Raw genomic sequence first — 115,343 nt, 5'->3', positions numbered from 1 at the left:
ATTTCACTTGGTGACACGATTGGTGTTGCCGTACCAACACAGGTGGAAAGTCTTTTAGCAGAATTACTAAAAAGATATCCTGTAGAAAATTTTGCGATGCATTTTCATGATACACGTGGCACGGCATTAGCAAATATCGTGAAATCTTTAGAAATGGGGATTACCAAGTTTGATAGTGCACTTGGTGGGCTTGGGGGCTGTCCGTACGCCAAGGGAGCATCAGGCAATGTAGCCACAGAAGATTTATTGTATTTATTAGATGAAATGGGTATTAAAACAGGTGTAGAACTCAATAAAGTGCTAGAGGCGACGCATTTTATTGAACAGAAACTAGGTAAGGCAGTTACATCTAAACAAATGGCGATTGCCCGTAATGAAAGGAGTGCGAGTCAATTATGACGCAACTCGTTCGTTTTGAATTATTAGATAGTAGTATTGGGCTTATTACACTTTCAAGACCTGACGCTGCAAATGCAATGTCTGTACAATTACTCCAAGAACTTAGTGCGACAATCGACAAAATTAATGGCGATCCGGCAGTGCGAATTGTCTTGCTAACAGGAGCAGGGGAAAAAGCTTTTTGTGCAGGTGCAGATTTAAAAGAACGGAAAGGAATGTCAGACCGACAAGTTAAGCAAATTGTGCAATTAATCGGTGCAACAGTGGCAAAAGTAGAGGCACTCGCTCAGCCAGTTATTGCCGTATTAAATGGCGTTGCTTTTGGGGGTGGACTCGAACTAGCGTTAGCCTGTGATTTACGTATTGCAGCTACACATGTAAAGATAGGCCTTACGGAAACATCTCTCGGGATTATTCCTGGAGCAGGGGGAACACAGCGACTTCCTCGGCTCATTGGTATTGGAAAAGCAAAGGAACTAATTTATACGGCTCGTCGATTAAATGCACAGGAAGCAAAAGGCTACGGTATTGTAGAGTACGTTTTTGAAGGACATGAAGTATTTGAAAAGGCTCAACAGCTAGCACTTGAAATGGCAAAAAATGCACCACTATCTTTAGTACAGGCGAAAATTGCTATTAATCAAGGGATCGAGGTAGATTTAGCTACTGGTTTAAAAATCGAATCTCTCGCATATAGTTCTCTGATCCCTACGGAAGATCGTTTAGAGGGTTTACTTGCCTTCCAGGAAAAGAGAGCACCGCAATATTTAGGGAAATAAATATGGGAGTAGAAAATTAGCAACTAAATCAAGGTAAAGAATATCCAAGCGTATTGATAATTCTTGTACGAAAGCAAAGTACAACGAAGTGCCAATGTAATTATGCAAAAGCGTAACCGATTGGGCAAAAAGGAGGAATTAACTATGAGCAATGTATCGACAGAAAATACGACTAAAACAATGAAGGACCAAATTTTAGCAGGTGGTTTGCCAAAATATCACGATAAAAACGCACAACAAGGGAAGCTATTTGTGCGTGAACGACTCGAATTATTATTAGATGATGGACTTCAATCAGAGGATGGTCTGTATGCAAACTGCTTAGCTGGCGATTTACCGGCAGATGGCGTAGTAACAGGAATCGGTAAAATCCATGGTCGTACTGTTTGTGTTTTAGCAAACGATTCGACGATTAAAGCTGGCTCTTGGGGTAAACGTACAGTAGAAAAAATGATTCGTATTCAAGAAACAGCAGAAAAGCTAAATTGCCCGTTATTGTATCTAGTCGATTCAGCAGGTGCACGTATTACAGATCAATTAGAAATGTTCCCTGGTCGAAGAGGAGCAGGGCGTATTTTCTATAATCAGGTAAAGCTTTCAGGTAAAATCCCTCAAATATGCTTATTGTTTGGACCATCAGCTGCAGGTGGTGCATATATCCCTGCATTCTGCGATATCGTAGTAATGGTAGAGGGTAACGCATCCATGTATTTAGGATCTCCACGTATGGCGGAAATGGTGATTGGAGAGAAGGTAGATTTGGAAACAATGGGCGGAGCGAAAATGCATTGTTCCGTTTCTGGTTGCGGAGATGTGCTCGCGAAGACGGAGCAGGAAGCTATTACTTATGCTCGTAAATATTTAGGTTATTTCCCGAGTAACTATTCAGAGCGAAGTAAGGTTGAGGCACCAAAGCCACCAGCTTCATTTGATAAGTCCATTGAAGAACTAATACCTAAAAATCAAAACGTTCCATTTGATATGTATAAGTTAATTGACCGTATTATTGATGAAGATTCGTTTTGTGAAGTGAAAAAATTATTTGCTCCAGAATTAATTACAGGGCTTGGACGTATTAACGGGCAATCTGTTGGAATTATCGCCAACCAACCTCGTGTAAAGGGAGGCGTCTTGTTCCACGATTCAGCCGATAAAGCGGCAAAGTTTATTTCACTTTGTGATGCGTTTAATATACCGCTTCTTTTCCTTGCAGATGTACCAGGGTTTATGATCGGTACGCAAGTTGAAAAAGCTGGGATTATACGCCATGGTGCGAAAATGATTTTTGCGATGAGCGAGGCGACTGTTCCTAAATTAACGGTTATTGTTCGTAAAGCATATGGTGCAGGGCTGTATGCAATGGCAGGTCCTGCTTTTGAGCCAGACTGCTGTATTGCGCTATCCAACGCACAAATTGCCGTAATGGGCCCTGAAGCTGCAGTCAATGCAGTTTACGCAAATAAAATTGCTGAACTTCCAAAAGAAGAGCAGGCAAGCTTTATTGCAGAGAAACGCAAGGAATATCAAGAGGAAATCGATGTCTATCGTCTAGCTTCAGAGCTTATCATTGATGATGTTATTGAGCCAAATGATTTAAGAAAAGCACTTGAATCACGTTTAGAGCTTTATATGTCGAAGTACTTATTATTCTCAGAACGCAAGCATGGAGTAAATCCAGTATAAAGCCATTTATAAAAAAGCTGTCTCGGTGAGGCAGCTTTTTACTGTATAGAGAATGCAAATGGACGTGTTGGAATATAAATATATTGTTAGCTATTGCATGAGGAGGTAGTGCATATTAAAATATGAGGAGGATAAAGGGAAGTAGGTGGTATAGGCATGCAAAAAAATAACATATCAAATGTGCAAGGTGATGCCAAGCTACCATTACCTTATCGTGCATTGATAGATACATATTATCTACCATTAAAGATAGCAGGTTGGATATTTTTTAGTATCTATTCAACTATAGCTTTTTATAAATTGGTCATTGATCGTCTAGTGAATGTTTTCATTATATTAGTCAAGGGCGAATATACTTTTGTAGAATTAGGGCTTTTTGATTATAGTGATTGGCGATTAACAACAAATTTTGTTCCCTTTGAAACAATTCTTCGTTATATAAATTACTCCCAGTATTTTAATCTGGACATCATTATTATCAATTTACTCGGCAATTTATTAATATTTACTCCGATGGGCTTTTTACTACCATTATTATCGAAAAGGTTCCGTAAAGCTTGGTCAATTATATGTGTAGGGTTTTTCTCCAGCCTAGCGGTAGAAACTGTACAATTTATTTTTAGAGTTGGGTCAGCAGATATTGATGATTTGATTTTAAATACGCTTGGAGCATGGCTTGGCTATTTAGCCTATAAAAGTATCCTTATTAAACCTAAAAATAATAGATAGAAACAGTCCTTGCTCTGTAAGATTAAGTACAAGTAATTGTACATGAAGTCTTATTTAATAGTGTTTCACTTATAATGTTACACATTTAATGAAAATGCACATTACTAAATGTAAATTTTAGTGGTGTGCTTTTTATTTTGGCTATCTTTCTCATTTAGATTTGTTAAAAGGTTAAACACTTTACAATGACTAAGAAGGATATTAACATAGGAACATTCGTTCTTTTCAAGGAGGCTAATAATGTATTGGTTTGAGTATTGTCCAAAGCATATCGAAAGTAAGTATGAGCTACTTGTATTTAAAGAAAATCAACCCTTTCTACCTTTAACAGATTACTACCATGACTGTTTAGGAAGAATAGACAAAAGTTCTGCTATATCCTATTTGAATTGTCTACTTCCATTTTTTAAATGGTTAGAGAAAGAAAGTAACTATCAAGGAAACAACGTGCAATGGAATGATTCAGAAGAAAAAATACGTGTGGTGGTTGAAGATTACTTGATGCATGAAATGAAGTGTAAGATTCGTGATAAAGACACGTTTCGCTTTATAAATTTAACGAGTAAAAGCCCTAATACGATAAGTCGTTTTTTGTCAGCATTAAAATCTTTTTATAAGGCGATGATTCGTTTAAAACAGTATCCGTATAGGAATCCATTCATAGATAGTCAGACTATCCTACATAGCTACAAAGAAGAGATAAAGGGTGTTCGAGAAGATAAGCCAAGAATGCCTTCAATTGCAGGTACAGAAGAAACTATTCCTCATCGAAGATTAACAGATTCCTATTTTAAAATTATTAATGAAGAATGGAAACCTCAGATTATTGATGATATAGATTTACCCTATCAAATATATCAAGCTGGTAAAAAAGCAAGTTGGTCTCTTCGTGAAATGGTGATAGCTCGTATGTTATTTGAAACAGGGGCAAGGGCGTCAGAAATTATTGAGTTAACAATTGGGGATTACCGCAAACGTAAAAATCATCAAGAATTTATCACCTTCAATAAAGGAAGTCATGGTAGAAAAATCAAGTTTATACGTGTTAGCAAAGATACGGTGAAAAGATTGTTTCACTACATAGATACTGAAAGAAAATCCTTTGACGAAAATCATTTAAATTTCGAACAATTACCTGATGATGCCCCTATCTTTTTATCAGCAAACAGAACACCTCTTACTTATCACGCTTGGTACTACCACTGGAATCGGGCAATGAAGAGTAATGAACTAAGTTTAAATCCTCATAAAGCTAGACACTGGTTTGTTACTTCTCGATTACGAGAGATTTATAACGTTGCACAAAATGAAACAGAAATTCAGCAACGAAAAAACGAGCTGATTAAATATATGAAGTGGAAAAATCCAGAGACGATGAATGTGTATGAGCATCATTTTGATGAAACGAAACATCGAGAAGCTCATGAGAATATGTTGGAGCAAATGCAGCAAAACGAAAAGGGCTATATGAAGCAACTGCAATCTTCGAAGAAATCAAAACTAAAATTAGAAGTTATTGAACCATCTATTACCGAAAACTTTGATGAAGATTTAAAAGAATTGTTAGAAGGGTTGGAATAAATTTGAATGAAACAACGCAGGTAAGACCTAAAACAGAATGGTACGATAAAATGCTTGGACAAATGGATACGCGATTAATGTGTTTACAAAATAATAGTGGTGAATTTTTAATTGATCAATTGGATGAACGGGTGCTTAAATATTTGTATAACAACTGCTTAACTTTCGATTGGAAAAATCAACTCTTGCTTATTGCATTAATTGGAATAGCTAAGAATTATGACATACGAACTATACTTATTAGAGTGAAAACCCTCCACCCAAGATTCAAAGACATTTTTAGGGAATGTAACATTACTTCATTTTCAGATTTCGAACCAAATGTCCATTTAGATAAATATTTGAAAGGTGATATTTGTATCAATTCTTCGCACAATATGAAAATGGATTTACTAAGAAAATATAATTCCTCGGAATACTCTACTAAAAAGTGGATTAATAATAACCTTCCTTCAGGTGAACAGCAATATTATAACAAGTTTTTATTACCACCCTGTTCATATGATAGTAAAGAGTTTTCCTTTACTAAATTAGCCATAGAACAAGCTCAAAACACTCGTAAGGATGAAACAGATGCTATTGTGCCACATCTTTCAACAATACGTGCAGAAGCCAATCTACGATGGAATCAAATGAAGAGATTGAGAGATGCATTTCATCAACAATTAAAAGTTATAGAGGCTGATTCACTATCATTACCGATTGAATTTTCTTATGAAGAACCAAAACGTATTGGAGAAGTATTTTATTTTCGCTTATGGGATAAACCTTCCTTTGTACTGAACCATCAAAAGGATTTTTCAGATTTTATTATAAAGCAGGCGACACAAAAAAAATCGACTTATTCTGATGAAAATAATGCCTATTTCCTTGAGTTTATTCGTGCTGAATCAATAGAGAGTGATTCAGTACCAGAAGGTCTTTGGTTTAATGAATTAATTGAGCAGAATGTTTTAGGGAATTGGTCAAGAAACAGACCCATTGAAGAACATGAGAAGATTTTAAATTTTTTATCTTTATGGGGATACGAGAATGAAACTGGGCAAAAACCACTACCGTTTTTCTCAAAGCATAAAGGCATACTAACACCTTCAACATTTATCACTTTACACATGAACAAAGCAGAAGGCTTATTAATAGATGTAGAACCATTTTATGTGGCTTGTACATTTGGTCTATTAGCCATCGACATTTTAACAACAACAGGTGCAAGAATGAACGAATTACTACAAATTAATAATACAAAAGAATGTATTGAGGTAAAGAAAATGAACAACAAGCTACATTATTCCTATAAAGCTATTCCAAAAGGAAGAGATTCATTAGAAGAGTTTTATTTAAGTAAACAAACGATGGAACATATTCAAACGGTATTGAGGATGTTAAAAGCACATTATAGCGATGACAAAATTCCAAGTGTCCCATACAGAGATGAAAGAAAGCACTTATTCACTATACCTCTGCCTTTTTATTTTCAATATGCAGGTAAAGCATTAAACCAATTTGCTTTACATAGTTCCATTCGATTTTTACTTCAAGGCTTATTATTTGAGAGGCAGAACGGAAAAGCTGTAACTGTAAAAACACACCTATTACGTCATGCCTTTGCGACAGAAGCTGTTCAACGTCAAAAAATGCCGATTGATATTGTCGCAAAAATGCTACATCAGAAGGATCTAAATGTAACAGGGTATTATTCAGCTCCCACACCTACACAAATTGCAGAATCAGTAAGTGAGCTACATGATGTCATTTCAAGTTATGTAGACATTGATGATGTATATTTAAGAAGTCCACAAGAGTTACAAAAAGAATTCGATGTCCACGCAGAAAAAGTTGGTGTATTCAATAAAGTATTGGGTGGTACTTGTGTCACAGATTATGTTTGTCCCACTAAAATGCAGTGTTTAGGCTGCAAAGCAAAAATACCCGAACCAGACCAAGAGGATGAATTATTAGAAGTCATTCAATTATCAAAAGATATGGAAAGACGATTTAAACAATTGGGATTAGAGGTCGAAGTTCGAAAAGCGAAAGAGATGGCAAAGCAAGCGAAGATTGAATTGAAAGAGATTGATTTAATTAAGCAATATAGAGAGGAACGTAGCTATGAACCAATCACCAAAAGGAATCCATTTAGATAAACATCACTGGCTTGATAAAGTACATCAGCAACGTAAGAAGCGTTCTGTCTCTATCGGTAAACAAACTATTGATTTTCTTGTAGCTCAAGGAATTCCAGTAACCTATCACAACATTAGCGAGCATTCCAAATCTTTTGACGACAACGGAAAAGGCATCCATGTGAATACGATTAAGCGTAATGAGGAACTACATGCATATTATAAACAGCATAGCAGAACGTACAAAGTGAAGAATACTCGTAAAAAGCCTGTGCTGCCCTCTAAATTTGATGAGGTAACATTAAGAGGGATTTCCCCCGAACGTGATATAAACAATGCTAAAAATAAGTATATGCAGCTTACAAAAGAAGAGTTGGTGAATAGGCTGATATCGGTTGAACAATACGTTGCGGAAAATCAGAAGCGATGGGTTGCTAATTATTTTGAGCAGTTTAAATAGATAATTATGGAAGTATCAATGTATTCTTGTTAGATTGTTTATAACAAGTCTTAAATTGAATAAGGTTTAGGACATGATATCTTTCAATTACGCTGAAAAATTCAGTTTGAAAGCACACTTCAAATACTACAAACTGAAACCATACACACTCATTTTATATTATTAAAAAAGCCTTACTGAATTAGTCAGAAGGCTTAATTTTATTCCATACATACCATGGTATTTCATAATCCATTTTCTTACCTTGTTTACTATTTTTATCTGTTACTATCCATTTACCATCTTTCTTTTGTACTTTATAAATTACATTTGTCCCATCAGACTTTTTAAAGAGCATATAACCTGTGTTGTCTTTTATAAAGGTTACAGGGTCAATAACATTTTTGTTGGGTATCTTTCTTTCAGGAAACAATATGTTGGTTACTACTTCTTCTGCAATATTAAAAAGAGATTTAAAATCATTATTTATTTCTGCTTGGTATTGCAATTGATTGTATGTGTAAGAAGAGTAAGACCCTAAATCCAAATTAAAAGACTGTTTTATATCTGAAAGTGTTGCTTTATAAAATTCATTTATTTCCTTTTCTAATTTATCGCCCTCATGTTGAAAGTTAATGGTTTTAACCCCAAAAGGACTTATATTAAAAGTCATTGTTTCCTTACCATAAGGAGGGTCATGTGCGTGTTCAAATGTTGTGACTTGGACTTTTGCATTAAAATCAAAACTGCCCTCATGCACCCTTGTAATACTCAGAATTTTAGCATCCTCAAATTGTTTGGGATAGCCATAATAATTATCAATTTCTTTAGATATGGAGGGGAATAGTGTTGTAATCAAAGTATCATAAATAAGCTTATAATCAGGCTGTTCACTTTGGGCATCAAGATTTCCTGAACTTAATGTTAACAAAGCATTTTTGTATAAGTTCTCATTCGGGGGTTTTTCCGCAACCACTTGATGGTTATTAATATAGATACTAATAAGAACAAAAGAGAATAATAACAGTATTTTCTTCATCGAACACTCCTTTGATAGAGATTTAATTAATGAGTATTTTCCCCTGAAATCTTTAAATTATTCTTTGGAATGTAAACACTAAACTGCCCTGTTAGTTGAACAAGGTACAAAAAATAATGGCTATTCATAACAAGTAGTGGAAACTAATTTTTAAAAATTATATTTCACTACGCATTTGAACATATTGTGGAGAAAGGAATTAATATTATGATTAATGTATATGTGGATGATTTAAGAGATTGTCCTATTGGTTTTGTCGTGGCAAGAACGTTTCAAGAAGCAATTCACTTACTTGAAAATCACGAAGTAGATATACTTTCTCTTGACCATGATTTAGGAGAAGATCTAAAAGGTAATCTATTGCCAACAGGTTATGACTTAGTAAAATATATTTGTGAAAAAGGGTTACGGGCAAACAAAATATATATCCATACGGACAATCCTGTTGGTAGAGAGAATATGTATCAAACACTGCATGGAGCGAAAAGAAGAGGTTTCATTGATTCAGATATTGAAATTTACCACTATTCTATTACTGAAAATAAATATACCGAATGAAGTAATACTAAACAATTCGAATTGTTTAGTAAGAAAAAGAAAATTAATGGGCAATCTACCACTTATTACGAATGCCCAAAATAATTAAAATCACAAATAAAAGCTGAACTAATTGAAAAAATAGTTCAGCTTAAAAATAACTCATTATAATGTTGCACATTTCATAAAGAATACTGATGTAATAAGTGTATTACTTTAACTCTTGACTTTTAATAAAATGTCCAAGGGCTGTTTTTTTGTGTGCTACAGTAACACTATTTAGGTTGTTGAAATTAAACATTGATCAAATGCCAGACTCAATTTATGGTGATGAGCCACATTTAAGTAATTAATGGATAAAAACAGGTTATTATTAAGGTCTTTATACTTGCTTGTTTGAAAGTTAATTATTTCTTTAGGAGGTTAGTAGCAATTTGCTCTTGAATTTAATTGGGAAAATTCCGATAATGAGTATACATAAACTGTTTAGATTATCTATGTATAGTAAATAGAGGATATAATCATATTTTTTATTTATCTTGCATATTAAATTAGAAAGCCGAGGTGAATTATATGAAACTATCAAGTTTAATAGAACAAGAAAGAATTTCATTACCCTATAATCGTAAAAAGATGTTACAGAGAAAAGAAGCAAGTGATGCATATCGAAAAAACGCACTGTATTTTCAGCCAAAGAAAAATCCGTTATTGCTTGAGCTAGAAAATTTACTACTAGGGCACGCAGATCAAGATCTCTACGAACAACAAAAAGAGGAAGCAAAAGAAGTTACCCCTCAACAGCAAGCAATCATTCAAGATTTGCAGCAAACGAAAAAGGATGTGCTTGCTCATGAACAAGCACATAAGGCTGTAAATAGTGATGCCCTTGAATCATCTTCTAATTCACAGCTAGAACATGTAGATGAAGAAGGAGCTACAGTAGTTGAAACGAATGCTAGTGACACGTTACTAATTCTAGAGCAAGTGCGTAATGCAGCGTTAGCACCAGCACAGCCATCACCACAGGCTATACAAGTAGCGGTAAATGCAAATGCTCACATACAGCGTATGCAGGCACAGTTACATGGTCATGAGGTAGATGAAAGTGAACTAGATCATCATGAGCCTGCTTTTGCGGGGGAAGTAATGGACGTCAAGGTACCAGAACGTTTTTCGAAGGAATTGAAATTAGATCCATTTACAGATACAATTTTCGATAAGAGTGATGGGGAGGCATTTAAGGCGCGAATTTTTAAAAATGCTACTGAAAAATATGCCGCTCATATTCAAATGGCGAAAAATGGGTATCATCCAGGAACTGATTCGATGTTCTCTATGATAGCCTAGTGTTAGAGATGGGAGATTGTTAACATGGCGAAGGCAAAGCATGCAAAGACAAATGCTATCAGATTGTTGGAGCAGCAAAAAATACAATTTGAAGTAATTGAATACGAGACTAGCGACGGTCAGGTTGATGGAATTTCAGTTGCGGAAAAAATTGGACATCCGGTTTCTCGCGTTTTTAAAACACTAGTAGCAAAGGCAAGTGCACAAAAGCTTTTTGTCTTTGTTATTCCTGTGGCTGAAGAGCTTGATTTAAAAGCATCGGCCAAAGTCGTTGGTGAGAAGAAAATCGAAATGCTTGCTGTTAAAGAATTACTTGGCTATACAGGCTATGTACGAGGCGGATGCTCTCCAGTCGGGATGAAGAAGCTTTACCCGACAGTTATTGATGCATCGGCTCAAGAACAAGGAAGTATTATTGTTAGTGCAGGAAAAGTCGGCATGCAAGTCCATCTACAATTAGATGATTTAGTCGCTGTGACGAAAGCAAAGCTTGCACCAATTTCAACTACCCAGGAATGATTTGTGGTAGTTTTTTTATTTGGATTTAATAGGGACAATCCGCTCGGCTAAGGTGGGAACTACTCAGCTAAGGGCGGAACTGCTCAGGTATGCTGACAATCCGATCGGCTAAAGGGGAACTGCTCTGCTATCTATAATTCGCCCAGAGAAGGTATAACCCATTCACTGGTAAACACATTTTCGTGGATGTTTTTAGTGGGGGCGCTGAGACACATATCTCGATTTTTATAGAAAATATGGTAAAGTTAGAGCAATAGTATACATAAGTGAGGGATATGCCGTGCGGAAGATTATGGGGTGGCGTTGGACGTTTTTTATTGGAGGCTTAATGGTTATGTCACTCGGCATTACTATGTCCATTAAAGGGAAAATCGTAGGAACAAGTCCTTGGGATGTGTTGCATGTAGGTTTATTTCAGAACTTTGGTTTATCAATCGGTACTTGGTCTATTTTAACTGGGCTTTTCATTGTAGTATCTACCTCAATTGTTTTGCGAGAATGGCCAAAGGTAGGGACATGGCTTAATATGCTACTGATCGGGTCATTTATAGATGTCTTTAATTGGTTAATACCGTCCACAAATAGTTATGGCTTACAGGTAGCGTATTTTGTAGTAGGTTTATTTGTTTTAAGCTTTGGCTGTGGTATGTATATTGCACCGAATATGGGAGCAGGACCACGGGATACATTAATGATGATTCTTGTTGAAAAGTTTGGCGGGACGATTAAAACAGCGCGAATGGGTATTGAGGTGCTTGTCACTATTTTTGGCTGGTTACTTGGTGGTCCTGTTGGCCTCGGTACGGTAATCATTGCTTTAACATCAGGCTATATTGTGCAATATTCTTTACCTTATTGTCGGAAGGTATTAATGAAGTGTATTGGCAATGTCGAGGAAATGAAGCCGTTCTATTAAATAGGAAGCTACTTTTATCTGTGAAAGATAGAAGTAGCTTTTCATTTTTTTAAAAGCTACTTCATATAATGCAAGGCATAAGGTAAAGGGGGAGCGATATTGAACGGAAATGTGACCTATTATTTTGGACACGCACTGACTGGGCAAGGAATTAAACATTTATATAAAGAAATGATGGATGAGGCGGAATTAGTTTATATTTTGCAGGGGGCGCCGACGTTTAAAGGATCAGAGCTTCTGAAAGAGCTTGGTTATTTTTATGTCAAGCAGGGCTTCGCAGTAGAATGGTTTAAACATGCTTTACTAGAGAATATTGTTGAGGCGGTGTATGTTCAAGGGTGTAACCGACTATTTGTATGGTCATCGGAATGGGGTATTGAACCAATTTTTCTTGGAACGAAGCATCGCGTGATGTCATTTTATGATTGTTTAGAAGAAATCCAGCTTGAAAAGATTGGCGAACAACTTGCTGATGCAATGAACGAACGAGAATTATGGCATGAGAAGTGTATTTCGATGCTTAATAAAGCTATAAAGATTCATGATGATTGGGAGATCGTTACACAGAGCTGTATGAACTGGCAGGCATTAAATGACCAAGTTGAAATGTTAAAGACTGATGTTTTTCAATCAATCGAATTAAATAAAACAGGAATGCGCACACATCGCTTACTTGGAACATTAACACCAAGGGGTGCAGAAAATACAGTGGAAAGCATAACAAAAAATTTAGCTCGAAGATTAATGATTAAAGGTAAGCCAGGGACAGGTAAATCTTCTTTAATGAAGGGAATAGCAGATGAAGCAAATGAGAGAGGGCTAGATGCACAAATTGTTTGGTGTGGCTTAGATGCTGGATCTGTTGACATGGTCATTATCCCGGAATTAAATTTGTGTATCTTTGATAGTACAGAGCCACATGTCTTTGACCCACAGGACGGAAGATTAGGGGATGAAATCTTTGATATCGGGAAACATTGCGCACTTTCACAGGAAGCGGAAGCTAAAATCGAAGATATTCAGGCAAAGTATAAAGAAGCCATTCAGGATGCAATGGGTTATTCGAAGCGTTATGCGGAAGCAGAGTATACCGTTCGTCGATTATTAGATAATTGTGTATCGTCATCTCTTTGGAAAGAAAGAACTGCCCCACTATTCGAAAGATTAACAAAGTAATTTTTCTAATAGCGTGCTTGTGCTACACTAGGAGCTAGAACAGTTTTCCTAGGAAAGGATGATACGCTTGTCAAAAGTATTGAATGCATTTTTAGATGAAAACCTACAAGCCTTACACAATCAAGGCTTATACAATGAAATTGACCCAGTAGAAGGAGCGAACGGACCGATCATTCAGGTACGTGGCAAAAATCTAATCAATCTATCTTCAAATAATTACCTGGGCTTAGCAACGAATGAAGAATTAAAGCGTATTGCCAAAGAAACAATTGAGACATACGGTGTGGGAGCGGGAGCAGTTCGCACGATTAACGGTACACTCGATTTACACGTGAAATTGGAGGAAAAGCTTGCTGAATTTAAAGGAACAGAAGCGGCGATCTCTTACCAATCAGGTTTTAACTGTAATATGGCAGCTATTTCAGCTGTTATGGATAAAAATGATGCGATTCTTTCAGACCAATTAAACCATGCATCTATTATTGATGGCTGTCGTTTATCACGTGCGAAAATTATCCCCTATAATCACTCGGATATGGACGATTTACGTGCAAAGGCAAAGGAAGCAAAAGAATCGGGCTTATACAATAAAGTCATGGTCATTACGGATGGCGTATTCTCAATGGATGGTGATATTGCAAAATTACCAGAAATCGTTGAGATTGCGAAAGAGTTTGATTTAATTACGTATGTCGATGATGCACATGGCTCAGGTGTAACTGGTAAAGGGAAGGGTACAGTGAAGCATTTCGGTTTAGAAAAAGAAATCGACTTCCAAATTGGTACACTGTCTAAAGCAATTGGCGTTGTGGGTGGATATGTAGCTGGTAAGAAGAATTTAATTGACTGGTTGCGAGTGCGTTCACGTCCATTTTTATTCTCAACAGCATTACCACCAGGCGATGTTGCAGCGATTACAGCGGCAGTGCAAATGCTGCTTGACTCGACAGAGCTACATGATAAGCTTTGGGAAAATGGCAACTATTTAAAAGCGGGTCTTGCTAAGTTAGGCTTTAATATTGGTGAATCTGAAACGCCGATTACACCATGTATTATTGGCGATGAAAAGCTTACGCAGGAATTTTCACATCGCTTATTTGAAGAGGGTGTCTATGCGAAATCAATCGTTTTCCCAACGGTCCCAAAAGGCACAGGTCGTGTTCGTAATATGCCTACAGCGGCGCATACAAAAGAAATGCTGGATGATGCGCTAGCCATCTATGAAAAGGTTGGCCGTGAGCTTGGCGTAATTCAATAATAAAAGGGCTGCCTCAATCGAGGTAGCCCTTTTTTGAGGTTGAGATGGATTGAGTGGCTAAAGCGACGGATAGAAAATTTGAAGCGACGGAAAGAAGAGCTAAAGCGACGGATAGAAAGGTCGAAGAGATGGAAAGAAAGCAGAGCGACGGATAGGAAAGTTGAAGCGACGGAAAGAATCGCCAGAGCGACGGATAGAAAGGTCGAAGTGACGGAAAGAAAGCAGAGCGACGGATAGGAAAGTTGAAGCGACGGAAAGAAGAGTCAGAGCGACGGATAGAAAGGTCGAAGTGACGGAAAGAAAGCAGAGCGACGGATAGGAAAGTTGAAGCGACGGAAAGAATCGCCAGAGCGACGGATAGAAAGGTCAAAGCGACGGAAGGAAGAGGCGAAGTGACGGATAGAAAGGTCGAAGAGACGGAAAGAAAGCAGAGCGACGGATAGAAAGGTCGAAGTGACGGAAAGAAGAGCCAAAGCGACGGAAAGAAGAGCCAAAGCGACGGAAGGAAGAGTCGAAGTGACGGATAGAACCGTCAAAGTCGTGGATAGAACCATCAAAGTCGTGGATAGAGCAGCCAAAATCGTGGATAGCCCCGACAAAGCGACGGAAAGAAGAGCCGAAGTGACGGAAAGAATCGCCAGAGCGACGGATAGAAAGGTCGAAGTGACGGAAAGAAAGCAGAGCGACGGATAGGAAAGTTGAAGCGACGGAAAGAATCGCCAGAGCGACGGAAGGAAGAGGCGAAGTGACGGATAGAAAGGTCGAAGTGACGGAAAGAAAGCAGAGCGACGGATGGAAAGTTAAAGCGACGGATAGAAAGGTCGAAGTGACGGAAAGAAGAGTCGAAGTGACGGAAAGAAAGCAGAGCGACGGAAAGAATCGCCAGAGCGACGGATAGAAAGGTCAAAGCGACGGAAGGAAGAGTCGAAGTGACGGATAGAAAGGTCGAAGAGACGGAAAGAAAGCAGAGCGACGGAAGGAAGAGTCGAAGTGACGGATAGAAAGGTCGAAGTGACGGATAGGAAAGTTGAAGCGACGGATAGAATCGTCAGAGCGACGGATAGAAAGGTCGAAGTGACGGAAAGAAAGCAGAGCGACGGATAGGAAAGTTGAAGCGACGGAAAGAAGAGCCAAAGCGACGGAAGGAAGAGTCGAAGTGACGGATAGAATAGTCAAAGTCGTGGATAGAACCCTCAAAGTCGTGGATAGAACCCTCAAAATCGTGGATAGCCCCGACAGAACGAAGGAAAAAAAGCCAAAACGACGGAAGCCACCGCCAAAACGACGGAAGCTACCGCCGAAGCGACGAGTAGCCACCGTCAAAGCAACAAAAAATTTCATCCCAAAATAATTGGTAGCTTTACTTCGAGTGAATGGCTTTCGCTTCTTTTAGCTGTTTGATGCGTTCATCAGTCACATGTAATGATTTTAAAATTTCTTCATTATGTTGTCCTAATGTAGGAGCAACATTGGTTAGCTGACCTGGTGTCTGTGAAAACTTTGCAGGGAAGCCAAGTGTGCGCATTGGACCGGCAACTGGATGTTCATAGGCAAGTACCATACCACGCTCTAAAATGTGCGGATCATTCAATGTTTGATCGTACGAATAAATTGGACTAGAAGGTATACCATGTTCATCTAATAGTTGTAGCCAATGAGTCGCTTTATGCTGTATCAATTCGCTTTCGATTGCTGCTTCGAGTGCTTTCACATTTTGAGCACGTAAGTAGTTTGTTGCAAAGCGTGGATCATCTAACCAGTCTGGTCGAGTCACGACTTTCGTGGCAAAAATCTCCCACAGCTTTTGATTGCCAGCTCCAATTAAAATATAGTCGTCTTGTGTTTTAAAACCTTGATACGGAGCGGATACACGATGAGCAGTACCTGTACGATCAGGAAGCTCGCCCTTTCCAAAATAAGCGGCTGCCTCCCAAACAGTCCAAGCAAGCCCGGACTCGACAAGTGACACGTCGATGTATTGTCCCTTGCCACTACGAAGTTTATAAATATAAGCCATCAAAATAGACTGTAAAGCAGTTTGTGCGGCTGCAATATCGTTCACTGCAAAGCCAACCTTTACTGGTCTCCCATCAGCTTCGCCAGTCATATGCATTAAGCCACTAAGCCCTTGCGCCATAATATCGTAGCCGCCTTTTTGACTATATGGACCTGTTTGGCCATAACCGGAAATGGAGCAATAAATAAGCTCAGGATTAATTTCTTTTAATGTGTCATAATCAATGCCAAGTTTTTTTGTAACACCAGGTCGATAGTTTTCTACCAGAACATCCACAGATTGTATAAGCTCTTTGAATAATGCCAACCCTTCGGTAGTTTTTAAATTTAGACAAACCCCTTTTTTATTGCGATTAACCATCATATACATATGGCTTTCTTCATTGATGAAAGGGCCCATTGTGCGCGTATCGTCCCCGTTTGGGTATTTTTCGATTTTGATCACTTCAGCGCCCATATCCGCTAACACCATCGTGCAATAAGGGCCAGCAAGCACTTGCGATAAATCAACTACTTTTAAGCCTGCTAATGCTTGTTTCATTGATCATCGACTCCATCTTTTTTCACAATTGTGATATTACGTAGTCCCTTTACTGATGTTGCACCCGCTAAAGCGATAGAAACTTTAAATTCATCATATAAATTTGTCATTACTTTTTCGACTCCTTGCTGACCGTCTAGTGCAAGTCCGTAGACGAAAAGACGACCAATAGCAACAGCATCCGCGCCTAAAGCGAGTGCCTTGAGGGCATCCATGCCACGATAAACACCACTATCTAAAATAACAGGAATTCGGCCGTTTACTGTTTTCACTATTGCGGGGAGTGCATCAAGTGAGGCAATCACACCATCTAATTGACGACCACCGTGGTTTGACACAATAATGCCGTCAATGTTGTTTTCTATAGCTAGCTCTGCATCTCCAGGATGTAAAATGCCCTTCAATAAAATAGGGAGGTTGGAACGGCGCTTTAATTCGCGTACATTTTCCCAATTTAATGTTGGATGGAAAACATTTTGCAAAACGCCTTGTACATACGACTCGAATGAATTGTCTGGCAAGGAAGCTGTAAAAACAGGGTCATTCATATAGTTTCCTCGGGCATATCCAAGCTTTAACGGAGAAAATTGATTGCGAACATCTTCCTCACGCCAACCGAGCATAACAGTATCGACAGTTAAAACAATAGCCTCGAAACCAGCAGCCTCGGCTCGATCGGCCATACTATAGGCAATGTCCTCATTTGTGGACCAATATAATTGAAACCATTTTGTAGCTGCGGGTGCCGCTTGTGCGACACCTTCAAGTGCATAGCTTGAAACTGTACTTTGAATATACGGGATTTTTAATTGTTCAGCTGCACGTACAACTGCAAGCTCTCCCTCGTCATGCGCCATTCTATTCATGCCAACCGGAGCAAATAAGAACGGAGTAGGATGTGTTTTACCAAACAGCTTAATGGATGTATCAATATTTGAAACATCATGTAAAAAGCGTGGAATAATCGAGTGTTTTTCAAAAGCTGCACGATTATTATGTAATGTTTGTTCACCGCCAGCACCTGATCGTATGTAACCAAATGGGCCAGTTTCAATTTTTTCTGCCACAGCCTTTTCTAAATCTGTAAAGCAAATAGGGAAGGGGGCTTGAGCATTTATATTTTTTAAAAGTAAATCGCCATCTGTATTGTTTGTCATCGTTCCTACCTCGCTTACTTATTGAAAATAGGCGTTCTTTTATGTAAAAATGCTTGAATGCCTTCGTTATAATCATCAGAGCTAAATGAATCAAGAATGATTTGGGCTAGCTCGTCGCTTTCTTCGTTGTCGCCGTCAACAATTGCTTGAATAATTTTTTTGATGCCAGCATTGGCAACAGATGATTTACTTAATAAATGATTTGCGAACTGAAGTGTTTCTTTTTCAATATCTTCGGGCTCATGTAAAGCGGTAATCAAACCAATATTTTTTCCTTCTTCCGCTGTGAAAATATTTGCTGTATATAAAATTTCCTTTGCCTTCGCAACACCCACGATATTTATAAGACGTTTTGTACTTTCAAGATTGTAGACGATACCGATATTGGCAGCAGTAATGCCAAGCTTACTTTTCGGTGTTGCTAGTCGGAAATCACAAGCATTGGCTAGCTCTAAGCCACCGCCAATAGCTAATCCTTGAATCATAGCAATTGTAGGGTGTGGAAATTTATAAACGGCATCAATGGCTTTTAATGCTAAATCATTATAGGCTTTTGCATTGTCAGCAGCATAACGAATATCTAAAAACTCGGTAATATCAGCACCGGAAGAAAAGGCAACTTCATTTACGCCACGAACAATTAATACTTTAATAGAAGAATCCGTACGTAAATCTTCAAGATGATCTAAGATGGATTGAAACATATCTCTCGATAAAGAATTGCGTTTATCAGGGCGATTTAACACCAATGTAGCAATATAGCCATTTTTCTCTACATAAATTTCATTTGTCATCGTCATCCCCCTCCTAATCTTTTTTTAGTTTTGCGGCAAAGCGGTTGCCTATTGATTGAATACTCTGAACAAGGATGATTAAGATAAACACTGTCGCATACATCACATCGACCTCATAGCGTAGATGACCATAACGGTATGCCAGATCACCTAAACCACCGGCACCAACCATTCCTGCCATAGCTGTTGCACCAATAAGACCAATAGTGGCAATCGTTAAGCCTAAAATAATGGATGGGCGAGCTTCACGTAATAAGACGTTCCAAATAATATGACGACGTTTAATACCCATTGCTGTATAAGCTTCCACAACACCTGGGTCTACTTCTAAAAGTGCTGTTTCCATAAGTCGAGCAATATAAGGCGCTGTATAAACAACAAGTGGCACAATAACACCCTTTACACCAATAGTTGTGCCAACGATTAGCTTCGTGAACGGTAAAATGAAAAATAGTAGAATAATGAACGGTACAGATCGAATAATGTTAATAATTAAATTGAAAAATTGGTATAGAAATTTATTTTCAAACGATTGCCCCGGGCGAGTTAAAACGATTAAAAGCCCTAACGGAATCCCAATTATAATAGAGAAGAATAAAGATATTCCGACCATTTGGAATGTTTCGATAATAGATTTGCCAATAACGTCTGACCAATCTGTAAAGAAGCTTTGAATGCTATTCATTTAATTCGCCTCCTAATTCCTCAACGCTTACTCCGTTTTCTGTAAAATACTTAAGTGCTTTTTCAACGATATGAACCTCACCGTGTAAATGCACAACAATATTTCCGACAATGCCGTTTTTTAATTCGATAATATTAGCTGTTAAAATATTTGGTTGTACATCATAAACTTTGCTCACTTCTGCAAGTAATGGTTTCCCTGTACTTTCACCAAGGAATGTTAGACGAATAACACTTCCGGAAACATTTAATTGCTCGATAAGGGAAGGAGATAAATTACGTTGGGAAATGGTATTTAAAAATTTTCGTGTCGTTGGATGCTGAGGTTTCGAAAATAGCTCTATAGCAGAGCCATATTCTACAACCTTCCCTGATTCAAGAACGGATACATCATCGCAAATTTTTTGAATAACATTCATTTCATGCGTAATGAGTAAAATAGTGATGCCAAGCTCACGATTAATTTTCAAGAGAAGTTCAAGAATGGCGTCAGTTGTTTCGGGATCGAGTGCGCTTGTTGCTTCATCACTGAGTAAAATCTCAGGCTCTTGGGCAAGGGCACGTGCAATAGCGACACGCTGCTTTTGACCACCTGAAAGCTGACTAGGATAGCTATCCAATTTCTCTGTTAAGCCAACAATTTCTGCATATTTGACAACGCGGTTTTTTACTTCTGTTGCGTTATAGCCAAGAAGCTTTAACGGTACCGCAATATTGTTGTAAACAGTTGCTGTTTTTAAGAGATTAAGTGATCAGTGGGGAACTGTGTCAGGTGGGCATTTTATTAAAAGCGGGAATATTGTTATTACTGCTGATGTCGTACTAGCAGAAGTACAAGGGATTCAGCATAACCGGAAGTTTGATGAAGAAACAGGGCATGTTCAATTTTATCCGCTAGAAGTAGGGTTTGAACAGCCGAGAAAGATAGAGATATAAAGCGAAAACTGTCCCGAAGCGAGTGTTAGCTGTTAGGACAGTTTTTTCGTTAGTACATAAAGGAAACGCTCATACATTAAATAAGTTTAATTTTTCAATTCTATCGATCGCTTCACGTAGGCGGTCTTCGCTAACAAGTAAACCAACCCGCACATAGCCTTCACCATATTGGCCGAAGCCGTTGCCTGCAGCTACTGCAATATCGGCTTTGTCGAGCAGTAAATCGGCAAATTCTTCACTCGTAAAACCTAATGGGACAGGTAGCCATGCAAAGAAAGAGCCTTTAGGTGCTGTTACTTGCCAACCAATTCGCTGAGCTTCTTCGATCAGGACGTTTCGTCGACGCTCATAAGTCGCTCTTAGCTTATCAGCGCAACTTTGGGAAGCAGTAAGTGCAACTGCCGCTGCTTGTTGCACTGCAGGGAATTGACTACAAAATAGATGATCTTGAATAAGGTTAATGGCTGCAACAAGATCAGGGTTACCAACGGCAAAACCAATGCGCCAGCCTGCCATATTATACGTTTTGGATAATGTATACATTTCAATGCCGACATCTTTTGCACCGTCAGCTTGCAGGAAGCTGATAGGTTTATTGCCATCAAATCCAATTGCTCCGTAGGCAAAATCATGTGATACGATAATGTTGTGCTCTTTTGCGAAGCGTACTGTTTCCTCGAAAAATTCAATTGTTGCAGTACCACCAGTTGGGTTATTCGGATAATTTAAGTAAAGAAGCTTCGCCTTTTCTTTTACTTCATTGGATAAAGTATGATAATCAGGCAGAAAACTATTTTCTGCAAAAAGTGGCATCACTTCAAAATTAACATCACCTAATACAACACCCGATAAGTAATCTGGATAACCAGGATCAGGTAATAGCATTGTGTCGCCAGGGTTTAAAACGGCTAACGGTAATTCAACAAGACCAATTTTCGTACCACCGAGAATAGCTACTTCTGTCTCAGGATCAATGTCCACATTGTATTCACGTTTGTAGAAGTCAGCTGCTGCTTGACGTAATTCTGCGATACCACGAAATGGAGAGTATTTATGATTTTGAGGATTGTCAGCTGCCTCCTGTAGTGCTTGAATAATATGGGGAGGAGTAGGCTGATCTGGATTGCCTTGACCAAGATTGATAACATCGCGCCCTTCTGCTAGAGCAGCGTTTACTTTTTGCACAAGTGCTGCAAAAAATTGAGTTGGGAGTTGCTGTAGTTTTTTTGAGAATTCCATGCATGTTCACCTTTTTCAGAATATAATAATTATTAAAGATATGATGCACATATTATTACTTTTTTTAGTAATTGTCTAGAGCATTTTCAAAAACTATAAGCGACCCAATACGTATATGGGGGTAGGAAAAATGAACAAAGTCTCATATTTTATCGTCAATGCTTTTACTACAGAACTTTACAAGGGAAACCCCGCTGCAGTATGTTTACTTGATACGGCAATACCTGAGTCGACCATGCAGAAAATTGCTCAGGAAATCTCCGTACCAACAACAGCTTTTGTCCAAAAGAAGGATAATGATTTTTTTCTTAGATGGTTTACGCCAGCAAAGGAAATACCGATTTGTGGACATGGAACAATTGCTAGTGCTTTTTTACTTTGGAAACAAGGGATTGTACCCGTCAATTCTTCAATTACATTCCAAACTTTTAGTGGTCCTTTGCAAGCGATTTGGTTTAATGAGCTAGTTGAAATAACAATTCAAAAGTATCAGTTAGAAGAGATTGAATGTCCTTTGGAGCTTGAAGAATGGCTTGGTATGAAGCCAACATATGTAGGAAAAACAGAATTGGATTATATAGTGGAGCTAAGTCACGAAGAGTATATTGCAGATTTCAAAGCTAATTTTCATGCGATGAAACAGTTCCCTGTACGTGGTGTTTGTATTACGAGTATTTCTAAGGATGAAGGGATTGATATTGTTTCAAGATTTTTTTCTCCAGCACAAGGCATTGATGAAGATCATGTAAATGGTTCCACTCATGGTGCGCTAGGACCTTACTGGTGTGAAAAATTATCAAAAGAAAGCATCGTTAGCAAACAGCTTTCAAAACGCGGTGGATTATTATACGTTACGCCAAAAATAAAAGATGTGGCAATTGCGGGCTCGGCAGTTCGAGTATTAAGTGGTGAAATATTAATCTGAACATTGAGCTAAAACTATGGAAGTAAGGTTGTTTTATTGTAGTATAAAATACAGAAAAGTACAGTCTAGAGGAGGAATAACAATGAAAATAGGGTGTATCCAATTAAATGTAGGCTTCGGTAAAGTAGAAGAAAATTTTGCTCGCGCTGAGGACAAGATTCGTGAAGCGGCAAAACAAGGTGCAGAAATTATTGTACTACCAGAAATGTGGAATACAGGTTATGCACTTGAACGTTTACCGGAGCTTGCGGATGTTGATGGAGAGCGTTCGAAAGCATTTTTATCAGATCTAGCCAAAGAACTTGGTGTACATATTGTTGGTGGCTCTGTTTCGACGAAGAAGGGCGATAAATTTTACAATACAATGTATACGTTTGATAAGCACGGTGAACTAGTAGGTGAATATAGCAAGGCGCATCTTTTCCGTTTAATGGACGAGCATTTATATTTAGAAGCCGGGGATGAAATGAATCGCTTTGCACTGGGAGACATCGAGGCTGCGGGAGTGATTTGCTATGATATCCGCTTCCCTGAATGGCTACGCGCTCACGCTTTAGAGGGTGCAAAGGTATTGTTCGTCCCAGCGCAATGGCCGACACCACGTATTGATCATTGGAAAACATTGCTACAAGCACGTGCTATTGAAAATCAATGCTTCGTGATCGCGGTTAATCGTATTTCGAAAAAGGTAGAAAATTTCAATGGTCAATCCATGATTATTCAGCCGTGGGGCGAAGTACTTTGGGTTGGCGCGGAGGATGAAGAGGTCGCTGTCATTGATGTGGACTTTTCGATTGTTGATGAAGTACGAGGTAGAATTCCTGTTTACGACGACCGCAGACCTGGATTATATAGTGGGGTAGTTGCTGAAAATTAGCATGGTGGGCACGCTCAAGGAACAAAGTGATCTTGAGCGTGCCATCGCCGCTAAACCCGAGACCATCGCCGCTAAACCCGAGACCATCGCCGCTAAACCCGAGACCATCGCCGCTAAACCCGAGACCATCGCCGCTAAACCCGAGAACTAAGATTTTTCCTCGATTAAAGAGTTAGCGAGCAACATAAATTCAAGTGTAATCCGATTATGCCCCTTCATGAAATTTTCACCTAAGAGACTCTCAAGTTTGTGTAAACGATGATAGAGCGTTTGGCGTACGATGAACAATTGATTGGCTGTTTGCTGTTTGGAGCCATTCGTTTGTAAGTATACCTGCAGTGTTTCTAACAGCTTACTGTTATATTTTTTATCGTATTCAATAACAGGCTGCAAATAATCTTGTATGACTTCCTGTAAATTTACTTGCATCTGTAATTTATAGATTAAGTGATACAAATGTAAATCATCGTAAAAATAAGAAGTTGTTTGTACTTTACTGCAAATATACAATGTTTCGAGCGCAGTTTGATAGCTCTTCGGAATTTCTTTTACGTCTGCAATGACTTTGCCGATAGCTACTTGATAACCCTGCACCATTTGTTTTTTATAAAAGTCGGTTTTTTGGAGAGAAGAAACTAACGTATTTAATAATTCGCGACTCGCTTTACTATCCTTCGTATGGAGCAAAATAAAAATGACATAGCTTTTTCTCTCAAATAAAAATGGTATAAATCCATTTTGCTCAAAAAGGTTTCGATAGTAGAGCTTACTATAGACAATATCCTCTTGTACCTTAGAGACGGCATTAGGAGATGCTAAAATAAAGACAGCTCCGCTAGAAAAATGATAGTTAGAATGATGTGCTACGATAAATTTATAAATTTCCTCTTTCGATAGTTTTTGATCGATCCAATCCGCTAAAATAGTGGCATCTTCAATGTCCTTTTTCTCCTCAATATAAAATTCCCGCATTAATAGCTGTGCTAACGCAGTAGCTGTTCGGTCTAAAATAAGTAATTCGAATTCTGAGAATCGACCATCTTCCCTATAGAGAGATAAATCTGCATAATGCTGATCAAAAATAAAGATTGGTTCATGTTTTAATACTGATGCTGTTTTTTTTATCGTTAATAGTTGTTGGCGCTTATTGTGCGACATATTTGGAAAGAAGATAGGCTCTCGACCTTTAATAGAAAAGATGATTTGTGTCTTTAATTCATTATACATATTTTGTAAAATATCTTCCGCGGTTTGCCCTAATAGAGCATTTTTATTTAACGTTTGAGAGTAGGATTCTAAAGTGGAAATCATTAAATATTGTTGATTCATTATTTGACTATGTAAATCCTGTGTAATGCGGACAAAAGGAACCGTGTCATGAAAAACGATGATAGGGAAGCTGTGACGGTTGGCGAGAGCTACGATCACTTCCGGGATGGCTTGTATGGAAGTGCCATATTCAATACATAATGCAGCGCAATTTTTTTGGATTAAGGATTCTACAAAAAAGATAAAATCCTCTAGGCGATGTTGAAGACTGATCCCTGTTGTTAAGACCAATTCATCACCAGCTAGAAAATTATCTACTTGGATAATTTCGATGACATGGGCCCATTTTACAATCCGTAACAATCCATCCTCACCAGCTACGACCTCCGCACTTTGAAAATATGTATTTTCTAATACATCTTTCACTTGAAGCTTAAACATTTTTATCCTCCTTCCTTTTAACACAAATCCTTGCTTAGTTTTCTAATTAATGCGCGATTTCAGCTTGAATAAACAAAAATACTATGTTTTGTGAATATTGAATCTATTTTACACTATGTTTAAAACAAAAGTATAGAATTTTACAGTTTGTCTATTACTTCGAATCTATGGAACTTGTAAAATTTTTGTAAGCGATAATTTTAATAAAAGACGTAACAGAGCCGTGGAATCGATGACCAAAAAAAGAAAGTCGCCTGACCCGATAGATGAAGCAAGCTCTATTTTCCAAAAGGAAGAATTAGATTTTAAACAACAATAAATGAGGAGTGGGGAAATTATGACAGTTCAACAAAAAATAAAATCGCTATCACATTTTATCAATGGTATTGAAACAACTGGTACAAGTGGTCGTTATTCGGAAGTTTATAATCCAACAACAGGAGAGGTCATCGCACAAGTTCCGTTAGCAACAAGAGATGAGGTGAAGCAGGCGATCCAGCTAGCAAAGTCAGCCTTCCCTGCGTGGAAAAGGACATCGATTGGCAAACGAGTTGAGGTTTTACATCGTTTCCGTCAGCTATTAATAGAAAGACAGGATGAGCTAATTGAAGTGATTTGTGAGGAAAGTGGGAAAACGAAGGAAGATGCTAAAGGTGAAATTGTTCGTGGCATTGAATCCGTAGATATGGCAATAAGTGCCCCGCAAATGCTGAAGGGGGAATATTCCGTTAATGTAGGCGGCAATATTAATGCCTTCTCTGCAAAATCACCACTTGGGGTTGTTGCGACAATTGCGCCGTTTAATTTCCCTGTCATGGTCCCACTTGCAATTACAAGTATGGCTGTAGCGGTTGGCAATGCCGTCATTTTAAAGCCGTCTGAGCGCGTGCCAATTTCGGCATTATACTTAAGTAGATTATGGAAAGAGGCAGGGCTGCCAGATGGAATTTGGACAGTCATAAATGGCGATAAAGATGCGGTAAATGAACTGCTAGAAAATAAAGAGATACAAGCAATTTCATTTGTTGGATCAACACCTGTTGCAGAGTATATTTATCAAACAGGAACGAAGCATAATAAACGTGTCGCTGCATTTGGTGGAGGGAAAAACTTTATGATTGTTATGCCGGATGCAAATCTGGAGCAAACAGCTAATGCCTTTTTAGGTGCAGCATTTGGAGCCGCGTCCCAGCGTTGTATGGCCATTTCTGGAGCGATTGTTGTTGGAGAAGATATTGAAAAACGCTTTACAGAGATATTAAAGGAGAAAGTTTTGAAATTAAAGGTTGGTCCATATACAGATGACGAAGTTGATTTTGGTCCAGTTATTACGCAACAATCAAAAGATACCATTGTTCGATATATAGACGAAGCTATTACAGAAGGTGCAAATCTTGTCACGGACGGGCGGAATCCAAAAATAGGTGAAACATCTAAAGGCTTTTATCTTGGACCAACATTGTTAAACAATGTAACACCAAATATGACTATTTTTAAAGAAGAGGTTTTTGGCCCTGCGCGTATTATTGTGGGCGTTGAAACTTTACAAGAAGCGATTGATTTAATTAATGATCACGAACTCGGGAATGGTGTCACGATGTTTACGAGTAGTGGTTCGGCGGCGCGTAAATTCCAAGAAGAAATTGAAGTAGGTATGGTAGGCGTGAATGTTCCGATTCCAATTCCAGTTGGCTATCACAACTTTGGTGGATGGAAGCGATCGAAGTTTGGTGAAGGGCATATGTTTGGACCTGACCAAGCTCGATTCTTTACGCAAGCGAAAACGATTTCTGAAAGATGGCCAGATGAAACAGAGGATACGACAAGTTCATTCGCGTTCCCGAGTAATAACGATGTGAATAAGTGAACATAACAAGAAGGGGTGTATCAATATGGTTCAAGTAAATCTTAAAAGTGATGTTTTAAAGAAAGATGAACAATATGTATGGCATTCAATGAAACCTTACAATCCACAAGCAACATATGTGGTAGAAAAATCAAATGGCGCGAGAATTGTTGATACAGAGGGAGTAGAATACATCGATGCAATGGCAGGATTGTGGTGTGTAAACGTAGGCTACGGACGCAAGGAATTAGCAGATGTTGCACATGTGCAGATGCTGAAAAATGCATATGCTCCATTATCGCAAGGACATTTACCAGCTGTTGAACTGGCTGAAAAGATTAATGAAATGCTTGGGGGAGATTATGTTATTTTCTTCTCTAATAGTGGGTCAGAGGCTAATGAAACAGCGTTTAAAATTGCGCGCCAATATCATCAACAAAAAGGAGAGAGCTCGCGTTATAAAATTGTTTCCCGCTACCGTGCATATCATGGCAATTCCTTTGGTGCTTTAGCTGCTACAGGGCAAGCGGAACGAAAGTATAAGTATGAGCCATTATCTCCTGGCTTTATCCATGTAGCACCACCTGATCAATATCGAGAACATGAAAGTGACGCACTTGCTCCAATGGATTTGGCAAGCGTAAAAGCTGTAGATAAGACGATGACATGGGAGCTAAGTGAAACAATAGCCGCTATGATTTTAGAGCCAATTATTACAGGTGGGGGCGTCATCATGCCTCCGGAAAATTATTTAAAGGGCATTGAGGAAGTGTGTAAAAAGCATGGGGCTTTAATGATTGTAGATGAAGTAATTTGTGGCTTTGGTCGAACAGGTAAGCCATTTGGATTTATGAACTACGGTGTAAAGCCGGATATTATTACAATGGCAAAAGGAATTACAAGTGCTTATTTACCATTATCGGCTACAGCAGTGAAACGTGAAATTTATGAAGCATTCACTGGCTCTGATGCATACGGTTATTTCCGACATGTCAATACATTTGGTGGGTCACCTGTGGCATGTGCGGTCGCATTAAAAAATATTGAAATTCTTAATCAAGAAGCATTATTTGAAAGATCTAGTAAGGTTGGAGCTGCTACGCTTGAAACACTTCAACAAGCATTGAGCACGCACCCGAATGTAGGGGATGTTCGGGGAAAAGGTTTATTAATTGGCATAGAATTAGTTGTTGATAAAGCGTCGAAGGAGCCTTTACCGGTAGATAAAGTAAATGCTGTTATTGCGAGATGTAAGGAGCAAGGTGTCATCATAGGTAAAAATGGTGCAACTGTTGCAGGCTTTAATAACGTATTAACATTATCTCCACCACTTACGATTGCACAAGAGGATCTTGATACAATCATAGAGGTTGTAATTGATAGTATTCATAAATTGAAAATGTAATCAGTGAGGGGGTACTTCTTCTGATTACATGTCGTTGAAAAACTATCGGTATGACTGTTTGGCAAAATGAGGGGTTTTCCCGTTCTGACTTAGCACTTTCTGGGGAGTCCGATAATCCTTAGTGATGATTATCGTGTCCCCCGTGGAAAGTGTGTGTGCCTTAATGGAATGTACCATTTGCGGATGATAAGTTTACATTGAAATAATAGCTATTTACAACTCTTCGTACAATTTTTACAAAAACATAACACTGGCTTTATATCTTCATACTATGATTATTGGTAAGAGTTGGAGAAGGAGCCAAGGATAATGCGTTTTTTTCGATACATAATGGTGAAAGACAAGCTACTAGTACTAATGATTGTTTGTGTACTATCGAATGTATTGCTAGGTGTTTTTAGTGTTGATTATTTACGGAAAATGTCATGGCATGCAAGTGAAAGCTATTCAGAGGGGCTTGTACCGATTGGATGGTTAAATGAACTAGAGGAATCACAACGACAATTAGATTATTTAGTAGATTCAGCTGGGACTTATCAAGAAATGACAGCCATTTTTAAAAATGTTGAGCAGCCTTTAGGTTATTTAGAAAATCTAGAAGTTGATAAAAAGATGGATCACCAGGTGAAGAAATACAAGTCCCTACTAGCACAGCAGATAGAACTGGTTGATAGCTATAAACAATTAGATCAAAATGAACAACAACAGTTTTATGTTCAGTCATATTTACCCGTAAGCCAGCAAAGTCATACATTATTAGAAGAAACTCAAAGCTATTTGGTCCAAAGGTCTAAGGAACAGCAACAGGCATATCAGGACGATGTGCAATTCGGTTATTGGCTATTGGGTGGAGTGTGTTTATTTGTTGTTCTGTTAGTGATTTTTATAGGGTTAATAGCAACGAAAGCTGTAAATATACCAACACGTCAATTGAAGTCACTATTAAAGCGTGCAGAGCAGGGGGATTTCACAGCGAATGCCAGCTATGTGGCACAGGATGAGCTCGGCGAGGTAATATTGTCATACAATCAAATGGCAACAGAGGTGAAAAGACTACTTCATACAGTAACAAATAGTGCATATGAGGTAGAAGAAATGTCTGGAAAGCTGCAGGAATCCTCAGAGCAGTCGTCTAATACGACAGTCAAAATTGCAAAGGATGTGCAGTCCATTTCAGATTCAACAGCTGCTTCTACAACAAAATTAGCTTCCAATACAGCTTCTCTAGAGGAGGTGCTGAATGGTGTCCAAGTAATTTTAGAAAAAGTACAGGTTGTTGAAAATTTTGCTCATAAAACTGCACGTGATGCAGAAAGTGGTACGGAAATTGTCCAAGCAAATTTAACACAAATACAGGCGATTAAGCGTGCAGTTGAAAAATCGAATACAGCCATTTTTAATCTTGTAGAAAGGGCCTCTACGATCGATCAAATGGTCGAGGTAATTGAAAAAATTACTGCACAAACAAACCTCCTAGCCTTAAATGCATCCATTGAGGCTGCTAGAGCAGGGGAGCATGGTAAGGGATTTGCGGTTGTGGCCGATGAAGTACGTAAGCTTGCGGAGCAGACAGTTCAGTCAACACAAACGATTACGTCCATAGTACAAAACATTCATTTAGATTCAAACTATGCTGTGCAAATGATGGAGGGTGTGTTAGCCGCAACTGAAAAGGGTGTACATGTAACCGGGGATACGGCAACAAGCTTTGATCAAATTTTAGAAAAAGTACATACAATTAAGCCGTATATAATGGAAGTATCTGCAACCGTGCAAGAGATTGCCAATCATACGAAAAAGGTTAATGAGGATGCGGTCATGTTAACGTCATTTTCAGATACAAATGCATCATCAACTAAACATGTAGCTACTTTAACAGCTGCTCAATTAACCGCACAACAGCAATTCCATGATTATATACAAGAGTTACGTAAGGTATCAAAAGTTTTACAAATAGCGGTAAAGCGTTTCTCAATTTAATAAGAATAATTGGACCTTTCTTTGTAAATGTATACAATAAAGGTTCTTTTTTTGGCTCCTCACCATAACGTATGGTTGATTTCCGTTCCGGTCATCAAGAAATTAATATTGTTGCTATGCGGAAAAATGGACAAATGTACATTCGGGGTGTACATATGTATTTTATTTGTTTTATCAGCACAATATTATATAGGGCTCATATACTGGTAGTAAAGGATTGTGCGTTAGGATTGTCGAAATGAAAAAGATAATGGTTGTATTTTTAATGTGAACACTTTATAATAAAAATCATCGAAAATGTTATTAAATCAATGTTTGTTTATATATTATTGTACTTTCCGAAAGTACAATTGTTCACAGGTGGAGGTTTGGAGAAATGGAAAAGATAATGGTTACAGGAGCACTTGGTCAAATAGGTTCTGAGCTTGTAGAAAAGCTTCGAGGTATTTATGGAGAGGACAATGTGTTAGCGACAGATGTTCGAAAGCTTGAAAATATTAAGGGTCCATTTGAATTATTGGACGTGACGGATGGACAAAGAATGCATGAGTTAGCGAAGGATTTTGGTGCTGATACAATGATGCATTTAGCGGCGTTACTATCAGCAACAGCAGAAAGAAATCCATTGCTAGCATGGAATTTAAATATGGGCGGTTTAATGAATGCGCTAGAGGTTTCGCGTGAGTTAAACTTGCAATTTTTTACACCGAGCTCAATAGGCGCGTTCGGTCCTTCGACACCGAAGGATAATACGCCTCAGGATACATTACAACGCCCAACAACAATGTATGGGGTAAATAAAGTAGCTGGCGAGCTATTATGTGATTATTATTTCAATCGTTTTGGTGTAGATACTCGTGGTGTACGTTTCCCAGGGTTAATATCATATGTAACGCCTCCTGGAGGTGGTACGACTGACTATGCAGTTGAGATTTTCTATGAGGCGATTGAGCAAGGTAAGTATACATCTTATATTCAAGAAGGCACGTACATGGACATGATGTACATGCCAGATGCATTGCAGGCTATTGTAGATTTAATGGAAGCGGATAGTAGCAAACTAATACATCGCAATGCCTTTAATATAACTGCAATGAGCTTTGAGCCATCTGAAATTGCGGCGGAGATTAAAAAGCATTTACCACATTTCCGTATGGATTATAATGTAGATCCAGTACGTCAGTCGATAGCAGATAGTTGGCCAAATTCTATAAATATAGAAGCGGCACAGAAAGAATGGGGCTTTAAAGCTCAGTATGATTTAGCAAAAATGACAGTTGATATGCTAGAAAAATTAAAAATCAAACTACACAAAAAGGCCATTTCATAAATATTCCTGATAAAAGGACGAAGAAAACAATTCAGTTTTCTTCGTCTTTTTTATTTTTACGGGCAATCACTAAAAATTGGGATGACATTTTTAAATGTATACCGTGTATATAAATTGATTGGAGTGGAGACTCGCTCCCCAGGAAAGTGCCCAGTCGGAACGGAAATCAATCACACGCATGCTAATAAGTTATTTTTAGAAAAAGTTAACAATAAAAAGAAAATTATTGGAATATATAGCGTAATTTATAATTTTCAAATATAATCATATTCAGAATATTAATAGTATTCAATTATATTTTTATTAGTATTTCACAAAGGTAATGGAGAGGCAGTTCACAAGACGAAGGGATGGATGGTTTTTATGATGCAGACGCCGTTAGTATTAACAAGCTTTTTTAACCGAGCAGAAAGTTATTTTGCTAGAAAGACTATTGTTTCACGAACGAGCCCACAGAAGATTCACCGTTTAACATATGGAGAGTGGGCGAAAAGGACACGTCGTTTAGCAGATGCGCTAACAAAGCTGGGGATGAAAAGGGGAACAAAGATTGGCTCCTTTGCCTGGAATCAGCATCGCCACTTAGAGGCCTATTTTGCGGTACCGTGTTCTGGTGCTATTTTGCATATGGTGAATATTCGTTTATCAGAAGAGCATTTAACTTATATTATTAATCATGCAGAAGATGAGATTTTAATAATTGATGTTGATTTGTTACCAATCATAGAAAACATTGCGCCTGAGCTTAAGACAGTGAAACATTTTATTATTATGACGGATGAGGATACTGTACCAGAAACGACATTACCGAATGCGTTATCATATGAGGATTTATTGGCAGCAGCAGATGAAAACTATCAATTCCCAGAGGATTTAGGGGAAGAGGAGCCCGCTGGAATGTGCTATACAAGTGCTACAACAGGAAATCCAAAGGGTGTTGTTTATTCACATCGAGGCTTAGTGTTACATAGTATGATGCTGAGTATGTCTGATTCAATGGGCATTTCCGAGCGTGATGTTGTGATGCCAATTGTACCGATGTTTCATGCAAATGCATGGGGTCTACCGTTTGCAAGTGTCAATGTAGGTGCGACACAGGTGCTTCCGGGTCCACAATTTACATCGGCAATAATTTTGGATTTAGTGGAGCAGGAGAAGATTACATTAACAGCTGGAGTGCCGACAATTTGGATTGGGGCGTTGCAGGAACAAGAGAAGCGTGAACGAGATATAAGTTCGCTACGTGCCATTTGTTGTGGTGGTTCTGCTTCACCAACCCGTCTTATTCGTACATTTGAAGAGCAATATGGCATTCCGTATATTGTTGTATATGGGATGACGGAAACAACGCCGATTGTAGCATTATCAAATTATATGTCTTGGATGGAAGACTGGCCAATTGAAAAGAAAATTGAATCGCGAGCTATGCAAGGAATGACGATGGCCGGTATTGAATCGAGTATTATTAATGACAATGGAGAAGTACCGTGGGATGGAGAGACGATGGGTGAATTACGTTTACGAGGTCCATGGATTTCACACGAGTACTATCGTGATGAACGAACGGCTGATGCCTATCGAGATGGCTGGTTATATACAGGGGACATTGCGGTGCGATCAGAGGATGGCTTTATTAAAATATCAGATCGTACAAAGGATTTAATTAAATCAGGAGGAGAGTGGATATCCTCAGTTGATTTAGAAAATGCGTTAATGACCCATGATGCTGTTTTGGAAGCAGCGGTTATTGCAATTCCGCATGTTAAATGGCAAGAACGTCCGCTAGCTTGCGTTGTATTGAAGGAAGGAAAGTCAGCAACCGACGAGGAGCTTCTTGCATTTTTAGAAAGTCAATTTGCAAAATGGTGGGTGCCGGATGATGTTGTATTTTTAGAGGAAATTCCAAAAACATCAGTTGGGAAATTCCTAAAAGCTAAGCTTCGAGATAATGTGGCAGAAATTTATCCGAAATTAAGTTCATTGGTATAGTCAAAAGAGCGATTTCCACAAAGGGAAGTCGCTCTTTCGTTTCATTACATTTCATTATCTGTTTAACATTTGGAATACTTGTTCTACGTCCTTGTCTCCGCGGCCAGAGATATTGATAATAATACTCTCATCAGGGGATAATGATGGAGCAAGCTTTAGTGCATGTGCAACTGCGTGAGAGCTTTCAAGTGCAGGGATAATTCCCTCGACTTTTGACAGCACTTGGAATGCTTCAAGCACTTCTTCATTTGTCACCGTTACATATTCTCCACGACCAATTGTTTTTAAATAGCTATGTTCCGGACCAGCTCCTGGATAATCTAGTCCAGCGGCAATCGAATAAGTTGGTAGGGGATTGCCTTCAGCATCTTGCAGTACTAAACATTTGAAACCATGTAATTCACCTGGTGTTCCTTCATTTAATGTTGCAGCCTTATCTGGTTCAATACCGATGAGGCGAACATTCTCATCTGCAATATATTCTGCAAACGCACCGATCGCATTACTACCGCCACCGACACAAGCAAGTACTGCTGTGGGTAGCTTTCCTTCTTTTTCTAAAATTTGTTCGCGACTTTCACGGCTAATGACTGATTGGAAATGTTTCACCATTGAAGGGAATGGGTGAGGTCCAACAGCAGAACCTAGTAAATAGAAAGTCGTTTTATAGTTTTCTACTAAATCAGCAAATGCTTCATCTACAGCATCCTTTAGTCGGCCTTGCCCTTTATCAACAGCTACTACCTTTGCGCCAAGAAGCTCCATACGGAACACATTCAATGCTTGACGCTTTGTATCTTCTAAGCCCATATAAATTGTGCAATCCATCCCGAACATTGCACAAGCAGTTGCAGTTGCTACACCATGCTGACCTGCACCTGTTTCGGCAATAACACGATTAGCACCCATGCGCTTTGCCAATAAAATCTGTCCAAGGACGTTATTAATTTTATGTGAACCTGTGTGGTTGAGATCTTCGCGTTTTAAATAAATTTTCGCGCCACCTAATTGTTTTGTTAAATTTTCAGCAAAATAAAGTGGGGATTTTCGCCCAACATATTCATGGAAATAATAATCTAGCTCTTTATTAAAATCTTCTTCATCTTTGAATTTTTGGAAGTGCTCATCTAGAATATTTAAAACATTTTGAAGCTCCTCGGGAACAAAGCTACCGCCAAATTCACCGAAATATCCTTTTTTCTCTACTACTGTACTCATCTGCTCTCGACTCCTCTAATCTGATTTTTTCCATAAAAAAAGTCACTCCAATCCTTCTATAAAAAGGACGAGTAACCGTGGTGCCACCTTCATTCGCAAAAATTGCGCGCTTTCGTACTCCGGTAACGGGGAGTAAATTCGACCTCACATTTAATGAGGCTGCTCCAAAGTCCATTCACAAGTATGTACTACTGATTTACACCAACCATCAGCTCTCTACAAGTACTACTACTTGCTACTAATCTTCTTCTAAGCATTATATTGAAAAGAATTGTAAAATATTTTCAGAATATTGTCAAGATATTAAAAAAGACGAATCTAAAAAAGATCCGTCTTTTAAATCAAATTTTTGAAGTTTAAGCGTTTATTCAATAGATACATAATAGGTGCACCGACCGCTAAGACAACAAATTCACCTGCAGCAACAGTTAACCATGTCCAGAAGAATGGTAGCTCTAAAGCTAAGTTCAATTCAAAGGCAATGATGAACATTGTGCATGTAAATAACAATGTATTAATGATTAAACGTGCCCAAATATTTTTGACAAATTTACAAATAAGAATGAACAGTCCAAGTGTAATCATCGAATGCCCTACACCGAAAACTAAATCGTAGACGCCCAGTGGTGAAAATATATTAGAGATAAATACACCAATAATAATCCCGACGGCAAAGCGTGGATTAAAGGCAACTAGATGATTGAACATTTCAGATACGCGGAACTGCACCTCTGTAAAGCCAAATGGCGTGACTAGCAATGTAACAGCAATGTAGAGCGCTGCAATAATGCCACTCGTTGCTAAAAATTTTATTTTCATCTATTTATTTCTCCTTAGTTTTTTTGCGTGGGATGGTTACGAACCACGTAAAGCAAAGGCAATCATATCAATGTTTATGCTAGTTTGTAAAGGGTCATGTGTAAAACTAAAATGCTTATTGTTGTGCTAACATCTGCATAACTGAGATTTCTGAAATATATTATATTGAAATACTTAATCCTGTAGCAGTTGTGTTAATAAAAAATCTAGGACCCACGTAAGAAAAGAAAGAGGCTAATCCCATAAATCATTTTTCAATGACGTTTAGGATTAGCCCGAAAACCTTTACTTATTTATGCTGTGTAAGGTAAACTTTGCCGTTTATTGTTACTTTAGAAGCTGAGATTAGAATTTCTTTATTTGCTTCATAATATGGATTTAAAATGTTGTCGATAGCAACCCATTTTTCACTAGATTTTTCATAGTCACCTTTTTTATCAAGAGCTGTTGCTTCTTCATAAAGCTTTTTTAATTGCGCTTTATCTTTTGCTTTGATTTCAAAATCAAAGTTAGACATGTAATCTTCAAAGCTAAGTGGCTTCATGTAAGGATTAATCATTTCATTGAATTCATTCCATAGCTTTTCAGATAATTGATCATTTTTATCAGCATCTGCTTTTTGAGCATCTTTATAAACCGCTTTTAGTTTCGGTAAAGCTTCAGTCGGAATATCTACTTCCATATCTGAAATGTATTCTTCAAATGGTACTGGTGGATATAATGCATCTAGGTAAGGTTGAAGAACCTTCTGAAATTCATCAAATTTTGTTTGTGCTGCTTCTTCTTTACCAGATTTCTCTAGTTTTATCCACTGTTGATAAATATCTTTCAGCTGCTTTTTATCTTTTTCTTTAATAACTATATTTTTTTCACCAAATCCATACTCTTCCATGAACTCTTCGAAGGATACAGGTACCCAGCTAGCTAAAATATACGGCTTTGTGATTTGATCCATTTCAAGATTAATTTTATCTACTTCTTCATATTTCTCTTCTTTTTCTAACTTCTTCATTTGATTAAACAATTTTTCTAATTTAGCCAAATCAACTTTTGTTATTTCTTTAGGTAAGTCTTTTTTATAGACGTTAAACGTGTAGAAATCTGAATAATCTTGTACTAAGCTACCTTCTACAGAGATTTCTTGACCTTCTACTAACTTCATTTTTTCTAATTGCTCATCTGAAAAATTCTGAATTCCGATATAATAATTTTTACCGTCTTTTCCTTTGATTGTGATGCTATCTCCGTAAACACTTTTAATCGTTCCTTTAATTTGTTGCTCAGCTTGAACAGTTATTTGGTTTGTTGTTTTTGCTGTTGTTGCCTCAGCTTGATGTGGCGTGAAGACAGCCATCCCTATTGTTAGTGCTGATACAATCATCCAAGATTTTTTTATTGTTTTTTTCATATTAATTTCTCCTTTAATTTTAATGATTTAATTTTCTAATGATTAGACGTCTTTCGAATTATAAAAAGTTAGCTAAAATTAGAAAAAATTTTTAACTGCTTTCAGTAAATTTTTTAGTAACGTAAGTGCAACGGCAGTTACAAAAGGTTTTTTGTACCGAAAGCATAGCGGTAGGTACAGAAGTTTCCCACCTCTTGGAGTATTTTTACCTTCACTCCCTAATACTTCGCGAAATTGTCAAAAAATTTTTTGTTATGTTAGGAAAAGCAATCAATTTGTAAAAACAGCGTAGTTTAGCGGTTTAAAGCGACAAATTGAATAAAAAACTGAAATATTATGTCAATTATAAAAGTCAGAACATTCATAATGTTGTTGACGAACCTCGATAATAACGATAATATAGCGATACGTTCACACTTTGTTTGGATGAAGTGTGATAAATATCAGAGATAATAATCGGGGGGATTATTTGTGAAATGCAATTTAAAAAAGCTTTCGTTCCTGTTATTTGGGTTAGTCTTAATGCTTGCTGCTTGTGGTAGTGGTGGCTCTAGTTCATCTGATTCAAAAGGAAAAGAAACGAATAATGCAAGTGAGAGCGGCAATGCAGATGACAAAACATATAAAATCGGGATCACTCAAATTGTTGAGCACCCATCTTTAAATGCTGCCACTGAAGGGTTCAAAAAAGCAATTGAAGACTCAGGCTTAAAAGTTGAGTACGATTCGCAAATAGCGCAAGGGGATAACAGTCTTAATACAACGATTGCAAACAATCTAGTAAGTGCAAACGTAGATTTAATATTTGCTAACTCTACGCCGTCTGCACAAGCGGCAGCGACAGCAACTAGCGATATTCCAATTATCTTTACTTCTGTAACAGATGCTGTTGGCGCACAGCTCATTGATTCTATGGAGAAGCCAGGAAAAAATGTAACAGGTACGATCGATTTACATCCTGATACTATTTCAAAGACAGTGGCTTTCTTAAAGGAACTTGGTGCCAAAAACGTTGGTATGGTCTACAACGCTGGTGAGCAAAACTCAGTAGCACAAGTAAAAGAAGTGAAAAAAGTTATGGGCGAGCAAGGCCTAACAATTGTTGAGGCATCTGCGGCAACTTCTGCGGAAGTAAAACAGGCAACTGAATCATTAATCGGTAAAGTAGATGCATTCTATATTATTACTGATAATACAGTAGTTTCTGCTTTAGAATCTGTTATTGATGTAGCGAATGCTAATAAATTGCCACTTATTGTAGGGGAGCTTGACTCTGTTGAACGTGGTGGCTTAGCTGCATATGGTTTTGAATATTTCGACATCGGTTACGAGGCAGGTCAAATGGCTGTGAAGATTCTAAAAGGAGAAGCAACACCTGCTGATATGCCAGCACAATACCCACAAAACTTAAAACTAGTAATCAATAAAAAAGTAGCGGATGATTTAGAAATCGAAATTAAAGATTCTTGGGGTGCAGAGCTTTTAGAAAAGTAATGGACTGATATGGTCATCTGATCAAGCAAAGCGGGGGAGAACTAAACTGCCCCCGCTTTATCTTCTTTTAGAGTGAAAAGTTTAAAGAGTTTTTATGATTCATAGAAATACCTAAGGGTTTAGCACGACGTCATGTGATAACCCTTTGACCTATATCCATGAGCTCATCATCGAAAGTTGGGATGATATTTATTAAAACGTATTCCATGTATATTAGTTGATTGGAGTGGAGACTGGGCGACTCCTTGGGGATTAGCGTCACAGATGAGACCCTGGAGCGAGCAACGCGAGTGAAGCGGCTCATCGGACGCCCCCAGGAAAGCGCCCAGTCGGAACGGAAATCAACCTTACTTTATGATGATGAGCCAATTTAACATGTTGAGCTCCATTATTTTGGGAATGGGGCACAAGTAAGAATTTTTAATAAAAATTAGTTTAAGAAATGATTAGGAGATGATTCAACTATGTTTTTAGCAATGTTTGGCGCAGTGGAGCAAGGAATCATCTATGCAATTATGGCACTTGGTGTGTATTTAACATTCCGCGTGTTAGATTTTCCGGATTTAACGGTTGATGGAAGCTTTGTAACAGGGGCGGCTACAGCGGCGACGATGGTTCTGCTTGGCTACCACCCGATGTTAGCGACTTTAGTGGCAATTGTTGCTGGATTTATTGCTGGATGTATGACAGGGATTCTTCACACAAAAGGGAAAATTAACCCACTATTATCGGGGATTTTAATGATGATTGCTTTGTATTCTATTAACCTACGAATCATGGGGTTAACTGCAGAAAATACGATAGGTCGTCCGAATATTCCACTATTGAACTCAGAGACTATATTTTCAAAGTTTCAAGCATTTTGGAGTAATTTAGGTATCGATGCTGCGATCAATAACCTATTAACAAGCATCGGCATTCAGCAAGTTCCGTCTACATGGAGTACGTTGATTGTAGTATTAATCATCACGATTTTAATTAAGGTAATAGCAGACTGGTTCTTAAAAACTGAGGTCGGACTGGCTATTCGAGCAACTGGTGATAATAAGCGTATGATTCGTAGCTTTTCAGCAAATACAGATACACTTATTATTCTAGGGCTAGGACTTTCTAACGCACTTGTCGCATTTTCTGGAGCTTTAATCGCACAGTATTCGAAGTTCTCAGATGTAAGTATGGGGATTGGGATGATTGTGATCGGTCTTGCTTCTGTTATTATCGGTGAAGCAATCTTTGGTACAAAAACGATTATGCGCACAACTTTTGCTGTCATTGCGGGGGCTATTATTTACCGTATCATTTTAGCATTAGCATTACGTGTTGAATTCCTTGATTCGGGAGATATGAAATTAATAACAGCTATCATTGTTATTTTAGCGTTGGTTTTACCTCAATTTGTTAGTAAAAGTAAGGAACGAAAACGAAAGGTGAAGCGTGCAGCAGAGCGTGCACAAGTAAATGCAGTAGAGCAAGGAGGGAATGGCCTTGCTTAAATTACACGGCATTAATAAAGTTTTTAATGAAGGTACGCCTGACGAAAAAGTCGCACTTGCTGAAATTAATTTGCATTTAAAGTCAGGTGACTTTGTGACAATCATTGGTAGTAATGGTGCCGGTAAGTCGACCATGATGAATATGATTTCAGGTGCCTTAACGCCAGATTTCGGCTCGGTTTTAATTGATGGGAACGAGGTTACGGCTTTACCAGAATACAAGCGTTCTCACTATATCGGTCGTGTGTTTCAGGACCCAATGGCTGGTACAGCGCCAACAATGACGATTGAGGAAAACTTAGCGTTAGCTTACTCGCGTAATAAGAGTAGAGGATTGCGTATTGGTGTTGATAAAAAGCGTCGAGAATTTTTCAAGGAATCGTTGGAGATGTTGGGTCTAAATCTAGAAAATCGCCTATCTGCAAAGGTCGGCTTACTTTCTGGTGGGGAACGTCAAGCGCTGTCTTTATTAATGGCAACGTTCACGAAGCCATCGATTTTATTACTAGATGAGCATACGGCGGCACTTGACCCATCTCGTGCAGAGTTAATTACACGCATTACGAAATATTTAGTTGAGAAAGATAGCTTAACAACATTAATGGTCACGCACAATATGCAACAGGCATTAGATTTAGGTAACCGACTGATTATGATGGATAAAGGTCAAATCATTTTAGAAGTTGGCGAGGATCGTAAGCATGAATTGACTATTCCAGATTTAATGGCAGAGTTCGAACGTATCCGCGGTGAGAAAATGAACTCAGACCGTGCGTTATTAGGATCATGATGACGAAACGCTCATACATAGGTATGGGCGTTTTTTCTGCTGAAAGTTGGGTGGTAAATCGATAAAGTGCATTATAATCTAGCTAAAGGAGGTGAAAGTATGCTACTGAAAAAGCGGGAAGTCTCATCGAAGCAACGGGTGTTAGAAATGGTTGAGAGGCGGTTACCGAAATCTCACGCTAAGTATGATTATTTTCAAGAAATGCTAAGGAGAACAAGGGCAGGGTACGCTGGTGAGCAAAGAGTAGATAAAGAATGGCAAGAGATCTATTTGCAGCATGCGCATTATTTATTGCATGATGTTCAGCTTAAAGTTGAAGGTGGATTAATACATCAAATGGATACATTATTCATGTCGCAAAATTTTGTTTTAATAGTAGAAATCAAAAATATTGCTGGGCGTGTTGATTATATGGAAGATAACCATCAATTTATTAGAGTTACCTCTGATGGAAGAGTAGATGGTTTTCGTAATCCATTCGATCAGGTGAAGCGACATGCCAGGTTTTTGCATCGATTATTTCAAATGAGTGGGCATCATCTACCTATTGAAACTATAGTCGTTTCTGCAAATCCAAGTATGATTATGTCACCCACTTTCTTGTCACAGCCAATTATTCATGTAAGTGGCTTGGCTGAAAGGGTAGAGCAACTGTTCCAGCAACATCAACAAGTCTATCTAAGTGAAAATGATTTGAGAGAACTATCAACGCATATTCTAAAGATGCACACACCAACTCAATGGACCCTAGATATTAAAGTGGATGAATTGAAGAAGGGTGCACTATGCTCGCATTGTCATTTTGACCATGTCCTACGTTACACTCATGGGAAATGGCGTTGTAGCAATTGCCAATCGATTGATAATCAATCAATGTTACTCGCATTACATGATTTTCGATTAATGGTGGGCAACAATATAAAAAATGCTCAATTTCGTGATTTTTTTGATATTGACTCAGAGAAAGCAGCTTATCATTTATTGAAAAAGCTAAAATTTGAAGCGATAGGTGAAAATAAAAACAGGGAATATGTAATTCCTACCAATTTGTTGGAATAAATGTAAGCGGCGCAAACTATCGGTGCGGTCAGATAGTGTCGCTTGTAAGGTAGATGTCGATATTTATAAAAAGTTGGTCGATAAAATGCTGAAAAGTCTCGATAAACGAGAGAAAAGTCTCGATAAACAAGAGAAAAGTTTCGATAAACCCCAAAATTGTTTCGATAAACCTCTCATCCCCGCAAAAAAGCCACACTCACATAGAAGTGTGACTCTTTATTTTAGACTAGTAAGCCGAATAGTTGAATGTCGTTGTTTACTTCTTTGTATTTGAAGCCAAATTCATTCATGCGTGCTAGTAAACCTTCGTAGTCGTCACGATTACCAAGTTCAATGCCGACTAAGGCAGGACCACTTTCTTTATTGTTTTTCTTTGTATATTCGAAAGTTGTAATGTCATCATTTGGTCCGACAACACTTGTTAGGAATTGGCGAAGTGCGCCTGCACGCTGTGGGAAGTTTACGATGAAGTAATAGAGTAAGCCTTCATGAATTAAAGATTTTTCTTTAATCTCCTGCATACGCCCGATGTCATTATTACCACCGCTAATGATGATAACGACTGATTTGCCTTTAATTTCTTCCTTATAATAGTCGAGTGCTGCAACTGATAATGCCCCAGCAGGCTCTGCGATAATGGCATGTTTATTATAAAGATCTAAAATCGTTGTACATACTTTTCCTTCTGGTACTAGTACGATGTCGTCTAAATAGCGACGACAAACATCATATGTGTGATGGCCGACGCATTTCACGGCGGCACCATCTACGAACTTGTCAATCCAATTAAGTGCCACTGCACCACCTTCTGAAAATGCAGCCTTCATACTACCCGCCCCAGCAGGCTCTACACCGATAATTTTGCTAGTAGGGGAAAGGTTTTTCACGTAGGCAGAAACACCTGACATTAAGCCGCCGCCACCGATACTACCAAATAGGTAGTCGATTGGTTCCTCCATGTCATTCATAATTTCAACGGCAACCGTTCCTTGGCCAGCGATGACATCAAAATCGTCAAATGGATGGATAAAGATTTTATTGTGTTCTTCGCAGTAAGCGAATGCACTTTCTGCAGAATCATCAAACGTATCGCCCGCTAAAATAATTTCCACATAATCGCGACCAAACATACGCACTTGATCGATTTTTTGCTTAGGTGTTGTTTGGGGCATAAAAATACTTGCTTGAATTTTCAGTTGAGCACAGGCGTAAGCAACACCTTGAGCATGGTTGCCTGCACTTGCACAAACAACACCGGCGTGGCGAGCCTCTTCTTCAATTTTTTTAATCTTATAATAGGCACCACGAAGTTTAAATGAGCGTACATGCTGTAAATCTTCGCGTTTAAAATAAATGCTAGCTCCGTATTTCTCAGATAAATAATCATTTTTTTGTAGCGGCGTGTGCACCACTACGTCTTTTAAAAAATGATGTGCAATTAAGATATTTTCTACTTGCACAGTTTTAGTGTCAGCAGCTTCCATAGTATACATCCTCCGTTATACGTTAAAACATTTATCTATGATAGCACATTTTATAAGTTTTTTGTCATTAATTTTTAGTAAATTCTAAATTTTCGGTGTCTATTTTAACTTCTTTCAGTGGGTGTCCAAACATTCAAGGATTTTTGTAGAAATAAAGGAACGCCCATTTCTTCATAACGAAAATGGTCAAGCATATACTAGAGTACTTTAGGACAAGTAGGAGGGTATGTAATTGGAAATCATTCAAGGAATTCTATCTACATACATTCAATTTTTCGATTGGGAAATGTGGAAAGAAATTTTATCAGACCCCGTATCTTGGGGGTTAATATCAACACTCATCATTATTGAAGGTTTACTGTCAGCAGATAATGCACTCGTCTTGGCAGTACTGGTCAAACATTTACCAGACAAGCAACGTAAACGTGCGTTAATGTATGGTATGTTGGGTGCTTACTTTTTCCGATTTTTGTTTATCGGAATAGGCGTTTATTTAGTAGATTTTTGGTTTATTAAATTGTTAGGAGCTTTGTATTTAGGTTGGCTTTGTATCGCCCATTTCTTGCGAATTGGGGCAGAGGATAGTGTCAAGGAAGTCAAAAAATCAGGGATAATGGTTCGTGTTTTTGGGACATTTTGGGCGACTGTCATTTCAGTAGAGCTAATGGATATTGCCTTTTCAATTGACGCGATTTTTGCCGCATTTGCAATTTCTAATCAAATTTGGATCTTACTAATAGGGGGGATGCTAGGGATTTTAATGATGAGAACCATTGCAGGCTTATTTTTAATCATGATTGAAAAAATACCAGAACTAGAGGCGGCGGCATTTATTATTATCGGCATTATAGCGCTGAAAATGCTAGTTAGTATCATTGGTGTTCACGTTCCACACTATATGTTCTTTGTCGTGCTAATTATTGTATTTTCTATAACTTTCTTTGTTCATATTTTAAAGAAATTAAAAGTCGCTTAAATCAATTATGCCTCGGCATAATTGCGTCTGGAATCGGCTTTGTGCTTGCACAAAGAACTCCTTTCCGATTCCGTGACATCCGCCGGAGGCCATAACTTCTTTCAGCGGATGTTTGGACACCTGCTGAAAATTAACTTAAACCCGTTTTCATCTCATCACCTATAGAGGTGGGAGACTTCTGTACCTGTCGCTTTACTTTCGCTACCAAAACACTTGTACCTGCCGCTTCGCTTTCGATCAAAAGACACCCGCTGAAAGAAGTTAAAAACGGTTCTGTTCTCATTAAAAAAGAGGACAGAACCGTTTTGTTTTTATCAAGGAAACTATGGATTTTTTTGCTAGTGGAACCTAAAGCATAGTCGTCTAGGCTAAAGCGCTACATCTTTGAGTTCGCTTCGATCTCTCGGGCAAAAGTGGTGGAGCATTTACTTTTGCATCGGGCTCTCCAGCGCATTTGTTCTTATTTTACATATTGGTCAGGGTTGACGATGTAGAACTTTTCAACATTTAACCAGCTTTCGCTCATTGGTTCACCGTTATCGATGCGTTTTTCTGTTTCTTGCATCATCCAAGCTGTTTGGGATGCATGTGCTTGTAATGCTTTAATTTTATCCGTCTTCATTTCACGAATATCGACGACAATATGGGGCTCTCCATTTTTTTCGATGGTATCATTGGCAAAGGCACATCCATATACTTGAGGACGTGCAGCTTTTGGCATACGGCGGACAGCCTCAACTACGGCACGTGCTGTTGCTTCATGGTCTGGATGGACTGCAAAGCCAGGTAAGAATGTAATGATAAGAGAAGGTGATAACTCTTCTATTAAACCTTCAACAAGCTTTACCATTTTTTCATCGTCTTCAAATTCAATCGTTTTATCACGGAAACCAAGCATACGTAAATCTTGTATTCCCATAGCCTCTGCAGCTGCAATAAGCTCCTTACGTCGAATTTCTGGTAAGGATTCACGCGTAGCAAAAGGCGGATTTCCTAAATTACGGCCCATTTCCCCTAAAGTTAAACAGGCATATGTAACAGGAGTATTCATTTTCTTTGTATAGTAGGCAATCGTTCCAGCAACTGAAAAAGCCTCATCATCTGGGTGAGGGTAAACAATCAAAATGTGACGTTGTGGCTCTAAATTCAAATAGTCGTCCTCCTTAATACGTAAATGGCGTTTCACTAATTTCTAGTGCGATCGCCAATTTACCAGAGTAGTCTAGTCCAGCCATTAATAAACGGCCTAAATCATCTAATTCGAAATGTGTGATGCCTTGAGCATAAACCCAACCATGCGCCATTTTTAATCCGACACGATGGGGTGAATCATCTACCACTTTAGCAAGCTCATAGTTGATTTTGGCATTGCGAATAAAAGCACCTGCATTAAAAAATTTCTCATCAAAATGTGCTGCATAAGAACCGTTCGTCGTCTCAAGATGAATATAAACGTCTTTGTTGGCGAAAGAATTTAATAATTCCTGCAACGTTTTTACTTGTACTTCTTGCACCTTAACACTCCTCTCGATTATTTCTCCTTTAAGTATAGTTAAAAAAGATGACAAAGGGAAATCGAAAGGCTTTGGTGCCGACCCAATCATAAATGTTATTAACGGAATACGGAAATTTCTTTATTTTAAAAAAACTATTTTCTACTATTATTAGGGTTAATTACTTGAAAAAACTATTTTGATGTATCAATATAGGACACATGAAACAGATTAATATAAATTGAATTGTGTCGTTATAATTTGTATGCGGTTTCATAAATAAAATATGGGGAGATTGATACTATGATTTATGCAAATCCTAATACTCCGGGTGCAGTAGTAAATTTCAAAGAAAAATATGATAACTTTATCGGTGGCGAATGGGTTTCTCCAGTAAAAGGTCAATACTTTGAAAATAAAACACCAGTAACAGGTCAAGTTTTCACAAAAGTAGCTCGTTCAACAGTTGAAGATATTGAGCTTGCTCTTGATGCAGCACACGCAGCAAAAGATGCATGGGGTAAAACAAGCGCAACTGAGCGTGCATCTATTTTAAATAAAATCGCAGATCGTATTGAAGAAAACTTAGAAATGATTGCTGTTGCAGAAACATGGGATAATGGTAAAGCAGTTCGCGAAACTTTAAACGCAGATATTCCTTTAGCGATTGATCACTTCCGTTATTTTGCAGGTGTTATCCGTGCACAAGAAGGACGTACAACACAATTAGATAACGACACTGTTGCATACCACTTCCAAGAGCCACTAGGTGTAGTTGGCCAAATCATTCCTTGGAACTTCCCAATCTTAATGGCTGCTTGGAAAATTGCTCCTGCACTTGCAGCAGGTAACTGTATCGTGATGAAACCAGCTGAGCAAACGCCAGTTTCATTATTAGTGTTAATTGAAACAATTCAAGACATCCTACCAAAAGGCGTACTTAACATTGTAAACGGCTTTGGTGTTGAAGTTGGTAAACCACTTGCAACGAACAAAAGAATTGCAAAAGTTGCTTTTACTGGTTCAACAGCTGTTGGTCGCCAAATTATGCAATATGCAACTGAAAATATTATTCCTGTAACGTTAGAGCTAGGTGGTAAATCACCAAACGTATTCTTTGAGGACGTAATGGCTTCAGATGATGAATATTTAAATAAAGCAATTGAGGGCTTTGTGATGTTCGCATTAAACTCAGGTGAAATTTGTACTTGTCCTTCACGTGCACTTGTTCAAGAATCCATTTACGATAAATTCATTGAACTTGCATTAGAACGCGTAAAAGCTATTAAAATTGGTAATCCATTAGATACAGAAGTCATGATGGGGGCTCAAGCTTCTAACGAACAAAAACAAAAAATCCTTTCTTACCTAAAACTTGGTAAAGAAGAAGGTGCTGAGTGCTTAATAGGCGGAGAAGAAAATATTCTTGAAGGCGACCTTGCAGGAGGTAACTACATTAAACCAACAGTTTTCAAAGGTCACAATAAAATGCGTATCTTCCAAGAAGAAATCTTTGGTCCAGTGCTTGGCGTGACTACATTCAAAGATTTCGATGAAGCAATGGAAATTGCAAATGATACAGAATATGGTTTAGGTGCTGGTGTTTGGTCACGTTCTGGTGACATTGCTTACCGTGCAGGTCGAGCTATTCAAGCTGGTCGTGTTTGGACAAACACTTATCATCAATATCCAGCGGGTGCTGCATTTGGTGGGTTCAAACTTTCTGGTATCGGTCGTGAAAACCACGCAATGATGTTAGATCACTACCAACAAACTAAATGTCTTTTAGTAAGCTACAAAAAAGAAGCACAAGGATTTTTCTAATACCAAGGGATGAATAACAACATGGCAGAACGAGTTATTGCAACAAAAGAGGGTTTAAATTTGATAGAGCTAATTAAGAGTAGGCATGGCGCTATCATGTTTTATCAATCTGGAGGTTGCTGTGATGGCTCTGCACCGATGTGTTATGTAGAAGGAGATTTTAAAATTGGTGAAAACGATATCTATCTTGGTACAATAGGTGACGTTCCTTTTTACATTCATAGAGCGCAATATGAATATTTTAAGCATACGCAATTGATTATTCATGCGATTGAGGGCAGAGGTACAAGTTTTTCTTTAGATAGTGTTGAAAATATGCATTTCATTACAAACTCTAGAGTATTCACAACAGAAGAGTATGAAGAAGTAATAAAGCTCTTTTAATTGATTGCATTTATTAATCTATTAAGATTTTTAAGCAATATTCTTGAAAAAATTATCGTAATGTATCAATATAATGAGTGTGAAAACAAACTTGTACAAAATGTGTTATTTTGTATTGTATACGGTTTCACAAATGAAAAGATACTGCGACCATGATTTCTTCCTAAACTGACAGTTAAGCAGCATGTAATGTTAAAGGGAATTTTAAACTACGTAATAACGAATTCTATCTTGGTACAATAGATGACGTCCCTTTGACATTGAGATGTGTAGCTGTGACAAGGGAAGAAGACGGAAAGATCATTATCATAGTATAGTAAAAAAGCCGCGATTCTCTTTTATGACGGAGAATCGCGGCTTTTAATATCGGTTGAGCTTTCGTTCTATGGATTCTAAGCGATTGTTGACATTCTGTAGTTGTTTATACATTTGTTTAAATTGTAGATTTTGATCCTGTGCTTGTGAAGATTTTTCTTGAGCCAATTCCTCTTCCTCCTGGAATGCTAATATCGTGGCGAGGGTTGATAATGAATAACCGAGTGTTAAAACAATTGATGAAATTACTTCTACTTTTGAAGCGGTTAGTTCTCCAGAGAGTAATCCTCGCTCTTCTTTTAATTCTTCAGGTTTTTGCTTTTTCATTTTGCTCCCTCCCATATAAAGCTAATATATGGTTTATGGAGTAGTAGCGAATCTTGTCCAATACTTTTTAGCAGTAACATATTACGAGGATAAAGTTTCAAAAAATCAAACGTAAAATATTAATCATTTAGTTGCTCATCATAATAAAGACACTAATGGCTTTATTGTATCTGGTCACTTAAATGCTTCTGCGGGTATCGTTGAAAAAAGTATCGGTGCAGAAGTTTTGTATTATGACCAAGTAGGAGTTGCTCAAAAAGTTGTAAATGCTATTTGTGAATCAAGTAGCATGACAAACCGTGGAGCGAAAAAACGTACCGATTTAGGTGTGTTAGCTCGCACATATGATCCAGCTATTTTAATTGAGTTTGGCTTTGTTAATAGCAGAAAAGATGTCGAACTGATGGACAAACACTTTGAAACCATTTGCCAAGTAGTAGCTAGAGAATTAGCAGCACACAAATACAACGTGGAATCCGTGTTCATCGGCTATGAAAACAGAAGCTGAAAACTATATCACACAGGCAGTAAAGGATGGTATTATTCAGTCTTCACATTTGAAGGATTTACAAAGTGGGGTAATGACAACTGATCGTATGTTAGGTTTGTGTATCACGATTCAACAAAGACGTAGTAAATAGAAAATTAAAGGTCTGAACCAGTTAGTATCAGGCTCAGACCTTTAATTTTATTTTCCTGTATACTTCCACTGTAGACGTGCTCCACCAATATTGTAACCATAATCACCAGTTGTAGTAACAGCACCAGATAATGTTGAACGGTATGCATGACCAACATATTTAGTAATATTAATAGATCCACTTTTACCGGAAATATCCGTTCTGCCTAGTGAAAAACCACTAGAGATATCCGTTGTTGCTATCGTTCCGCTAAAAGACTTGAATTTATATCCTTTGCTCATAACAACTTCCCACGAAATTTTATTTGTATTTACATCTACCCAAAAATTAGCTTTTGCAATTTCTTTCTTTTTTTCGAAAATTGAAAATGGTGCAATTAGTATATAATATTATATTGATACAATAAATATTTCCAACCAAAATAAAGCAAGGAGTGTAATATAATGGATGAATCCCGATATTATACAGAAATATCTTTTCTAACTAATTCACCAACTCAATCTGATTACCTTAGGGAGCAATTTCAAGAATTAATTCAAAAATTTAATTTAAAGTTTCAACAACTCTCTAAAATGTTTGATATGCCCATAAATGAGATAGAAAATTTAATGAAAGGTTCAATTGACATTACAGACCAAAAATTCGAAGAGATTGAGTATAAATTAACAATGTTGAATTTTGGTTTTGAAGGTTTTGATGCAAAAGAAAGAGTAAAAGTAATATTGAATACTTTGTTAACTGAATACGAGTTAACGATGGAAAACTTGTCTAAAATTATTAATGTAGAAGAAAAAGAACTTATAGATTTTAAGGAAGATCAAATACTAGAAAAAACTATAGAAGTAAAGATAGGTGTGAATATCATCATGCTTAATTTTGTTTTACATAAATAATACTCAAGCCTAGGTACTTAATTAATTTTGAGCCTGGGCTTTTCTAGTTATAAATAAAAAGTCACTCATTTTGTAAAATTGAGTGACTTGTTTAATTAAATTTAGATATATTTCTCTACCTACCTGCCCATCGGTATTTTATTTTTTCTTATTAATGTTCCCCACAAAGTTCCCCAAATGTATTCTTTTGTTTTCTTTTGTTTTCTTACATAGATATTCACGATAATTAAAAAATAGCGTAAACATTAGTTTTATAAAGGGTTTCATAAAATCTATTCTGTAGTTTTCCGAACCTATCCATATATGAGTGATATCGATCAGGTAGCCTCAATCTCAGCTGCTAAGCATAGTCGTAGAGATTGTGTGACAGCTTCAACGGATTCTGTCGACTTCCTGCATCCAATTCGCCCGACTGATTCTGTATACTTCGAATCTTATGTAACATGGACAGGGACGTCTTCAATGGAGGTTTTCGTAAAGGTCATTGCTGAAAATTTGAAAACGGGGGAACGCAAGGTAGCAGCGACAGCATTAATAACCTTTGTCGCATTAGATGAAAATAATAAACCAGCCCCAGTTCCACGCGTCATTCCTGAAACAGTAGAGGAGGCAAAGCTACATGAAACTGCATCTGAACGAGCGAAGGTCCGTGCAGAGCGTAAAAAGGAAAGTAAGGCATTGGCTCAATTCATTTCGATGAATGATCCATGGGATTATCGGCTCGAAATGATGGAGAACGCTTATATGTAAGAGAGGCATCTGATTAGTATCGTTTTACTAATCAGATGCCTTTTATGTTTAGATTTCTGTCACTGTTACTTGTGGTGCGCCAAATCGAGATTTTGCACCGTGCATAACTGGTCCTACATAGTCATTTAACGCCCAACCGTGAGCGATTGCAGCGGAAACGAATTCTTTCGCTTCGATAACAGCTTCTTTCACGGAAAGCCCGTTAGCAAGGTTTGCTGTCACTGAAGCAGCAAATGTACAGCCAGCCCCATGGTTATAAGTAGAAGCGACTTTTTCAGATTCTAATAAGTAGAATTTTTCACCGTCGAAGAATAAGTCGGTTGCTTTTTCAGTAGCTAACGCTTTTCCGCCTTTAATCACAATAGCTTTAGCACCTAGTTCATGAATTTTACGAGCTGCCGTTTTCATCTCTTCAATTGTGTTTGGAGTTCCAGTTCCAGCTAATTGTCCAGCCTCAAACAGGTTTGGTGTTGTCACTGCAGCCAATGGTAAAAGATGTTGAATCATCGCATCTGTGTTACCAGGATTCAATACTTCATCTTCTCCTTTACATACCATTACAGGGTCAATGACAACATTTGGCGTACCGGATTTTGAGATGGCATCACCAGCAATACGAATGATTTCTTCCGTTGACAGCATACCAGTTTTTATTGCGTCAATGCCTGTTGAAAGAGCAGTATCGATTTGCTTTTGTAAAAGCTCTGTTGGCAATGGTGTTACATTATGTGCCCAACCGTTTGGCTCCATTGTTACAACAACCGTTAATGCCACCATGCCATAAGTGCCGTGTTCTTGGAATGTTTTAAGATCAGCTTGCATACCTGCGCCGCCTGATGTATCGGAACCAGCAATTGTTAAAGTTTTTTTAAGAGCCATGATGATAGATCTCCTTTATAGATAAAAGTTTTAAAATTACCATCTAGTATAGACTTATTCTGATTCTGTAAAAATAGTCAGAATAAGATATTTTTACAAGGTCAGTTTTAACTTCTTTCAGTAGGTGTCCAACCATCCGCTGTCGCTTCGCTTTCGCGCAAAAAACAACGTGTTGGCCTAAAGCCTCAGAACGCAATTATGCTGGGGTGTAATTGATCTGATGCTTGAATTCGACATTATTTTTTTGTACCGTTGTAAGAAGAGAAAGGGGCTTATATTAAGATGAAACAAGTATTTATGAATGATTGGCAAGCAATACTTGCAGATGAATTAGACAAAACTTACTATAAAGAGCTGCGTCAATTTGTAGCACATGAATATTCAACACAAACTATTTATCCACCAATGAATGACATCATGAATGCATTTAATACAACAGCTTATCATGATGTAAAGGTCGTAATTTTAGGCCAGGACCCATATCATGGACCCCATCAAGCACACGGATTAAGTTTTTCAGTCATGCCAGGAATCAAACATCCACCAAGCTTGCGAAATATGCTGCAAGAGTTACAGGAGGATCTTGGTTGTTCAATCCCTCAAAACGGTACATTAACAAAATGGTCACAGCAAGGTGTAATGTTATTGAATACAGTATTAACAGTTCGAGCAGGTCAGGCCCATTCTCATAAAGAGCAAGGGTGGGAGCAATTTACGGATGCTGTTATTGATAAATTAGCCTCAAGAGAAAAACCGATTATTTTTGTACTTTGGGGCAAACCAGCACAGCGGAAAAAATCAATCATCCGTAATTATTCAACACCTCATGCCATTTTAGAAGCACCTCACCCAAGTCCTCTTAGTGCCTATCGAGGTTTTTTTGGCAGTAAACCGTATTCGAAAATAAATGCACAGCTAGTACAATGGGGAGAGCAGCCAATTGATTGGTCTCTAGCGTAGATTGGCACAAATCGTTTACTTTATACACTTATAGATTCATGTTACAGTTAATAATAGAAGAAAGTGAGGGGCAACGATGAAGGTAAATTGTTTCAAATGTCAATATTTTAAAGTAACATGGGACCCACAAACGCCACGGGCCTGTGTAGCATATGGCTTTAAAACAAAGCAAATACCATCCGTTGTGGTTAAACAATCCTCGGGCACGGACTGTCTAAAATTTGTGCCAAAAGCAGAAAGTGGGAGAATGCAATGATTCCTTATCAAGCCGTTATTCAACAACTTGAAAAACAATTATCGGGTGTAAAAAATACGGGGAACGAACAGCAAATTCGCGAAGCTTTAACAGCAATCCGAGCATTATGTGATGTGGTATTAGACTCACCTGATGGCATTTCGAAAGCGCAGTCAAAACATTTGCCACAAATGCTAGTATCAGAGCCGAAGCAATCAAGTTTATACACAGCAAAAATTGAAGAAGAAGACGGGGCAAATGGCGATTCAATTTTTGACTTTTAATTATCTTCATTCAGCGAAGACTCCCACCTCTGAAGGTGGCTAGATGAATGCGGATATGGTTCCTTTTCAGTTGGTGTCCCAACGCCTACTGAAATAGGGGAACTCAGTCTAAGAACGCCACGTCCTGTGGCAATTTATCTGTGCGAAAGCGAAGCGACAGCAACAAGGTTTTATCTGTGCGAAAGCGAAGCGACAGCAACAAGGTTTTATCTGTGCGAAAGCGAAGCGACAGCAACAACAACAACAACACACGACTAAGGGAACGACATCACGTTGGCCCAAAGCCTCCGGCGGATGTCACGGATTTTGAAAGGAATGAATTGTGCAGGCACAATTCAAAATCCGGACGCAATTACGCCGAGACGAAATTGATTAAAGGTAGGGGGAATGACATGAAAAAATTTATTGTGACAGGTGCACTCCACGGCTTTTTGGCAGTGGCATTAGGTGCATTCGGTGCACATGCTTTAGAAGGAGTTCTAGACGATTATGGGCGTGGGGTTTGGGAAACAGCTGTTCAGTACCAAATGTTTCATGCCACTGCTTTACTAGTCGTTGGCTTATTGATGAGCTCCAAACTACTAGGAGAGGTAAAGCAGTTAAATTTAGCTGGAATCTTTTTCAACCTCGGTATTGTCTTCTTTTCAGGAAGCTTATATGTACTGGCAATCAGTGGCATTAAAGTCCTAGGCGCAGTCACACCAATTGGTGGAGTACTATTTTTAGCTGGATGGGTTTTAATCATAGTGTCTGCCATTAAACATGCTCGTTAATAAAATTTAGATGAACGTACTCCTTCACCGTTATATGTGAGGGAGTTTTTTGTTGGTAGTTGCAACAGCTAGTGACAATGCTCCAATATGAAAAAAGCTCGGATATAAAAAGAATTTATACGGTTTCTCCACAATATAATTTCTAGAGAATAATAGTTTTAATTCCTATTTTTATTGTAAGAATTTATAGTACACTGTTATTACCAGAAGAGTTCGACAAATAGAGAGAGGTTTAGTGATATGGAGAAGCTATATACATTACTAGATAATAACTATGATGAAATGGTTGCGATTCGTCGACATCTACATGAATATCCGGAATTATCCTTTGAGGAAGTAGAAACACCAGCTTATGTAGCTGCTTTTCATCGTGCTTTAGGACATGAAGTTCGTGAGCATGTAGGAAAGCGTGGGGTAGTCGCAACATTACATGGTGGGAAACCAGGAAAAACAGTAGCATTGCGAGCTGATTTTGATGCGTTAGCGATACAGGAAGAAAATGATGTTCCTTATAGGTCAAAAATTGATGGTAAAATGCATGCATGTGGACACGATGGTCATACCGCGACTTTACTTGGGCTGGCTAAGGCACTCAATGCAATGAAGGATGATCTTGCAGGTAATGTAGTATTTATCCATCAGCATGCGGAAGAAATTGCACCAGGTGGAGCAAAGCCGATGATTGAAGATGGCTGTCTAGACGGGGTAGACGTTATTTTCGGTACACATTTATGGGCACCAACACCATTGGGAGATATTTTGGTTAGAGATGGAGCAATTATGGCTGCTGCGGATAAAGTGGAAATCATGATTCAAGGTAAAGGTGGTCATGGTGCGGAGCCGCATCATTCTATTGATGCTGTTGCTCTTGCTTCACAGTTTGTTGTCAATGCTCAGCAGCTTATATCTAGACGCATTGATCCATTAAAATCAGCGGTTTTAACAATTGGCCATTTTGAGGCGATTAACCCTTTCAATGTTATTGCTGAACGAGTTGTGCTAGCGGGAACGGTGCGTACTTTTGAGGAGCAAGTACGTAGACAGATGGAGAAAGAGATTGAAGCTGTACTAAATGCCACTTGTCTAGCTTTTGGTGCAAGCTATGAATATCGTTATACAAGAGGCTATCCCCCTGTTTACAATCATATGAAAGAAACAGAATTTATTGCTCGACTTGCAGCAGATGTACCAGGAGTGGAAAATATAATAACGTGTCCACCGTTTATGATAGGTGAGGACTTTGCGTATTATTTAGAGAATGTACCTGGTACATTTTTCTTCACAGGTGCCAAAAAGCCTGAGTGGGAAGTGGCATATCCTCATCATCATGCACGCTTTGACTTTGATGAACGTGCAATGTTGATTGCTGCCAAAACATTAGGAAAAGCAACATTGCAGTATTTACAAGAAAAACAATAGTAAGCTCCCATGAACGTTCTATATGGCTTGAACTTACAATAAAAATTGGCATGCTAGGACGTATCCTAACATGCCAATTTTTCCCTTACCCGTGGGAAGCGGTGTGAAATATATTACGGATTTTGATTAAAATAAACCATTTCCTCATCATATTCAGCAAAATCAAAGTAAATCATCGGGAATAGGAAACGGTGATTTGATTTGAGTTCACGAAGAATAACATGATCTCGACCAGCAGCCTCTACAACACCTCGCACAACTTTTGTGTTTTTACCTTGTTCAATGGCATGCTCGAAAGAAAAATGGAAGGTACCAGGTTTTCCGCGATTCAAACGCAAAATATTTTCAATATAGGATTCCTCACGTCCAGGTGGTCGTCCGTTTTGAAGTGTTGCTGGAGGAGGAGGAGTCATTGGTTGTTGCGTTGTCGGTGTCCAATAATAAGGCATCATAAGTTATCAACCTTCTTTCTTTTAGATTTGAGGACAATCCTCTTCGGTAGGCGAGAAAAAGCAATGCACTTTGTATCTTCCCGTGTTCCACTGACCATACCATTATGCAGGACAATCTTCTTCAGGTCTGAAAAACCATAGCGAACGAGTTGTTGGATGGAACCCTTATCCTTGGATAACTCTATTTGCCAATCTAATGACTTAATCACGTGCTCGCTGATCCATAGCCTTTTGTTGTCTCTTCACAGCCCCCTTTGATGCCGAAACCGTCCGAATATCACCAAAATCTAAACAATCTGCTCGTACACGATTGACGCTAACAGTGCCGACCATCAACATACCTATTCTCCGTCGCCTTCTGCCTCAGCGCGTATAAGCCTCACGAGCAGGGCTGTTTGTGTATCCTTCTCTTTATAACGGCGATTTTTATTCCTCCTCGCAGACAGTATATGCACGATGGTATTGTAGACATGTTCAATTTTAACTTTTTTCAGCACATGTTTTGGTAGCGAAAGCAAAGCGTCAGCTACAGAAGTCTTTTGACCGAAAGCGAAGCGGCAGGTACAAGTGTTTTGGTAGCGAAAGCAAAGCGTCAGCTACAGATGTCTTTTGTACCGAAAGCGTAGCAACAGGTACAGAAGTCTTCCACTTCTATAGGTGGTAAGATGAATGCGGGTTTAAGTTACCTTTTCACTGGGTGTCCAAACACCTGCTGAAATAGAGGAACTCAGTCTAAGAACGCCACGTCCTGTGGCAACGACTGAGTGACCAACATCGTATTGGCCTAAAGTCTCCGACGGATGTCACGGAATCGGAAAGGAGTTAATAAAGGAGGTTAGTCTAAAATCATCGCATCCATGCGATAACGACTAACTGACCTGCATCGTGCATGCCTGAGCACAAAGCCGATTCAGGACGCAATTATGCCGAGGCATAATTGATTGAAAGAAATTCACATCTTAAAACTGCTAAGCATATATTAGCCATAACGAGTAGTCTGTAAAGAGGGCCAGGTTTTACATGTGAGGTGAAAAGGTATGGAGATTGGTGTGTGGGTAGGTATTTTATTGAGCGCTGTGTTGGCATTTTTGGTAGGGGATTTTTACGGACAGCCACTCCATTGGTATCTCTTTATATTAATAATCGTAGTTGGTTTTTTCATCAATACCGTTATATTAATTTTGAAAGTTAAGGATGAAAAGTCTTAAAGTACAAGACAATCATATGAAAATAAGAAAGTGTCATCGTAATGGGTGACGCTTTTTTATTGTTAAGGAAACTATGGGGTTTTTTGCCGGTGGATAACCTAGCGCATAATCGTCGTCTAGACGAAAGCGTTAGACCTCGGGTGAAAGAGGTGGCCTTCCAACGTTCTTTTTGTTAAATTTTTATGATTATATAGCTGAAGTATTTTGTTTTGCAAGTATATTGAAAATAAATTGTGACATACTAAAGTAGAAAATTACTTTTTGCTTTTAAAAAGGAGTGTTACAATGCGTATTTTTGGTATGTTTGTAGCAATTATCATAAGTGCATTTATGGCCGTTGGTATAGCAGAATACTATCATCAACCATATAATTGGTATTTAGTTTTCCTTATGATTCTAACTGGTTTTTTTATTCATACAATTATTTTAATATTGGAATCAGAGAACAGCGAAGAAAACGAATTGTAAAAAATGCGAGCCCGTTAGTCAGGACTCGCATTTTTTATATTTAAAACCGTTTTCGATTAAACAGTTAAGAATTTCGCTAGTTTTTCGTTATCAAGAAGGTTACCAACGAAGAATGCACCAAACTCACCGTAGCGAGCTGAAACTTCATCGAAACGCATTTCATATACTAATTTTTTGAATTGTAATACGTCATCGGCAAATAATGTTACGCCCCATTCGTGATCGTCAAAGCCAACAGAACCAGTAATAATTTGTTTAACTTTACCAGCATAGCCACGACCAATCATACCGTGAGAACGCATTAGAGATTTGCGGTCGTCCATTGAAAGCATATACCAGTTATCATTGCCTTGACGACGCTTATCCATTGGATAGAAGCATACATGCTTAGCACGTGGAAGTTCAGGATATAGTCGAGCACGCACATGTGGATTTTGGTATGGGTCTTCGTCTGAATCGCCAGCTAAATAGTTAGAAAGCTCTACAACAGATACATAAGAATATGTAGGGATTGTAAAATCAGCAATCGCTAATTTATTAAATTCAGCTTCAAGCTCTTGTAGCTCATCCATTGTTTCACGTAATGTCATAATCATAAAGTCAGCTTTTTGACCAACGATTGCGTAAAAAGCATGAGCACCAGTTTTAGCGATATCAGCCTCGTTTAATTTTTCTAAATAAGCAATGAATTCTTCTACTGCTGCTTGACGTTCTTCAGCAGAAACTAGTTTCCATGAAGCCCAGTCGATTGAGCGGAAATCATGCAAAGCGTACCAACCATCTAAAGTAATTGCTGCTTCATTCATTATTTAAAACACTCCTTTATAAGTGAATACCATTTGAATTTTAGTTTATCATAGTTTGTACAAAATCCCTATGTTCATGATTGCATTTCACGAATTTGACACCTTCCGTAGATAATGTATGCTAAAGAGAAGAGATGTAAATAGAGGAGCACCAATCATGAAAAGTATATTACAACAGCCAATTTGGCGTTTTTACGATCAATCCATTAGTGCAAAGCAAAGATCGCCACTTGAATCCTTTGCAACAGATGATACATTATGTCAGCTAGTTGGACAATTAGCCTCTCCGCCAACTATTCGTACTTGGGTGCATGATGCATCTGTTGTGCTTGGTATTCAGGATCACCGTTTACCATATGTGCAGCAGGGGATGGACTTGCTTAAAACACGTGGTTATCATCCTATAGTACGCAATTCAGGCGGATTAGCAGTTGTCCTTGATGAAGGTGTACTGAATATTTCTGTTGTTTTATCTGAACAAACGGAAACGCTAAGCATTGATGATGGCTATGAGGTAATGGTAGATTTAGTAAAGGGATTATTCCCTGAAGTAGCGGATCAAATTGAAGCCTATGAGATTGTAGGTTCCTATTGCCCGGGCTCCTATGATTTAAGTATTGAAGGAAAGAAATTTGCTGGTATTTCTCAGAGACGTTTACGCCAAGGAGTAGCCGTGCAAATTTATTTATGTATTGAAGGTAGCGGTTCAGATCGAGCTGCACTCATTCGTGACTTTTATGAGGAAAGTCTAAAGGGAGAAGAAACCAAATTTACGTACCCTAACATTGTCCCTGATGTGATGGCGTCACTATCCGAACTTATGGATGCATCATTAACAGTGGAAGATGTTGTGATTCGTTTACAGCAGCTTCTTCACAATATGGCTGAAGAAATTCGTTTTGAGTCTTTTGGTGGTGAAGAACTGACGTCATATGCATTCTATTTACAACGTGTTTTAGAACGCAATATGAGAATGCTCGAACCGAAATAATAGATTACAACGACCAAAGAAAAAGCGATGCTGCTAACTAAGCGCATCGCCATTTTCTTGTTGATAAGCAGAGCTACTGACAACGAGATTTCCGTTTTTCTCCATTTTGAAGACAGGTGCAATTCGTTCTTCCTCTTCATCTAGTGTTACTAGTCGTCTAGCGCGGTTCATAATTTGTACAAATTGCTCGTAATCTTTGCGAATAGATCTATTTTCCTCTTCCAGCTGTGTAATGGTCTTCTCTAGTTTTTTATTTTTCTCAGAGGTTACGTGTACAAGCTGTCTCCATTTTGTAGACTCATTACCTATCTCACCAGAGTGTTGCAAACGTAGTAAATAGGCTATGACAATATCAAGAGATAATGCAGAAAGAGGAATTGATTTACCCTCTGCGGCACTATTATTTACTGTAAACATACTAGTAGTACGTCGTCTTGCTGGAGCACCCAACACTCGCATTCTCTCTTTTCTTTCTTTTTTCGCATCTGCTAATTGCTCCTCGTACTCTTTACGAACAACAGCATTCCAGCGAAAACCACAGGCTGCGGCAGTACGGTTCAAAGCATCGCCAGCTTCTTCGAAGGCGTTTAACTGCGTACTCCCTTCCGTTACATGGCGAATAACCGCCTCTGCCAATAATTCATCATTTTCTTCTAACCAAGCATCTTGTCTTACTTTACTCATAGTAAAATCCTCCCACCTTTATTTGGAACTTATTTATTTATGACTAGCATGACCAATCTTTTAACCTTTTATTCATCTATGTGGAAGGAATTATGCTTGAATACAAGGTGAAAAGTGCGATACAATACCCGATGTAGGTTTGTGCGTATGCTGCATACTTAAATATGTGAAGGTCATACGTTCAATAGAGCGGTTTTTTGATTGAAAAAATACTATATAGAAAGGGTTGTTGACAAAATGGCAAACGAATTTAAAGTTTGCGATGAATGTCAGGCCGTTAACTTAAAAACGTTAATTCCAAAATTAAAGGAAATCGATCCTGATGCAACCATCGAAATTGGCTGTCATTCTTATTGTGGTCCAGGACGTAAAAAAACATTTACCTTCGTAAATAGTCGCCCTGTTGCTGCATTAACGGAAGAAGAACTAATGGAAAAGGTTTTAGCAAAGTTAAAGAAATAAGTAAAACAAGGCGCTATCTTCACTAGTTGAAGATAGTTTTTGTTTTCTTGTGCGTATTTAATATTGAAGATAGAAGAGTCAGAGCGACGGATTGAATCATCGGAGTGACGGAAAGAAGAATCAAAGCGACGGAAAGAACCATCGAAGTGAAGGATAGAAGAGTCAGAGCGACGGAAAGCCATCGAGGTGACGGAAAGAAGAGTCAAAGCGACGGATAGAATCATCGGAGTGACGGAAAGAAGAGTCAAAGCGACGGATAGAATCATCGGAGTGACGGAAAGAAGAGTCAAAGCGATGGAAAGCCATCGAGGTGACGGAAAGAAGAGTTAAAGCGACGGATAGAATCATTGGAGTGACGGAAAGAAGAGCTGGAGTGACGGAAAGCTATCCGTCGCAAGGGAATTAGGTCAATAGAATCCTAAATTAAGACGAGAATACAGTGAGTTAGGTTGATAGTCTCTATAATTAAAGGGAAATATGTATGCTAGTCCTACATTTATCGCATATAATAGAACAAATAGGAAACGGGGGTGCTGTACAATTGACACATTATGCAAAAGCTAAATTGCAAGAGGAAAAAGTATTCAAGGACCCGGTGCATCGCTATGTGCATGTACGGGATCAAGTGATTTGGGATTTAGTTGGGACGAAAGAATTTCAGCGATTACGTCGAATTCGCCAGCTAGGTACAACGTTTTTAGTATTCCATGGAGCAGAGCATAGCCGCTTTAGTCACTCACTTGGTGTTTACGAAATTGTACGTCGCATAGTAGATGATATTTTTGCTGGTCGTCCTGAATGGGATGAAGATGAGCGACTACTTGTGCTTTGTGCAGCCCTACTACACGATTTAGGGCACGGGCCATTTTCGCATGCTTTTGAAAATGTCTTTGAACTTGATCATGAATTTTATACAAGACAAATTTTGCTCGGCGATACTGAAGTGAATGCAGTATTAAAAAAAGTATCAGCTGATTTTCCTGAGAAAGTATCACAGGTAATTGAAAAAACATATCCGAATAAGCAGGTTGTCAGTTTAATATCGAGCCAGATCGATGCTGATCGTATGGATTACCTACAACGTGATGCGTATTTCACTGGCGTAAGCTATGGTCATTTTGATATGGAACGGATCTTAAGAGTAATGCGTCCGCGAAAAAATCAGGTTGTTATTAAGGCGACAGGCATGCACGCGGTAGAGGATTACATTATGAGCCGCTATCAAATGTACTTACAAATTTATTTCCATCCAGTGTCTCGCAGTGCAGAGGTTGTTTTAAATAATATTTTAAAACGCGCTAAGCAATTAAGCTTGGCGGGCTACAAATTTAAGCACGAGCCTACACACTTTTTAGCATTTTTCCGCAACTCCATTCAGCTGGAAGATTATCTTGCATTAGATGAGAGTATTCTTTTTACATATTTTCAACTTTGGATGCAAGAGGAAGATGCTATATTAAGTGACTTGAGTCGCCGCTTTGTCAATCGAAAGCTATTTCAGTACATCGATTTAGATCCAGGTGTCGAGCTAGACAAATATCAAAAACTACAAGAGCTCTTTAAGCAAGCCGATTTAAATCCAGAATACTATCTTGTCCATGATACGACGGCAGATTTACCTTATGATTTTTATCGACCAGGAGAGGAAGAAGTACGCGTTCCTATTTTCTTAGAAATGAAAAATGGAGAGTTACGAGAACTTTCTCGTGAATCGATTATTGTTGATTCTATTTCTGGGCGCATGAAGCGGGATCATAAAGTATATTTCCCACTTGATTTCTTAGAGGACAACAGTACCCATTCCGTTGTGAAGGAACAAATATTAACTTTACTGCGAAAACAGGAAAAGAAATAAAAAAAATTTAATGTATAAATCATGTATGTTAAATGAGAGCAGTTTAATAGGATACCAACATATTGATAATGAATAAACAGTAAAAGTACTCAATGAGAGTAATCTTTTACTGTTTTTTTGCTGTATAAAGATAAATAAAATGGAAAATATATAGAATTTTTTTGAATTATATAAATAAAAAGTCTGGAATTGTTTAGAATTTGTTTAGTAGTCTTCCTTATAATGAGTCTAAAACCCTAAAGGGGGTGAGGCCTATTTTAATAGGCGTCACAAAAGTAGCATGGATACATATAAATTTGTGCATCACTCATTCATAAGTCATCATGATTGCCTACGCCGTGAAGTACTTATAAGAATGTATTCATTTATGGGCGACAAGTGAATTGAAGGAAAGAGGGACCAACCTATTGTTTGTGGCATACCTTTCTGGCATGACGAAAGGATGCAACGTCGTCAGCAAACACCAACAGGTATCTCTCTGAACTTAGAAAAGGAGAGAAACATGAAGAAACTTAAACAATTAAACATAGCAATTATCTTATTGCTGCTCGTATTCCAAACCGTACTATCACCGATTTCAGTGTTTGCGAGTGAAACAGTTCCTAATACTGGAGTAACTGAAACGCCTGAAACCACTGATACAACAAGTCCTGAAGAACCAGGAGCAGATACTGGAACACTTGAACCGCCAGTAAAGACTGAAGAAGTAAAAGATCCTGGAACACCTCCAACTGATATTGATAATAGTGGTGGGACAGTAGAAGAAGGAAAGAGCGTTGACTCACCTGAGCAATCAGAAGATCCAAATGCTCCTACAGAAGAATCTAAAGCTACAGAAGAAGATAGTGACTTAGCAAAACCCGAACCAATTGAAGAAGAGGCTTTAGAAGAAAAAAATATAGAAAATAAAGAACTAGCAGAAGATCCAGCTTCAGAAATGAAACTAGGTGACATGCAAGGTGACATAAAAATGTCATTCTCCGGCCTACGCCTTTTAGACTCCAATGCTGTTCTAATTAAAGATGCTACTGATCTAGCAAATTATTCAGGTCCTAACCCTAAAAAAGGTGATACGGTATATCTGAATTATGAATTTGTTGTGAATCCAACTCAAGATTATGGAATTGGCTCAAAATTTACCTTCCAATTGCCTACAAATATGATTGAAGAGTTTAGTCCAGGATCGTTTATTCAAGAAAAAACTTTAGAAGAAACTGGCGGCTGGGCAGCATATTCATCAAGCTATGATAGTGGGAGTAAAACAGTAACGGTAACTCTGAACAGCGATCTTGAGACGGATAGCGTAGGGCAAATTTATTTTACCTTCATGGCTAAATTCGGTAATTTTGCTAACGAAGATGAACTAGAGCAAGAAATGGATATTCCTGTTTATGGAAAAGATAATGTTAAGTTACCGATTAAATTTACTCCATCAGGTAGTGGTAAACTATTAACAAAAGAAGCCGGAACTATTTCGCGTGATGCGGATGGTACAGTAACGATTCCATGGACAATTTGGGTAAATACAGCTGGTAAACATTTAAGCGGCGCTACTTTAGAAGACGTAATTGGTGAAGGTCATGAATTGAAGGGGAAAATTACTGTAGAACGATACAAAGTAGGTTTGAATGGATTTAATCAAGAAAATCCTGGAACACCGGAAACTTTTTATCCGACTGGATTCCCGATTAATTTAGGTGATGGTTACTATGCTTATAAGGTAACTTATGAAACTGAAGTAACTGCTGACCCAACTAAATCGGAGATGACATATGAAAATACGGCTACACTAAAATCAGAAGGTATCGAGAATCCTCCAGTAAATGGGTTTGCGACAGTAAAGTATGGTCCAAGCCTAGAAAAATCGAAAAGTGACGACAGCGACAAGTACAAATCTACATGGACTATTAAGTATAATTGGCTAGGTCAAAAAATTGATCCTAGTAAAGCACAACTAACTGATGAGATGACTACAGAATCTGATAACACAGGGAAACATAAAATTGACTACGATAGTTTTAAAGTATTTCGGGTGACATTGTCTGATGATGGTCAAAGTGAAAAAGAATCAGTACCTCTTAAAGAAGGAACTGATTATACCTTAACTAAGGGAGATTATGGATTCACGATTGACTTCAACAAACCTTCTAATGTTACAGATGGTAAAGTTACATCAGCATTTAAAATCGAATACGACACAGAACTTGAAGATGAGTTTGTGACAGATGCTAATGCAGGTACTATTACTAATAAAGTAACAAGAGCAGATGGAGGCGAAGCCAAACCTGATTTGACACTTTCTCCAGGAGTATTTTATAAAACAGGTGGGGATTCTAAAACAATTGACTATGTAAATAAAACAATTACATGGACATTATCAATTAATGCTGAAAAAGAATTAAAAAACTTCAAAATTACAGATGAATTTACAACAAAAAATAAAGATAACAAAACTTTAAAACATACATTAATTCCATGGAATGATAGTGGAGAATTTTACAATGTTACTGGTGTAGACGCTTCTGATTATATCATCAAAGATTTACAAGGTAATGATCCAAATAAAGGTGATGAAGGATTTATAGTGAACTTCACCAAGACTATTCCAAAAGGTCAAACAGTAACAATCCAATACAAAACAAAATATGAAGTTGAACCAAATGGTGGAGTTGCAACAGCATATCATAATACGGCAAATGCAACTTGGAAAGGTACTGACGGCAAAGATTACGAAGAATCGAGAAGCGCTGAGTATCGACCAGATCAAGGTTCACCGACAAACAAAAATGGCTATAAAACAGTTTCTGTAGATAACAGTACACAAGAATTTTCTTGGGGTATCGGTATCAATATCAATAAAAAGGATATTAGTAATGCTACTGTTACAGATAACCTTGGCGAAGGACATTATATTCCTGTTCCAAAAGGTCAAACATTAAAAGACCAAATTACGATTTCAAAATTAAAGTTAACGACTGAAAAGGGCGAAAAGGATGGTCCGTTAAGTTCTGATAAGTGGGGTATTACGGAAATCCTGACAGATGGAAAAGTAACTGGATTTACAATAAACTTTAAAGATCTTGACGAAGATAATTTTGAAGCGTATTTAATAGAATACAAATCAAAAGATTTAGATGATGTTTATGGTCAAAGCTCAGGAGATAAAAGGAAGTATACTAATGCTGCAACATTAAAAACAATTGAAGATGGAAGCTATGAATATTCTACTACAGCCGAGATTACTGAAAAAGCAAATGAATTAATTGCAAAATCAGCAGAAACTAAACCTGAACAGGATATTATCAATTGGACAGTAACTGTCAATGCTTCAAATTCGAAGTTGGGAAATATAACATTAAAAGATAAGCCATCGAGCAATCAAAAATTATTAACGAATACTTTCACTATGCAAGAAATTAAGTTGAATGCTGATGGAAAGTCCGAAACACATGGTGATGAAGTTTCTATTCCACCAAATAAAATTAGGCTAGACGATGATGGAGGCTTCAGCCTTGATTTAGGTGAATTAGATGGAAAAGGCTATATCATTAAGTACTCCACATTCTTCATGGGTGATGGTAACGGCAAAGGTGAGATGGTTTCAAATGAAGCATCAATCGATTACGCTGGAGCATCATCCGCAGGTACAAGTGACAAAGGGAATGATAGTAAAGAATTTAAATATAGTTCATCAGATACTAACGCATCCGCAGCAAAAGGTACTCTGCAACTGAAAAAATTCAAAGTGAATCCACTAACAGGAGATCGCAAAGTATTTGAAGGCGTTGAGTTCGAACTATGGAATAAAAATAATACAATCAAACTTGCTGAAGGAACTACAAAGGGTGACGGAACTGTTACCTTTGAACAAGTTCGTTACGGTAAGTATACATTGAGAGAAAAAACACCAACAGGCTATGTTGAAATTTTACCATTTGAAATTACAATGAATGCAACTACTGACATTAGTGCTCGTGGAAAATCATATGTTATTGATAATATCGAAGATATAGATTTATCTTCAGCATGTACAAGATTCACAATAACTGTGAACGATATTGACGGTAATTCAGTTGCGAATACATCAATTAAATTACTTGATGAAAATGGCGTTGAGAGATATTCAGGTGATTTGAAAAATGGGCAAATAAAGTTTGAGCGTAATGAAGTCCAAGCTGGTGACTACACAGTAGTAGACAGTAATGGAAAACCATTAGGGAAAGTAACTGTGAAGTATGGTAAAGATAATAACGATGATGATTGTGGAGCTAAATTACAGCCTACAAATTCATGTCCACAATTTACAATCACACTAAATGACGAAAATGATAAGTCTCGTCCAAATGTAGCAGTTACATTAAAGGATAAGGACGGCAAGGTAATTATCTCAACAGAAACTGATGAGAATGGGAAAATTCAAGTAAAACCAAATCCACCTGCCGGAAAGTATTACCTTTACGAAGGAAAACAATTCCTTAGCGAAGTGAATATTAGTTATAAAGACGGTTGTGAAATTGTAGTAAAACAAGCACCTGCGTGTCCTGAGTTCACATTAACTGTAAAGGATGTAGATGGTAAACCACGTGAAGGTGTAAAAGTTACTATTAAAAATGTAGATACAAATAAAACTATTGAAGTTAAAGAGTTAACTAATAGTGAAGGGAAAGTAACAATCCCTAAATTAGAACCAGGAAGATATATGGTCTATGATGAAAAAGGTGAAATTAAAGAATTTACAGTAACTACAGACTGTGAAGCAACAGTTCAACCAGCGCCTTCATGTCCACAATTTACACTAACTGTAAAAGATGAAAATGGCAAAGTACGCCCTAATGTTGACAACATCACGATCAAAGATACAAGAGGAGCAATTATTGCTACAAATAAGACGACAAATGAATTAGGTCAAATTACTATACCATCTGAAAACATTCCTTCAGGTGTGTACAATGTATATCAAGGTGATCTATTCATTGGTCAAATTACAGTTAAATATTCAGTTAATTGTGAAGCAGAAATATCAGCAGCGCCTGCATGTCCTGCGTTTACATTAACTGTACAAACTGAGTTTGGAACGCCAAATGCGAATGCAAAGATAACAGTAAAAGATGCTAATGGTAATATCGTTAAAGGTGTAGACAATAGTGAAGTTCTGACAACTAGTGTTGCTGGAACGGTTGTATTGCCAAACGAAGCTATTAAGCAAGGTACGTACTATGTATATGAAGGAAGTCGTTTAATTGGCTCATTCACAGTAAAAGATACATGTTCTGCTATAGTAAAACCTTCATCAACAGGTGGAAACGGTGGAGGCAATGGCGGCGGAGGCGGCGGTGGCTGGACTCCTAATCCAGGTCCAAATCCAGATCCAGAGAAGCCAGTTGATCCAAACAAACCAAATCCAGATCCGGAGAAGCCAGTTGATCCGAACAAGCCAAATCCAGATCCAGAGAAACCGGTTGATCCAAACAAACCAGATCCGGAAAAGCCGGTTGATCCAAACAAACCAAATCCAGATCCGGAGAAGCCAGTTGATCCAAACAAGCCGAATCCAGATCCAGAGAAACCGGTTGATCCAAAAAATCCAGGTAACCCAACAACAGATACAAAAAATCCTACAAATCCTGGAAAACCTGAAACTTCTAAACCATCTGTAACTGATGTCATTGATCAAGGTGAAAAATTACCACCATACAATCCTTCTACAGCGAATAAAGACACACTAGATTCGTATAAGGATTTCCTCGATAATTACAACAATTTATCTAAAGAGGAACAGGAAGAAGTAGCAAAATCACTTGATATTGACAAAATCAAAGCAGATGCTGAACAAATGGAAGCTCAATTAAAAGCGACAGGCAAACTGCCGCAAACAGATGGAGCAAACCAAACAGCTCTTACACTAGTTGGTGTAGCTCTTGTTCTAGGTGCATTGTTCTTATTGCGTCGTCGCAAGACAGAAGTGAAATAATTTTCAATAAGAAAACCCCAAGATCATAAAAATCTTGGGGTTTTTCGTATACTAAAAAGTTTCTGATAGCTTTGCAGGTGCTTTGTCAAACGGATATTGCTCGACAAAATCTGCTTGAATGGCAAGTCTTTTCGTACCTTTATCAGCGCATGTAACGAGGGTTAAAACAGTTTTATTAGGGATATCATCAATAACATAAACATCCGTGGCAGCGATGATTTCCTTAGTTGTTAATTTGTACTCATAAATATTCGTTAAATCTGTTACATAAATCGTATCTCCTATACTCGCTTTGTATAAGGGGCTAAATAAAATATCTGTTTCCTCAAAGTAATGACCTGCTAATGCGTAGTTTCCTTGTCCAAGCTTTTGATTAGGCTTCATGGTACCTGCTCCAACGGCAAGAGAGGCATTACCAACTCCTTTGACGATAGGAAGTTGCATATCAACACTAGGGACAGCGATACTACCAATGACAGGCATTTTATTAGCTGTTGTTTGAGCTTTTAAAACTTCTGCAATAGATAGTGATTGTACTGCTTCAAATTCAAAGTCAGCATCTACATTATTGTTCTTTTCAATATCCTCTGCACTGTAATCGGTTGTATTTAATTGTTTACTTAAATGAGCGATAATGGCATTTTGAATTGGATTAATAAAAATAAGTAAGAGGCCAATGATGAGCATACAAATGAGTAGTGTTAGTTTAAGTTTATTCATTTCATAGATCACATCCTAGTATTGAAATTACGAATCGCCGGAAGTAGGTCGATTTCCGCCGCTAAAACCGAGAGAATCGCCGGTAAAGTGTCGAGTTGCGCCGCTAAAAGTGAAAACATCGCCGGTAAAGGATCAAATTGCGCCGCAAAAAGTGAAAGAATCGTCGGTAAAGGATCGAGTTGCGCCGCTAAAAGTGAGAACATCGCCGGTAAAGGATCGATTTCCGCCGCTAAAACCGAGAGAATCGCCGGTAAAGGATCGAGTTGCGCCGCTAAAAGTTCAAGTTCCGCCGGTAAAGGATCAAGTCGCGCCGCTAAAAGTGAAAGAATCGCCGGTAAAGAATCGAGTTGCGCCGCTAAAAGCGAGAACATCGCCGCTAACAGGTCATACTTCGCCGCTAGAACTATAGCTGGCCCGGTAAAACGTTATGTATTGTCAGTAAGGACATCAGACGAAAAAGAGTAGAGCATTATGTTGCTCTACCCGTTATACTCTTTATTTATCACTGTGGAGCACGCCTGCAACACCGTAATGGTTTTTAGGCATTTCTTCGATAAAGACTGTTACGTTTTCTGCTGGCGCGTTAACTGTACGAGAAACGGCTTCTGTTACTTCTTTTACTAGTGCGCGTTTTTGTTCGTCTGTACGACCTTCAAGCATTTTAACTGTTACGTATGGCATAATATTGCCTCCTTTATTGAATAATGTTGTATAGTTACTTTATAAGAAAGTATAAAAACTTCTTACTTGTATTCAGGCATTTGCGCAAGGCAAGAGTCGTTGTCATGACGACACCGATGCGCTAACGATGCTTTACTTTATAATAGCAGAATGGAGGTAATTAAAGTATGGCAAATGAAGAAAAATCAAAACAAAAAATGGGCTTTACGATTATTAAAAATGACCCAACAGCTGGACATAAGGGATTTGGGATCGGTTCGCTTTCGCTTGAAAACGTATCGCCAGTCATAATCGATGTAGAAGAGGGGACAGCATCAGTTGAAGTCGGTGCAATGCATGCTCGTAGTGATGTGGAACGTGGTATTAAATTTACGACAGATCGTGCAGATTCAGAGGGTGGAAAACCGTATTGGCTCGTATGGGTGACGATTGACCATAAAGCGGATGGACCTTATTATGCAGGTGTTACTGCGTGTGAAATGGTAGTCAATCGAGAAAAACGTCGTGGCTATAAAATTTTAGCTGATCATGTTAATAAAATGGATAAATCTATGAAGCGTCATATTATTGTAGAGCATATGGATGCACCATCTAAAAAAGTGTTAGCTTCTTTCTTAGCGGAGCTCAATCCAGACCTGTGGGCACGTAGTGAGGACCAATTGCGTCAAGACTTATTTGCAGAATAGACTTACAATGATTGAACAATCTGTGACATTTTGCAATCGTTTTCGATATAAGGTTGAAAGTGGGTTTGAAACAAAGTAAACTTGATGCAGACTTACATTTTAGTAAGCTAGGACACTTGGTTCTGCGAATGTGATGAGCGCTATGCGGCATTTGAACAACCCAAACCCAAGCCAAATGCCTCATGATGCTCATCTACTTCGCGAGCCATAAATAAGAAAAGCTTTCTGTTCCCACGGACACGGCTCCGGGGAAGAGAAAGCTTTTCTTTTCTTTTTTGTATATGTCTATTACTTTGTCGAGAGCCTTCGTTATTTAGAACGTGATTGACTCATAAAGGTTTCCACATTGTATATTAGTTTTTAAAAATATCGAATGGGAGCATATTCCAAATTTCTCCCCATGTATCTCTATCGAGAATATCAAAGTTTGAACATTTTTCAGTCGGTACATCCTTTTCATCTACATAAACCAGACGCTGTTTAGGGCAGGCATCTGTTGCAAGTTTACCTGTTTCAACATCGATGACCACACCTTTCACACCTTTAGGCTTTGTGAAATCCTCGTTCTTTGTTCCTTTATTGACAGCCTCCATATAGTCGATCCATATTTTCTTTGTCGCTCCACTATCCTCTTTCGTTGTGATATTTTTACCTTGATCATAGCCGTTCCATACGCCAGCAGTTAAGCTAGGTGTAAATCCGATTAACCACTGATCACTATTTGTAGAACCAGATTTTGCTGCATACGTATGCGTCATACGAGAGCGAATACCAATCCCTGTAGCTGGAGAATAATCGTTAAATACAGGATCGAAAATACCTGTCATCATCTCTGTTAAGACAAACGTATCTTCTTTTGAGAGAACTGTCTCAGCTTCTTTATTATCTTCTTTATTTTCGTAGATGATATCACCATTAGCATCTTTAATAGAAATAATAGTAGTAGGAACGGTTTTTTGTCCCTGTGATGCTAAAATATTATAAGCATTCGTCATTTCGTATAAAGTAGTTTCAGCCGTTCCTAGCGCAATAGATAAATTGTTTTTATCACCGATATTCACGTTGAATCGATTAGCCATCTCGTGAAATGCTTTAAATCCAATTTCCTCTAAAGTTTTAACTGCGTAAATATTATCTGAAATAGCGATTGCTTGTGCCATCGACATATCATGCGTTGCAAATTGACCGTTAACATTTTTAGGAGAATATGTTGAACGTCCTTTATCATAAGTGAAAGTTGTCTCACCTACATCTAAAAACGTTAATGGCGTATACCCATTCTCTAAAGCTGCGGCATATAAAATAGGTTTAATGGTTGAGCCTGGCTGACGTTTTGCCTGTGTCACCCTGTTAAATGAACTTGTAGCATAGTCACGGCCTCCGACTAGTGCTGTAACGGCGCCTGAATTGGACTCCATACTAACGAACGCGGCTTGGAGATCATTAGCAGGCATATTTTTGGCTACAGCTTCTTCTGCTGCTTTTTGGTGCTCTTGATTAAGGGTTGTTTGGATAGTCCAGCCACCTTCACTAATGTCGAGACTTTTTGATTTCAAAATTTCGCTAGCTTCTTGCCATGCTACGTCAAGGAAAAATGGTGCTACAGATTTTGTTGCTACCCAGCTATCATTCTTTAAGACAAGCTTTTCATTTTCTGCACGTGTTTTTTCATCTTGCGTAATGGCACCTTGATCAGCCATCAATTTTAAAATAACGTGCTGACGATTAGTTGCCTTATCTAGATTGACAATAGGGGAGTAAATACTTGGCCCTTTGGGAATTCCAGTTAACATTGCTGCTTCCGCTAGTGTTAAATCACTGGCAGATTTTCCGAAATAAAATCGACTAGCTGCTTCTACACCGTACATACCATGTCCGTAGTATACAGTGTTTAAATAGCCCTCCAGTATTTCATCCTTATCGTAAAAAACTTCTAATCTATAAGCATACAGTGCTTCATTTAATTTTCGTGTCCAAGACTTTTCATGTGAAAGATATAGATTTCGAGCATATTGTTGTGTAATAGTACTTGCTCCTTGAACCTTACTTCCAGCCTTAATATCAACTAATAATGCACCTGCGATACGTGAAAAATCCAATCCTCTATGCTCATAAAAATCTTTATCCTCAACAGCGACCACTGCTTTCTTTAGATAGGGGGACATCTCATCAAGATCAACCCAATAACGTCGTTCGTTCGTAAAGTGATCCCCAATCTGGTTCTCATTTTCATCTAAGAAAATAGAGGCTTTAGGTACGGTTAAAGGCGGGGCACCAGCCACTTGAACATAGACGCGTAAAGCTACAAATGCTACTACAATTGCAGATAGAAAGGCGACGAAAAGGGTAAGGGCTTTGCGTGTACGCTTCGTACGTTTTTGCTTACGTTGATAGCTTTTTCTCTTCATCCGACTTCACCTCGTTTTCTCACACTTGCGTATAGTATGTGTCTGAACATTCATCTTTAATCGAAATTCTAGGTAAAAACTATTGCACTTTATTCAAAAACATCTATACTTTTTTTGTACTGTTTGAAATGCTAGCATTCGACAAAAGAAAGACACTTTGTAAATTTTAATCGAATTTTGCTAGATGTTCCAATAATGTATACGAGGATGCAAGGATAGAGGTTTCATTACAATCCTGTAAGTCCTTAATAGAGTAATGGTGAAATAGGATTAATTCCTAATAAAAGTGGAGGTCGACCAATGAGATTTGATGAAGCTTATTCAGGAAACGTTTTTATAAAAAGTCATCCCACATATGAGGATGCTCAGGCAGTTATTTACGGTATGCCAATGGACTGGACAGTTAGTTATCGTCCGGGCTCACGTTTTGGCCCGCAGCGTATTCGTGAAGTATCAATTGGTCTAGAAGAATATAGCCCATATTTAGACCGTGAGTTAGAAGAAGTGAAATATTTTGATGCAGGAGATATACCGTTACCATTCGGGAATGCACAGCGTTCTTTAGATGAAATTGAAAAGTATATCGAGACGCTTTTAGCGGATGGCAAGATTCCAGTTGGCATGGGTGGCGAACATTTAGTATCGTGGCCTGTAATGAAAGCTGTATCTGCGAAATATGATGATCTAGCAATTATCCACTTCGATGCACATACAGACTTACGTGTTGAATATGAAGGGGAGCCACTTTCTCACTCAACGCCTATTCGCAAAATTGCCGAACATATCGGACCAAAAAATGTCTATTCATTTGGTATTCGTTCAGGTATGAAGGAAGAATTCGAATGGGCAAAGGAAAATGGCATGCACATCTCAAAATTTGAAGTGCTAGAGCCATTAAAAGAGGTATTACCGACTTTAGCAGGACGTAATGTTTACGTGACGATTGATATTGATGTACTTGATCCTGCACATGCACCAGGCACAGGAACAGTAGATTGCGGAGGCATTACATCGAAAGAATTACTAGCTTCAATCCATGCGATTGCAGCAAGTAATGTCAATGTAGTTGGCTTTGACCTAGTTGAAGTGGCGCCAATTTACGACACATCAGAAATGACAGCGAATACAGCTTCTAAATTATTAAGAGAAATGATTTTGGGCTGGGTAAAATAATTTATTTTATAGTGTGGGGCTGACAGTGGGATTTCGTCATAAACGAGACCACTTTCAGTCCCATTTTCATTTAGATTCCCTGAAGAATGTGAGGGTGTTAGAGATACCATTATTCATTAGAGTCGCAGCATGTGTATGCAGTAATCCATGAAATGTAGTAGCTTTTAATCTCTAAGCTAGAGGAACGGCGGGAGCTATAAAAGAGAAGAAGCGGTTTAGATCAAAAAATGATCTAGCCGCTTCTTTTTTATATGAATGATGTTGATAGTCCTTAGAAAATGTACAAAGTCATAATTAAATGTTAAAAGTGGTGATGACCGTGATCATCCTATTAAACTCTGAATTGAGCTGCTAAGTCTCTTAACTCTTGAATGTAGTCTTCCACGGCCGCCAATTTTAACTCTTTTGAATAGAATTTACATGAAGTCGCTTCTTGTAATCCATCACGTCCACCTGCTTCATATTTAATTCTCCATCTATATAAAGTTTGATCATTTACTGAAAACCTTTCACACAATTCGCTGATAGAATAGTGACCTTCTTCAAACAATTGAAGGATATGTAGTTTTAACTCGAGTTTCGCCCCATGAAAATTACTCCCCTTAGATAAACAGATTTTATTTTTTAATCTGTCTACCTAATAGGGAGCATATCATTTTGAACCTGGGCTTTTTTGTTTTATTTGCTTGATTTTTCTTCTATTTTAAATTTAGTTTGAGTTAAATTAATAGGTTTTTTGGTTGGATCATTATCCGGGAATTGAACAGCTGTAATAGTGTAGTCCCCAGCTTTTAAATTATCCTCTTTTAATTCTAATACTGATTGTGATAATTCTCCAACTTGTTCTTTAGTATAAAATATTTCGTTAATATATATGTATGTTTCAACACTACTCTCGAAGTTTTCATAATAGATACTAATTTCCTTTAGAACGTCATCTTTGGTTACAAATAGCACTGGTATATTCCCATCTAAACTATCATCTTCAGGTGTACTAATTATAAATGATGCGTCCCCAATTAAATCACTATTTGGGAATGGGTATTTACTTTCTACCTTTTCTTCTTGCTTCGAAGTTTCATTAGTTTTATTTTCAGAAGTTGGCTTTTCAGCTTCATCGCCACAAGCTGTTAGTAGTAATGTGGATAATGCCCCGATATAAAATAGTTTTTTCAACTCCATACACTTCCTTTCAATCCCTATTTTAAGTGCGAGACTGAAAAATGTACATCATAAAATAGAGTAACATTAATGATGAGTTAGAACTAATTCGCTTTAAGTGGAGTGCTGGAAGAAGTGGCTTGTAAAGTACTTCGGTTTATAAAAAGAAGAATCATTATATGAGTAGTAACCAGAATGGATGCCAACACTAAAAACAAGAATGATAAAAATTTCCTCACCCATTCCTGTACACACGCTCGCCGTATTTTATTAGCCCCACAATAGCCCCAACTAGCCCCAAATTTAAGTTGTTTTATGCCTTATTTTGCGTAATTTAAGATTACATGAAATTCATTTGCGTATTGATATATCAACGCTTATAGGCTTTTATTACGTATAGTGCGCACCCAATCAACTTTAGGCTGGGTAAAATAAAGAGGGCTTTATAAGTGTTTATATGAAGCGGTTAGAGTGGGGTTTAGCTATGAGCTAGCCCCACTTTTTCGCTTTTTTCTTAGAGAAGGTAGGGCAGTCCCGTGTAATTTATTGTGTAATAGGACTTGAATCGTAGATGGTTTTAATTTGCTCTTAAAGGCATTGATAAAGATCTTTTAATAAAAGGTCTTATCAAGCTTTTACAAGTAATGTCGTTCATGTGATAGACGGGTTGGCAATTAGAGCTTGTTATTCTAAAAAAAGAAGACGCCATCCAAAATACATCGGATAGCGCCTTGATATTTCGAATAGTTCTATTAAGGGTTCGTCGACCAAAGTCCAGCATGTTTTAATACAACACGTGGGTGAAGTTTTAGCTGTGCAACCATTAAATCTGCTAAATCTTCTGCTTGCATCACTTTTTCAGGATTGCCGTCTGTTAAGTTTAGCTCAACCGCCATATCTGTAGCAACTGTACTTGGCGTTAATGTTGTAACGCGAATATTTTTCTTACGCACTTCAAGCATTAATGACTCACTTAGTCCGATAACTGCAGCTTTTGAAGCTGAGTATGCACTTGTAACGGGTGCACCTTTTTGACCAGCTGTAGATGAGATATTAATAATGTCGCCTGTGTTGCGCTCGATCATCTCCGGTAATACGGCACGTGTTGTGTAGTACACACCTTTTACGTTGACATCGATAATATTTGTCCATTCTTCAGGTGTTAAGTCCATGAAGTTACCGAATTTTGAAATGCCGGCATTGTTTACTAAAATATCGATGGCACCAAGCTCACTGCGAATTGATTCAACAGCTGTAGTAATAGAGTCTAAATCTGCTACATTTGCCACAGCAATTGCTACCTTCACATCATACTGTTTAAGTTCCTCTGCTACTTGTTGTAAATTTTCAAGAGTACGCCCAATAAGACCGACGTGAATACCTTCTTGCGCAAAAGCTACTGCTGTTGCACGTCCTATTCCACGTCCTGCTCCTGTAATTAGCGCCACTTTTCCTGCGATTGTTTGCATGTTTTTTGCTCCTTTAGATGGGATAGTTTTATTTTAGACGAAATAAAGCGTTTTAAACTAAAACATTTAAATAATAAAGTAAGGTGAGTTTGATAGAATTGTTCTGGTAATCATAAATGTTTGACGCCTAAAATAGAAAAGATTTGTCTTTAAGACTAACCTCATTCTACTATGGTTTTCTATATTGTGAAGCGTGCACTTTTTTGTGCGGAGGTTACCAAAAGGTTACTTATTTATATGAAAGGGAGTTAGTTCTATGTCGGATAAATTAAGAGACGAGATAAAAGAGAGAATATTAAATAATGATTATCATTGTGAAAAAGAACTTACCTTATCGATTATTAGTGGGAAATGGAAGGTTGTTATTTTGTGGCATTTAGGTGTAGAAGGACCACATCGCTTCAGTGAACTTCAAAGACTTTTTCCGAAAATATCTCATAAGATATTAACAAACCAATTACGTGAACTGATGGATGATGGGATAGTTCATAGAGAAGTGTTTCCAGAAGTTCCTCCGAAAGTCGAATATTCAATGACTGAACTAGGGATGACATTATTACCAATCGTTGAGATGATGTATGAGTGGGGGAAAAATAGAATCGATCAAATTAAACAAGAAAGCAATAAGAAAAATAACGAGGCCGTTTTGAGAAATAATTAAAAAAAGCTAGAAACACTAACTCTACGACGAATGTGAAGCGCCAGTCGGAAATACAGCTTCAAAGTTATTAAGAGAAATGATTTTGGTCTGGGAAAAATAAGAATGGCTTTGTAAATGTTGATATGAAGGATTTAAGTGGGGGGGGATGAGCTAGTCCCACTTTCCTTATTTCATTATAAATAAAAGTACCCTGTAAGAGAAACTTTTTTAAGTGTCTATCTTACAGGGTACATTTTAGTTTTAGTCTCATCTATGACCTATGTTGTTTTTTCTCAGAAAATGTGTAAAGTCATATTTAAATGTTAAAATTGGTGCTGCCCGTGATCATCATATTATACGCGGAAATGAGCTGCCAAATCCCTTAACTCCTCTGCCAAGTTTGCAAGTGCATATGCAGATGATGAAATTTCCTCCATCGATGCCATTTGTTCTTCAGTCGTAGCAGAAATACTCTCTGTGCCGGCTGTAGTAGATTTAGTTACGGAATGAATTGAATTCATACTACCAACAATTTCTTCAGTTCCTGCTGCCATTTGCTCGACCGCTGCAGATACTTCTTCTACTTGCAGCGTAACACTTTGAATGGCACCTTGAATTGAAGCAAAAGTTGTACGTGTATTTTCTGTTGTTTTAATCCCTTCATTAACTCCCGCTGTTACTAACTTCATTGATTCAACAGCTTTTTGAGTATCTTTCTGTGTCTCAGAAATCAACACTTCAATTTGGTTTGAGGAAACAGCAGACTGTTCTGCTAATTTCTTAACCTCATCTGCAACAACGGCAAAGCCTTTCCCATGCTCGCCAGCCCGTGCGGCTTCAATTGCAGCGTTTAGAGCGAGAAGATTTGTTTGTTCAGCAATCGCTGTAATCGAATCAATAATTTGACCAATTTCATTAGAACGTTTTCCTAACAAGTCGACAACTTCCGATAAGCCTTTTACTCGATCTGTGATGTCTATCATTTGTTGATTCATTTGATTCGCGGCATCTATACCATTTGTCACCAAGGATAAAGAATCCCCTGAAAGTCCGCTTACAGCTTGAGCATTTCCAGCCACTTGTTGCACACCTGTAGAAAGCTCATTGACGGTATTGAATGTGTTAGAAACATTATTTAGTTGCTCTACTGATCCATGAGCGATCGTTTCCATCGTATTCGCAACCATCTCTGTTGCTTTTGTAGTTTCTGCTGCGTTAGCATTTAACTCTTCAGATGCTGCGGCTACATGATTAGCAGTTTCGGCCACTTTTGTTACTGTGTTACGAATATTATTAATCATCGAATTAAATGATTGGGTTAATTGACCGATTTCATCTTTGGATGAATAGGTACCTTGCACAGTCAAATCACCATCGCCGGCCTGTAAGATATTAGCCTGCAGCTCTTTAACTGGATTTACAATTAAACGGCTAATCCATGTTGCTAATGTAATAAAGAAAATAATGGCGATAATAGAAAGAGAAATCGAAATAAGCAAAGTAGTGAATTTATTTTGCTCATTTATATTATTCAGCTCATTGGCATGTTCAGAGCAAAGAGTCATAAGGTCGCGTGCATCATTTGCCATATTCTCACGGAAATCAGCTAAAGTTGTGATGTACATAGAATAAGCTTCTGTGTTTTGGTTCTGACTAGCCAAATCAATAACATCTGTCATGGCGTTAAAATAACCATCGATATTAGGTTTAAGAGATTCTAACAGTTTTCGTTCTTCTTCATTTCCATTGTAAGTGGCTTCGAATTTCACGATGGAGTCTTTAATACTTTCACTTCTCTTTGAGATGTTTGTCTGTAGATCGGCAATACGGGTTACTTCTGTAGTAATAATCATTAGTTCTAAAATGAAAGAATCCATCGCACGAATATCAGTTCGAAGTTGACCGATATATTGAATTGGTAAAAGTGACTCATTATACATATCATTAGATTTTTTTGCCATATCGTTGATGTAATAAAAACTACAACTTGAAATAATTAGCAAAAAAATAACAGCAGATGTAATGAGTGTTAGAATCTTCCTTTTAATTGACAATTTTTTCAAAATACTTCCTCCGTTGGCTCAACTATCTTTAAAAGTAATATAATAATAGTGGTAATTACTAATTACTTTGGATATATTGAGTAATTATTTTGTAATATTATACTCCATCTTAGTGTTTAATCTGAGAAGAAAGAAATATGAAACAATTATTAATTTTCACATCCAAAAGTTCTATGCTCAAAGTTTGCAAGTCGTCATATCGAAATGATTATGTATTGTTTGCATGTACCGGTGCAACTACATACGTAAAGTAAGCGGACGTACCTACAAATCAGTCGTTAAAAGCTGCTTTATGAAAACCTTTATAAACTGGTTAGTCTTATCTTGTGAAATTTGCGGACTTTGAATAATAAGTCATCGCCAACTTTGGCGCTACTCTATACCAAACACCAAATTCTAATTCTTGCCTAGTAATCAATCTGACTACTACCGTCATCAGGGGAGTTGAGGTAACACCATATAGAGTGGATACCAGATTTGGATCTAGTTGATTTTCAGCCTTTAATATTTAATACTGGCGTTTGAATACCGCTTCTCTGGATCATTTCTATAGGACGTGACAACTGATAGCCCCCATAAACACAAAAAACATCCGCTCTAAGAGAGTAGATGCTTTTTGTGTTAATTCTCTTCCGGTATATATTTATTAAGTCAGAAAGCTTACAATCGAAATCAGGAATAAATTCCATTAGATGAATATTAAAGTACAAATACAAAATTGATTCTTTAGAATTTGAGTTATTTCAACAAAAATTAGAATTAGTTATTGTTTCCCCCTTTAACTTCTAGGGCAACGGTACTTGCTTTTAAGAGTGAAAGGTAATGATTAAGTTATCCGAAAATGTTAAAATTAAACTGTTATCCAAAGGGGGTGTAACGAATGGAGTTTTTTATTGTAATTATTTTTTTGATCATAATAGTAGGGATTTTAACTATCATGAAAAAGACAAGAAGTAATAATTATAGTTCTTCAAGCCGTTCTATCCATTCGGGTACTAATACAACTGATTTTATTTCAACAGGTTCAGTATTTTCGTTTCAAGACACAGATAGAAATGATTGTACGGATACCACTTCGAATTACAGTGATTCGTCTGAAGGTTCTTCGTGCGATTAAGTTTTTTAAGTCGTTTCCGAATTGGAGATGGCTTTTTTTATTTTACAAAGCAACTAGCATAATGGGGTGATGCCATTGGAAAAAGTAAAGAAATTAACAACGAAACAACAAGCGTTTGCGGACTACTATATTGAGTTAGGAAACGCTACTGAAGCTTATATCAAAGCAGGCTATAACGAAAAGGGATCTCGAGTTAACTCTGCGAGATCGATAGCAAATGATAGCGCAAAGTCTTATATAGATAAACGTATGGAAGGACTCTAAAAAAGGTTGAAGCAATTAGCCCCAACCTGATATAACTCACTCATTCCTGTACACACGCTCGCCATTTTATTAGTCCCATTCAGCCCCACATTAGCCCCAAATTAAAATTGTTTTATGCCTTATCTTGCGTAGTTCAAAATTTCATGAAATACATTTGAGTATTGATATATCAATACTTATAGGTTTTTGTTAGATATAGTATGCACCCAATCCACTTTGGGCTGGGTAAAATAATTTATTTTATAGTGTGGGTCTGACAGTGGGATTACGTAATAAACGAGACCGCTTTCAGCCCCATTTTCATTTAGATTCCCTGAAGAATGTGAGGCTTTTAGAGATACCATTATTCATTAGAGTCGCAGATGTGTATGCAGTAATCCATGAATTGTGGTAGCTTTTAATCTCTAAGCTAAAGGAACGGCGGGAACTATAAAAGAGAAGAAGCGGTTTAGATCAAAAAATGATCTAGCCGCTTCTTTTTTATATGAATGAAGTTGATATTCCTTAGAAAATGTACAAAGTCATAATTAAATGTTAAAAGTAGTGCTGACCGCGATCATCATATTAAACTCTGAATTGAGCTGCTAAGTTTCTTAACTCATCTGCCAAGTTTGCGAGCGCATAAGCAGATGATGAAATTTCCTCCATCGATGCTGTTTGTTCTTCAGTTGTAGCAGAAATACTCTCTGTACCGGCTGTAGTAGATTTAGTTATGGAGTGGATTGTATTCATACTACCAACAATTTCTTCAGTTCCTGCTGCCATTTGCTCAACTGCTGCAGATACTTCTTCCACCTGCATGGTAACATCTTGAATGGCCCCTTGAATGGCAGCGAAAGTTGTACGTGTATTTTCTGTTGTTTTAATCCCTTCATTCACTCCCACTGTTACTAACTTCATTGATTCAACAGCTTTTTGAGTATCCTTCTGTGTCTCTGAAATCAACACTTCAATTTGGTTTGAAGAAGCAGCAGACTGTTCTGCTAATTTTCTAACCTCATCTGCAACGACGGCAAAGCCTTTCCCATGCTCGCCAGCACGTGCGGCTTCAATTGCGGCGTTTAGAGCAAGAAGATTTGTTTGTTCAGCAATCGCTGTAATCGAATCAATAATTTGACCAATGTCATTAGAACGTTTTCCTAACAAGTTGACAACTTCGGATAAGTCATTTACTCGTTCAGTGATGTCTATCATTTGTTGATTCATTTGATTCGCGGCATCTATACCATTTATCACCAGGGATAAAGAATCACCTGAAAGTTCGGTTACAGCTTGAGCATTCCCAGCTACTTGTTGAACACCAGTTGAAAGCTCATTGACGGTATTGACGGTGCTAGAAACATTATTTAATTGCTCTACTGATCCATGAGCAATCGTTTCCATCGTAATGGCAACCATCTCTGTTGCTTTCGTAGTTTCTTCTGCATTAGCATTTAACTCTTCAGATGCCGAGGCTACATGATTAGCAGTTTCATTGACTTTTGTTACGGTAGTACGAATATTATTAATCATCGAATTAAATGATTGAGTTAATTGACCAATTTCATCTTTGGATGAATAGGTACCTTGCACAGTCAAATCACCATCGCCTGCTTTTAACATAGTAGCCTGCAACTCTTTCAACGGATTTACAATTAAACGTGCAATCCATGTTGCTAATGTAATAAAGAAAATAATAGCTAAAACAGAAAGAATGGCAGAAATAAGCATAGTAGTAGATTGATTTTGTTCGTTTATTTTATTCAGCTGGTCGGCATCATCAACACATAGAGCTATAAGTTTGTCTGTATCAGTTTCCACCTTCTTGATAAGATCGTCTGAAGCTTTAGTGTATGCAGAATAGGCTTCCTCGTTTTGGTTCTTGTTAGCCAAATTAATGATATTTGTCATGGTACTAAAATAACCATCGAGATTGGATTTAAGAGATTCTAATAGTTCTTTTTCATCTTCTTTTCCAGTGTAAGAGTCTTCGAATTTTATGAGTAAGTCTCTAATACTTTCACCACTTTTTGAGATGTTTGCCAGTAGTTCGGTATTACGATTAGCATCCTTAGTAATCATGAGCTCTAAAATGTAAGAATCTACATCACTAAAGTTAGATCTAAGTTGACTGATATATTCAATTGGCAAAAGTGACTCGTCATACATTTCACTAGATTTTTTTGCCATATCATTAATGTAATAAAAACCATTAAATGAAATAATCAGCAAAAAAACAACAGCGGACGTAATAAGTGTTAGAATTTTCTTTCTGATTGATAAGTTTTTCAAAAATATTTCCTCCATTGGCTCAATTATCTTCTAAAAAGTGGTTTATACTGATGACTTTGGATATATTGAGTAATTTTGATATTGTGATAATATACCATATCCATGTCTTTAATAAGAGAAGAGAGAATTATAAAATTTTTATGAAAAATAAAGGGGTGGAAGCTTGTTACAATGGAGTTTCTGACGAACGTTATAACTTATACCGCCTCTAAACAATAAAGCATCTGCTCAAATGAAAGAGAGTGATGTTTTTTGATGATCTTATTGACGTGGATAGGAAAATATTGTTACATTATAGGTAACGTATGTTACCTATTGGATGGAGGGAAATTTTTTGGCACCGAAAGAGCAGTTTACAGAGGGGATTTTATTGGATTGTGCTTTTGAAATGGCTAGAAAGAGTGGGATTGATAGTGTCAATGCACGAGATTTAGCAAAAGAATTAGGTTGTTCGACAAAACCTATATTTCGATTATTCTCGAGTATGGACGATTTAAAGTACGCAATATATGAAATGGCTAGCAATCTTTATAATGAAAGGATGTTTCAGGGGTTACAACAAAGCTCTTTTCTAGGGATGGGGTTAGCGTATATTAACTTTGCTCGAGAAGAAAAAAAGTTCTTTGAGCTATTATTTCTATCCAATAAATATAAGATTTCGAGTTTTTCAGAATTACTAAATGACGTTGAGAATCAAGGCATTATAGCACTAATTTCAAAAAACACAGGATTAACTCAAACCTCAGCAAAATCGCTATTTATAGATATATGGTTAACTACGCACGGTATTGCAACAATGTGTGCGACGAATACTTGTGATTTAGATAGCTCGGAAATTGAGGGCATTTTAAAAGAAGTTTTTGAAGGCGTTAAACAAAAATTACTGAATGGAGAAAATAAATGACAATAAAAAATTCCCCTATTCTTTTATCGATTCTATTCACCTTACTTGCACTTGTTTTTCCCATCATATCAGGTGCAATTATAACTGTTAAAAATATAAGCAGCTTAAGCACAATTTATTTGATTCATTTTGCGGCCTTTACATGTGGTATTCTAGTTACTCTATGGATCATGAAAAAAAGCAAATTCTCTTTACAGGATTTCGGATTTAGAAGATTTAAAGCCGAGGCGTGGATGGTTGTGATCGTTATTTCTGAGCTGATTGCTTTCTTTAATGGTTTTACACATAAGGATAGTTTTTCAGTGCAGTATGTATTTACTTTGCTTCTATTTGTTATTGCCGTTGGTATTTGTGAAGAGCTTATTTTCCGAGGTTTAATTTTTAAATATTTATCAGCTAAAGGTCTTAAAATAGCTATTCTAGGTTCCTCTATTTTGTTTGGTATTGGGCATCTTGCAAATTTAGCTTCTGGTGCTGATTTAGTAATGACATTACTACAAATAACTTATGCATTCCTCTTTGGACTAGTTTGTGCAGAAATTGTTGCGAAGACAAAAAGTATTATTTTCCCGATTATCTGGCACGCTACGCACGATTTTATATCTTTCATGACGGATGGTGAGCCAACTGTTCTTGCTGTTTCTATTTATATCATTCATTGCATGGTGTTAATTGGTCTCTCAATTTATTTCTGGCGCGCTTTATTTACTAAGAAGGATGCAATGAAATTAAAAAACACGGAGAGTTATGTTTAACAAAAAAAGAGGGCAAAAAAGCATCTACTCATGAATTTGAGCGGATGCTTTTTTTCTAGTTCTCTTCAGGTATTAATTCAACATTACCTCCTGAAATAAGAAAACATACTTTTTCATGTTTATGAATAGGTAAAGCTCCTTGAAGGGCAGCACCAATACCGATTGAAGAGGATGGTTCTGCGATGATTTTACCTTCGGAAAGTAAGGTCTTCATCCCACGATGGATCAATGCTTCTTCTACACTTACAACCTCATCGACAAGCTGTTGAACAATTGGAAAGTTTCGTTCTCCGGGCTGTAAAGTTAATAGGGCATCTGCCAAAGATTTTTGTTCCTCTAAAAGCAATCTTTCGCCAGCTTCTAAGCTTTTGGCATAACGCGAAACAACGGCAGGCTCCACGCCAATTAGTTTGATATGAGGGGCCATAGATTTTATAGCAGTTGCAATGCCACTCATTAATCCACCGCCACCAATAGGGACAACAATAGTATTGACATCAGGAAGCTGTGCAAATATTTCTAAACCTGCTGTTCCTTGTCCTGCCATGATATCGTAATCATCATAAGGATGTATAATGCAATAACCGTGATTACGACTGAGCTTTTCTGTTATTACATGTCTTTCTGCAAGCTTACATTGTACAACCTCCGCACCTAAAGCACGTATTCCTTCTACCTTAACTGTAGGAGCTGAATCCGGTAGGACAATTGTTGCCTTAATATTTAATAGCTTAGCAGCGTAGGCAACGCCTTTGCCATGATTACCCGAGGAAGCAGCAACTACGCCTTGTTGCAATTGTTCTAACGGCATGGATAGCATTTTATTAAGAGCTCCACGCAGTTTGAAAGAGTTAGTCTTTTGCATATTCTCGGCTTTTATGTAGACCTGACATCCTAAAAGTTCATCGAGCCCGTTTAATCGAATCATAGGTGTTTCATATACATAGGATGAAATTCTTCGTTTAGCAGTATGGATTTGTTCAAGTGTTAACATACAGCAACCCTCACTTTATTGAAATAATTGAAAATTCTGGCGTTATATTATAACTGTAGATTTACAGGCAATTTGTGTCAATAAATAAAATGACTGTGAATATTGCCGCGACACCATAGAATACTTACTTCAACCTTGAAAAAATATGAGTATTCATCCTATAATAAAAAGGTTATAGTAAAAACAATAAAAGGGAGCGTCCATAATGGCCAACGAAGCAAGATCGCAGGTGAACATTAAGCTCATTTCTACGATTCGTCCGATTGATGGAGAGTCCGAAAGTTATGAAATGTGGCTGACAGGGCAGCTACTTGAAAAAGCAGGAAGCATGTATTTGAAATATGAAGAGGTGCAGGAGGATAAAACCATCCGCACAACTATGAAGCTAGGCAATGAACAGGCACTAATTATGCGTGCCGGAGCAGTAAAAATGCGACTACCACTTAACATAATTGAACAACAAACGGGTCATTATGAAAGTGAGTTTGGTTCAATGCCACTCGTCATAGACACGAAAAAAATGACGTTTACAAAACAAGCAATAAGCGGAGATTTCCATGTACAGTATGATTTACTAATGGGTGGGCAATCCGTTGGCAACTATACATTAGACATTACATTTACGGAGGTACAATGATGAACGCAGTAGAACAAGTACAACAAGCCATTAAAGCGGCAATTGCGCAGGCTGTTGAAAAAGCTGGCTTAGTAGAGGCTGGCACAGAGTTAAATATTCACCTTGAAACACCAAAGGATAAGGCAAATGGAGACTATGCGACAAATATCGCTATGCAATTAACGAAATTAGCTAAAAAACCACCTCGTGCGATTGCTGAAGCTATTTTAGAAAATCTTGACACAGCAGGTACAGTTATTGAGAAAATCGATATTGCTGGTCCTGGCTTTATGAATATTACTGTACGTAAAGATTTCCTAACAGATGTAGTAAAAGCAGTGCTTGAGCAAGGCGCTGACTATGGTCGTTCTAATGCTGGTGCAGGAGAAAAAGTTCAAGTTGAATTCGTATCTGCAAATCCAACTGGTGATCTACATTTAGGTCATGCGCGTGGAGCTTCAGTAGGGGATTCATTATGTAATGTGTTAGATATGGCAGGCTACAAAGTATCTCGTGAGTACTATATAAACGATGCGGGTAACCAAATTAATAACTTAGCTTATTCACTAGAAGCACGTTACAAGCAAGCTTTAGGATTAGACGCTCAGATGCCAGAGGATGGCTATCATGGTCCAGATATTATTGAAATTGCTGGTAAACTAGCGAGTGAGCATGGTGATACAATTTTAGCAAAATCTGATGAAGAACGTTTTGCATTCTTCCGTCAGCATGGTTTAGCGTTAGAATTAGACAAGTTAAAAACAGACCTTGCAAACTTCCGCGTAAACTTTGATGTGTGGTATTCTGAAACTTCACTATATGAAAACGGCAAAATTGAAGTAGCATTAGATAAACTGAAAGCAAATGGTCATGTATTTGAAGAAGACGGTGCTACTTGGTTCCGTTCGACAACATTTGGTGACGATAAAAACCGCGTGTTAATTAAAAATGATGGGTCTTTCACGTATTTAACTCCGGATATCGCATACCATGAGGATAAAATTGTACGTGGCTTCGATAAATTAATTAATATTTGGGGAGCTGACCACCACGGCTATATTCCACGTATGAAAGCTGCTATTCAGGCACTTGGTTATGATCGTGAGACGCTTGAAGTAGAGATCATCCAAATGGTTCAGCTTTATAAAAACGGTGAGAAATTCAAGATGTCTAAACGTACAGGGAACGCTGTTACAATGCGTGAGCTTGTAGAAGAGGTAGGCCTAGACGCAGTACGTTATTTCTTCGTGAAAACTGCAGGCGATTCTCATATGGACTTTGACTTAGACCTTGCAGTATCTCAATCAAATGAAAACCCAGTGTATTATGCACAATATGCACATGCACGTATTTCATCTATTTTACGTTCAGCAAATGAGCAAGGCTTTGCTGCTTCAAGTGACAATTTAAGCTTGTTAGTTGCTGAAAAAGAGATCGATTTACTGAAAAAAGTGGGCGATTTCCCGAAAATGGTAGCCGATGCTGCGAATCACCGTACACCGCACCGTATCGCCAACTATATTCAAGAAACGGCAGCTGCATTCCACAGCTTCTATAACGCTGAAAAAGTGTTAGATGCTTCAAATAAAGAGCTAACAGAGGCGCGTTTAGCCCTTATTACGGCTGTTCGTACAACAATTGCCAACGCACTACGTTTAATCGGCGTATCTGCACCAGAAAAAATGTAATAAAAGTCTTTCTAGCCCCCGGCACGACATTGTGCCGGGGGTTTTTTGTATCTTAGGTAGCAAGAGCGGTTGAAGCGACGGAAAGAATCATTAAAGAGACGGATAGAACCGCCGAAGTCATGGATAGAACGGTCAAAGTGAGGATGGCCCCGCCAAAGTGAGGATAGAGCAGCCAAAGTCGTGGATAGGACGGTCAAAGTGATGGATAGAGCCGCCAAAGTCGTGGATAGAACGGTCAGAGTCGTGGATAGAGCCGCCAAAGTCGTGGATAGAACGGTCAAAGTCGTGGATAGAGTAGCCAAAGTCGTGGATAGAACAGGCAAAATGATGGATAGAACCGCCAAAGTGAAGGAAAGAACCACCAGAGCGACGGAACAAGCTGCCGAAGCGATGGAACAAATCATCAAAGCGACGGGACGAATCCGAAGCGATGGATAGAATCGCCAAAGTGAAGGAAAGAATCACCAGAGCGACGGAACAAATCATCAAAGCGACGGAACGAATCCTAAGCGACGGATAGAATCGCCAAAGTGAAGGAAAGAATCACCAGAGCGACGGAACAAGCCGCCGAAGCGACGGAACAAATCATCAAAGCGACGGAACGGGTCCGAAGCGACGGAAAGAATCAGCAAAGCGACCGAACGTATCCGAAGTGAAGGAAAGAATCGTCAGAGCGACGGATAGAACCGGCGAAGTGACGGAAAGAATCGTCGGAGCGACGGAAAGAATCCGAAGTGACGGAAAGAATCGTCAGAGCGACGGAAAGAACCGGCGAAGTGACGGTAAGAATCGTCGAAGCGACGGAACGCCCCGCCAGAGCGACGGAAAGAATCTGAAGTGACGGAAAGAATCGTCAGAGCGACGGAAAGAGCCGGCGAAGTGACGGAAAGAATCGCCAGGGCGACGGAAAGAATCCGAAGTGACGGATAGAACCGTCAAAGCAACGGAAAGAATCGTCGAAGCGACGGAAAGAATCCGAAGTGACGGAAAGAATCGTCAGAGCGAAGGAAAGAGCCGGCGAAGTGACGGAAAGGATCGTCGGAGCGACGGAAAGAATCCGAAGCGACGGAAAGAGCCGGCGAAGTGACGGAAAGAATCGTCGGAGCGACGGAAAGAATCCGAAGTGACGGAAAGAACCGTTAAAGCGACGGAAAGAACCGGCGAAGTGACGGAAAGAATCGTCGAAGCGACGGAACGCCCCACCAGAGCGACGGAAAGAATCCGAAGTGACGGAAAGAATCGTCAGAGCGACGGAAAGCGCCGGCGAAGCGACGGAAAGAATCGTCAGAGCGACGGAAAGAGCCGGCGAAGTGACGGAAAGAATCGCCAGGGCGACGGAAAGAATCCGAAGTGACGGAAAGAACCGTCAAAGCGACGGATAGAACCGGCGAAGTGACGGAAAGAATCGTCGAAGCGACGGAACGAATCCGAAGTGACGGAAAGAATCGCCAGAGCGACGGAACGCCCCGCCAGAGCGACGGAAAGAATCTGAAGTGACGGAAAGAATCGTTGGAGCGACGGAAAGAATCGCTAGGGCGACGGAAAGAATCCGAAGTGACGGAAAGAACCGTCAAAGCGACGGATAGAACCGGCGAAGTGATGGAAAGAATCGTCGAAGCGACGGAAAGAATCCGAAGTGACGGAAAGAATCGTCAGAGCGACGGATAGAACCGTCAAAGTGACGGAAAGAATCGTCGAAGCGACGGAAAGAATCCGAAGTGACGGAAAGAATCGTCAGAGTGACGGAAAGAGCCGGCGAAGTGACGGAAAGAATCGTCGGAGCGACGGAAAGAACCACCAGAGCGACGGAACAAGCTGCCGAAGCGACGGAACGAATCATCAAAGCGACGGAACGAATCATCAAAGCGACGGAACGAATCATCAAAGCGACGGAAAGAATCGCCAGAGCGACGGTAAGAATCTTGAAGCGTGGATAGAACCGCCAAAATGACGGATAGAACAGGCAAAATGATGGATAGAACCGCCAAAATGACGGATAGAACAGGCAAAATGATGGATAGAACCGCCAAAATGATGGATAGAACAGGCAAAATGACGGAACGAATCAACAGAGCGACGGAACGCCCCACCAAAGCGATGGATAGAACCAGCAAACTGAAGAACAGCTCCATCGAAACATCCCCATTCATCTCCTTAAATCAATAATTTTCTTAAAGATTCAGAAATCTTGTTGAAGTTTACGTTAGCGTCAATGATATACTGATGGAAAATGTGAAGGGGGAGATGAAGTTGAAGACGATTCAAGAAGTGGCTAAGCAGTTTAATGTTTCAACACGGACAATTCGTTATTATGAGGAGCTTGGGCTGCTTAATCCCAATCGTTCATCTACTAATCAACGAACCTTTTCAAAAAAAGAATTGGCGAAGCTTAAGCTTATTTTTCGGGGAAAGCGTTACGGTTTTTCACTTGAGGAGATTAAGGAGATGGTATTGCTGTTTGATTTTGACCGCACAGGCATTCAGCAATTGGAGCGTACGGTCGAATATGGGGAACAAAAAATTCAAGAAATAGATAGCAAAATAGCAGAGCTTGCACAAATGAAAAATGAGTTACAGCAATTGCAAGGTGTGTTTACTAAAAAATTAGCGACTTTAAAGGGAGAGATGTACGATGAATAGTTCGAATTTGTTAGCACGAAATGCGCGCAAGTATCCTTTGAGCGAAGCGGTTGTTTGTCAAGGCAGACGAGTGACCTATCGTGATTTGGATGAGCAAGTGACACATTTTAGTCATGCTTTATTAGAGCAAGGTGTACGACAAGGCGATAAAGTCATCATTTTTATGCCAAATGTTGTAGAGTTTGTTGTTAGCTATTTTGCAATACAGCGCATTGGAGCTATTGTCGTTCCAGTAAATGCGAAATTTACGCTGCAAGAGGTCGAATATGTAGCGCAGCATGCAGACGCTAAAGCTATTCTAGTTCATGAAGCAATTTTTGCGGCAGTCGAAAACATCACGGTCGTTCCTTTAAAAATCAAAACAGGACAAGAGCATGCTGGTTGGCTAAATTATGAAACACTTCTTCAACATACAAGCGTTCAAACAATTGATTGTCAGTTGAATGAAGATGATGTCTCGACGATTTTATATACATCGGGTACAACGGGAAAACCAAAGGGTGTGTTGTTTAGCTATCGCAATATTTTAACTGTAGCACAAATGATTGCAGTAGAAATGGAAGTAAAGCCTGAAAGCCGAATCCTTCTCATGATGCCGTTGACGCATTCAGCTCCGCTACATTTATTTTTTATGGCAGGCGTACTTGTAGGCTCAACAAATGTGCTAACACCAACATTTACACCTGATTTGTGTATTGATTCAATCGAGCAGGAAAGGACAACGCATTTCTTTGGTGCACCTGTCGCCTATTTGCTAACTGCTCAAATGCCGAGATTGCAAACAGCAGATTTATCTTCGATGAAATGGTGGATTTATGGAGGTGCGCCGTTATCACAAAACGAAATTCGCTTGATAGAAAAGGCTTTCCGAACAGCTCATTTAACTTGTGTTTATGGTTTGACGGAGGCTGGTCCAAGCGGTTCGTTATTGTTTGGTAGGGAGCATGAAACGAAGGCGGGGAGTATTGGTCAGCGTGCACCACTTGGCACGGAGCTGCGTATTATCAACGACAATGGAGAAGATGTCGGCGTTGGTGAAGTTGGAGAGATTGTGTTATTTGGTGAAGGCAATATGTTGGGCTATTACAAGGATGACATCGCAACAAAGGCTGCATTTATAGATGGTTGGCTTAAAACAGGAGATTTAGCGCGTATGGATGAGGACGGATATATTTGGATTGTTGATCGTAAAAAAGATGTTATTATTTCAGGCGGTGTTAATATTTATCCGAAGGAAATAGAAGATAGTATGTTAAGCTATGACGGGATTTTTGAGGTAGCTGTAATAGGTGTTCCGCATCCACAATGGGGAGAAACGGTGAAGGCCGTCTATGCTTCTAAAAAGGCAATTGCTGAAAATGATCTTATAAATTATTTAGAGGAGCGTCTTGCTAAATATAAAATACCACGCCTCTTTGAACAAATGGAAGCGCTACCACGAAATGCAGCAGGCAAAATATTAAAACAATCTTTGAAGGGACAAGAGGTGAGATAGCATGAAGGTTTTACAGCAGGAAGAAATGAAAACAACGAATTTTTTTAAAGATGAGGATACACTTCATAAGATTTTAGAAATGATGCTAGATCAAGAGTTTGCAGAATATGCAACACGCGAGCTAACAGATTTCGGAGGGCTCTGTGCTGGAGATATTGATGTGAGAGCGAAACATACGGATAGAGAGGGTGAACCTCGCTTACAAAGGTATAACGCATATGGTGAAGAAGTGTCAGAGGTCTGGGTTAATGATGGCTATAAAAAAACGATTGAAGAGACATACAATACCGGTATTGTTGGCTATGTGCATAAGGATATTCCGCAATTAGGTAGAAAGGGCAATTATGTGTATAGCTTTGCTCAAGGCTATTTACTGTCCCATACTGAGCCAGGCTTTTACTGTCCTGTTACTTTAACAATGGCAACGGCTTATTTACTCGATCATTATGCAAGTGATGAGGTGAAGGAGCGCTTTTTACCACATGTCTGTGCAACAGGAGATACCGAGTTATATGAGGGAGCTACATTTTTAACGGAGCGTCAAGGTGGTTCTGATGTTGGTGCGAATGTTGTAGAGGCGAGAAAAGACGGCAACCAGTATCGTTTATTTGGTGAGAAATATTTCGCATCTAACGCAGGAATGTGTGGAGTAGCGATGGTATTGGCCCGTATGGAGGGGGCACAGACAGGCTCAAAAGGCTTAACATTATTTGCGGTTCCATGGCGGAATGAGGATGGCACTGTGAACAACCTCCGCATTCGACGTTTAAAGGATAAACTTGGTGTTCGAGCAGTGCCTTCTGGTGAGGTGGAATTTGATGGCGCACTAGCTTATGTTGTCGGTGAGCCGAATAAAGGGATTTATTATATGCTGGAGGCACTTAATTTATCAAGAATTTGCAATGCTGTTGCTTCTATTGGCATTATGCGTCGCGGTTATCTAGAGGCGAAGCACTATGTAACCAATCGTCATGCATTCGGTAAGCCTTTAACGCAATATCCTATGATTCAGGATACATTAGGGAAATTTGCTGCCAAGCTTCATGTAGAAGTTGCCACTGTTTTTGATGTTATTCAGCTGTACGATAAAGTAACAAGTGGACAGGGCAATGAACAGGACATCATTATGAATCGCTTGTATATTGCGATCATGAAAAAAGAAACGGCAGAGCAAGCGGTACATTATGCTAGTGAAGCGATTGAATTGCACGGAGGGAATGGTTATATTGAGGATTTTGTTACACCTCGCTTATTAAGAGATGCACAGGTGCTGACTGTGTGGGAAGGAACTGCCAATATTTTAGCATTAGAGCTCATTCGTTTAGTAGATAAGTTTCATGCGCATGAATTATTTGTTCGTATCATGGAGGAACGTCTAGAAAAACTAGCTGACAGTCTATTAGTAGCAATTGTAGCAGAACAATTAGTAAAACTAGACTTGACTTTGCAAACATTTAGTCGTTTGGATGAAGCAACGAAAACGTTCGATGCAAAAAAGGTTGCAGAAAAAATGGCACATATATATGAAAGTGTTGTAGCAGTCGAATGGGCACATAGATTCGGCGGTAAATATGAAAAGCTAGCAGATATTTATTTAGAGAGCACATGGTCATTGCGAGAAATTGGTGCGCCAATGAAAACCGTTCAGTATTTTTTAGATATAGTCTAATAGATTAGAGTCTGGGATATAGCAAAATTTAAAAAAATCACATAAGAAAAGCGCGAGAAATCAACGTTTCTAAAATTGATTTCTTGCGCTTTTTAAGGTATTGACCAGTTTTATCCCAGCCTCTTTTTTTTTCATGTATAATTATATCAACTGAAAATTATAAAGGTTCTTTACTTATGTAAAGTGAAAAGGGAAATCGGTGTTATTCCGATGCGGTCCCGCCACTGTATGTGTGAGTTTTTTCAATCTGCGCCACTGAAAATTTCGGGAAGGCTTGAAAAAGCGAATGAAGCACGAGCCAGGAGACCTGCCTTTATAGAAAACACGTTGCGGCCTACGAGGATAGGGTGGTGGATTTTGTATACGTATTTTTGTGCAAATTTGATCCCCTCATCTTTTTTGGATGAGGGGTATTTGTTTTGTAAGATGGATGTCGATAAATTCTCAATATTAGGCGATTTCAAGCCAAAATGTATCGATCAATCAGAAGAACAAGTCGTTGAATATAGGCACAGATAGACTAAGGGGGAGAGCCTTTAAATGAGTAGAACGATTATAGCCTATGTAACAGCAATTACGCTTCTAATTATTAGCATCTGGTGTGGCGTAGCGATAGGCTCAGTTCATATTCCACTAGAAGTATTGTGGAATAAGGCGGCTGATGAGACAGCTGCCAATATTTTATGGAAAATTCGTTTACCTAGAGTCCTGTTGGCGGGACTTGTCGGAGCATCTCTTGCCATTGCAGGGGCAGCTTTTCAAGGCTTACTAAAAAATCCTTTGGCAGATCCTTATACGTTAGGTGTTTCCTCTGGTGCATCAGTTGGCGCAGTGATGACGATTTTCTTTAGTATATCAATCCCGGTAGTAGGCCATTATGCATTACCAATCTTCAGTATGATAGGTGCAATATTTACGATGGTAGCTGTCATGGGCTTTGCTAGAATAGTAGACCGCTCACTAAAAATGGAGACTCTTATTTTAACAGGGATCATCTTTAGTTCATTTTTAGGTTCCTTAATTTCCTTAATGATTGCATTATCTGGTGAGGAGCTACGACAAGTTATGGGATGGTTGCTCGGCTCAGTATCGATGCGAGGTTGGCCTTTTGTTCAAATGATTATTCCGTTTGTGATCATTGGCTCAATTATGCTTTGGACACAAAGACGCGAGTTAAATGTTTTGTTATATGGAGAGGAACGCGCGAAACATTTAGGTGTTCATGTTAAGCGTAGTAAATATATAATTTTGGTAGGCGGGTCAATGTTGACAGGAGCAGCTGTAGCAGTTTCTGGTACGATTGGTTTTGTTGGCTTAGTTGTACCCCATATGACGCGGATGCTTTGGGGTTCAGATCATCGTCATTTATTGCCATTATCATTTTTAAATGGGGCAACTTTGCTCATTATTTGTGATTTAATAGCACGAACAATTATTATGCCAAGAGAGCTACCAATTGGCGTAATTACTGCATTTATTGGGGCGCCCGTTTTTTCTTATATTTTTTATAAGCAACGTAGAAGCAAGGGGGGACGGGCATGATTGTTGTTGAACATCTTTCTGGTGGCTATGAAGATGTGCCGATCGTTCAGGATATAAGTTTTTCCGTTGAAAAAGGAAAAGTACTAGGGATTTTAGGACCGAATGGTAGTGGGAAATCCACACTATTAAAAGTAATGAGTGGCATACTGCCAGCAACTGCAGGCACTATAGTAGTAGACGGTAAAAATATTAGCGCTTATAATGCACGTGCGTTGGCAAAAAAAATGGCAGTGCTACCACAATTACATGCGAATGCCTTTTCAAACAGTGTACGTGAGGCGGTATCACTTGGACGTTATCCCCATCAAACAGGCTTCTTTTCAAGTTGGACTGAACGAGATGAACAAGCAATCCAACATGCAATGCTGCAAACAGGTGTGAAACGTTATGAACAGACATCGATGGAATTTTTGTCAGGCGGGGAACAACAAAGAGTTTTTGTAGCCCAGGCTCTTGCCCAAACGGCGGAAATATTACTGCTAGATGAGCCAACGAACCATCTAGATATTGCCCATCAACGTCAAATTTTAGATATGGTACGAAAGGAAGCAATTGAATGCGGTTTAACCGTTATTATGGTACTACATGATATGAATTTAGCTTCCCTTTATTGTGATGAATTATTACTAATGGAAGGCGGAAGGATGCGAGCATTTGGAGCGCCACATGAAGTATTAATTGCTTCGCAAATTGAAGACGTCTATCATGCGCGAGTAGCAACTTATGCACATCCTGAAATTCCAAAGCCTCAAATTACAATGATGCCAGCCTCAGTCGAACATCAGCAACGTGCTGTCATCAAAAACGAAAATTTTACTGTTACGGAGCATTACATTCAGCTTCAATCAGAGTTGCCGTTAAAAACGGTTTCCTCAGCTGTACATAATCCAGGTATTGGTTGGTATGATTGCTTATTAAATCGCTCTGTACCAATAGATTATGTCATTAGTGATGTAAAGAAAGAGGTCGCTGAATTTTTACAAAAGGAGCATTTTTCACCTACCGGTACAGTCGTTATGTTAACAGCTGTTCCGACAAATCTTGTAGCTATAAATGAATTTAAAGCTTCCTTTGGTAGCATATTTGTTGCTGTTACAGCTGGAGTCGGCAATGCCGTTGATGTGTCACGTGCTCATGAAAGACAAGATGAACCATATATTGGTACTATAAATACATGGGTCATCATAAATGGTTGTTTATCAGAAGAAGCATTTTTCCAAGCAATGATGACAGCTAATGAGGCGAAAACAAAGGCATTGCAGTCAGAAGGTATTCGTGATGAGCTTAGTGGTACGATTGCAACAGGTACTGCTACCGATAGTTTATTAATTGCAGCGACACAAAAAGGGGAAGAGATGCAGTATGGTGGTCCAATTACAGCTGTAGGCAAGTTAATTGGTAAAGGTGTTTTTGAAACAACGGTGCAGGCAATAAAAAATTATCTTCATTCAGCAGAAACATCTGCTGAATGAAGATAATGCCTCCGGCGGATGTCACGGATTTTCAAAGGAATGAATATAAGGATGTTAGCCTAAAACCTTCGCATCCTGCGAAAACGGCTAACTGACCTGCGTCGTGCAGGCCTGGGCACAATTCAAAATCCGGACGCAATTACGCCAAGGCGAAATTGATAAAATAATTTTAGGAGATGAGAGAAATGAAGCTTTACACGAAAACAGGCGATACGGGGAAAACTAGTCTTATAGGTGGACGTGTCGACAAAGATAGCTTGCGCGTAGAGACATACGGGGCAATTGATGAGTTGAATTCTTTTATTGGCAAGGCAGTAAGTGAATTAGATCGTGAGCTATTCAAGGATATTCTAATTGATTTAGAAACGATTCAGCACGAACTTTTTGATGCAGGCGGCGACCTCGCTAATGTCATGAAGGAACGTCATTATAAGCTTGCAGAGCAGCCAATTGAAGTGTTAGAATCTCGGATTGATGCATTGTCAGATGAAGCGCCACCATTACAGCGCTTTATTTTACCAGGTGGTGCACCAGCAGCTGCAACCTTACACATTGCTCGCACAGTAGCGCGTCGAGCAGAGCGACAAATGGTAACGCTTATGAAGGAAATTGAAGACGTACCGACAATTGTGCAAAAGTATTTAAACCGTCTATCCGACTATTTATTTGCAGCTGCACGAGTTGTTAATTTTAGACTTAAAGTTGCGGATGTTGAATATATTCGAAGCGGTAATGTCTTTAAAAAATAGCCTGAAATTTATTTATGGCAAATTACGCTCATTAGCAAAACGTGTAGTTGATTTCCGTTCCGACTGGGCGCTTTGTTGCTGACGCTTCGCTTTCGCACAGATAAAACATTTGCCGCTGACGCTTCGCTTTCGCGCAGAGCAGAGCTTCCTGGGGGCGTCCGATGAGCCGCTTCGCTGCAGGGTCTCGGGGCAACAAATGTTTTCTGTGCGAAAGCGTAGTGCAAACGCAGCGTCAGCAACAGGATGTTGGTCACGAAGGCGTTATCACAGGGCGTGATGGTTTTAGCCTTCGTTCCTCTATCGCTGATCCCCGAGGAGTCGCCCAGTCTCCACTCCAATCAACTTATTTACATGGCATAGTTTTTATACAAATGTCATCTTAAACTTTTATTGAAAGAGCATATTAGTTTTAAAAAGAAACAGCTATTTTAAAATTTAGCGCATTGAAAAAGTCGATTTGTCATCAAAAACATGATGCAAATCGGCTTTTTTGATTTTCTATACCCAACAAAAAATAGATTTATAATATAAAAAAATGAAATTCTTTAGCTGTTTCATGTCCTTTTAAAAATTCAGGGTGGCTTTTTTTCTTGTAAAATGTAAGAATATAAAATTATCAGAAATATTTCCGTTTTATGTTGACTGAATGCTCACTCATTTATTAGAATAGGAATATAATGATGACGTACATTTACGTATGAGCTAGCGAATTCACCACAAAGAGAGAAAATTACGACAAACTAAAGGGGGGGACCAACCATGAGTCCATTAGTAATTGCAAATATTGTTCTAACAGTCGTGGTTGTGCTTTATGCAGGAGGATTGTTCTTCTATCTGTTAAAAACACGTTATAAGTTTGTGCAATTGGGGAAAAAAGTTGAGTTTGATGAAAGTGTCAAAGAACGTATTCGTTATATTATGGTCAATGTATTTGGCCAAAATAAACTATTAAAAGATCCAAAGAGTGGTTTAATTCACGTCATGTTCTTCTATGGATTTTTAATGGTGCAGCTAGGCGCTATTGATTTAATTTGGAAGGGGTTAGTACCTGGATCACATCTGCCACTTGGCATTTTCTATAGTGTCTTTACATTCTTCCAAGAGCTTGTGGTATTAATGATTTTAGTGGCGGTCGTGTGGGCATTTTACCGTCGCTATGTAGAAAAGCTAGTACGTCTAAAACGAGGCTGGAAAAATGGTCTTGTCTTAATTTTCATTGGTGGGTTAATGTTATCAACATTGCTTGCAAATGGTATGGGGTTAATTTGGCATGGTGAAGAACTAAGTTATACAGAGCCGGTTGCTTCTGGCATTGCAGCTATATTTAGCTTCCTACCAGCATCAGTAGCAGCTGTTGTTTTCTACGTGATGTGGTGGGCGCATTTATTAATTTTATTAACATTCTTAGTGTATGTACCACAATCGAAGCACTTCCACTTGATTGTAAGTCCAATCAATGTGTACATGAATCGTTTAGATCGTACAGGTACTCTAACACCAATCGACTTTGAAGCATTAGAAAATGCTGAAGATGAAGAGGATATTCCGGCAATTGGTGTTGGACGTATTCAAGACTTTACACAAAAACAAATGCTAGATTTATATTCTTGTGTAGAGTGTGGACGCTGTACAAATATGTGTCCAGCATCAGGAACAGGGAAAATGCTATCGCCGATGGATTTAATCGTGAAGCTGCGTGATCATTTAACGTTTACTGGTGCTGTTGTGACAAAGCAAAAACCTTGGGTACCTTATCAATTCTTTGCTAATACAAAGGGGAATCAGTTAGCGATGGCAGCTGGTGCTGAAGGCGCAGTCATTGAAGATATCTACAGCCCTTCTTTAATCGGCGATGTCATTACAGAAGAGGAGATTTGGGCATGTACGACTTGTCGTAACTGTGAAGATCAATGTCCTGTTATGAATGAGCATGTCGATAAAATTATTGACTTACGCCGTTACTTAACAATGACTGAAGGGAAAGTAAACCCTGATGCACAACGCGCGATGACAAACATCGAACGTCAAGGCAATCCTTGGGGCTTGAACCGTAAAGAAAAAGAAAATTGGCGTGACCTAGATCCAACAATTCATATTCCGACAGTGAAAGAGCTGAAAAAATCAGGCGAGGAAATGGAATATTTATTCTGGGTAGGCTCAATGGGTGCATTTGATAACCGCTCACAAAAAATTGCATTAGCATTCTGTCGCCTATTAAACGAGGCTGGCGTAAAGTTTGCGATTTTAGGAAATAAAGAGAAAAACTCAGGGGATACTCCTCGTCGTTTAGGAAATGAGTTTTTATTCCAAGAGCTTGCTACAGCGAATATTGATGAATTCGAGAAAAACGACGTAAAGAAAATTGTTACAATCGATCCGCATGCTTACAATATCTTTAAAAATGAATATCAAGACTTTGGCTGGAAGGGCGAGGTTTATCACCATACCGAGCTATTGAACGAATTGATTGATGAAAATCGTCTAGCGTTAAATTACGAAGTTCATGAAACAATTGTTTTCCACGATTCTTGTTATTTAGGCCGTTATAACGATGTCTATGATGCGCCACGAGAAATACTACGTGGTATTCCAGGTGTTAAGCTTGTGGAAATGGAGCGTAATCGCGAGACAGCAATGTGCTGTGGCGCAGGTGGCGGATTAATGTGGATGGAAGAGCATGTCGGCAACCGTATTAACGTAGCAAGAACAGAGCAAGCTTTAGCAACGGACGCATCAGTAATTTCTTCTGGATGTCCTTACTGTTTAACAATGCTTGAAGATGGCACAAAGGCAAAAGAGGTTGAGGATTCAATCGGTACATTCGATGTTGCAGAGTTATTAGAGCGTTCTGTGTTTGGTGAAAAGGTGAAAGCTGTTGAAATTTCAGTTGAAGAGGCAGCAGATGTAATGGCTGAAGAAGTAGTAGCTTCTGTAGAAAGTGTCGAACAAGACAAGAATGCAGAAACTAACGCAGAAAAATGATAGTTATTGCAGAAATATTTTAGTTATCTGAAAAATATAAATTGCACAATAAATAATTGTTTTGTAGAATAAGATTAAATGGAAATGGGAGTTGAAGTTGATACTCCCATTTTTCATCGCAAGAGGTCGAGCGAGCGTTCAGTCAACAAAAATGCTCTGATACTTCTTCTAGAACGTAAAACAAAAGGGGTGTTTTACTTGAATAGAGCTGTAATTTTAGCAGGAGCAAGAACTGCATTTGGTAAGTTTGGAGGTTCACTATCAGCATTAAACGCAAGTGATTTAGGTGCAATCGCCATAAAAGGGGCACTTGAGAAAGCGAAAATTTCGCCTGATGAAGTGGATGAAGTGATTTTAGGTTCTGTTTTACAAGGGGGACAGGGCCAAATTCCTTCAAGGCAAGCTGCAATAAAAGCAAATTTACCAATAGCGGTGAAAACAGAAACGATTAACAAGGTTTGTGCATCAGGAATGCGTGCTATAACACTAGCCGATCAGCTAATTCGATTAGGGGACGAAGAAGTGATTATCGCGGGTGGTATGGAGTCAATGTCCAATGCACCGTATTATCTACAAAATGGTCGAACAGGCTTACGCATGGGCGATTCAACAATGGTGGATGGCATGCTATATGATGGCTTAACATGTGCCTTTGATAAGGCAAGACCACATATGGGAATCTACGGTAATACGACAGCGAACGAATTTTCTTTAAGCCGTGAGGAGCAGGATGCATGGTCTGTTCGTAGCCATGAACGTGCACTTGCAGCAATTGACAAAGGTTATTTTGCTGAGGAAGTTGTGCCTGTGGAAATTCCGCAACGTAAGGGAGAACCGCTTCAAGTCGATACAGATGAGGCACCAAGAGCGGGTACATCAATGGAGGTACTGGCAAAGCTCAAGCCAGCCTTTGACAAGGACGGAACGATAACAGCAGGTAACGCACCTGGCGTTAACGACGGTGCATGTGCCTTAGTAGTAATGAGTGAGGAACGTGCAACGCGTGAAGGTAGAGAGCCACTTGCGGTTATTATCGGCCATGAAGAGCTTGCTATTGAGCCAGAAAACTTCCCACAAACACCAGGGCTTGTTATTAACAAATTACTGAAAAAGACGGGTAAATCATTAGCGGACATTGATGTCATCGAAATCAATGAAGCCTTTGCGGCAGTAGCTCTAGTGAGCAAGCAACTGGCAGATTTAGATGCTGAAAAGGTCAATGTGAACGGCGGTGCAGTTGCATTAGGTCATCCAATTGGAGCATCTGGAGCACGCATTATTTTAACACTTGCACATGAATTAAAACGTCGTGGCGGTGGTATCGGAATTGCTGCTATCTGCTCAGGTGGAGGGCAAGGCGATGCGATTATGATCGAAGTACCGAAAACAGGGGGACACGAATGATGGGAATTCAAAAGGTAATGGTTATTGGTGCTGGACAAATGGGCTCTGGCATTGCACAAGTTTGTGCACAAGCTGGCTATGATGTCAAATTGAACGATATGAAACAAGAATTTTTCGAGCGCGGTTTAGGCGTGATGACGAAAAACCTGACACGTGATGTCGAAAAGGGTCGTAAAACTGAGGATGAGAAGGCGGCTATTCTAGGTCGCATTAGTATGTCACTAGATTTACAGGATGCTAGTGATGTAGATATTATCATCGAGGCCGCAGTGGAAAATATGGAAGTGAAGCAATCCATCTTTAAGCAAATTGATCAGATTGCACCAGCACATGCCATTTTAGCTACGAATACATCATCTTTACCAATTACGGAAATTGCAGCTGTCACAAATCGTCCAGAGCAAGTGATCGGTATGCACTTTATGAATCCGGTACCTGTGATGAAGCTAGTAGAGATTATTAGAGGATTGGCCACAAGCGATGAAGTCTACAAAGCTGTTGAAGACATGACAGTAAAATTATCGAAAACACCAGTGGAAGTAAATGACTTCCCGGGCTTTATTTCAAATCGTATTTTACTACCTATGATCAATGAAGCAATCTATGCACTGTATGAGGGTGTAGCATCGAAGGAAGCCATTGATGATGTGATGAAGCTCGGTATGAATCATCCAATGGGACCTTTAACTTTAGCGGACTTTATTGGTCTTGATACATGTCTATCCATAATGGAGATTTTACATGAGGGCCTAGGTGATAGTAAGTACAGACCTTGTCCATTGCTTCGTAAATATGTAGCAGCAGGCTGGTTAGGTAAAAAATCTGGAAGAGGCTTTTACGTTTACGAATAATCCTATGGGGATGGGGCGATTCAAGCGAAATGGAATGTTACGAGACAACATTTAGGGGTGACATAATAGATGCATTTACGATTTACAGATGAACAAATAATGATGCGAGATATGGTCCGAAGTTTTGCTCAGGAAAAGATTGAACCGTGGGTAGAGCGTATGGAAGCAGGGGAGTTTCCACGTGAGCTCCTTGCGCAAATGGGAGAATTAGGTTTAATGGGGATAACAACCCCAGAAGAATTAGGCGGCTCTGCGATGGATTTTACATCGTACATAATTGCTATAAATGAACTATCGAAAGTTAGTGCAGTAATGGGTGTTATTTTATCTGTGCATACTTCGGTTGGAACAAACCCTATTATATATTTTGGCAACGATGAACAGAAGAAACGTTATGTTCCGAAGCTTGCTGCCGGGGAATATTTAGGGGCATTTTGTTTAACAGAGCCTAGTGCTGGCTCGGACGCTGGATCACTGCCATCAAAAGCGGTACGAGACGGGGATGATTATGTTATCAATGGCTCCAAGGTGTTTATTACAAATGGTGGAGAAGCAGATGTTTATATTGTCTTTGCCTCAACGAATCCTGCTGCTAAAACACGTGGTATTTCAGCATTTATTGTTGAAAAGGGCACACCGGGTTTAATCATAGGGAAAGATGAACATAAAATGGGCTTACACGGTTCACGTACAGTCCAATTAACATTTGATAACTGTCGTATTCCAGCTGCAAACCTTCTTGGGGAGGAAGGGGAAGGCTTTAAAATTGCAATGGCCAACTTAGATGTTGGACGTATTGGCATTGCTGCGCAATCTTTAGGCATTGCTGAAGCAGCGTTAGAAGCAGCTACTGCTTATGCCAAAGAGCGTGTACAATTTGGCAAACCTATTGCTGCACAACAAGGGGTTGGCTTCAAGCTTGCTGATATGGCGACTGCTGTAGAATCAGCAAAATTACTAGTATATCGTGCAGCAGATTTACGTTCAAAAGGGTTGCCGTGTGGAGCGGAGGCATCCATGGCAAAACTCTTTGCCTCACGCACAGCAGTGCAAACGGCAATAGAAGCGGTACAGATTTTTGGTGGCTACGGCTATACAGAAGACTATCCCGTAGAGCGCTATTTCCGAGATGCAAAGGTGACAGAAATATACGAGGGTACAAGTGAGATTCAAAAACTAGTCATTAGTAAACATTTACTTAAATAAGATCTGAAGTTATGTTGCAATGTTGATTTTTCAAGGATGATGTCGATCGTTATAAGAAAACGCTCGGGTAACCCGGAGAACTGATCAGGTAACCAAGAGATCTGCTCAGTTTCCCGAGGCAGAGCGCAGAAACATGATCGAATATCAAAATTAACAATTTAGCAATAACAGAGTCTAACTAAAAAGGGGAAATGGACAATGAACTTTCAATTAACAGAAGAGCATGAGCAATTACGTGAAATGATTCGTGATTTTGCTATTAATGAAGTAGCACCGACAGCAGCAGAACGTGATGAGAATGAAGAGTTTGATCGTGCAATTTTCGATAAAATGGCGGAGCTAGGCTTAACAGGTATTCCTTGGCCAGAAGAATACGGTGGTGCAGGCTTTGATTATCTTGCGTATGTTATTGCTGTGGAAGAATTATCACGTGTATGTGCTTCAACGGGGGTAACATTATCAGCACATACTTCGCTTGCGGGTTGGCCAATCTTTAAATTTGGTAATGAGGAACAAAAACAAAAATATCTTCGTCCAATGGCAGAAGGCAAACATATTGGTGCATATGGCTTAACAGAGGCAGGATCAGGCTCTGATGCTGGTGGCATGAAAACATATGCAAAACGTGATGGCGATGATTATATTTTAAACGGCGCGAAAATCTTCATTACCAATGGTGGAGTAGCAGATACATATGTTGTATTTGCAGTAACAGATCCAGAAGCTAAACATGGCACATCTGCTTTTATCGTTGAAGCTGGCTTTGAAGGTTTCTCGGTAGGGAAGAAGGAGAAAAAACTAGGAATTCGTTCATCTCCTACAACTGAAATTATTTTTGATAACTGTCGCGTTCCAAAAGAAAACCTGCTTGGAGCTGAGGGAGAAGGCTTCAAAATTGCGATGACAACACTTGATGGAGGACGTAACGGTATTGCGGCTCAAGCTGTAGGGATTGCACAAGGAGCATTAGATGCAGCGGTTGAGTATGGGAAAGAACGTGTGCAATTTGGTAAGCCGATTACTGCCAACCAAGGTGTATCTTTTAAATTAGCGGATATGGCAACTCACATTGAAGCATCTCGACTGCTAACATACCAAGCGGCTTGGTTAGAATCAAATAACCTACCTTATGGTAAGGCATCTGCAATGGCGAAATTAATGGCTGGCGATACTGCGATGAATGCAACGACTGAGGCGGTTCAAATCTTTGGTGGATATGGTTATACAAAAGATTATCCAGTTGAGCGTTTCATGCGTGATGCAAAAATTACACAAATTTACGAAGGTACACAAGAGATTCAACGTCTTGTTATCTCTCGTATGTTGACAAAATAACGTATGACAGAAAAAGATAAAAGACCCCAAGTACAGTCAACGGTAAAAGATGAAAATCTCATCGCCATTCGTCGAGAACAAATGATAGAGGGAGCCATTAAATTATTTAAAGAAAAAGGTTTTCATCGTGCCACGACGAGAGAAATCGCAAAAGCTGCAGGTTTTAGTATCGGAACATTATATGAGTATATTCGTACGAAAGAAGATGTCCTTTACCTTGTATGTGATAGTATTTATCACCATGCGATGGAGAGACTTTCAAGTTATGAGATTAAGGCAGGAACTATAGAAGAGTTAAAAGAAATGATTCGAGAGTATTTCTTGCAAATTGATAGTATGGTTGATGAGCTAACAATCATGTATCAGGAAACTAAAACATTGTCAAAAGAAGCGCAGCGTTATGTATTTAGTAAGGAATTTGAAATGGTTGCTACTTTTGAGCGATTACTAAAACGCTGTGTGCAGTCAGGTGAAATAACGATGACGGATCAACAAATCCATTTGGCAGCAAATAATTTAGTTGTTTCTGGACAAAGCTGGGCATTCCGTAAATGGGCGCTCCATCGTCAACACTCTATTGATGAATTTATTGAAATGCAAACAACATTGTTTATTTCAGGCATAAAGGGGTTCTAATAAGTTCCGTTAAGGGGTTGTCGGTAATTGCATAGAGCGACATTGCAATTACCGACTTTTTTTATGAATTGTAATAGGAAGTTGTTCCATAACACAAAGGTGTAATTGATTAAGGGGAGAAAGTGGGGATTTCATATGACAAAGGTAGAAGTATATCGTCCAAAAAATCACGTACGTTTTGTTACAGCATCGAGTCTTTTTGATGGGCATGATGCTTCAGTCAACATTATGCGACGAATTTTGCAATCGAGCGGAGTAGAGGTAATCCATTTAGGACATAATCGCTCGGTGGAAGAAGTGGTAAATGCTGCGATTCAAGAGGATGCTCAAGGTATTGCTGTGTCTTCTTATCAAGGTGGACATATGGAATACTTTAAATATATGTATGATTTACTGCGTGAAAAAGGAGCGCCACATATTAAAATTTATGGTGGCGGTGGTGGTGTTATTTTACCACGTGAAATTAAAGAGCTGCATGCATATGGGATTGCAGGGATTTTCTCTCCAGAGGATGGCCGTGTCTTAGGCTTACAAGGGATGATTAATGAAAAAATTAAAGGGACTGATTTCCCAACTGCAACGGGTAACTATCTAGAAAAGCTCGATGCTTTATCGACAGAAACACCAGAAATTTTAGCGAATTTAATAACTGCTGCAGAGTCAAATGATGATGGTGAAACGAAAAAGATGCTAGAAGAAGCTCGTAAACACTCAAAAGGGACACCGGTATTAGGTATTACAGGAACTGGTGGTGCGGGTAAATCTTCCTTAACAGATGAATTAATTCGTCGTTTCTTGAAAGAATTTCCGGATAAACGAGTGGCGATTCTTTCAGTCGATCCGACAAAGCAAAAAACAGGTGGGGCTTTACTTGGTGACCGAATTCGCATGAATGCGATTTTCAATAATCGAGTATATATGCGTAGTTTAGCAACCCGCGGATCTCGAACAGAGCTTACTGCTTCTATTGGAGACGTGCTAGATGTAGTGAAAGTAGTGGGCTATGATTTAATCATCGTAGAAACGAGCGGTATTGGTCAAGGTGATGCAGAAATTACAAAGTATACGGATTTATCCATGTACGTTATGACAAGTGAGTTTGGTGCGCCAACACAGCTTGAGAAAATTGACATGATTGATTTTGCGGATGTGATCGCCATCAATAAATTTGAACGTAAAGGCTCTGAGGATGCGCTACGCCAAGTGCAGAAGCAATACCAACGTTCGCGAGAGCTTTGGGATGAATCACTTGATAATATGCCTGTTTACGGTACAATCGCAAGTCAATTTAATGATAAAGGAACGAATGCTTTATTTGCAGCATTAGTAAATATCATTAATACGAATACAGGAAGTAATTGGGAAACTGGCTATGAGCAATTTGCGAAAACCCAAAAGCAGGATGTGATTATTCCAAACGATCGCCGTTATTATTTACGAGAAATTACAGATACTGTGCGTGGCTATCACAAAAAATCAGAGCAGCAAGTAGAATTTGCTCGCCGTCTATTCCAATTAGAGGGAGCGATTGCGGCGGTTAAGGAAAAAGCGCCAAATGATGCACTGATCGCATCTCTTACTTCTTTAGCAGAAGGTGTCAGAGATGAATTAACGGCTGAGTCCAAGCGTATTTTAGATAATTGGCAGGCTTTAAAAGAAGCCTATGCTGGAGACGAATTTGTCACGAAGGTTCGTGATAAGGAAATTCGTACGATTTTAAAGACAATAAGCCTTTCAGGTACAAAAATCCCTAAAGTTGCCTTGCCGAAATTCGTAGATTACGGTGAAATTTTACGTTGGGTTTATAGAGAAAATGTACCTGGTGAATTCCCTTATACTGCAGGGGTATTCCAATTTAAACGTGAAGGGGAAGATCCAAAGCGACAATTTGCTGGTGAGGGTACACCTGAGCGTACAAATAAACGATTCCATTATTTATCAAAGGATGATGATGCAAAACGTTTATCCACAGCATTTGATTCGGTGACGCTATACGGAGAGGACCCAGATTACCGACCAGATATTTATGGAAAAGTTGGAGAGTCAGGTGTATCCATTTGTACGCTAGAGGATATGAAAAAGCTTTATGCGGGCTTTGATTTATGTGCACCATCAACTTCAGTATCGATGACAATTAACGGTCCAGCACCGATTATTTTAGCGATGTTCATGAATTCGGCTATTGATCAGCAAGTGAAACTACATGAGAAAGAACTTGGTCGACCTTTGACAGTTGAAGAATTTATGGACACACGAGAGAAAACATTACAGGTTGTTCGTGGAACGGTGCAAGCAGATATTTTAAAAGAAGATCAAGGGCAAAATACATGTATTTTCTCAACAGAGTTTGCGTTACGTATGATGGGAGATATTCAGCAATACTTTATTGATCATAAAGTACGTAATTACTACTCAGTATCTATTTCTGGTTACCATATTGCCGAAGCTGGAGCCAACCCAATTTCACAGTTGGCCTTTACATTAGCAAATGGCTTTACGTATGTGGAATATTATTTAAGTCGTGGCATGAACATTGACGATTTTGCGCCAAATCTATCATTCTTCTTCTCTAACGGACTTGACCCAGAGTACACAGTTATTGGACGTGTAGCTCGTCGTATTTGGGCAGTTGTTATGCGTGATAAGTACGGCGCTAATGAACGTGCACAAAAATTAAAATATCATATCCAAACATCTGGACGTAGCTTGCATGCACAGGAAATTGATTTTAATGATATCCGCACAACGTTACAGGCATTAATGGCATTACAGGATAATTGTAATTCATTGCATACAAATGCATATGATGAGGCAATTACAACGCCTACAGAAGAATCTGTACGTCGTGCGATGGCAATTCAAATGATTATTACGAAGGAACATGGCTTAGCGAAAAACGAAAATCCATTACAAGGTGCGTTTATCGTAGAAGAGTTAACGGATCTTGTAGAAGAGGCGGTACTAGAAGAGTTTGATCGTATCAATGATCGTGGTGGCGTGCTAGGTGCAATGGAAACACAATATCAGCGCGGTAAGATTCAAGAGGAATCCATGTACTATGAAATGCTAAAACATTCAGGCGAGTTACCAATCATTGGTGTAAACACTTACTTAAATCCGAATCCACCTTCAGAGGATGAAATTGATAATATGGAAATTGCGCGAGCATCAACGGAAGAAAAAGAGACACAAATTCATAATTTACAGGCCTTCTGGAAGCAACATGAAAGTGAAGCGGAAGCGGCTATTGCTCGTTTACAACAAGTAGCTGTAAATAATGGCAATATTTTTGCGGAGCTTATGGAAACCGTAAAAGTAGCTAGCTTAGGGCAAATCACGAACGCTTTATATGAAGTAGGAGGACAATATCGTCGCAATATGTAAATTTTAAACGTGCATATCTTCTTACTGTATAACATTTATGCTATTTTATACAAAATGCTTCTGTATTTTTAAGTGTCTAGTCTTAGGATTAGGCACTTTTTTTTATTTCCGTTATAATAGAAATGTAAAAAAAGGGGAGGCGCGGTAGAGAATGAAATCAGTTATTCACTACATCATTATTTTAGCTTTAATGTTAGGAGTTATTTTCCTTTATGATAAGCAAATTGGCGCTGTTCCGATATTATTATTATCTGTCTATTTGTTTTACTTTGGGATAAAAAAAATGTGTGATATAAAAAACAGTAATTGAAGCTAGCAATGAGGATAAAACTTTGTATATAATGGGTATTATGCTTATGATATGGAAAGTTACTTTTGTGCGGCCTTTTTTGCTGCGCTCCGAAAATAAAGCAATATGTAATTTTAAAACGTCCATTGTGATGAGGGAAAGGAAGTGCACGAATGAATTTTCGTGAAATGACAAAGGAACAATTAGCGGAAGAATCGTTAATTAACTTAGCTTATGCAATTTTAAATGAAAAACGTGCCTCAGTGTCTTTTAATGACTTATTAACAATACTTCAAGAGCTTACAGGCTATAGTGATGAAGAAATGAAATCACGCCTACTACAATTTTATACAGATTTAAATGTAGAAGGTCGCTTCTTATTTAATCAGGAAGCTGGCTGGGGCTTACGTGAATGGTATAAAGTTGAACAAATTGAAGAAGAAACAGCACCTTCTGTTAAAACACATAAGAAAAAATCTAAAGCTGCCCTTGAGGATGAAGATGATTTAGATGAAGATTTAGAAGAAGAAGAGATTGACTTCGATGAAGATTATGAAGAATTCGTTGAAGGCGAAGATCTTGATGAAGATGAAGATGATGATAAAGAAGATATTGACTTTGAGGATGAAGAAGATTTAGAGGACATCGATGAGGAAATAGACGAAGACTTCATCGATGAAGATGAAGATGAAGATGAAGAAGAACTTGAAGAAGAGGATGAAAACTAATTTATTTCAGCAAATACCCGCTGAAATAAAGGAACTTAGTCTAAGAACGCCACGTCCTGTGGCAACGACTGAGTGACCAACATCGTGCAGGCCTAAGTGCAAAGCCGATTCCGGACAAGGCATAATTGATGATCATTACTCTTTGAATTTTCTTTCTTTTAACCTTGTAGTAAAAAATCTTGACTTCTATCGCGGTTACGTTTAATCTTTTACTTGGGCTCCTTAATTAAAGGAGAAAGACCGTGTATGTAATACGCTCCCCCTGCAAACCTATGCAGGAGGAGCGTTTTTTTATTGTTTTTAACTTTATTCAGTTGACTCTCCCAAGCTTATTGCAACAGAAATGAATATAAATGTTCCAAATCATTCATGATGTATAGTAATTGGTGTCTGAATAAATGTTGAAGCTTCTAAAAGGAAAGTAGAAAAGAGATAGAAACGATTACAGCTTCGAATCGACTACATTTTGTAGGCATTCTCGGCTTTTCTTATTTTAGGGATAAGAAATTTTTAGCCTATCGAGACATTTGCATCGTTGTGCGGTTAGCGTAGGACGTGAATGCACTTTTCTTACTAACAATTTCTAGAACAACATAAGGAGGAATTTTTTCATGACGAAGTATATTTTTGTAACAGGTGGGGTTGTGTCATCACTTGGAAAAGGGATTGTAGCAGCATCTCTAGGTCGTTTATTAAAAAATCGTGGATTAGAAGTAACGATTCAAAAATTTGACCCATATATCAATATTGACCCAGGTACAATGAGCCCTTATCAACATGGTGAGGTTTTCGTAACAGATGACGGCGCAGAAGCTGACTTAGACTTAGGTCACTACGAACGTTTCATTGATATTAACCTAGGAAAACATTCTACTGTAACTTCAGGCCGTGTTTATCAGTCTGTATTACAAAAAGAACGCCGTGGTGATTATAACGGTGGAACAGTACAAGTAATTCCTCACATTACTAATGAAATCAAAGATCGTATTCAACGAGCTGGTCGCGAAACAAATGCAGACGTTGTCATTACAGAAGTAGGCGGAACAGTAGGAGATATTGAGTCACTACCATTCCTTGAAGCAATTCGCCAAATGAAAACAAATTTAGGCCATAACAATGTGATGTATGTTCATTGTACGCTTATTCCTTATATTAAAGCTGCAGGTGAGCTAAAAACAAAGCCAACTCAGCATTCTGTAAAAGAATTACGTTCTTTAGGTATTCAACCAAATATTATCGTTGTGCGTACAGAGCAAGAAGTGCCTCAGGATATGAAAGAAAAATTAGCTTTATTCTGTGATGTTCAACCACACGAAATTATTGAATCTCGCGATGCAGAACATTTATATGAAGTACCATTAAATCTTCATGCGCAAGATATCGATGATATTGTTCTTGACCATTTTGGTATTGAAGCACCAGAGGCGGATATGGATGAGTGGCGTGAGCTTGTAGCAAAAGTGAAGAGCTTACCAAATAAACGAAAAGTAGCATTAGTAGGTAAATATGTAGAACTACAAGATGCTTACATTTCTGTTGTAGAGGCATTAAAACATGCAGGCTATGCATTTAATTCTGATATTGAAATTGACTGGATTAATGCAGAACATGTAGAGGCTGACAATGTTGCTGCTCTATTAAAAGGGGCAGACGCAATTTTAGTTCCTGGTGGCTTTGGTGATCGTGGAGTTGAAGGTAAAATTTTAGCGACACAATATGCTCGTGAAAACGATGTACCATTCTTAGGTATTTGCCTAGGTATGCAACTTGCGACAATAGAATTTGCTCGCAATGTACTTGGCTTAAAAGGTGCACATTCTACAGAGCTTGATGCAAATACAGAATATCCTATTATTGACTTCTTACCAGATCAAAACGACAGTGTAGACATTGGTGGTACATTACGTTTAGGTTTATATCCATGTAAGTTACAAGATGGCTCAAAGGCAGGCAAAGCATATGGTAAAGAGCTTGTTTATGAACGCCACCGCCATCGTTATGAATTTAACAATGAATATCGTGAAGCAATGGAAGCTGCAGGTCTTGTCTTCTCTGGTACAAGCCCTGATGGTAAATTAGTGGAAATTATCGAGTTACCAGAAAAGAATTTCTTCGTAGCATGCCAATTCCACCCTGAACTTGTATCACGTCCAAATCGTCCACAGCCATTGTTCCGTGATTTTATCGGAGCAACATTTAAATAATAAAAAAGAGTTGTCTCGCGCTGAGACAACTCTTTTTTTGCTTTTCGGCAAAACGAGGGGTTGATTTCCGTTCCGGCTGGGCGCTTTGTTGCTGTCGCTTCGCTTTCGCACAGATAAAACATTTGTCGCTGTCGCTTCGCTTTCGCGCAGATAAAACATTTGTCGCTGTCGCTTCGCTTTCGCGCAGATAAAACATTTGTCGCTGTCGCTTCGCTTTCGCGCAGATAAAACATTTGTTGCTGTCGCTTCGCTTTCGCACAGAGCAAAGCTTCCTGGGGGCGTCCGATGAGCCGCTTTTGTTGCTGCCGCTGCGTTAGCACTACGCTTTCGCACAGAAAACATCCGCTTCGCTGCAGGGTCTCGGGGCAACAGGATGTTGGTCACGAAGGCGTTATCACAGGACGTGATGGTTTTAGCCTTCGTTCCTCTATCGCTAATCCCCAAGGAGTCGCCCAGCCTCCACTCCAATCAACACTTCACATAGTAGGTCTCTTCTGGCAAGACACTTTAATATATTAAAATAAACTTCAGTAACAATGTTTAATAAGTGCGACAGCGGCAAATGTTTTCTGTGCGAAAGCGGAGCGACAGCAACAGCAGATTTACAATCGCGTCACTGTAAATTTATAAAATTTTATGCTTTTGTTGATTTGAATTGAAGGCTACTTGATGCTTGACCACAGGAAAGCTAGTAGCATGGAGCGGAAATCATCTTCATTTAAAGCGCCACAACATTCACAAGATTTCCTTGACCATTTTGATTTTCAACACTAAGAAAAAGAGTTGTCTCTAAACGCTGAGACAACTCTTTTTAGATCCTTTATAGCTCTTCGTCATCCAGACCAAGCATTTCATCATAAGAGATTTTTACGGCTTCATAAACAAAAAGGGCAGCAATAGCATGTGGCACAACTATGCGCTCTCCTAAATCGTTCGGTAATAAACCACCTCGTATGCGTGTAAAAATATACGTATACGCTAAATCTGCTAGTGGGTTTTCAGAATTTGCAGCTTCGCTAGCAACTGCTGCAAATGGAATAAAATTGTTACTGAGCTGTTGCGCTAAAGCTAATGCCTCTTCATCATGTGCACTTCTTGTAAAAATACATACACGATCAGCTTCCGTTATTACGGTATCCTTTGTCCACGGCACTAGCTTGGTAAAACGTTCAACTGCTTGACATGCATTTAACTCGACAACTTGCATCTCACCGAAGCATGCGAAATAGACATTTCCTTCGCCTATACCTGCTTGAGCAAGTAATCTTGCCGTTTCTTCAATAGCTTCCTCTTCATTTTGTGTTATTCTTTGAAATAACCCACTTAGTTGTGTTGTTAGTATTTTTGACATGGTCCCACCTCAATCAATATTATATGTTTGGGAAGAACATAAAGCAAAAGTAGTTAATTTATAATACTAGAAGGTATTAAGAAATTGAAGGAGAATAATACATAATATAGGAAGTTTTTTTGCAAGAATAATAACTAAAAAGGGCGGAATGAAATGTGAAACGAGTACTAATTGTCGATGATCAACCTGGAATTCGTTTGCTTTTAAATGAAGTGGTGAAAAAGGAAGGTTATAGTACATATTTAGCTGCAAATGGTATTGAAGCACTGCGATATGCAGAAGAGGGAATGGATTGTGTTCTATTAGACATGAAAATTCCAGGGATGGATGGCATTGAAATTTTAAAGCGCTTAAAAGAGAAGTGGCCACAACTCCCGGTATTTATGATGACTGCATATGGTGAACTAGATGTTGTGCAGGAAGCATTAGATTTAGGCGCAATTCGATATTTTACTAAGCCTTTTGATATTTTTGAAGTGCGTGATGAGGTTAATAAAACATTACAAGTTTAGATGAACAGGCAGTGGTCAACACCGCCTGTTTTTCATGGTTGTTATACGTATAGTAGAATTTTTTTATCGTTTCATTTTTACTTTGTTTCTAAATACCATATATATGTGGCATAAGTTTTACCAGATGTCATCTCCAACTTTTAATGAAGAGCCAAACATGTTAAAAAAGATAAACATTGCCGTTAGCTTTCGTGCAGAAAGCAGACGCTGTCGCTGCGTTGCACTTCGCTTTCGTGTAGAAAATAACAGCCCCTGCTTTTCAGGGGCTTGAACCTTCGTTGCGTTGCACTGCACTACGGTTTGCACTGTCGCTTCGCTTTCGCGTAACCTTCGTTACGTTTCACTGCACTACGGTTGACACTGCCGCTGGGTTGCACTTCGCTTTCGTGTAGAAAATAACAGCCCCTGCTTTTCAGGGGCTGAACCTTCGTTGCGTTGCACTGCACTACGGTTTGCACTGTCGCTTCGCTTTCGCGTAACCTTCGTTACGTTTCACTGCACTACGGTTGACACTG

122 protein-coding genes, 1 pseudogene, 2 riboswitches and 1 other annotated feature (1 of these 126 running past the window's edge) are annotated in these 115,343 nt (G+C 38.7%); of the genes and pseudogenes, 74 read left to right on the top strand and 49 right to left on the bottom strand.

Features of this window, described 5'->3' with window-relative positions; all coding sequences use genetic code 11:
* The 7 genes from ACVWXS_RS07785 to ACVWXS_RS07755 form a co-directional block, all read left to right on the top strand.
* Window positions 1-399, top strand: partial view of a hydroxymethylglutaryl-CoA lyase gene (locus ACVWXS_RS07785; protein ID WP_402983012.1) — the end only. Its footprint begins 519 nt before the window's first position; only the last 399 of its 918 coding nucleotides appear in the window; its start codon lies off the left edge, out of view; the stop codon is at window positions 397-399.
* Window positions 396-1,178, top strand: coding sequence for an enoyl-CoA hydratase (locus tag ACVWXS_RS07780; RefSeq protein WP_456957386.1), 783 nt, complete (start codon window positions 396-398; stop codon window positions 1,176-1,178). Before ACVWXS_RS07785 ends, ACVWXS_RS07780 begins: the two co-directional genes overlap by 4 nt.
* 144 nt (window positions 1,179-1,322) lie before the next feature.
* Window positions 1,323-2,861 (top strand): acyl-CoA carboxylase subunit beta, encoded by a 1,539-nt coding sequence (locus ACVWXS_RS07775; protein ID WP_456957384.1) that lies wholly within the window; start codon window positions 1,323-1,325, stop codon window positions 2,859-2,861.
* Between the two features lie 156 nt (window positions 2,862-3,017).
* Window positions 3,018-3,590 carry a VanZ family protein gene (locus ACVWXS_RS07770; RefSeq protein WP_456957382.1) on the top strand — a complete coding sequence of 191 codons (573 nt, stop codon included), beginning with the start codon at window positions 3,018-3,020 and terminating at the stop codon, window positions 3,588-3,590.
* 240 nt (window positions 3,591-3,830) lie between these two features.
* Window positions 3,831-5,171: a tyrosine-type recombinase/integrase gene (locus tag ACVWXS_RS07765; protein WP_456957380.1), complete on the top strand. Its 1,341-nt coding sequence runs from the start codon at window positions 3,831-3,833 to the stop codon at window positions 5,169-5,171.
* A 2-nt stretch (window positions 5,172-5,173) separates the two neighbouring features.
* A complete protein-coding gene (locus tag ACVWXS_RS07760; RefSeq protein ID WP_456957378.1) occupies window positions 5,174-7,315 on the top strand; it encodes a site-specific integrase in 2,142 nt (713 codons plus the stop codon).
* Entirely contained in the window at window positions 7,281-7,754 is a 474-nt protein-coding gene (locus tag ACVWXS_RS07755; protein WP_456957376.1) for a hypothetical protein, read from the top strand. The genes ACVWXS_RS07760 and ACVWXS_RS07755 overlap by 35 nt, the downstream gene beginning before the upstream one ends.
* 181 nt (window positions 7,755-7,935) lie before the next feature.
* On the opposite strand, the gene ACVWXS_RS07750 is transcribed toward ACVWXS_RS07755, so the two are convergent.
* Window positions 7,936-8,772, bottom strand: a complete 837-nt coding sequence (locus ACVWXS_RS07750; RefSeq protein WP_456957374.1) for a DUF3888 domain-containing protein — start codon at window positions 8,770-8,772, stop codon at window positions 7,936-7,938.
* 207 nt (window positions 8,773-8,979) lie between these two features.
* Between ACVWXS_RS07750 and ACVWXS_RS07745 the strand changes: the two genes are divergently transcribed.
* The 6 genes from ACVWXS_RS07745 to ACVWXS_RS07720 all read left to right on the top strand — a co-directional run bounded on the left by ACVWXS_RS07745 (window position 8,980) and on the right by ACVWXS_RS07720 (window position 14,525).
* Entirely contained in the window at window positions 8,980-9,330 is a 351-nt protein-coding gene (locus ACVWXS_RS07745) for a cyclic-phosphate processing receiver domain-containing protein (protein WP_456957372.1), read from the top strand.
* A 552-nt stretch (window positions 9,331-9,882) separates the two neighbouring features.
* The gene (locus ACVWXS_RS07740; protein ID WP_456957371.1) at window positions 9,883-10,656 is read left to right on the top strand and encodes a hypothetical protein; all 774 of its coding nucleotides are present in this window, start codon (window positions 9,883-9,885) and stop codon (window positions 10,654-10,656) included.
* A 24-nt stretch (window positions 10,657-10,680) separates the two neighbouring features.
* Entirely contained in the window at window positions 10,681-11,175 is a 495-nt protein-coding gene (gene ybaK / locus ACVWXS_RS07735) for a Cys-tRNA(Pro) deacylase (protein WP_456957369.1), read from the top strand.
* Between the two features lie 280 nt (window positions 11,176-11,455).
* Window positions 11,456-12,091 carry a YczE/YyaS/YitT family protein gene (locus ACVWXS_RS07730; protein ID WP_368636073.1) on the top strand — a complete coding sequence of 212 codons (636 nt, stop codon included), beginning with the start codon at window positions 11,456-11,458 and terminating at the stop codon, window positions 12,089-12,091.
* Window positions 12,092-12,190: 99 nt separating this feature from the next.
* On the top strand, window positions 12,191-13,267 hold the full coding sequence (locus ACVWXS_RS07725; RefSeq protein ID WP_456957366.1) for a nucleotide kinase: 1,077 nt from the start codon (window positions 12,191-12,193) through the stop codon (window positions 13,265-13,267).
* A 58-nt stretch (window positions 13,268-13,325) separates the two neighbouring features.
* Window positions 13,326-14,525: a glycine C-acetyltransferase gene (locus ACVWXS_RS07720; RefSeq protein ID WP_456957364.1), complete on the top strand. Its 1,200-nt coding sequence runs from the start codon at window positions 13,326-13,328 to the stop codon at window positions 14,523-14,525.
* Window positions 14,526-14,538: 13 nt separating this feature from the next.
* Here ACVWXS_RS07720 and ACVWXS_RS07715 read toward each other — a convergent pair whose 3' ends face one another.
* Genes ACVWXS_RS07715 through ACVWXS_RS07675 form a run of 9 tightly spaced genes read right to left on the bottom strand, consistent with a single transcriptional unit; the run spans window position 14,539 to window position 20,430 of the window.
* On the bottom strand, window positions 14,539-14,895 hold the full coding sequence (locus tag ACVWXS_RS07715; RefSeq protein ID WP_456957362.1) for a hypothetical protein: 357 nt from the start codon (window positions 14,893-14,895) through the stop codon (window positions 14,539-14,541).
* Window positions 14,789-15,103: a hypothetical protein gene (locus ACVWXS_RS07710; RefSeq protein ID WP_456957360.1), complete on the bottom strand. Its 315-nt coding sequence runs from the start codon at window positions 15,101-15,103 to the stop codon at window positions 14,789-14,791. Before ACVWXS_RS07710 ends, ACVWXS_RS07715 begins: the two co-directional genes overlap by 107 nt.
* Window positions 15,079-15,432, bottom strand: coding sequence for a hypothetical protein (locus ACVWXS_RS07705; RefSeq protein ID WP_456957358.1), 354 nt, complete (start codon window positions 15,430-15,432; stop codon window positions 15,079-15,081). The genes ACVWXS_RS07710 and ACVWXS_RS07705 overlap by 25 nt, the downstream gene beginning before the upstream one ends.
* Window positions 15,429-15,866 (bottom strand): hypothetical protein, encoded by a 438-nt coding sequence (locus ACVWXS_RS07700; RefSeq protein WP_456957356.1) that lies wholly within the window; start codon window positions 15,864-15,866, stop codon window positions 15,429-15,431. Before ACVWXS_RS07700 ends, ACVWXS_RS07705 begins: the two co-directional genes overlap by 4 nt.
* A 19-nt stretch (window positions 15,867-15,885) precedes the next feature.
* A complete protein-coding gene (locus ACVWXS_RS07695) occupies window positions 15,886-17,082 on the bottom strand; it encodes a CaiB/BaiF CoA transferase family protein (protein ID WP_456957354.1) in 1,197 nt (398 codons plus the stop codon).
* Window positions 17,079-18,239: an alpha-hydroxy acid oxidase gene (locus tag ACVWXS_RS07690; protein WP_456957352.1), complete on the bottom strand. Its 1,161-nt coding sequence runs from the start codon at window positions 18,237-18,239 to the stop codon at window positions 17,079-17,081. The genes ACVWXS_RS07695 and ACVWXS_RS07690 overlap by 4 nt, the downstream gene beginning before the upstream one ends.
* Window positions 18,240-18,253: 14 nt before the next feature.
* Complete coding sequence (locus ACVWXS_RS07685; protein ID WP_456957350.1) at window positions 18,254-19,033, bottom strand: enoyl-CoA hydratase/isomerase family protein; 780 nt, start codon at window positions 19,031-19,033, stop codon at window positions 18,254-18,256.
* A gap of 13 nt (window positions 19,034-19,046) precedes the next feature.
* The gene (locus tag ACVWXS_RS07680; protein WP_456957348.1) at window positions 19,047-19,718 is read right to left on the bottom strand and encodes a methionine ABC transporter permease; all 672 of its coding nucleotides are present in this window, start codon (window positions 19,716-19,718) and stop codon (window positions 19,047-19,049) included.
* Window positions 19,711-20,430: a methionine ABC transporter ATP-binding protein gene (locus ACVWXS_RS07675; RefSeq protein ID WP_456957433.1), complete on the bottom strand. Its 720-nt coding sequence runs from the start codon at window positions 20,428-20,430 to the stop codon at window positions 19,711-19,713. The genes ACVWXS_RS07680 and ACVWXS_RS07675 overlap by 8 nt, the downstream gene beginning before the upstream one ends.
* Before the next feature lie 52 nt (window positions 20,431-20,482).
* Here ACVWXS_RS07675 and ACVWXS_RS07670 point away from each other — a divergent pair, with 52 nt between their 5' ends.
* The gene (locus ACVWXS_RS07670; protein WP_456957346.1) at window positions 20,483-20,653 is read left to right on the top strand and encodes a hypothetical protein; all 171 of its coding nucleotides are present in this window, start codon (window positions 20,483-20,485) and stop codon (window positions 20,651-20,653) included.
* 69 nt (window positions 20,654-20,722) lie between these two features.
* Here the strand turns inward: ACVWXS_RS07670 and ACVWXS_RS07665 are convergent, their stop codons facing one another.
* A complete protein-coding gene (locus ACVWXS_RS07665) occupies window positions 20,723-21,892 on the bottom strand; it encodes an aminotransferase class I/II-fold pyridoxal phosphate-dependent enzyme (RefSeq protein WP_456957344.1) in 1,170 nt (389 codons plus the stop codon).
* A gap of 130 nt (window positions 21,893-22,022) precedes the next feature.
* Here ACVWXS_RS07665 and ACVWXS_RS07660 point away from each other — a divergent pair, with 130 nt between their 5' ends.
* The 3 genes from ACVWXS_RS07660 (at window position 22,023) to ACVWXS_RS07650 (ending at window position 23,845) form a co-directional block, all read left to right on the top strand.
* The gene (locus tag ACVWXS_RS07660) at window positions 22,023-22,817 is read left to right on the top strand and encodes a PhzF family phenazine biosynthesis protein (protein WP_456957342.1); all 795 of its coding nucleotides are present in this window, start codon (window positions 22,023-22,025) and stop codon (window positions 22,815-22,817) included.
* An 82-nt stretch (window positions 22,818-22,899) separates the two neighbouring features.
* The gene (locus ACVWXS_RS07655) at window positions 22,900-23,694 is read left to right on the top strand and encodes a carbon-nitrogen family hydrolase (RefSeq protein ID WP_368636086.1); all 795 of its coding nucleotides are present in this window, start codon (window positions 22,900-22,902) and stop codon (window positions 23,692-23,694) included.
* On the top strand, window positions 23,681-23,845 hold the full coding sequence (locus ACVWXS_RS07650) for a hypothetical protein (RefSeq protein ID WP_456957340.1): 165 nt from the start codon (window positions 23,681-23,683) through the stop codon (window positions 23,843-23,845). Before ACVWXS_RS07655 ends, ACVWXS_RS07650 begins: the two co-directional genes overlap by 14 nt.
* On the opposite strand, the gene ACVWXS_RS07645 is transcribed toward ACVWXS_RS07650, so the two are convergent.
* On the bottom strand, window positions 23,842-25,404 hold the full coding sequence (locus tag ACVWXS_RS07645; protein ID WP_456957338.1) for a PucR family transcriptional regulator: 1,563 nt from the start codon (window positions 25,402-25,404) through the stop codon (window positions 23,842-23,844). The two genes, ACVWXS_RS07650 and ACVWXS_RS07645, sit on opposite strands and share 4 nt — an antisense overlap.
* Window positions 25,405-25,741: 337 nt before the next feature.
* On the opposite strand from ACVWXS_RS07645, the gene ACVWXS_RS07640 reads away from it, so the two are divergent.
* The 5 genes from ACVWXS_RS07640 (at window position 25,742) to ACVWXS_RS07620 (ending at window position 33,954) form a co-directional block, all read left to right on the top strand.
* Window positions 25,742-27,271: a CoA-acylating methylmalonate-semialdehyde dehydrogenase gene (locus ACVWXS_RS07640; protein WP_456957336.1), complete on the top strand. Its 1,530-nt coding sequence runs from the start codon at window positions 25,742-25,744 to the stop codon at window positions 27,269-27,271.
* Window positions 27,272-27,296: 25 nt separating this feature from the next.
* Complete coding sequence (locus ACVWXS_RS07635) at window positions 27,297-28,655, top strand: aminotransferase (protein ID WP_456957334.1); 1,359 nt, start codon at window positions 27,297-27,299, stop codon at window positions 28,653-28,655.
* A 309-nt stretch (window positions 28,656-28,964) separates the two neighbouring features.
* The gene (locus ACVWXS_RS07630) at window positions 28,965-30,635 is read left to right on the top strand and encodes a methyl-accepting chemotaxis protein (RefSeq protein WP_456957332.1); all 1,671 of its coding nucleotides are present in this window, start codon (window positions 28,965-28,967) and stop codon (window positions 30,633-30,635) included.
* A 376-nt stretch (window positions 30,636-31,011) separates the two neighbouring features.
* Window positions 31,012-31,965: an L-threonine 3-dehydrogenase gene (locus ACVWXS_RS07625; protein ID WP_456957330.1), complete on the top strand. Its 954-nt coding sequence runs from the start codon at window positions 31,012-31,014 to the stop codon at window positions 31,963-31,965.
* 363 nt (window positions 31,966-32,328) lie between these two features.
* A complete protein-coding gene (locus tag ACVWXS_RS07620) occupies window positions 32,329-33,954 on the top strand; it encodes a long-chain fatty acid--CoA ligase (protein WP_456957328.1) in 1,626 nt (541 codons plus the stop codon).
* Between the two features lie 54 nt (window positions 33,955-34,008).
* Here ACVWXS_RS07620 and trpB read toward each other — a convergent pair whose 3' ends face one another.
* The 3 genes from trpB to ACVWXS_RS07605 form a co-directional block, all read right to left on the bottom strand.
* Entirely contained in the window at window positions 34,009-35,172 is a 1,164-nt protein-coding gene (trpB, locus tag ACVWXS_RS07615) for a tryptophan synthase subunit beta (protein WP_456957326.1), read from the bottom strand.
* 60 nt (window positions 35,173-35,232) lie between these two features.
* Window positions 35,233-35,433, bottom strand: a binding site (T-box leader).
* A gap of 75 nt (window positions 35,434-35,508) precedes the next feature.
* The gene (locus ACVWXS_RS07610; RefSeq protein ID WP_368636097.1) at window positions 35,509-35,991 is read right to left on the bottom strand and encodes a QueT transporter family protein; all 483 of its coding nucleotides are present in this window, start codon (window positions 35,989-35,991) and stop codon (window positions 35,509-35,511) included.
* Window positions 35,992-35,999: 8 nt separating this feature from the next.
* A riboswitch (PreQ1 riboswitch) is annotated at window positions 36,000-36,044 on the bottom strand.
* A gap of 236 nt (window positions 36,045-36,280) precedes the next feature.
* The gene (locus ACVWXS_RS07605) at window positions 36,281-37,399 is read right to left on the bottom strand and encodes a hypothetical protein (RefSeq protein WP_456957323.1); all 1,119 of its coding nucleotides are present in this window, start codon (window positions 37,397-37,399) and stop codon (window positions 36,281-36,283) included.
* Between the two features lie 471 nt (window positions 37,400-37,870).
* Between ACVWXS_RS07605 and ACVWXS_RS07600 the strand changes: the two genes are divergently transcribed.
* The 5 genes from ACVWXS_RS07600 (at window position 37,871) to ACVWXS_RS07580 (ending at window position 42,235) form a co-directional block, all read left to right on the top strand.
* Window positions 37,871-38,893 (top strand): ABC transporter substrate-binding protein, encoded by a 1,023-nt coding sequence (locus tag ACVWXS_RS07600; RefSeq protein ID WP_456957321.1) that lies wholly within the window; start codon window positions 37,871-37,873, stop codon window positions 38,891-38,893.
* A 221-nt stretch (window positions 38,894-39,114) separates the two neighbouring features.
* Window positions 39,115-39,267 carry a hypothetical protein gene (locus ACVWXS_RS07595; RefSeq protein WP_456957319.1) on the top strand — a complete coding sequence of 51 codons (153 nt, stop codon included), beginning with the start codon at window positions 39,115-39,117 and terminating at the stop codon, window positions 39,265-39,267.
* A 90-nt stretch (window positions 39,268-39,357) separates the two neighbouring features.
* Window positions 39,358-40,386 (top strand): ABC transporter permease, encoded by a 1,029-nt coding sequence (locus ACVWXS_RS07590; RefSeq protein ID WP_368636100.1) that lies wholly within the window; start codon window positions 39,358-39,360, stop codon window positions 40,384-40,386.
* Window positions 40,379-41,176: an ABC transporter ATP-binding protein gene (locus tag ACVWXS_RS07585; RefSeq protein WP_374963963.1), complete on the top strand. Its 798-nt coding sequence runs from the start codon at window positions 40,379-40,381 to the stop codon at window positions 41,174-41,176. Before ACVWXS_RS07590 ends, ACVWXS_RS07585 begins: the two co-directional genes overlap by 8 nt.
* A gap of 99 nt (window positions 41,177-41,275) precedes the next feature.
* Window positions 41,276-42,235 (top strand): nuclease-related domain-containing protein, encoded by a 960-nt coding sequence (locus ACVWXS_RS07580; RefSeq protein WP_456957316.1) that lies wholly within the window; start codon window positions 41,276-41,278, stop codon window positions 42,233-42,235.
* A gap of 221 nt (window positions 42,236-42,456) precedes the next feature.
* Here the strand turns inward: ACVWXS_RS07580 and ilvA are convergent, their stop codons facing one another.
* Complete coding sequence (gene ilvA / locus ACVWXS_RS07575) at window positions 42,457-43,719, bottom strand: threonine ammonia-lyase IlvA (protein WP_456957314.1); 1,263 nt, start codon at window positions 43,717-43,719, stop codon at window positions 42,457-42,459.
* A 232-nt stretch (window positions 43,720-43,951) separates the two neighbouring features.
* Between ilvA and ACVWXS_RS07570 the strand changes: the two genes are divergently transcribed.
* Window positions 43,952-44,695 (top strand): TerC family protein, encoded by a 744-nt coding sequence (locus tag ACVWXS_RS07570; protein WP_456957312.1) that lies wholly within the window; start codon window positions 43,952-43,954, stop codon window positions 44,693-44,695.
* Between the two features lie 130 nt (window positions 44,696-44,825).
* On the opposite strand, the gene ACVWXS_RS07565 is transcribed toward ACVWXS_RS07570, so the two are convergent.
* The 3 genes from ACVWXS_RS07565 to ACVWXS_RS07555 form a co-directional block, all read right to left on the bottom strand.
* Window positions 44,826-44,978 (bottom strand): hypothetical protein, encoded by a 153-nt coding sequence (locus tag ACVWXS_RS07565; protein ID WP_456957310.1) that lies wholly within the window; start codon window positions 44,976-44,978, stop codon window positions 44,826-44,828.
* A 177-nt stretch (window positions 44,979-45,155) separates the two neighbouring features.
* Window positions 45,156-45,845, bottom strand: coding sequence for a bacillithiol biosynthesis deacetylase BshB2 (gene bshB2, locus ACVWXS_RS07560; RefSeq protein ID WP_368636106.1), 690 nt, complete (start codon window positions 45,843-45,845; stop codon window positions 45,156-45,158).
* Between the two features lie 13 nt (window positions 45,846-45,858).
* Entirely contained in the window at window positions 45,859-46,209 is a 351-nt protein-coding gene (locus ACVWXS_RS07555; RefSeq protein WP_053484519.1) for a YojF family protein, read from the bottom strand.
* A 282-nt stretch (window positions 46,210-46,491) separates the two neighbouring features.
* On the opposite strand from ACVWXS_RS07555, the gene exaC reads away from it, so the two are divergent.
* Window positions 46,492-48,012: an acetaldehyde dehydrogenase ExaC gene (exaC, locus tag ACVWXS_RS07550; RefSeq protein ID WP_374963957.1), complete on the top strand. Its 1,521-nt coding sequence runs from the start codon at window positions 46,492-46,494 to the stop codon at window positions 48,010-48,012.
* Window positions 48,013-48,033: 21 nt separating this feature from the next.
* Window positions 48,034-48,396: a DUF779 domain-containing protein gene (locus ACVWXS_RS07545; protein WP_456957307.1), complete on the top strand. Its 363-nt coding sequence runs from the start codon at window positions 48,034-48,036 to the stop codon at window positions 48,394-48,396.
* A gap of 360 nt (window positions 48,397-48,756) precedes the next feature.
* On the opposite strand, the gene ACVWXS_RS07540 is transcribed toward ACVWXS_RS07545, so the two are convergent.
* Window positions 48,757-49,038 (bottom strand): hypothetical protein, encoded by a 282-nt coding sequence (locus ACVWXS_RS07540; protein WP_374963956.1) that lies wholly within the window; start codon window positions 49,036-49,038, stop codon window positions 48,757-48,759.
* Window positions 49,039-49,156: 118 nt separating this feature from the next.
* Here ACVWXS_RS07540 and ACVWXS_RS07535 point away from each other — a divergent pair, with 118 nt between their 5' ends.
* Together ACVWXS_RS07535 and ACVWXS_RS07530 are read left to right on the top strand one after the other, a co-directional pair.
* On the top strand, window positions 49,157-49,546 hold the full coding sequence (locus ACVWXS_RS07535) for an N-acetylmuramoyl-L-alanine amidase (RefSeq protein ID WP_456957431.1): 390 nt from the start codon (window positions 49,157-49,159) through the stop codon (window positions 49,544-49,546).
* A complete protein-coding gene (locus ACVWXS_RS07530) occupies window positions 49,530-49,679 on the top strand; it encodes a hypothetical protein (protein WP_456957305.1) in 150 nt (49 codons plus the stop codon). The genes ACVWXS_RS07535 and ACVWXS_RS07530 overlap by 17 nt, the downstream gene beginning before the upstream one ends.
* Window positions 49,680-49,726: 47 nt before the next feature.
* On the opposite strand, the gene ACVWXS_RS07525 is transcribed toward ACVWXS_RS07530, so the two are convergent.
* Entirely contained in the window at window positions 49,727-49,960 is a 234-nt protein-coding gene (locus ACVWXS_RS07525; protein WP_456957303.1) for a hypothetical protein, read from the bottom strand.
* 162 nt (window positions 49,961-50,122) lie between these two features.
* Between ACVWXS_RS07525 and ACVWXS_RS07520 the strand changes: the two genes are divergently transcribed.
* Together ACVWXS_RS07520 and ACVWXS_RS07515 are read left to right on the top strand one after the other, a co-directional pair.
* A complete protein-coding gene (locus tag ACVWXS_RS07520) occupies window positions 50,123-50,572 on the top strand; it encodes an HTH domain-containing protein (protein ID WP_456957301.1) in 450 nt (149 codons plus the stop codon).
* A 303-nt stretch (window positions 50,573-50,875) separates the two neighbouring features.
* Entirely contained in the window at window positions 50,876-51,322 is a 447-nt protein-coding gene (locus ACVWXS_RS07515) for an acyl-CoA thioesterase (protein WP_456957299.1), read from the top strand.
* A 48-nt stretch (window positions 51,323-51,370) separates the two neighbouring features.
* Here the strand turns inward: ACVWXS_RS07515 and thiD are convergent, their stop codons facing one another.
* Entirely contained in the window at window positions 51,371-52,201 is an 831-nt protein-coding gene (gene thiD / locus ACVWXS_RS07510) for a bifunctional hydroxymethylpyrimidine kinase/phosphomethylpyrimidine kinase (RefSeq protein ID WP_368636111.1), read from the bottom strand.
* A 282-nt stretch (window positions 52,202-52,483) separates the two neighbouring features.
* Here thiD and ACVWXS_RS07505 point away from each other — a divergent pair, with 282 nt between their 5' ends.
* From ACVWXS_RS07505 to ACVWXS_RS07480, 6 genes are all read left to right on the top strand, one after another.
* Window positions 52,484-53,161: a uracil-DNA glycosylase gene (locus ACVWXS_RS07505; protein WP_456957297.1), complete on the top strand. Its 678-nt coding sequence runs from the start codon at window positions 52,484-52,486 to the stop codon at window positions 53,159-53,161.
* 76 nt (window positions 53,162-53,237) lie between these two features.
* A complete protein-coding gene (locus tag ACVWXS_RS07500; RefSeq protein ID WP_068985233.1) occupies window positions 53,238-53,417 on the top strand; it encodes a uracil-DNA glycosylase in 180 nt (59 codons plus the stop codon).
* Entirely contained in the window at window positions 53,414-53,680 is a 267-nt protein-coding gene (locus ACVWXS_RS07495) for a YwdI family protein (protein ID WP_423491189.1), read from the top strand. Before ACVWXS_RS07500 ends, ACVWXS_RS07495 begins: the two co-directional genes overlap by 4 nt.
* 126 nt (window positions 53,681-53,806) lie before the next feature.
* Complete coding sequence (locus tag ACVWXS_RS07490) at window positions 53,807-53,938, top strand: hypothetical protein (protein WP_456957294.1); 132 nt, start codon at window positions 53,807-53,809, stop codon at window positions 53,936-53,938.
* Window positions 53,939-54,072: 134 nt separating this feature from the next.
* Entirely contained in the window at window positions 54,073-54,453 is a 381-nt protein-coding gene (locus tag ACVWXS_RS07485; RefSeq protein WP_368636114.1) for a DUF423 domain-containing protein, read from the top strand.
* A 240-nt stretch (window positions 54,454-54,693) separates the two neighbouring features.
* Window positions 54,694-55,872, top strand: coding sequence for a M20 family metallopeptidase (locus tag ACVWXS_RS07480; RefSeq protein ID WP_456957292.1), 1,179 nt, complete (start codon window positions 54,694-54,696; stop codon window positions 55,870-55,872).
* Between the two features lie 113 nt (window positions 55,873-55,985).
* On the opposite strand, the gene gerQ is transcribed toward ACVWXS_RS07480, so the two are convergent.
* Both gerQ and ACVWXS_RS07470 read right to left on the bottom strand, forming a co-directional pair.
* Window positions 55,986-56,324, bottom strand: coding sequence for a spore coat protein GerQ (gene gerQ, locus ACVWXS_RS07475; RefSeq protein ID WP_368636116.1), 339 nt, complete (start codon window positions 56,322-56,324; stop codon window positions 55,986-55,988).
* A gap of 21 nt (window positions 56,325-56,345) precedes the next feature.
* A pseudogene (locus ACVWXS_RS07470) lies at window positions 56,346-56,754 on the bottom strand (cell wall hydrolase).
* Between the two features lie 72 nt (window positions 56,755-56,826).
* On the opposite strand from ACVWXS_RS07470, the gene ACVWXS_RS07465 reads away from it, so the two are divergent.
* The 3 genes from ACVWXS_RS07465 to ACVWXS_RS07455 all read left to right on the top strand — a co-directional run bounded on the left by ACVWXS_RS07465 (window position 56,827) and on the right by ACVWXS_RS07455 (window position 58,000).
* Window positions 56,827-56,988: a hypothetical protein gene (locus tag ACVWXS_RS07465; protein ID WP_456957290.1), complete on the top strand. Its 162-nt coding sequence runs from the start codon at window positions 56,827-56,829 to the stop codon at window positions 56,986-56,988.
* Between the two features lie 373 nt (window positions 56,989-57,361).
* Window positions 57,362-57,532 (top strand): hypothetical protein, encoded by a 171-nt coding sequence (locus ACVWXS_RS07460; RefSeq protein WP_223554434.1) that lies wholly within the window; start codon window positions 57,362-57,364, stop codon window positions 57,530-57,532.
* 285 nt (window positions 57,533-57,817) lie between these two features.
* Window positions 57,818-58,000 carry a hypothetical protein gene (locus tag ACVWXS_RS07455; RefSeq protein ID WP_068985238.1) on the top strand — a complete coding sequence of 61 codons (183 nt, stop codon included), beginning with the start codon at window positions 57,818-57,820 and terminating at the stop codon, window positions 57,998-58,000.
* Between the two features lie 56 nt (window positions 58,001-58,056).
* Here the strand turns inward: ACVWXS_RS07455 and hemQ are convergent, their stop codons facing one another.
* Window positions 58,057-58,806, bottom strand: a complete 750-nt coding sequence (gene hemQ, locus ACVWXS_RS07450) for a hydrogen peroxide-dependent heme synthase (protein WP_068985239.1) — start codon at window positions 58,804-58,806, stop codon at window positions 58,057-58,059.
* A gap of 157 nt (window positions 58,807-58,963) precedes the next feature.
* Here hemQ and ACVWXS_RS07445 point away from each other — a divergent pair, with 157 nt between their 5' ends.
* Window positions 58,964-59,797 carry a lipoate--protein ligase family protein gene (locus ACVWXS_RS07445; protein WP_456957287.1) on the top strand — a complete coding sequence of 278 codons (834 nt, stop codon included), beginning with the start codon at window positions 58,964-58,966 and terminating at the stop codon, window positions 59,795-59,797.
* A 33-nt stretch (window positions 59,798-59,830) separates the two neighbouring features.
* On the opposite strand, the gene ACVWXS_RS07440 is transcribed toward ACVWXS_RS07445, so the two are convergent.
* Complete coding sequence (locus ACVWXS_RS07440; protein WP_427500379.1) at window positions 59,831-60,481, bottom strand: RsfA family transcriptional regulator; 651 nt, start codon at window positions 60,479-60,481, stop codon at window positions 59,831-59,833.
* 237 nt (window positions 60,482-60,718) lie between these two features.
* On the opposite strand from ACVWXS_RS07440, the gene ACVWXS_RS07435 reads away from it, so the two are divergent.
* Entirely contained in the window at window positions 60,719-60,943 is a 225-nt protein-coding gene (locus ACVWXS_RS07435; RefSeq protein ID WP_049667962.1) for a DUF1450 domain-containing protein, read from the top strand.
* Here ACVWXS_RS07435 and ACVWXS_RS07430 read toward each other — a convergent pair.
* Together ACVWXS_RS07430 and ACVWXS_RS07425 are read right to left on the bottom strand one after the other, a co-directional pair.
* Window positions 60,832-61,149: a hypothetical protein gene (locus tag ACVWXS_RS07430; RefSeq protein WP_456957437.1), complete on the bottom strand. Its 318-nt coding sequence runs from the start codon at window positions 61,147-61,149 to the stop codon at window positions 60,832-60,834. The two genes, ACVWXS_RS07435 and ACVWXS_RS07430, sit on opposite strands and share 112 nt — an antisense overlap.
* Window positions 61,106-61,291 carry a hypothetical protein gene (locus tag ACVWXS_RS07425; RefSeq protein WP_456957284.1) on the bottom strand — a complete coding sequence of 62 codons (186 nt, stop codon included), beginning with the start codon at window positions 61,289-61,291 and terminating at the stop codon, window positions 61,106-61,108. The genes ACVWXS_RS07430 and ACVWXS_RS07425 overlap by 44 nt, the downstream gene beginning before the upstream one ends.
* 133 nt (window positions 61,292-61,424) lie before the next feature.
* Here ACVWXS_RS07425 and ACVWXS_RS07420 point away from each other — a divergent pair, with 133 nt between their 5' ends.
* Both ACVWXS_RS07420 and ACVWXS_RS07415 read left to right on the top strand, forming a co-directional pair.
* Window positions 61,425-62,798, top strand: a complete 1,374-nt coding sequence (locus ACVWXS_RS07420) for an HD domain-containing protein (protein WP_423491195.1) — start codon at window positions 61,425-61,427, stop codon at window positions 62,796-62,798.
* Window positions 62,799-63,300: 502 nt separating this feature from the next.
* Entirely contained in the window at window positions 63,301-68,769 is a 5,469-nt protein-coding gene (locus tag ACVWXS_RS07415) for a collagen binding domain-containing protein (RefSeq protein ID WP_456957282.1), read from the top strand.
* A 51-nt stretch (window positions 68,770-68,820) separates the two neighbouring features.
* On the opposite strand, the gene ACVWXS_RS07410 is transcribed toward ACVWXS_RS07415, so the two are convergent.
* The 3 genes from ACVWXS_RS07410 to ACVWXS_RS07400 form a co-directional block, all read right to left on the bottom strand.
* The gene (locus ACVWXS_RS07410) at window positions 68,821-69,489 is read right to left on the bottom strand and encodes a class A sortase (RefSeq protein WP_456957280.1); all 669 of its coding nucleotides are present in this window, start codon (window positions 69,487-69,489) and stop codon (window positions 68,821-68,823) included.
* 8 nt (window positions 69,490-69,497) lie between these two features.
* On the bottom strand, window positions 69,498-69,860 hold the full coding sequence (locus ACVWXS_RS07405) for a hypothetical protein (protein WP_456957278.1): 363 nt from the start codon (window positions 69,858-69,860) through the stop codon (window positions 69,498-69,500).
* 124 nt (window positions 69,861-69,984) lie between these two features.
* Window positions 69,985-70,170, bottom strand: a complete 186-nt coding sequence (locus tag ACVWXS_RS07400; RefSeq protein ID WP_068985249.1) for a 2-hydroxymuconate tautomerase — start codon at window positions 70,168-70,170, stop codon at window positions 69,985-69,987.
* A 167-nt stretch (window positions 70,171-70,337) separates the two neighbouring features.
* Between ACVWXS_RS07400 and ACVWXS_RS07395 the strand changes: the two genes are divergently transcribed.
* Window positions 70,338-70,856: a YwhD family protein gene (locus tag ACVWXS_RS07395; RefSeq protein WP_368636126.1), complete on the top strand. Its 519-nt coding sequence runs from the start codon at window positions 70,338-70,340 to the stop codon at window positions 70,854-70,856.
* Between the two features lie 353 nt (window positions 70,857-71,209).
* On the opposite strand, the gene ACVWXS_RS07390 is transcribed toward ACVWXS_RS07395, so the two are convergent.
* A complete protein-coding gene (locus tag ACVWXS_RS07390; protein ID WP_456957275.1) occupies window positions 71,210-73,264 on the bottom strand; it encodes a transglycosylase domain-containing protein in 2,055 nt (684 codons plus the stop codon).
* Between the two features lie 300 nt (window positions 73,265-73,564).
* Between ACVWXS_RS07390 and speB the strand changes: the two genes are divergently transcribed.
* The gene (gene speB / locus ACVWXS_RS07385; protein WP_068985252.1) at window positions 73,565-74,437 is read left to right on the top strand and encodes an agmatinase; all 873 of its coding nucleotides are present in this window, start codon (window positions 73,565-73,567) and stop codon (window positions 74,435-74,437) included.
* A gap of 331 nt (window positions 74,438-74,768) precedes the next feature.
* Here the strand turns inward: speB and ACVWXS_RS07380 are convergent, their stop codons facing one another.
* The 3 genes from ACVWXS_RS07380 to ACVWXS_RS07370 all read right to left on the bottom strand — a co-directional run bounded on the left by ACVWXS_RS07380 (window position 74,769) and on the right by ACVWXS_RS07370 (window position 77,067).
* A complete protein-coding gene (locus ACVWXS_RS07380; RefSeq protein WP_456957429.1) occupies window positions 74,769-75,053 on the bottom strand; it encodes a transposase in 285 nt (94 codons plus the stop codon).
* Window positions 75,054-75,115: 62 nt separating this feature from the next.
* On the bottom strand, window positions 75,116-75,613 hold the full coding sequence (locus tag ACVWXS_RS07375; protein WP_456957273.1) for a hypothetical protein: 498 nt from the start codon (window positions 75,611-75,613) through the stop codon (window positions 75,116-75,118).
* 737 nt (window positions 75,614-76,350) lie between these two features.
* Entirely contained in the window at window positions 76,351-77,067 is a 717-nt protein-coding gene (locus tag ACVWXS_RS07370; RefSeq protein ID WP_456957271.1) for a 3-ketoacyl-ACP reductase, read from the bottom strand.
* Window positions 77,068-77,323: 256 nt separating this feature from the next.
* Between ACVWXS_RS07370 and ACVWXS_RS07365 the strand changes: the two genes are divergently transcribed.
* Window positions 77,324-77,728 carry a winged helix-turn-helix transcriptional regulator gene (locus ACVWXS_RS07365; RefSeq protein ID WP_427521000.1) on the top strand — a complete coding sequence of 135 codons (405 nt, stop codon included), beginning with the start codon at window positions 77,324-77,326 and terminating at the stop codon, window positions 77,726-77,728.
* A gap of 332 nt (window positions 77,729-78,060) precedes the next feature.
* Here ACVWXS_RS07365 and ACVWXS_RS07360 read toward each other — a convergent pair whose 3' ends face one another.
* Window positions 78,061-79,770 (bottom strand): methyl-accepting chemotaxis protein, encoded by a 1,710-nt coding sequence (locus ACVWXS_RS07360; RefSeq protein ID WP_456957268.1) that lies wholly within the window; start codon window positions 79,768-79,770, stop codon window positions 78,061-78,063.
* Window positions 79,771-80,650: 880 nt separating this feature from the next.
* On the opposite strand from ACVWXS_RS07360, the gene ACVWXS_RS07355 reads away from it, so the two are divergent.
* Window positions 80,651-80,887 (top strand): hypothetical protein, encoded by a 237-nt coding sequence (locus tag ACVWXS_RS07355; RefSeq protein ID WP_456957266.1) that lies wholly within the window; start codon window positions 80,651-80,653, stop codon window positions 80,885-80,887.
* A gap of 75 nt (window positions 80,888-80,962) precedes the next feature.
* Window positions 80,963-81,151, top strand: a complete 189-nt coding sequence (locus tag ACVWXS_RS07350; protein WP_456957264.1) for a terminase small subunit — start codon at window positions 80,963-80,965, stop codon at window positions 81,149-81,151.
* A gap of 564 nt (window positions 81,152-81,715) precedes the next feature.
* On the opposite strand, the gene ACVWXS_RS07345 is transcribed toward ACVWXS_RS07350, so the two are convergent.
* Window positions 81,716-83,422 carry a methyl-accepting chemotaxis protein gene (locus ACVWXS_RS07345; protein WP_456957262.1) on the bottom strand — a complete coding sequence of 569 codons (1,707 nt, stop codon included), beginning with the start codon at window positions 83,420-83,422 and terminating at the stop codon, window positions 81,716-81,718.
* Between the two features lie 334 nt (window positions 83,423-83,756).
* Here ACVWXS_RS07345 and ACVWXS_RS07340 point away from each other — a divergent pair, with 334 nt between their 5' ends.
* Together ACVWXS_RS07340 and ACVWXS_RS07335 are read left to right on the top strand one after the other, a co-directional pair.
* On the top strand, window positions 83,757-84,326 hold the full coding sequence (locus ACVWXS_RS07340; protein WP_456957260.1) for a TetR/AcrR family transcriptional regulator: 570 nt from the start codon (window positions 83,757-83,759) through the stop codon (window positions 84,324-84,326).
* Window positions 84,327-84,496: 170 nt separating this feature from the next.
* On the top strand, window positions 84,497-85,081 hold the full coding sequence (locus tag ACVWXS_RS07335) for a CPBP family intramembrane glutamic endopeptidase (protein WP_456957258.1): 585 nt from the start codon (window positions 84,497-84,499) through the stop codon (window positions 85,079-85,081).
* Between the two features lie 55 nt (window positions 85,082-85,136).
* Here the strand turns inward: ACVWXS_RS07335 and ACVWXS_RS07330 are convergent, their stop codons facing one another.
* Window positions 85,137-86,075, bottom strand: a complete 939-nt coding sequence (locus ACVWXS_RS07330) for a threonine ammonia-lyase (RefSeq protein ID WP_456957256.1) — start codon at window positions 86,073-86,075, stop codon at window positions 85,137-85,139.
* A gap of 205 nt (window positions 86,076-86,280) precedes the next feature.
* Here ACVWXS_RS07330 and ACVWXS_RS07325 point away from each other — a divergent pair, with 205 nt between their 5' ends.
* Together ACVWXS_RS07325 and argS are read left to right on the top strand one after the other, a co-directional pair.
* Window positions 86,281-86,712 carry a DUF1934 domain-containing protein gene (locus ACVWXS_RS07325; RefSeq protein ID WP_456957254.1) on the top strand — a complete coding sequence of 144 codons (432 nt, stop codon included), beginning with the start codon at window positions 86,281-86,283 and terminating at the stop codon, window positions 86,710-86,712.
* The gene (argS, locus tag ACVWXS_RS07320) at window positions 86,712-88,379 is read left to right on the top strand and encodes an arginine--tRNA ligase (protein ID WP_456957252.1); all 1,668 of its coding nucleotides are present in this window, start codon (window positions 86,712-86,714) and stop codon (window positions 88,377-88,379) included. The genes ACVWXS_RS07325 and argS overlap by 1 nt, the downstream gene beginning before the upstream one ends.
* Window positions 88,380-88,511: 132 nt before the next feature.
* Here argS and ACVWXS_RS07315 read toward each other — a convergent pair whose 3' ends face one another.
* The 7 genes from ACVWXS_RS07315 to ACVWXS_RS07285 all read right to left on the bottom strand — a co-directional run bounded on the left by ACVWXS_RS07315 (window position 88,512) and on the right by ACVWXS_RS07285 (window position 90,511).
* A complete protein-coding gene (locus tag ACVWXS_RS07315; protein ID WP_456957250.1) occupies window positions 88,512-88,826 on the bottom strand; it encodes a hypothetical protein in 315 nt (104 codons plus the stop codon).
* A 38-nt stretch (window positions 88,827-88,864) separates the two neighbouring features.
* Window positions 88,865-89,011, bottom strand: coding sequence for a hypothetical protein (locus ACVWXS_RS07310; protein ID WP_456957248.1), 147 nt, complete (start codon window positions 89,009-89,011; stop codon window positions 88,865-88,867).
* Between the two features lie 118 nt (window positions 89,012-89,129).
* Window positions 89,130-89,318, bottom strand: a complete 189-nt coding sequence (locus ACVWXS_RS07305; protein WP_456957246.1) for a hypothetical protein — start codon at window positions 89,316-89,318, stop codon at window positions 89,130-89,132.
* A 57-nt stretch (window positions 89,319-89,375) separates the two neighbouring features.
* The gene (locus ACVWXS_RS07300; protein ID WP_456957244.1) at window positions 89,376-89,582 is read right to left on the bottom strand and encodes a hypothetical protein; all 207 of its coding nucleotides are present in this window, start codon (window positions 89,580-89,582) and stop codon (window positions 89,376-89,378) included.
* Window positions 89,519-89,953: a hypothetical protein gene (locus ACVWXS_RS07295; protein ID WP_456957242.1), complete on the bottom strand. Its 435-nt coding sequence runs from the start codon at window positions 89,951-89,953 to the stop codon at window positions 89,519-89,521. Before ACVWXS_RS07295 ends, ACVWXS_RS07300 begins: the two co-directional genes overlap by 64 nt.
* A complete protein-coding gene (locus ACVWXS_RS07290; protein WP_456957240.1) occupies window positions 89,910-90,056 on the bottom strand; it encodes a hypothetical protein in 147 nt (48 codons plus the stop codon). Before ACVWXS_RS07290 ends, ACVWXS_RS07295 begins: the two co-directional genes overlap by 44 nt.
* Window positions 90,053-90,511, bottom strand: a complete 459-nt coding sequence (locus ACVWXS_RS07285; RefSeq protein ID WP_456957238.1) for a hypothetical protein — start codon at window positions 90,509-90,511, stop codon at window positions 90,053-90,055. Before ACVWXS_RS07285 ends, ACVWXS_RS07290 begins: the two co-directional genes overlap by 4 nt.
* 118 nt (window positions 90,512-90,629) lie before the next feature.
* Between ACVWXS_RS07285 and ACVWXS_RS07280 the strand changes: the two genes are divergently transcribed.
* The 6 genes from ACVWXS_RS07280 to ACVWXS_RS07255 all read left to right on the top strand — a co-directional run bounded on the left by ACVWXS_RS07280 (window position 90,630) and on the right by ACVWXS_RS07255 (window position 97,946).
* The gene (locus tag ACVWXS_RS07280; protein ID WP_456957236.1) at window positions 90,630-91,019 is read left to right on the top strand and encodes a MerR family transcriptional regulator; all 390 of its coding nucleotides are present in this window, start codon (window positions 90,630-90,632) and stop codon (window positions 91,017-91,019) included.
* Window positions 91,012-92,514: a class I adenylate-forming enzyme family protein gene (locus tag ACVWXS_RS07275; protein WP_456957234.1), complete on the top strand. Its 1,503-nt coding sequence runs from the start codon at window positions 91,012-91,014 to the stop codon at window positions 92,512-92,514. Before ACVWXS_RS07280 ends, ACVWXS_RS07275 begins: the two co-directional genes overlap by 8 nt.
* A gap of 1 nt (window position 92,515) precedes the next feature.
* A complete protein-coding gene (locus tag ACVWXS_RS07270) occupies window positions 92,516-94,183 on the top strand; it encodes an acyl-CoA dehydrogenase family protein (RefSeq protein ID WP_456957232.1) in 1,668 nt (555 codons plus the stop codon).
* Between the two features lie 146 nt (window positions 94,184-94,329).
* Window positions 94,330-94,512, top strand: a riboswitch (cobalamin riboswitch).
* A gap of 211 nt (window positions 94,513-94,723) precedes the next feature.
* Window positions 94,724-95,725 (top strand): FecCD family ABC transporter permease, encoded by a 1,002-nt coding sequence (locus tag ACVWXS_RS07265; RefSeq protein ID WP_456957230.1) that lies wholly within the window; start codon window positions 94,724-94,726, stop codon window positions 95,723-95,725.
* Window positions 95,722-97,197, top strand: a complete 1,476-nt coding sequence (locus ACVWXS_RS07260; protein WP_456957228.1) for an adenosylcobinamide amidohydrolase — start codon at window positions 95,722-95,724, stop codon at window positions 97,195-97,197. Before ACVWXS_RS07265 ends, ACVWXS_RS07260 begins: the two co-directional genes overlap by 4 nt.
* 185 nt (window positions 97,198-97,382) lie before the next feature.
* Window positions 97,383-97,946 (top strand): cob(I)yrinic acid a,c-diamide adenosyltransferase, encoded by a 564-nt coding sequence (locus tag ACVWXS_RS07255; RefSeq protein ID WP_068986691.1) that lies wholly within the window; start codon window positions 97,383-97,385, stop codon window positions 97,944-97,946.
* 8 nt (window positions 97,947-97,954) lie between these two features.
* Here the strand turns inward: ACVWXS_RS07255 and ACVWXS_RS07250 are convergent, their stop codons facing one another.
* Window positions 97,955-98,284 carry a hypothetical protein gene (locus ACVWXS_RS07250; protein ID WP_456957226.1) on the bottom strand — a complete coding sequence of 110 codons (330 nt, stop codon included), beginning with the start codon at window positions 98,282-98,284 and terminating at the stop codon, window positions 97,955-97,957.
* A gap of 421 nt (window positions 98,285-98,705) precedes the next feature.
* Here ACVWXS_RS07250 and ACVWXS_RS07245 point away from each other — a divergent pair, with 421 nt between their 5' ends.
* The 10 genes from ACVWXS_RS07245 (at window position 98,706) to ACVWXS_RS07200 (ending at window position 112,965) form a co-directional block, all read left to right on the top strand.
* Window positions 98,706-100,928 (top strand): heterodisulfide reductase-related iron-sulfur binding cluster, encoded by a 2,223-nt coding sequence (locus ACVWXS_RS07245; RefSeq protein WP_402983195.1) that lies wholly within the window; start codon window positions 98,706-98,708, stop codon window positions 100,926-100,928.
* Window positions 100,929-101,126: 198 nt separating this feature from the next.
* Window positions 101,127-102,332: an acetyl-CoA C-acetyltransferase gene (locus ACVWXS_RS07240; RefSeq protein WP_456957223.1), complete on the top strand. Its 1,206-nt coding sequence runs from the start codon at window positions 101,127-101,129 to the stop codon at window positions 102,330-102,332.
* On the top strand, window positions 102,332-103,183 hold the full coding sequence (locus tag ACVWXS_RS07235; RefSeq protein ID WP_068986688.1) for a 3-hydroxybutyryl-CoA dehydrogenase: 852 nt from the start codon (window positions 102,332-102,334) through the stop codon (window positions 103,181-103,183). Before ACVWXS_RS07240 ends, ACVWXS_RS07235 begins: the two co-directional genes overlap by 1 nt.
* A gap of 69 nt (window positions 103,184-103,252) precedes the next feature.
* Window positions 103,253-104,389, top strand: coding sequence for an acyl-CoA dehydrogenase (locus tag ACVWXS_RS07230; RefSeq protein WP_456957221.1), 1,137 nt, complete (start codon window positions 103,253-103,255; stop codon window positions 104,387-104,389).
* Window positions 104,390-104,587: 198 nt separating this feature from the next.
* Window positions 104,588-105,724: an acyl-CoA dehydrogenase gene (locus ACVWXS_RS07225; protein ID WP_456957219.1), complete on the top strand. Its 1,137-nt coding sequence runs from the start codon at window positions 104,588-104,590 to the stop codon at window positions 105,722-105,724.
* Window positions 105,725-105,727: 3 nt separating this feature from the next.
* Window positions 105,728-106,360 carry a TetR/AcrR family transcriptional regulator gene (locus ACVWXS_RS07220; protein WP_456957217.1) on the top strand — a complete coding sequence of 211 codons (633 nt, stop codon included), beginning with the start codon at window positions 105,728-105,730 and terminating at the stop codon, window positions 106,358-106,360.
* A gap of 135 nt (window positions 106,361-106,495) precedes the next feature.
* Window positions 106,496-109,744 carry a fused isobutyryl-CoA mutase/GTPase IcmF gene (gene icmF, locus ACVWXS_RS07215; protein WP_456957215.1) on the top strand — a complete coding sequence of 1,083 codons (3,249 nt, stop codon included), beginning with the start codon at window positions 106,496-106,498 and terminating at the stop codon, window positions 109,742-109,744.
* 151 nt (window positions 109,745-109,895) lie between these two features.
* The gene (locus tag ACVWXS_RS07210) at window positions 109,896-110,054 is read left to right on the top strand and encodes a hypothetical protein (protein ID WP_368636147.1); all 159 of its coding nucleotides are present in this window, start codon (window positions 109,896-109,898) and stop codon (window positions 110,052-110,054) included.
* A gap of 152 nt (window positions 110,055-110,206) precedes the next feature.
* A complete protein-coding gene (rpoE, locus tag ACVWXS_RS07205; protein ID WP_456957212.1) occupies window positions 110,207-110,761 on the top strand; it encodes a DNA-directed RNA polymerase subunit delta in 555 nt (184 codons plus the stop codon).
* Window positions 110,762-111,372: 611 nt separating this feature from the next.
* Entirely contained in the window at window positions 111,373-112,965 is a 1,593-nt protein-coding gene (locus tag ACVWXS_RS07200) for a CTP synthase (RefSeq protein WP_456957210.1), read from the top strand.
* On the opposite strand, the gene ACVWXS_RS07195 is transcribed toward ACVWXS_RS07200, so the two are convergent.
* Window positions 112,906-113,433 carry a hypothetical protein gene (locus ACVWXS_RS07195; protein ID WP_456957208.1) on the bottom strand — a complete coding sequence of 176 codons (528 nt, stop codon included), beginning with the start codon at window positions 113,431-113,433 and terminating at the stop codon, window positions 112,906-112,908. The two genes, ACVWXS_RS07200 and ACVWXS_RS07195, sit on opposite strands and share 60 nt — an antisense overlap.
* A gap of 68 nt (window positions 113,434-113,501) precedes the next feature.
* On the opposite strand from ACVWXS_RS07195, the gene ACVWXS_RS07190 reads away from it, so the two are divergent.
* On the top strand, window positions 113,502-113,624 hold the full coding sequence (locus tag ACVWXS_RS07190; RefSeq protein WP_456957206.1) for a hypothetical protein: 123 nt from the start codon (window positions 113,502-113,504) through the stop codon (window positions 113,622-113,624).
* Between the two features lie 161 nt (window positions 113,625-113,785).
* On the opposite strand, the gene ACVWXS_RS07185 is transcribed toward ACVWXS_RS07190, so the two are convergent.
* Window positions 113,786-114,316: a DUF2529 family protein gene (locus ACVWXS_RS07185; RefSeq protein WP_456957205.1), complete on the bottom strand. Its 531-nt coding sequence runs from the start codon at window positions 114,314-114,316 to the stop codon at window positions 113,786-113,788.
* 155 nt (window positions 114,317-114,471) lie between these two features.
* Here ACVWXS_RS07185 and ACVWXS_RS07180 point away from each other — a divergent pair, with 155 nt between their 5' ends.
* Window positions 114,472-114,828 (top strand): response regulator, encoded by a 357-nt coding sequence (locus tag ACVWXS_RS07180; protein WP_368636151.1) that lies wholly within the window; start codon window positions 114,472-114,474, stop codon window positions 114,826-114,828.
* A gap of 117 nt (window positions 114,829-114,945) precedes the next feature.
* Here ACVWXS_RS07180 and ACVWXS_RS07175 read toward each other — a convergent pair whose 3' ends face one another.
* Window positions 114,946-115,122, bottom strand: coding sequence for a hypothetical protein (locus tag ACVWXS_RS07175; protein WP_456957202.1), 177 nt, complete (start codon window positions 115,120-115,122; stop codon window positions 114,946-114,948).
* Between the last annotated feature and the right edge of the window lie 221 nt (window positions 115,123-115,343).

Source organism: Lysinibacillus sp. TE18511, assembly GCF_054062295.1.
This window is presented reverse-complemented; position numbering and strand designations above follow the sequence as displayed.

Excerpts from the sequence above, each read along its gene's own strand:
- ACVWXS_RS07285 (WP_456957238.1), bottom strand. The coding sequence starts at position 90,511 with ATGGAGCTGTTCTTCAGTTTGCTGGTTCTATCCATCGCTTTGGTGGGG.
- ACVWXS_RS07770 (WP_456957382.1), top strand. The coding sequence starts at position 3,018 with ATGCAAAAAAATAACATATCAAATGTGCAAGGTGATGCCAAGCTACCA.
- ACVWXS_RS07235 (WP_068986688.1), top strand. The coding sequence starts at position 102,332 with ATGGGAATTCAAAAGGTAATGGTTATTGGTGCTGGACAAATGGGCTCT.
- ACVWXS_RS07540 (WP_374963956.1), bottom strand. The coding sequence starts at position 49,038 with ATGAAAAAGCAAAAACCTGAAGAATTAAAAGAAGAGCGAGGATTACTC.
- ACVWXS_RS07230 (WP_456957221.1), top strand. The coding sequence starts at position 103,253 with ATGCATTTACGATTTACAGATGAACAAATAATGATGCGAGATATGGTC.
- ybaK (WP_456957369.1), top strand. The coding sequence starts at position 10,681 with ATGGCGAAGGCAAAGCATGCAAAGACAAATGCTATCAGATTGTTGGAG.
- ACVWXS_RS07200 (WP_456957210.1), top strand. The coding sequence starts at position 111,373 with ATGACGAAGTATATTTTTGTAACAGGTGGGGTTGTGTCATCACTTGGA.
- exaC (WP_374963957.1), top strand. The coding sequence starts at position 46,492 with ATGATTTATGCAAATCCTAATACTCCGGGTGCAGTAGTAAATTTCAAA.
- ACVWXS_RS07765 (WP_456957380.1), top strand. The coding sequence starts at position 3,831 with ATGTATTGGTTTGAGTATTGTCCAAAGCATATCGAAAGTAAGTATGAG.
- ACVWXS_RS07185 (WP_456957205.1), bottom strand. The coding sequence starts at position 114,316 with ATGTCAAAAATACTAACAACACAACTAAGTGGGTTATTTCAAAGAATA.
- ACVWXS_RS07210 (WP_368636147.1), top strand. The coding sequence starts at position 109,896 with ATGAAATCAGTTATTCACTACATCATTATTTTAGCTTTAATGTTAGGA.
- ACVWXS_RS07565 (WP_456957310.1), bottom strand. The coding sequence starts at position 44,978 with ATGAGAACAGAACCGTTTTTAACTTCTTTCAGCGGGTGTCTTTTGATC.
- ACVWXS_RS07445 (WP_456957287.1), top strand. The coding sequence starts at position 58,964 with ATGAAAAGTATATTACAACAGCCAATTTGGCGTTTTTACGATCAATCC.
- ACVWXS_RS07530 (WP_456957305.1), top strand. The coding sequence starts at position 49,530 with ATGAAAACAGAAGCTGAAAACTATATCACACAGGCAGTAAAGGATGGT.
- ACVWXS_RS07645 (WP_456957338.1), bottom strand. The coding sequence starts at position 25,404 with ATGTTTAAGCTTCAAGTGAAAGATGTATTAGAAAATACATATTTTCAA.
- ACVWXS_RS07260 (WP_456957228.1), top strand. The coding sequence starts at position 95,722 with ATGATTGTTGTTGAACATCTTTCTGGTGGCTATGAAGATGTGCCGATC.
- ACVWXS_RS07635 (WP_456957334.1), top strand. The coding sequence starts at position 27,297 with ATGGTTCAAGTAAATCTTAAAAGTGATGTTTTAAAGAAAGATGAACAA.
- ACVWXS_RS07255 (WP_068986691.1), top strand. The coding sequence starts at position 97,383 with ATGAAGCTTTACACGAAAACAGGCGATACGGGGAAAACTAGTCTTATA.
- ACVWXS_RS07400 (WP_068985249.1), bottom strand. The coding sequence starts at position 70,170 with ATGCCATACGTAACAGTTAAAATGCTTGAAGGTCGTACAGACGAACAA.
- ACVWXS_RS07415 (WP_456957282.1), top strand. The coding sequence starts at position 63,301 with ATGAAGAAACTTAAACAATTAAACATAGCAATTATCTTATTGCTGCTC.
- ACVWXS_RS07420 (WP_423491195.1), top strand. The coding sequence starts at position 61,425 with ATGCTAGTCCTACATTTATCGCATATAATAGAACAAATAGGAAACGGG.
- ACVWXS_RS07225 (WP_456957219.1), top strand. The coding sequence starts at position 104,588 with ATGAACTTTCAATTAACAGAAGAGCATGAGCAATTACGTGAAATGATT.
- ACVWXS_RS07365 (WP_427521000.1), top strand. The coding sequence starts at position 77,324 with ATGTCGGATAAATTAAGAGACGAGATAAAAGAGAGAATATTAAATAAT.
- ACVWXS_RS07740 (WP_456957371.1), top strand. The coding sequence starts at position 9,883 with ATGAAACTATCAAGTTTAATAGAACAAGAAAGAATTTCATTACCCTAT.
- ACVWXS_RS07690 (WP_456957352.1), bottom strand. The coding sequence starts at position 18,239 with ATGACAAACAATACAGATGGCGATTTACTTTTAAAAAATATAAATGCT.
- ACVWXS_RS07610 (WP_368636097.1), bottom strand. The coding sequence starts at position 35,991 with ATGAAAATAAAATTTTTAGCAACGAGTGGCATTATTGCAGCGCTCTAC.
- ACVWXS_RS07330 (WP_456957256.1), bottom strand. The coding sequence starts at position 86,075 with ATGTTAACACTTGAACAAATCCATACTGCTAAACGAAGAATTTCATCC.
- ACVWXS_RS07695 (WP_456957354.1), bottom strand. The coding sequence starts at position 17,082 with ATGAAACAAGCATTAGCAGGCTTAAAAGTAGTTGATTTATCGCAAGTG.
- ACVWXS_RS07680 (WP_456957348.1), bottom strand. The coding sequence starts at position 19,718 with ATGAATAGCATTCAAAGCTTCTTTACAGATTGGTCAGACGTTATTGGC.
- ACVWXS_RS07455 (WP_068985238.1), top strand. The coding sequence starts at position 57,818 with ATGCGTATTTTTGGTATGTTTGTAGCAATTATCATAAGTGCATTTATG.
- ACVWXS_RS07245 (WP_402983195.1), top strand. The coding sequence starts at position 98,706 with ATGAGTCCATTAGTAATTGCAAATATTGTTCTAACAGTCGTGGTTGTG.
- icmF (WP_456957215.1), top strand. The coding sequence starts at position 106,496 with ATGACAAAGGTAGAAGTATATCGTCCAAAAAATCACGTACGTTTTGTT.
- ACVWXS_RS07630 (WP_456957332.1), top strand. The coding sequence starts at position 28,965 with ATGCGTTTTTTTCGATACATAATGGTGAAAGACAAGCTACTAGTACTA.
- ACVWXS_RS07480 (WP_456957292.1), top strand. The coding sequence starts at position 54,694 with ATGGAGAAGCTATATACATTACTAGATAATAACTATGATGAAATGGTT.
- ACVWXS_RS07660 (WP_456957342.1), top strand. The coding sequence starts at position 22,023 with ATGAACAAAGTCTCATATTTTATCGTCAATGCTTTTACTACAGAACTT.
- ACVWXS_RS07590 (WP_368636100.1), top strand. The coding sequence starts at position 39,358 with ATGTTTTTAGCAATGTTTGGCGCAGTGGAGCAAGGAATCATCTATGCA.
- ACVWXS_RS07395 (WP_368636126.1), top strand. The coding sequence starts at position 70,338 with ATGGCAAATGAAGAAAAATCAAAACAAAAAATGGGCTTTACGATTATT.
- trpB (WP_456957326.1), bottom strand. The coding sequence starts at position 35,172 with ATGAGTACAGTAGTAGAGAAAAAAGGATATTTCGGTGAATTTGGCGGT.
- ACVWXS_RS07625 (WP_456957330.1), top strand. The coding sequence starts at position 31,012 with ATGGAAAAGATAATGGTTACAGGAGCACTTGGTCAAATAGGTTCTGAG.
- ACVWXS_RS07435 (WP_049667962.1), top strand. The coding sequence starts at position 60,719 with ATGGCAAACGAATTTAAAGTTTGCGATGAATGTCAGGCCGTTAACTTA.
- ACVWXS_RS07665 (WP_456957344.1), bottom strand. The coding sequence starts at position 21,892 with ATGGAATTCTCAAAAAAACTACAGCAACTCCCAACTCAATTTTTTGCA.
- hemQ (WP_068985239.1), bottom strand. The coding sequence starts at position 58,806 with ATGAATGAAGCAGCAATTACTTTAGATGGTTGGTACGCTTTGCATGAT.
- ACVWXS_RS07520 (WP_456957301.1), top strand. The coding sequence starts at position 50,123 with ATGGATGAATCCCGATATTATACAGAAATATCTTTTCTAACTAATTCA.
- ACVWXS_RS07190 (WP_456957206.1), top strand. The coding sequence starts at position 113,502 with ATGTTTAATAAGTGCGACAGCGGCAAATGTTTTCTGTGCGAAAGCGGA.
- ACVWXS_RS07370 (WP_456957271.1), bottom strand. The coding sequence starts at position 77,067 with ATGCAAACAATCGCAGGAAAAGTGGCGCTAATTACAGGAGCAGGACGT.
- ilvA (WP_456957314.1), bottom strand. The coding sequence starts at position 43,719 with ATGGAAGCTGCTGACACTAAAACTGTGCAAGTAGAAAATATCTTAATT.
- ACVWXS_RS07685 (WP_456957350.1), bottom strand. The coding sequence starts at position 19,033 with ATGACAAATGAAATTTATGTAGAGAAAAATGGCTATATTGCTACATTG.
- ACVWXS_RS07720 (WP_456957364.1), top strand. The coding sequence starts at position 13,326 with ATGATACGCTTGTCAAAAGTATTGAATGCATTTTTAGATGAAAACCTA.
- thiD (WP_368636111.1), bottom strand. The coding sequence starts at position 52,201 with ATGGCTCTTAAAAAAACTTTAACAATTGCTGGTTCCGATACATCAGGC.
- ACVWXS_RS07755 (WP_456957376.1), top strand. The coding sequence starts at position 7,281 with ATGAACCAATCACCAAAAGGAATCCATTTAGATAAACATCACTGGCTT.
- ACVWXS_RS07355 (WP_456957266.1), top strand. The coding sequence starts at position 80,651 with ATGGAGTTTTTTATTGTAATTATTTTTTTGATCATAATAGTAGGGATT.
- ACVWXS_RS07745 (WP_456957372.1), top strand. The coding sequence starts at position 8,980 with ATGATTAATGTATATGTGGATGATTTAAGAGATTGTCCTATTGGTTTT.
- ACVWXS_RS07525 (WP_456957303.1), bottom strand. The coding sequence starts at position 49,960 with ATGAGCAAAGGATATAAATTCAAGTCTTTTAGCGGAACGATAGCAACA.
- ACVWXS_RS07545 (WP_456957307.1), top strand. The coding sequence starts at position 48,034 with ATGGCAGAACGAGTTATTGCAACAAAAGAGGGTTTAAATTTGATAGAG.
- ACVWXS_RS07485 (WP_368636114.1), top strand. The coding sequence starts at position 54,073 with ATGAAAAAATTTATTGTGACAGGTGCACTCCACGGCTTTTTGGCAGTG.
- gerQ (WP_368636116.1), bottom strand. The coding sequence starts at position 56,324 with ATGATGCCTTATTATTGGACACCGACAACGCAACAACCAATGACTCCT.
- speB (WP_068985252.1), top strand. The coding sequence starts at position 73,565 with ATGAGATTTGATGAAGCTTATTCAGGAAACGTTTTTATAAAAAGTCAT.
- ACVWXS_RS07580 (WP_456957316.1), top strand. The coding sequence starts at position 41,276 with ATGCTACTGAAAAAGCGGGAAGTCTCATCGAAGCAACGGGTGTTAGAA.
- ACVWXS_RS07440 (WP_427500379.1), bottom strand. The coding sequence starts at position 60,481 with ATGAGTAAAGTAAGACAAGATGCTTGGTTAGAAGAAAATGATGAATTA.
- ACVWXS_RS07325 (WP_456957254.1), top strand. The coding sequence starts at position 86,281 with ATGGCCAACGAAGCAAGATCGCAGGTGAACATTAAGCTCATTTCTACG.
- ACVWXS_RS07775 (WP_456957384.1), top strand. The coding sequence starts at position 1,323 with ATGAGCAATGTATCGACAGAAAATACGACTAAAACAATGAAGGACCAA.
- ACVWXS_RS07780 (WP_456957386.1), top strand. The coding sequence starts at position 396 with ATGACGCAACTCGTTCGTTTTGAATTATTAGATAGTAGTATTGGGCTT.
- ACVWXS_RS07620 (WP_456957328.1), top strand. The coding sequence starts at position 32,329 with ATGATGCAGACGCCGTTAGTATTAACAAGCTTTTTTAACCGAGCAGAA.
- ACVWXS_RS07425 (WP_456957284.1), bottom strand. The coding sequence starts at position 61,291 with ATGATTCTATCCGTCGCTTTAACTCTTCTTTCCGTCACCTCGATGGCT.
- ACVWXS_RS07495 (WP_423491189.1), top strand. The coding sequence starts at position 53,414 with ATGATTCCTTATCAAGCCGTTATTCAACAACTTGAAAAACAATTATCG.
- rpoE (WP_456957212.1), top strand. The coding sequence starts at position 110,207 with ATGAATTTTCGTGAAATGACAAAGGAACAATTAGCGGAAGAATCGTTA.
- ACVWXS_RS07220 (WP_456957217.1), top strand. The coding sequence starts at position 105,728 with ATGACAGAAAAAGATAAAAGACCCCAAGTACAGTCAACGGTAAAAGAT.
- ACVWXS_RS07750 (WP_456957374.1), bottom strand. The coding sequence starts at position 8,772 with ATGAAGAAAATACTGTTATTATTCTCTTTTGTTCTTATTAGTATCTAT.
- ACVWXS_RS07640 (WP_456957336.1), top strand. The coding sequence starts at position 25,742 with ATGACAGTTCAACAAAAAATAAAATCGCTATCACATTTTATCAATGGT.
- ACVWXS_RS07515 (WP_456957299.1), top strand. The coding sequence starts at position 50,876 with ATGAGTGATATCGATCAGGTAGCCTCAATCTCAGCTGCTAAGCATAGT.
- argS (WP_456957252.1), top strand. The coding sequence starts at position 86,712 with ATGAACGCAGTAGAACAAGTACAACAAGCCATTAAAGCGGCAATTGCG.
- ACVWXS_RS07655 (WP_368636086.1), top strand. The coding sequence starts at position 22,900 with ATGAAAATAGGGTGTATCCAATTAAATGTAGGCTTCGGTAAAGTAGAA.
- ACVWXS_RS07700 (WP_456957356.1), bottom strand. The coding sequence starts at position 15,866 with ATGAAATTTTTTGTTGCTTTGACGGTGGCTACTCGTCGCTTCGGCGGT.
- ACVWXS_RS07270 (WP_456957232.1), top strand. The coding sequence starts at position 92,516 with ATGAAGGTTTTACAGCAGGAAGAAATGAAAACAACGAATTTTTTTAAA.
- ACVWXS_RS07405 (WP_456957278.1), bottom strand. The coding sequence starts at position 69,860 with ATGTTCTCGCTTTTAGCGGCGCAACTCGATTCTTTACCGGCGATTCTT.
- ACVWXS_RS07410 (WP_456957280.1), bottom strand. The coding sequence starts at position 69,489 with ATGAATAAACTTAAACTAACACTACTCATTTGTATGCTCATCATTGGC.
- ACVWXS_RS07505 (WP_456957297.1), top strand. The coding sequence starts at position 52,484 with ATGAAACAAGTATTTATGAATGATTGGCAAGCAATACTTGCAGATGAA.
- ACVWXS_RS07500 (WP_068985233.1), top strand. The coding sequence starts at position 53,238 with ATGAAGGTAAATTGTTTCAAATGTCAATATTTTAAAGTAACATGGGAC.
- ACVWXS_RS07265 (WP_456957230.1), top strand. The coding sequence starts at position 94,724 with ATGAGTAGAACGATTATAGCCTATGTAACAGCAATTACGCTTCTAATT.
- ACVWXS_RS07275 (WP_456957234.1), top strand. The coding sequence starts at position 91,012 with ATGAATAGTTCGAATTTGTTAGCACGAAATGCGCGCAAGTATCCTTTG.
- ACVWXS_RS07390 (WP_456957275.1), bottom strand. The coding sequence starts at position 73,264 with ATGAAGAGAAAAAGCTATCAACGTAAGCAAAAACGTACGAAGCGTACA.
- ACVWXS_RS07335 (WP_456957258.1), top strand. The coding sequence starts at position 84,497 with ATGAAAAAAAGCAAATTCTCTTTACAGGATTTCGGATTTAGAAGATTT.
- ACVWXS_RS07605 (WP_456957323.1), bottom strand. The coding sequence starts at position 37,399 with ATGAAAAAAACAATAAAAAAATCTTGGATGATTGTATCAGCACTAACA.
- ACVWXS_RS07460 (WP_223554434.1), top strand. The coding sequence starts at position 57,362 with ATGGAGATTGGTGTGTGGGTAGGTATTTTATTGAGCGCTGTGTTGGCA.